The organism is Herbaspirillum sp. SJZ099 (assembly GCF_007828355.1).
In the GTDB taxonomy this organism is placed as follows: domain Bacteria; phylum Pseudomonadota; class Gammaproteobacteria; order Burkholderiales; family Burkholderiaceae_D; genus Herbaspirillum.
In genome coordinates this window covers 1-114,759 of the sequence record NZ_VIUO01000006.1, presented here as the reverse complement: position 1 = coordinate 114,759, position 114,759 = coordinate 1, and the positions used below count along the sequence as shown (strand labels likewise).

Below are 114,759 nucleotides of genomic sequence, written 5' to 3'. Positions count from 1 at the left end.
TCCAGGTAGCGCGGGCCGAACGACATGTCGCCATCCAGCTTGGCGATGTATTGGTAATCCTTGTTGAGGATGTGTTCGACGCCGAAGTTGAAGGCCGCCACAACGCCGCCGCCCAACTTGCGGAAGCCGCGATCCTGCCGGGGAACCAGCCGGATGAAGGGAAACTTCGCGGCATATTCGCGCACGATGTCGGGCGTCTGGTCGGTCGAACCGTCGTCCACCAGGATCCATTCCAGCGGCCGGCATGTCTGCGCGACCATCGAATCCATGGTCAGGCGGAGATATTGCGCCTCGTCCCTCACCGGCGAAATGATGACCAGCGGAACGACACGCGGGTCATCCGCCGGGGGCGCGGCGACCGGCTGCAACGCTTCTGCCTGTTGGAGAGCGTTCATGCGCGGGCAGCGGAAAGAGGACGTGGAGACATGACAGCTTGCTATCGGGACGGTTTCAAGTTTTCTTAAAGTCCGGAAAATCGCGTTTTTGTCGGCATTTCCAAGAATTACCGACGAAAAGCATCATAAATTTATTTAACGAGCTATCGCTAGAATTGTTAAAATAATGTCAATTTTATACCATTTTATCGCCCGATGAGCTTTGGGGAAAGCGATCCGATCAATGGAAGGCATCAGTGCAATGCAGACACAAGCGGCGCCAGCGAGGCTGAACGCGACGGCATTTCCGACTGTGCCCTTGTTTGGGCTGGATATTTGCGCGGTCCGCTTCGATGAGACGGCCGACGCCTTGTTTGCCTGCGCCAGCGCCGGCGCGCGTCCCGCCCGTGTGATCGTCACGCCCAATGTCGACCATCTGGTACGGCTGCAGGATGCGCCCGCCGAATTCACCGAGACGTATCGCGGTGCGGATTACATTTTCGCCGATGGCATGCCCGTGGTGTGGGCCAGCCGGCTCCTGGGCCGGCCCTTGCCGGAGCGCGTTACCGGCGCAGACCTGTTCGTGGCGCTGGCGCAACAGGCGAGCCAGGCCGGGATGCCGGTCACCGTCATCGGCGGCATGCCGGGGCAGGAAGAGATGCTGCGCGCAGCGTTCACACGCGTTTATCCGGGGATGCCGCTGGAGCTGTTCTGCCCATCGATGCAATTCGACCCGCTGGGTGCGGAGGGGATCGAAGCCCGGAACCGGATCAATCGCCAGCGGCCCGGGATCGTGTTCGTTTGCCTGGGCATGCCCAAGCAGGAACGCTGGGCGTTCGCCTGGCAGCAGCAACTGGATGCGTCGCTGGTGCTGTGCGTCGGGGCCGCAATGGACTTTGCGCTCGGCTTCAAGCGGCGGGCGCCGCTGTGGATGCAGAAAGCCGGACTAGAGTGGTTCTGGCGGCTGGCATCGGAGCCGCACCGCTTGTGGCGGCGCTACATCATGCGGGGATCGCGTTTCGTTGGCTTGCTGGCGCGGGAGCTGAGAAAAAACCACAAAGGCAAGGCCGGCCGCTGAACGGCATTCGAACCGACCCGGAAGGTCATTACGACAGGAGTGGAACGTGGGTTTTTATCGCGATACCAACAATCACCATATTGCCTTGTTTGGATTTATCGTCGGTGCCGTTTATGCCGCCGTCATCGTGCTCAGCCTGATGCTGTGCGCGACGTTCTATGAGCCGGCGCAGTTCACGACATTCCGTTACATCGGCTTGCTCGGCATGATCGGCGGGTTCCTCGTATTCAGCGATACGCGCCGTTTCGAAATCAACAATGACGCCTGGGCGATCCACGGCATCGGCAGCATTTTCAAATCCTGGCTGACGGTGTATTTTTCCATCGTGCTGCTGGTCTACCTGTCCAAGACGGGCGAAAACTATTCCCGTATCGTCATGCTTGCCTGGCTGATCGTCACGCCGGTGGCGCTGGTGCTGGCCTCGATTCTCACCCGTTACTGGGCATTGCGGCTCTACAACTCCAAAGAGCAGCGCCGCTCGGCGGTTTTCGTCGGCTTCAGCGAGGACTCCCAGCAACTGGCAAGTTCCTTCAAGAGCGCCAGGATCCTTGGCATCAAGCCGGTCGGATTCTTCGACAACCGCCAGGGAGTGCAGCGCATCGGCGATGCCCTGCCGCGTCTGGGGGCGCTGAGCGATGCCTCGGAATGGCTGCGCAAGAATCCGGTGGATGTCGTGTTCATCGGCCTGGTGCATGTGCGCGCGGCCGACATCCTCCCCATTATCGATTCGCTGCATGACTCGGTGGCTTCGTTCTATTTCGTGCCGGAGTCCAAGCTGTTCGGCCTGGGCCATATCAAGTACGAAGAGTTTGCCGGTGCGCCGGTGCTGTGCGCTTACGAAACCCCGTTCATCGGGCTGGCGCGTATCTTCAAGCGATTGTTCGACGTGGTGCTGGCGGCGCTGATCCTGATCCTGCTGAGCCCGCTGATGTTCCTGATCGCCATTGGCGTCAAGCTGTCATCGCCGGGGGCGGTGATTTTCAAGCAAAAACGCTATGGCGTGGGCGGCCAGGAAATCGTAGTGTCCAAATTCCGCACCATGCGCAGCGACCTGCCGCCTGAAACCGGCGAGGTCAAGCAGGCGACCGTGGACGATGTGCGCGTGACGCCGCTGGGCCGCATCTTGCGCAAGACTTCGCTGGATGAGTTGCCGCAGTTTCTCAACGTGCTGGAAGGCTCGATGAGCATCGTCGGCCCGCGCCCGCACGCGGTCCAGCATAACGAGCTCTATCGCCGCCAGGTGAAAGGCTATATGCTGCGCCACAAGGTCAAGCCGGGCATTACCGGATGGGCGCAGATCAATGGCTTGCGCGGCGAAACCGATACCTTGGAGAAGATGCAAAAACGCATCGAGTGCGACCTGTACTACATGCGGCATTGGTCGCTGTCGCTTGACCTGAAGATCATCCTGAGGACAGTCCTGGTGGTATTCAAAGGCCAAAATGCGTATTGAACCGGCCGCCATGCCGGTTGTCGTGCCTGGCCTGGCCCCGGGCGCGTTGCAGGTACGCGTGTTCACTTCGCTGGAAGCGGCGCAGGCGCGCTGGGAGGCAGCCGGGCAGGCATGCGCCGGCTACGGCTTTCAGCGTTTCGCCTGGCTGGTCCACTGGCAGCGCCAACTGGGGCAGCGGCAGGGATGGCGACCGGCCTTGACCGAAGTCTGCGACGCCGGCGGCCGCACGCTGATGTTCATCCCTTTCGGCCTGCGCTCTCAGGCCGGCTTGCGCGTGCTGGGGCTGCTCGGCGGCGAAGTGACCGACTACAACGCCTGCCTGTTGCATCCCGACTTCGCGCGGCAGGTTCCGGCCGATCGCTGGGAAGCGTTCTGGCAGGCGCTGCAGCCTGCGCTGCCGCCGTTCGACCTGGTGCGCATCAGGCGTTCTCCATTGCAGATCGAGCATCCCGCCAGCGGCGAAATGTTCGACAATCCGTTGACCTATTGGCCGCAGGCCCGGGCCGCCTGGCAACTCGAACGCGCCCATATCGCGACGCTGGGCGAGAGTTTCGGGGCCTTCCAGAAAACGCGCAGCGCCAGGATGTTTGCCGATACCCGCCGCCAGCGGCGGCGCCTGGAAGAACTGTGCCCGGGCGGCGTGCGCATCGTGCTGCGGGCGCAAGGCACGGAACAGGATGCCATCGTGGCGGCCATGGCGCGCCAGAAGGCGCGGCGCTGGCGCGAAACCGGCAGCCGCGACTTATTCGCCGAACCCGGCTATCTGGACTTCTACCGGGGTCTTGCCGCCGATTGTGGCGGCGCACAGGGCTGGGTGCAGGTATCGGCCCTGTTCGTCGGCGACGAGATCGTCGCCACCCACTGGGGCATTGGGCACGGACGGCGCTTCTACTGGATCATGCCCGGTTATGAAGACGGCCAATGGGGACGCTACTCGGTCGGCCGGGTATTGATGGAGGCGGTGCTGCAGGATTGCATCGCCCGCGGTTTCGCCTTGTTCGACCTGACCGTGGGCGACGAGGCCTACAAGGCGCAATGGGCCGACCATGAACTGGCGCTCGCCAGTTTCGAAGCCGGCGTCAGTTGGCGCGGCAAAGGCGTGGTGGCGCTGCGTCGCCTCTGGCGCGCCGCCAGGGAGAAGGCGCGCGGCCATCGGGGTTTGCGCAACCTGGTGCGCCGCCTGAGCGGCAAGGCGCCGTTATAGTTCCTTATCCCGCCTGGGATTCCCAATAATCGATCGCCGCCCCAACCGGCAAGACCTTGCAGCCGGCCTCGAGCGCCGCCTTCACCGCCTGCTCCAAACGTTCAGGGGGATAGCCGAAACGGCTGGGCGGATCTTCCACATCGTGCGTGTTGAGCACCAGCCAGCCTTTGCGGGCGGCGGTTTGATCTACCAATTCTTCGTAGGAAGGCGTCCCGGTCGTTTCTGCATACAGGCGGTAGGTCTGGATCGCGTTCAGGTCGACCTCGCCGTAATGCGGGCCGCCGCCGGTGATGCGACTGGAGCGGAAGCGCCGGCGGCAGATCCGTTTGGCGCCCAGCGCGTAGGCGCCGAACGGGTAAGCGAAATCCAGTCGCTGCAAATCCACGCCCAGATGTTCAAGAAAACGCGCATTGCGTTCCAGTTCCGCCGTGAGCTTATCGGCGCCAAGGGTGTCGCAGCGGATGTGCGAATAGCTGTGGCAGCCGACTTCATGCCCGCTGGCCAGCAGCCGGCGCAGTTGTGCTTCGGAGTGGCAGGGTTTGCCTTCCTCCAGTTGGCCGGTCAGGCCGCCGGCGACGTAGAAGGTGCCGCGCGCGCCATGCCGTTCCAATGCCGCCGCGCCGGCTTGGCAGGCTGAGGCCGGCACGTCGTCGAAGGTGAAGCTGACCACGCCGGCCGGCCCGCGCAGGGGCAGCATATTGCGATGGGTATGGCGGGCGAGCAGACGGTTCAGGCGCAGTGCAATGGAGGGGGGCATGGTGATGGGATCGCGTCAATCGTTGACGATATGCGCGCCGAAGCGCTTGCGCAAGTTCATGAAGGGTTGCTCCAGGCCATAGTATGACGCCGTCGCCAACGCGAATGATAGTACCAGCGCCGTCAGCGCGAAACCGAGGTAGTGCGGCAGGCCGATCCGGCCGATGCCGAGGCTGCCAGGGCCCCAGAGTATTTCGCTCAAGACGATGGCGATGGGGTGGTAGAGGTAGAGCGAATAGGACCATGCCCCCAGCTTGCGGCCCGGCCTCGACTCCAGCACTGCCGTTACCGGCTGCATCGCACGGGTGAAGCAGATCGCGGTGATCAGCGGCATCAGCGCCAGTCCTTGCAGCGAATAGCGCAGCGTGTCGCGGAAATGGTCGTTGCGGATCAGGAAAGAGGCCAGCAGCATCAGCACGCAAACCGCCTGCACCAGCTTGCCCGAGGAGAAACGCACCCAGCGCTGCTGCGTGTCATTGGCCAGGATCAGCGTCAGCCAGGCGCCATAGAGGATGGAGTCGATGCGGGTGTCGGTGCCCATGTAGATGCGGTCGCTGCTGGCGCCGCTGAAATGCAGGCCGCTGCGCCACAGCAGCACCGCCAGCACGCCCAGCCCCAGCGTCAGGGAAAATGCGCGCAGCCGGGGCGCCAGCGCGGCGCACAGCAGGGGGAACAGCAGGTAGTACTGCTCTTCGATCGACAGCGACCAGAGGATGCTGAACGGGTCGAAACCGTCGCGCCCCTGGCCGAAGTGGAGGTAGATGCCGTAGTAGTTGGCGTAGTAGAACAGGGCCGAGGCGATCTTGCCCCAGGGCGTGATGCCGCCGTCGGCGTTGAAGGCCAGCGTGCCCAGCACGATCGCCATCAGCAGCGCCGGATAGAGCCGGAACGCCCGGCGCGCATAGAAGTTGGCGATGCCGATCTGGCCCTTGGCCTGATGCTCGGCCAGCAGCAGCCGGGTGATCAGCATGCCGCTGATGAAGAAGAACAGCGTCACGCCGAAGCCGCCCGGAATCACGTGGTTGAACCCCAGGTGCGCCACCAGCACCAGCAGCACCGCGCAGGCGCGCAGGCCGTCCAGGCCGGGAATGTAGCCGTAGGCGGGCGTCGCGCCGGCCGGCGGCCTCACCGGAGATCCTCGATCTGTTGCCGGGCGCGGTTGTAGCCCATCGGGTTGGCGTCGGTATAGGCGCCACTGATGTTGTCGAAGGTGTAGTTCAGGCTTATCTGGAAATAGCTGCGGGTATAGTCGGCGCCGCCGCTGGCGCGGGTCTGCTCGCGCGAGGCGTCGGCGCGGAAGGCCAGGCGCCGGGTGATGTCGTAGTCGTAGCGCAGGCCGAGGCGCAGCAGCTTGTCCTGGCCGCTGCCGGTTCCCTGGAATGCCGTGACCCCGTTGTTGACCGTGAAGCTGTCGTATTTCTGGGATTCCAGCGACAGCAGTAGGGTGACGCGCGATTTCGGCGTGGCCTGCCAAACGTTGCGGCCCTGGATGCCGGTGTTGATCACGTACAGGCGGTTATCCGCTTCCACGTTGGATTGCGGGGAATGCCAGACGCGCCCGTAGAAGGTGCTCTTGCTGGTGTAGTGCCAGTCGATCCCGAGTTCGGTCGACAGCAGTTTGCTGTTGCGCTCGGCATGGGTATTGAACTGGCGCGAGATGGTGCCGAGATGGCCGATGAAAATGGTGTTCTCGGTGTAGCGCCAGCCGGCATCGACGAAGATTTCCGAATCGGTGTAGCCGGAATCGAAATCGGCTACCTGGTTCAGGAACGGCGTGGCGACAGCGGCGACGGGATCCGGGTTGGCGACGATGCCGCGTTCCGGGAATTTCACCTTGCTTTGGCGAAAGCCGCCCGAGTAAATCGATTTCGTGCCGGAGGTATAACGCAAGGCAGCCTGCCAGGTGTTGCTGTTCATGTTGTACATCCTGGCCCGGTCCGGCACTTCATAGCTCAACGTCTGCTGGGTGAAGGTGACCGGGAGATCGAAGCGGTCCGAGAAGCGGTAGGCGACTTCGGCCACATCTTCCCGCACGTGCGGATGTTCCGGCTCCACGTTCGAGACCAGGGCCGGATAGGAAATGGCCGTGCGGCCGCCGAAATAGTTGTACAGGCGGTCGTCGATGCGATGGCGGATGCGGCCCTTGAGCCAATTGCTGAATTCCATGGTGTATTGGGCATCCACCTGCTTCTTCGTGTAGTTCAGGCTGCTGCCGCCGCTGCCGGGAATATCGTTCGGGCTGCTGCCGTAGTCGGAAAAGCTGCTGCCATAGTGCATCTTGGAGGCCGATGCGGTCAGCTGGAAGTTGGTGCGCTGGGTCGGCAGCGGCAGGAACAGCCCGAAGCGCAGGTCGCTGGACCACGCGGTATCGGTTGTTTTAAGCGAATCGGTACTGTTGCCAGGGAACAGGAACGGGTTGTCGATCCGGTACCAGCTCACGCCCGTCTGCAATGCATATTCGGCCGTCGCATGCGCCGGCAGCGCGCCCGTTGCGGCGGCCAGCGCGGCCAGCAGGCGCAGGCCGCCGGCGAGGCGGCCCGCGCGAAGCCATCCCCGTTGTTCACTCATCGGCGACCACCTCATACCAGGGGGATGCTTCGGCGGCATCGGCTTGCATCAGGACCGTCAATACCCCGCCGGCCAGCGAGACCCGGTTGGCGCCCAGCGCCACCATGCGCTTGCCGCTGCCATCCAGCGGGTAGACGCTGGCGCGGCGCGCCTGGGTGCGCAGGCTGAGCTGTACCTGGCTGCGCTCCATCCAGACCGGACCCTCGACATCGCGGGCGCCGGAGGGACGGCCGGTGATGCCGGGGTCGGCTTCCAGCGTCATCCATTGGCTGTCGTTCTTGTAGCGCACGATTTCTTTCGGCCGCTGCGGCGCGGAGCCGGCCTGGGTGCCGGTGACGGCGGCGGCCAGGCTGACCAGCACATGGCGCGAGGCTTCCAGCTTGCGGTTGTCCAGCGAAGTGATGACGATGCTGGCAAAGCCGCGGCCCTTGCCGACCAGCGAGGCCGACACGGCGGCATCGCCGGCCTTGCGGGTTTGCAGGAAGCCGATGAAGGCGCGCATCTGGTCGGTGCGTAGTTCGATCATGCGCTGCAGCGGCGCATAGTCGAATTGGCCGTTGGGCGAGTGCAGCGTGGCGTTGGCGGCGATCGGCGTTTGTTTGCCCTGGGGCGTGCCGTTGACATCGATGGCGACCCGGGCCTGCGAGGCAAGTTCGGGAGTGACGCCGCTGGCCACGGCAAGGTGCGTGTCGAAGGCGCCGATGTCGCGCACCGAGGCGATCGCCAGCCGGGCCTGCTGCTGCAGCGGAACATTGATCTGGGTAGGCAGCGGCACCACCAGGCCGCGGCGGAAGATCAGCGCGCTTTGGCCGGTCTGGGCGAATTTGCCCCAATCGCCGGAAAGGGTGAAGGCCGACGGCGTGTCGGACCAGTTGTCGCCGTCCATGTAATCGAAGAAGAACAGGCCGTCCCAATCCTGGGCGGCGGCGATGGCCGCCATCAGCGGTTGGATTTCGCTGCTCTGGCGGTTGGGGAAGGGCTGGTTGAATTCGGAGACGACAAACGGCTTGCGCGCATCGCGCCGCAACGACAGGCGGAGGATGCGCAGGATTTCGCCGCCGCTGGCGGCGCTGTCGCGCAAGCGCCAGTCGTAGCGATCCCAGGCCTTGCCGGGATAGTCGGGGTGGTCGATGTAGAAGTGCTCGTCGATGTAGTCCATGCCGGCCTGCGAATCGAAGTTGAGCACGCCGCCATAACCCATCTGGGTGCCGGTGACCGGCACCAGCGGATCGGTCTCCTCATGCACTACGCGGCGTATGCGTTCGAAATAGGCGCGGTCGGTGTCGGCCAGGAATTGCAGGAAATCGCGCAGGCGAACGGCTTCCCCGGCATCGCTGGGAATGCCGGGATCGGTCGGGCCGAGCAGGCGGGTGGCCAGCGCGCGCAGCTTGCCGTCGAGCTTGTCGCGCCACTGGACGATCTTGCTGGCGGCATAGTCGGCATCGGTGGGTGTGAGCAGCGGCGGCGCCGCGTCGCCGGAGCAGGTTTGCCAGGCACCGCAGGCCTTGGCATAAGAGCCGTAGCGGCGCATGACCCAGGCCTGCCACTGCTTTTTCAGTTCCGGCTCATAGGCCTTGGGCACTGCGGCGCTCCATTCACGCCGCTGCCAGGCGGCCAGCAGGGAGGACTCGTTGTTGATTTCGACCATCGCCAGCGCCGGGTTGCCGCGCAGGTCCAGCGCGCGGATCAGTTGGCGCGCAAAGTCTTCCTGCAAGGCCACCATGCGCGGATAGTAGACGTGCACCGGCGCGCCCAGTTCGGTCTCTTGCGCCTTGTTGTCCAGCGGCGGCAACTGGTCGACGGCCGGGCGGAAACGATAGCCGACGTGCAGGTTCAGGTTGACGTAGATGCCTTCCTGCCTGAGTACGCCGATGAAGTTGCGCAGGCGCGCCAGCGCGGTTGGGTTGAAGCTGGGATAGGGGCCGGGCGTGAGCAGGCTGCGCGGCGGATTGTCCTGGGTGCCGGGGCTGGTGTCCATGTGGTGCAGGCGCACCGCATTGAAGCCGAGCTTGCGCAGGCGCTTGGCCAGCCTGACGGCGTCGGCGTCCGACGGGAAATTGGTGGCGAAGCTCAGGTTGATGCCATACAGCCGCACGCGGGTGTCGTCGTCGCTATTGGCGCGGCCGTCGGGGCCGGCGCGGTAGAAGTGGCTGCCGCGCACGAACAGGCGCGCGGCGTTGTCCAGCGGCTGGTTCAGGGCCGACTGGTCGGGCGCACCGGACAGCGCATCCTGGTCGATACCGAAACGGTAGAACTGGATGCCGGCGTCGTTGCGCCGGAATTCGGGCATCTCGGCGGCCTGCGTATCGGCGCCAATCATGCTGGTCGGCGCCGCCACCGCCGCCATCGATGTTGTCGCCACGGTGTGCCATACCCATGCAACCAGGGCCAGCCTGGCCAGGCGTTCGATATGCGCGCGTTTCATCGGGCGGGGCCTTTCATTTCCGGATGTTTTTCTGGGGCCTGTTCCAACAGCGCCTGCTGCCGCTGCGCCAGTCGTTGCCGCTCTTGTTCGGCCTGCCGGGCCAACTGCATCCGGCGCACCGTCAGGCGCGCCGAAATGGAGGTGGACGAGTAGAGGAAGAAGATATTCTGGAACAACACCCCGCGGAACACTTCGCTTTCCGAGAGGTTGCTGATCAGGATCAGGATCAGCATGGCCCAGTGGATGGCGGCTTCTTCGCGGTCGAAGGTGGTCAGCCGGACCAGGCTGATGATGTGATAGATGAACACCAGCGCCAGCAGGCACAGGCCGACGATGCCCAGTTCGTTGAAGATGTCGAGGTAGCCGTTGTGCGCCTGCAGCGGGATCCAGTGCAGGATATCGATGATCGATTGCGACGGGCTGCCTTCGCCCAGCCAGAAGGCGCCGTAGCCGATGCCGAAGATCGGATGCTTGTTGATTTCCAGCACCACCAGGCGCCAGATGTCGGTGCGGCCGGTGAGGTCGGTTGATTTGTTGAAGATCGCCGTGATCGGGGACAGCAGTTCGTCGCTGTCGGGCAGGCGGCTCTCCAGGGTATAAAACACCAACAGGGCCAGCATCGCCGCCATCGCCAGCACCAGCACGATGCGGCGGCTTTCGAACTGGCCGGTCAGGTAGCGCTTGCGCACCACCATGTAGATGGCGCTGCCCAGCGTGGCTACCAGGATGGCGGTACTGCTCTTGGCCATGATCAGGATGAAGGACGCAAACAGCATGCCGGCATAGCACAGGGCGCGCGGGAACACCTGGCCCAGGCTTTCCTTGAGCCAGAACACCACGCACAGGCCGGCGATCGCACCCAGCGTGTTCTTCTGCGTCATGATGCCGCGCCAGGCGGCGCCCAGTTCGTAATCGACGCCGATGCTGGGGATGGCCAGCGCCACCACGAAGGAGATCGCCATGAGCACCATCAGCGTGCCCAGCATGGTACGGATCAGTTGCTGCCTGCCGCCTACCGGCGGCGAAATGGCGATACCCACCAGCACCAGGCCGACGAGCTGGATGACGCGTTTGAACGTGACGACCGGGTAGGGCGACCAGAGCATCGTCAAGGCGCAGTAGGCGATCATCAGGATCAGGAAGGGATTGAGATGGAGCATGTGCCGCCAGGTCCATTCCCGGTTGCGCCAGGCCAGCATGGCGCCGATGGCGAACAGCGAGCCGAACTCGATCTGGAAGATCAGGGAGCCTTCCACATAGCTGCCCGAGGGATCGGTATTGCCCCAGTTGAAGCCGGGCGGCAGCAGCGCGAACGTCATGCTCAGGACGATCAGCAGCCGCACCACGAACGGGTCGATGTTGCCGAAGGCGGATGGGCGCGCCGTGTAGAGGGGGTCAATTGCCGTATTCATGGTAGCGGTGCCCGATCAGGGCGCTGAGTTTGCCGCACTGGGCGGATGCGGCGCGCAGCCAGCGCACGACCTTGATCCGGGAGAACGGCAGGCAGGCAAGGCAGAGCCCGGCCGCGACAACCAACTGGACGGCGGCGCGCAGTCCCAGCCAGCCGCCGCGCCTGAGGCGCCCGAGCGGGGACAGGCGGGCGATTTCCGACAGCACATAGGTCTGCCCGAGCCGGTAGGAGCGGCGCAGCAGCCAGGGAAGGTTGGCGCGCTGTAGCGGCACTTCCTCGCTGACGGTGGCTTCGTCGCACCAGACGAACACGGCGCCGTGCTCCAGCATGTCGCGAAACAGCATGGTGTCTTCCGCGCCGGTGCGGCCGAACGCCGTGTCGAATGGGCCGGCTTCCGGGGCCGGGCTGACGGCCAGCATCTTGCTGCGGCGGATCAGCACATTGCCGGTGCGGGCGTCATGCGAGGTGATGGGCGCGCCGGTGGCAAAGCGCGGGCGGTTGAAAAAACCGCCCCGGCGAATCCAGGCCGGGGTGCCCTCCAAGTAGCGCGGCAGCACCGGCGCGAACACGGCATCGGCACCGAAGGCGCGTTGCGCACGCACCAGTTTGCGGACCCAACCTTCGCCGGGGGCCTCGTCGTCATCGATGAACAGGATCCATTCACCGCGTGCCGCATGGACCGCGGCATTGCGCGCGGCGGCGATGTTCGGCACCGGGACGTGCAGCGCGCGCAACGGCAGCGGCAAGCGGGCCTGCCACGCGTCCAGCACCGGGCGCGCGGATGCCTCGGGGTCGTTGTCGGCCACCACCACTTCCAGCGCCAGGCCGTCGCGGTCCTGTTCGCACAAGGCTTGCAGCAGCAGCTCCAGCAGCTGCGGCCGACGGAAGGTGCAGATGCAGATGCTGATGTCGATCGGGGCGTTTGCCGTCATGTCCATGGCTTAAGTCCCCGCGAGGCTGGCGTTGCGGCGCACGCGCGGCAGGAAGAAGGCCCAGATCAGGATGCCATCGAAGACCTCGACCACGATCAGCGCCAGGATAGCCCCCCAGGCGCCATACAGCGGGATGAACAGCGCGGCGCACGCCAGCATGACTGCCAGGCAGGCGACGCCGCTGGCCAACAGCAGGCGATACTGGTCGTTACTGGTGAGCAGGGAGGAGCCGATCGAGCGGGCGGCGTTGATGGCGAAATAGGCGCCCCATGCCAGCACCATGGCTTCCACGCCCTGGTATTTCGCGCCCAGCACGTGCGCCTCCAGCCAAGGAAGCGCCAGCCACAGCAGGCTGACGTACAGTATGGTCACGATTTCGATGCCGGCTACCGAGACCCAGGCCAGGCGGTCCAGGCGTTTCCAGTCGCGTGCGCAGAACAGGCGGCTGGCCATCGGCCGGGCGATGCGCGACCAGGCCATGACCGACAGCGCGATCGGCATCAGCAGCAGCCGCGAAGCATTGAGTTCGGCCGAGGCGGCCAGGCCCAGCGAGGCGGCGGCAAGATAGAGGTAGCTGTAGTTGGTGGCCCAGGCGACCAGCGCGCCGGGCAGGGCCCAGCGACCGCGCCGCCACATGTCGGTAATCGCCGCGCGCTGTTCCTGGACGGATGGCGGTGCGGCTGCCGGGCGGTTTCCGGCGTTGCGCCAGAAACCGACCGCATTGGCCAGCCCCAGCACCAGCAGGATGCCGGGCACGGTGAAGTGGCCGCTTGCCAGCAGCAGCGCCACGCCGGCTGCCACCGCCAGCGCGTAGGCCAGGTCGATGCGCAGCACGCGGCGCGGCAGGCCTTCGATGAAGTTCAGGCTGCGCTGGTATTCGCGCAGGGCGTTGGCGAAGACATAGACGGCGAAGGCGAGGCCCAGCGCGGGCAAGGATTCCGGCACGCCGGCGTAATGGCCGACAGCGATGCTGGCGAGGCCGAACAGGATGGCCAGCAGGGCGCTCAATTGCCATTGGAAACGGTGCAGGCAGGCAATCAAGTGCGCCCTCTGCGACTCGGTCTTGCCGGGGGCGATGGTTGTCAGCGGCCCGGTGATCAGCGATTCGAGGACGGTGGAAGCGAAAATGCCGGCGACGTACATTTGCGAGTACAGGCCGTAGGATTCCTTGGTCGCCAGACGGATCAGGACCAGCCCAAGGGCGAAGTTGAGGCCGCTCAGCAGCGCCTGGTCGACCAGCGACGCCAGCGAATGCCGCAGCAGCCGCTTGCCGCTTACTTCTGGCGCGGTCCGCTCAGCCATTTTTTCAGGTAATGCCAGTATTTGTTGCCATTGGCCGGTACCGTCTCGTCGGAGAACTGGTTGTAGATGGTGCCGATCACTTGCGCCCCGGCGGTGCCGATCTGGGTTTCGGCCTGGCGCAACTCCTCCAGCTTGGTGAAGTGCTGGCGGCCGACCAGCAGGCAGGCGCCGACCTGCTGGACGATGGTTTGCGCATCCGACGAAGCGGCGGCGGCCGGGGTGTCGACGATGATGACGTCGATATCCGCAGCCAGCTTGTCGATCAGGTTGCCCAGTGCCGGCTGCAGCAGGATTTCCAGCGGATTGGGCGGCGTCGGGCCGGCGCAGAGGACGCGCAGGTGCGGAAATCCCGGCGCATTCTGGCCATGGCTCAGTTGGGAGCGGCCCGCCAGGACGGTCGAGAGTCCATCCTTGTTGTCCAGGCAGAACAGTTCGTGCTGGCGCGGCGCGCGCAGGTTGGCGTCGATCAGCAAGGTGCGCTTGCCCATCTGCGAGAACGCCAGGGCCAGGCTGGCGGCCAGGTAGCTTTTGCCTTCCTTTTCGTTCGGGCTGACCAGCGCGAAGGCGATCTTTTCCTTGCCATCCGGACCGGCCAGGCGGATCGACAATTCGGCGCGGATCTGGCGGATGGCTTCGGCTTCCATGCCGAAGGGAGCGTGGGCGATCGCCAGCGACTTGTCGAGGTTGTCGCGCGGCAGCAGGGCGGTGGCGTAGTTGAACTGTTCCGACAGCACCATCTGCACGTTCTGTTCGGTCAGGTAGTTCAGGCGCACGGCCGCTTCGCCGAAGCGGATGCCGGCCGAGTTCTGCAGCTCGACCACGCGGGCGACCTGTTCCTCGGTGAGCAGGCCGGCGGTGATGAAGCGCGCGCCCATCTTGTCGCTCGGTCCCGTGGTTTGTTGCGCGGCTTGAGAGGTATCGTTCATGGAAGACCTTCTTATTGGAAGCCGATATGGCCGATGACCGGAACGCGCAGGCTGCGGGCCAGGTCGTCGCGGCAGCGCAGGCGGCGGGTGCTCAATTCGAGCAGCAGGGCCAGGCATAGCCCGATGCCCAGGCCGGCCACGATGCTGGCGGCGATATTTTTGAGCAGCAGGGGTTTTGAGTGGGTGCTGGGCGCTTCCGCCACGCGCAGCACATTCAGGTCCGGCGTGCTGATATTGCTGGCCATGAGGATCTCATCGTATTTCTGCAAGGCGGTGTTGTAGACGCGTTCGACGCTCTCCAGCTGGCGCTGGTACGAGGTGATGGTGTCGCGGTGCTGCTTTTGCTCCAGCAGTTTGGCCTTCTGCGCTTCCACTTGGGCCTTGAGCGTTTGCTCTTGCATTTGCAGGCGGCGCGTGTCGATCTGCTGGGCTTCTACCGCGCCCCTGGATTCGCGGTTGATGCGGGCCACCAGCTCATTGCGTTCGGCCAGCAGCGCCAGCGTCCTGGGGTGCTTGCCGCCCAGGACTTCCTGCACTTCGGCCAGGCGGCGGTCGGCGTCGCTCAGCTTGGATTTCATATCGTTGATGTTGGTGCGCTCGGCGACCTCGGGCAGGTCGTCGACCTTGACGCCGCTCTTGAGCAGGCCTTGCGTTGCCTTGTTGCGCGCCGCGGCTTCCTGCTGCGCATTCTGGACCGCGATCAGCGACGTCATCAGGTCGCCGAGCTGGCGCGATTCGAGGTCGTTGCGCTCGTTGGGATCGATGATGCCGACTTCCTGCTGGTACTTGGTCAGCTTTTGCTGGATGGAATCGGCTTCTTTGCGCAAGTGTTCAAGCTGGGCGTTGTATTGCTCGCGGCGCGAGCGCGCCGAGCTGGAGGCGATTTGCTGGCTCAGTTCGATATAGGCGTTGACCACGGCGTTGGCCAGGTCGCGGGCCTGTTCGGGGGTGCCGGCGGAGTAGTCGACTTCGATCACGCGGCTGGAGCGGCGCGTCACCACCTGGGTATCTTCGTTGATGCGCTTGACCAGTTGGGAATGCGCGCGCGCGTCGCCATGCTGCTTTGCTCTTTCCTGGTACTGGGCGGTACGCTCCAGACCCAGCGAGTCGATCACCTTTTCGGCGACCGCCTGGCTGCGGATCATGTCGAATTGCGTCTGCATGTAGCTCTCGTCCATGATGGGCGAGAACAGGCGGCCATTGATCGGATCGTTGGTCTTGTAGTCGATGAAGACGTCCGAGGAGGCGGTATACGTCTTGGGCATCATCAGCGTGATGGCCGTGGTGGCGATGACCACCACGGCCAGCGTCTTGAAAATGGTACCGCGTGCGGCGGAGATCATCGCGGCAAGCTGGTTTGAGCTTAAGCCGGTTTCAGGTGTCTGCGCGTTCACAGTGAAGCCTTGTCGTTGTGATAGGTGGGGCGGGTGGTCATGCGCTATTGCGTCGTGTGCTAGAACAGGCTCTCGTCGACAAAGACAACGTCGCCCGGTTGTACCGGATCGGTCAGCGCGGCCTTGGTCGATTGGATGCCCTTGTCAGGGACTTCCCGGTTGATAAAGATGCGGCGCTTGGAGGCGCGCTGGGTCATGCCGCCGCCAAGGGAGATGGCGCGCATGACGTTCATCTCCGGTTCCATGGGATAGGCGCCGGGGCGGTTGACCTCGCCATGGATGTAGAACTGTTTTTTCTTGTTGACGTAGATGACGTCGCCGGGCCGCATCTCGACATCCAGCGTCTTGCGGTCGGTGACGCCGGTTTCGCCCAGGAGGATGGGAATGCGCAGGTCGGTTTCGCTTTTCTTGGGATCGTTGTCGCGGCGCAGCAGGGTGACGGTCTGGTCGGCATTCTGCGTCAGGCCGCCGGCGATGGCGATCAGCTCAAGCACACTGAGATGGCCCGGAATCGGATAACGGCCGGGACGGCTGACTTCACCCAGAATGGAAACCATCTGGCTGCGCATCTGGACGATTTCCACCGACACTTCCGGGTTCTTCAGGAAGTCGCCGTCGCGCAAGGCGCGGGCGATCTTCTTGCCGATCTCGCTGGTGGTCAGGCCGTTGACGTCAACGCCGCCGATCAGCGGCAAGGTCAGGATGCCCTTGTCATTGACGCCGACCTCAGCAGACAGGTCGGGTTGGCCGAATACGGTCACGCGCAGCACGTCGCCGGGGCCGGTACGGGCATCGGTGACGGTCGAGGAGGGAAGCCCCAGTGTGGAAAGCGTGCCAGGCGGCGCCGACATGAGTTCCCCGGTTTTGGTGGGATCGGAGGGAACCTGGGCAAAGCTGGCAAAGCTGAGAGAGAACAGCAGAAGCGTTGCGATTAGCCATTGGATGAAGTGATGGCGCAAATTGAACTCCCGTGAGTGAATTCTGAATGATTGGAGGCTATTTTCTCGCGATTTTTCTTGTTCTCATCTCAGTCAATACCAGATGGCTGTTCATGAGCGAAGACGAAAATACTTAAATGCCCAATAGAAAATTTTGTAAAGGCGGCGCTTATATTAATCTAATTGCAACATTTTGGAAAACCTCGGTGTGGCGTGAATGATGAATCAGGCTGCCATTGAACCGCATTTGGAGGATTGTTGATGAGGGATGAAGACGCCGAGAAGGCCGTCAGTTTGTCTTTTTTATTGTTATTCGGCAAATTTTTCTGGTTTTGTAGGGGGGCAGGTGTTGTTGTTCGGCCAGATGCGCAAAGGATAGGGTGCCATTGCCCGGAACCGGCATGGCGGAGGGAGAAATGAAACCGGGGTGAACCGTTGTAAACGGCTCACCCCGGTACCGACCCGGCCAATGATGGCGGGAGGGAAAATCAGACAGTCGCGGCGATCTTTTCCTGTGCGCTGGCCAGGGCTTTTTTGACTGACTCGTCACCCATCGACACGCCTTCGGCGATGACCAGCTCGACGTCGGTGATGCCGATGAAAGCCAGCGCGCTCTTGATGTACTTGCCCTGGAAATCCAGCGCTTCCATCGGGCCTTCGGAATACATGCCGCCGCGCGACAGGATCACGATGGCCTTCTTGCCGGTGGCCAGTCCGACCGGGCCGTTCTCGGTGTAGCGGAAAGTGCGGCCGGCGCGGAATACGTGGTCGATCCAGGCCTTGAGCGTGGAGGGCGGCGCGAAGTTGTACATCGGCACGCCGATGACCAGGGTGTCGGCCGCCAGCAGCTCGTCGACCAGCTGGTCGGATTGCTTGATCAGCTCGGCTTGCTGCGCATTGCGGTTCTCGGCCGGGGTGAAGTAGGCGCCCAGCAGCGCTTCGGTGATATGCGGCAGCGCGTCGCTGGCCAGGTCGCGGTGGATGACGCGGCCGGCGGGGTTCTTCGCCAGCCATTGCTGGGCAAAGGAGGCGCTCAGTTGGCGCGAGATGGAGCCGCTGGCGCGGGCGCTGGAGTCGATATGCAGCAAGGTGCTCATGGTCTTTCCTTTCGGTGGCATGCTGTTGCGCTTATCTGTATGGCAACGGCATCGGTTTGTCTTCATTGCCCAAGGGGGATGCCTTGGGAAGGGGGCAATGCGGCGCCGGCAGCGGGAGAAGCGGTTTGACGGTATCGTTGCTTCCTGCCAGGGCTGGTCCCTGGCTTTGCTGGCGGCGATGAAAGAAGCTTATCCAGTTTTCATTCGCATCAGTAGATGCGAGAATGTCATTTCACTGATCCATTTTTATGGGTAATGATGATGGTTGATCTGAACGATATCTGGCTTTTCGTCCACGTGGTGCGGGCCGGCAGCTTTGCCGCGGCCGGGCGCCGGCTGGCCATGCCCTCCAATACCATCAGCCGCCGCTTGCAGGCGCTGGAGGCCGAACTGGGCGTGCGCCTGCTGCAGCGTTCCACGCGCCAGCTCAATATGACCGCCGCCGGGCGCGAGTTCTTCGAGCGCTGTGCGCCGGGCCTGGAAGACATCGAATACGCCAGCGCCAGCCTGAGCGAGAGCAGCGGGGAGCCGTCCGGCAGCCTGCGCGTGGCGGCGCCGGTCGACTTCTTCGATAATTTTTCCATCGAGTGGATGCATGAGTTCATGCGCTTGTATCCCAAGGTACAGCTTGAATTCGTGCTCAGCGACAGCCGCGCCGACCTGATCGCCGAAGGCATCGACCTGGCTTTTCGCGGCGGCATCCTGCCGGATTCGAGCCTGGTGGCGCGCAAGCTGGTGGACAGCCATCGCGGCCTGGTGGCCAGCCCGCGTTACCTGGAGCACTTCGGCACGCCGCATACGCTGGCCGACCTGATCGGCCATGCCTGCCTGGCGGCATCGCCGGCGCCGCATCACACCACCTGGAAACTGGAAGGGCCGCAAGGGATGGAAAGCGTGCGCGTCAATCCGCGGCTTTGCATCAACACCGCGCAAGGGCAGTTGCGCGCGGCGCGCGCCGGCCATGGCATCGCCTTGTTGCCGACCATGCTGACCTCAGAAGACCTGCGCAACGGCACGCTGGTGCATATCCTGCCGGACTACCAGCGCGATGCGATGGGCCTGTATGCCGTGTATGTCCACCGCCGCCAGCTTCCCACCGCGGTCAGCGCCTTGATCGAATTCTTTGCCGACAAGCTGGCGCGCGGGATTGCCGATAAGGGGGAGCAGGTATGCCAGGAGCATTTCGCGCGGGAGGATGCAGCCAAGAAGGGGCAGGTTGGCGGCGCAGAGGCCGGATCGGAATTGCAAAGACGCGAGGGCGTGGAAAAGGCGGTGATCTGATACCGGTCTTAAGCGGTTCGCTCGGCAAAACGCCCGCAAATGCGGTAATGCAGTTCAGTTAAGGCTTATTCTGAAGCACTCATCACAGACCCCGTTCGGGCTGAGTAGGCCCGCCAGGGCCGTATCGAAGCCAGCGTGTCACCGTTGGCGCTCTTGCCTGCCCTTCGATACGCTGCTGCGCAGCTACTCAGGGCGAACGGAGTCTGGACTGCACAAACCTCCACAAACACAAATGCCGTTCAGTGCTTAACTGAACGGCATTACCGCATTTGCGGGCGTTTTTCGGTCTTGGGGGGGGGGCAAGCAGCCTTAAGGGCCTAGCCCCGTTCGCGCAGGATGCGGGCCACGCTGTCGATCTTGCGGATGCCGCGCATGGTGCGCGCCAGATGCACGCGATCTTCGACCTGGATGGTGAAGCGCAGGTATTTCATCGAGGCGCCGCCATCGTCGTCCATGCTGACCGACACGATGTTGGCGTCCGATTCCCCGATTTCGGCGGCGATGCGCGCGAGCGTGCCGCGCCGGTTATGGATCAGGATGGTGATGCGGCAATCGAAGCGGCGGTTGAGGTCATGGCCCCAGACCAGCTCGATCCAGCGATCAGGTTCCTTCTCGTGCAGGCGCTTGGCGGTCTCGCATTCCTGCGTATGGACGATCAATGTCTGGTCGGCCTTGAGATAGCCGGTCAGGCGGTCGCCCGGGATCGGCATGCAACAGGGGGAGAGCTGGGCCGAGGCGCCTTCGCTGCCGGTGATGACCACCGGATCGGGCTTGTTGGGCAGCATCTGGCCTTCGGGGTCGAGCTGCGGAACGTTGGTGCCGGCATCCATCATGCCCATGATATGGCGCGCCACCAGCGGCGCCATGCGGGTGCCGATGCCGATTTCGGCATACAGGTCATCCATGGTCTTGGCGCTGGACTCGTTGAGCAGCCGTTCGACGATATGCGTCGGCAGTTCGGGATCGATGCCCAGCGTGTGCAGGGCGTTGCCCAGCAGGCGGCGTCCGACCGACTGCGATTCGGCCATGTTGGCGGTGCGCAGGCGATGGCGGATGGCCGAGCGCGCCTTGCCGGTACGGACGTAGCCGAGCCAGTTCGGGCTGGGGCGCGAGGTCGGCGAGGTGATGACCTCGACGATGTCGCCGTTGTGCAGCTCGGTGCGCAACGGGGCCGGTTCGTGGTTGATGATGACCGACGTGGTCTGGTCGCCGATGTCGGTGTGGATGCTGTAGGCGAAATCCAGCGCCGTGGCGCCGCGCGGCAGGGCGATGATCTTGGATTTGGGCGTGAAGACGTAGACCGAATCCGGGAACAGGTCGACCTTGACGTGCTCCAGGAACTCGGCCGAATCGCCGGTCTGCTTCTGGATATCCAGGAGCGATTGCAGCCAGGCATGGGTGCGTTGCTGCAGGTCGGTCAGGCTGCCTTCGTCGTCCTTGTACAGCCAGTGCGCCGCCACGCCGGACTCGGCCACGCGGTGCATTTCCCTGGTGCGGATCTGGAACTCGACGGGCGTGCCGTAGGGGCCGATCAGCGTGGTGTGCAGCGACTGGTAGCCATTGAGCTTGGGAATGGCGATGTAGTCCTTGAACTTGCCTGGCATCGGCTTGAACAGCGAATGCAGGGTGCCCAGCGCCACGTAGCAGTTGGCGAAACTGTCCACCACCACGCGAAAGCCATACACGTCCAGCACCTGGGAAAACGACAGGTGCTTGTTGCGCATCTTGCGGTAGATGCCGTACAGGGTCTTTTCGCGGCCGTCGACCTGGGCCGGGATGCCGGCGGCGATCAGCGTGCTGGTGACCGATTCCATGATCTTGGTCACGACTTCGCGGCGGTTGCCGCGCGCGGCTTTGACCGCCTTGTGCAGGGTGCGGTGGCGCAGCGGATACAGGTGGGCGAACGACAGTTCCTGCAGTTCGCGATAGATGTTGTTCAGGCCCAGGCGGTGCGCGATGGGCACGTAGACTTCCATGGTTTCGCGCGAGATGCGGCGCTTCTTCTCGGGCGGCATCGAACCCAGCGTGCGCATGTTGTGCAGGCGGTCGGCCAGCTTGACCAGGATCACGCGCACGTCGCGCGCCATGGCCAGCAACATCTTGCGGAAGTTTTCCGCCTGCGCTTCGACCTGGCTTTGGAATTCGATCTTGTCCAGCTTGGACAGGCCGTCCACCAGCGAGGCCACTGGCGCGCCGAAGCGTTCGATCAGTTCTTCCTTCTTGACGCCTTGGTCTTCCATCACGTCGTGCAGGAAGGCCGCCATCATGGCCTGCGCATCGAGCTTCCACTCTGCGCAGATTTCGGCCACCGCCAGCGGATGCGAGATATAAGGCTCGCCCGACTTGCGCATCTGGCCCAGGTGCATCTCATCGGCAAAGCGATAGGCTTCCTTGACCTTCTTCAATTCGGAAGGCGTCAGGTACTCTTCGAGCTTGGGCGTGAGGTGGGCGAACGTCGCCACGCCGCTATGGGCGGCGGGGGGCGCTTCGTTCGGGGAATGCGAGCGGCCGGAACCGGCTGCTCGTTTAGTGCTGGTGCTGGGAGTTGCTGATAACGTGGATTCGGTGGGGGTGAGGCTCATGCTTTACCGTTATCAGCTTCATGGACGGACAAGGATCAGGCCGGAACCTTTTTCAGCATTTCCAGGCCGACCTTGCCGGCGGCGATTTCGCGCAGCGCGGTGACGGTCGGCTTGTCCTTGGCGTCAACCTTGGGGGTATGGCCTTGCAGCAACTGGCGGGCGCGGTAGGTCGCGGCCAGGGTCAGTTGGAAACGGTTCGGGATTTGCTTGAGGCAATCTTCGATGGTGATGCGGGCCATGTAAAACTCCTGTGTGACGGTCTTGCTTGGAATGGGTGGAATGTCCTGGCAGCGATGCCGGCGCCGGTTTGTTCGGGACGCCGTTCAGGTGGCGTGGATGCCTAGCTGGGTGAACAAATAAGCATTGCGGGCGGCTTGCTGCGGAAAACGGCAGCGGGCTGCTTGGACAATCGCCGTCAGCTCTGACAAAGCGACGGCAAACTCTTGATTGATAATAACATATTCGAACTCCGGAGAGTGCGCGATTTCGCCGCCGGCGGCCAGGATGCGGCGGGTGATGACATGCGGTTCGTCCTGGCCGCGCTTCTTGAGGCGCTCTTCCAGGGCTGCGATCGAGGGCGGCAGGATGAAGATGCCGATGGCGTTGCTGAACTGCTTCTTGACCTGCTGCGCGCCTTGCCAGTCGATTTCCAGCAGCACGTCGGTGCCGTTGGCGATCTGGTCGGCGATCATCAGGCGCGAGGTGCCGTAATAGTTGCCGTGGACTTCGGCCCATTCCAGGAATTCGCCTTCGGCCTGGCGCTTGAGGAAGTCTTCGGCATTGGTGAAATAGTATTCGCGCCCATGCTCCTCGCCCGGACGGGGCGCGCGGGTGGTGTAGGAAACCGACAGCTTGATGGCCGGTTCCTGCTTCAGCAGGGCATTGACGAGGGTCGATTTGCCGGCGCCGGAGGGGGCGACCACCATGAACAGGCTGCCGGAAGTAGGGGTTTTAGCTGGCATGTGATTCTCGCTGTTTTTATCGTATCTGTGGGTGTGCTTGCTGGCCCGGCGCCGAGCGCACCAGCGTGGTTTTGCGGTATTCGGGGCTTATTCGAGATTCTGCACCTGCTCGCGCATCTGGTCGATCAGCAGCTTCAATTCCATCGAGGCGTCGGCCAGTTCCTTCATGGCCGCCTTCGAACCGACGGTATTGGCTTCGCGATTGAGCTCCTGCATCATGAAATCCAGGCGCTTGCCGACCTGGCCGCCTTTTTTCAGGATATGGCGCGTCTCGGCCAGGTGGGCCGACAGGCGCGCCAGTTCTTCGGCGATGTCGATGCGGATGCCATACAGGGTGACTTCCTGGCGGATGCGCTCCAGCGATTCTTCGCGCGTGAGCAGCGGCGCCGATGCGCCGTTGGACTGCAATGCCAGGCCCAGCGCCTCGCTCATGCGCTCGGTCGCCTTTTGCTGGAATTGCTCGATCAGTTGCGGTACCAGCGGCGTGATGCGGGCCACGATGGCTTCCATCGCGTCGACGCGGGCCAGGATCACCGCCTGCAGCGCCGCGCCTTCGCGTGCGCGGGTGTCGATGAAAGCCGCCAGCGTCTGCTGCATGGCGGCCAGGATGTCGGCCTGCAGGGTTTCCTGGCTGATTTCGGCTTCTTCCATGACGCCCGGCCAGCGCAGCAGCTCGTTGATCGACAGCGGCGCGGCGTCAGGGAACTGGGCGCGCAACTGGTCTTGCAGGATAGACAAGCCGCCTACCACGCCGGCATTGAGCGCCTGGGTGTTGCCGGTCGCCACCTTGCGGCCGAAGCTCAGCCGGCATTCCACCTTGCCGCGCACCAGGCGGCTCATGATGGCTTCGCGCAGCATCGGCTCGACCGCGCGCAGGTCGTCATTGATGCGGAACTGCAGGTCGAGGAAGCGCGAGTTGACGCTCTTGATTTCGACGGTGACCGTGCCGGCAGTGGTTTCACGGGTGGTGACGGCATAGCCGGTCATGCTGTAGATGGTCAAATTCTGGCTCCGGTGTGTTTGCCCTTGCCGCAGTCGGCGGCGGCCGTGCGTTGGCGGGTGATGGTGATGAGCGGCGATGCCGCGCAGGCGGCCCGCCATCCTTTACAATGCCGGTTTTGCAAAATGCGGTTGCGGCGGTTGCTGTTGCCGCGCCGGCGGACCGGGCGGCATCGCCTCATCGGATCCCGCATTTTAAAGAAGATTGGCAGCCCAGCGCTATCAAAACATCGACATTGGCGGTTTTACGATTGCCGCCATCCCTCCGGTAGACAAGACAAGGACCGAGCATGACATCATCCCATCGCCCCAGCGCCCGCGCCGTTTCGCAACTGCGCGAGGTGCGCCTGACGCGCCATTACACCAAGCATGCCGAAGGTTCGGTGCTGGTCGAGTTCGGCGACACCCGCGTGCTGTGCACCGCCAGCATCGAAGAAAAGGTGCCGGGTTTCCTCAAGGGGAAAGGCCAGGGCTGGCTGACCGCCGAGTACGGCATGCTGCCGCGCTCGACGCATACGCGCATGGACCGTGAAGCCGCCAAGGGCAAGCAGTCCGGCCGCACGCAGGAGATCCAGCGCCTGATCGGCCGCGCATTGCGCGCCGCGTTCGACCTGGAAGCCTTCGGCGAACGTACGCTGCACCTGGATTGCGACGTGCTGCAGGCCGACGGCGGCACCCGCACCGCCGCCATCACCGGCGCCATGGTGGCGGCTTACGATGCGTTTTCGGTGCTCAAGTCGCGCGGGCTGGTGGAATCGATCCCGCTCAAGCATTTCGTGGCCGCCATCTCGGTGGGCGTCTACCAGGGCGTGCCGGTACTGGATCTGGACTACCTGGAAGATTCCGACTGCGACACCGACATGAATGTGGTGATGACCGATGCCGGCCACTTCGTCGAAGTGCAGGGCACGGCCGAAGGCGCGGCATTCGACCGCGCTACCCTGAACAGCCTGCTGGATCTGGCCCAGCAGGGCATCACCACGCTCAATACCTTGCAAAAGCAGGCGCTGGGCCTCTGATTGCCGGCTATCCTGCGATGGCGCGTGAATCGTTTTACAATGCGCACATCGCATAAGAACCTGATAACGCCATGTTGCACCGACGACATGGCGTTTTTCATTGCACCGGCGCAATGCCATGCCAATACCACCCAATCAAAGTATGAATACCAAGCAAAAGATCGTGATGGCGTCGAACAACGCCGGCAAGCTCAAGGAGTTCGCCAGCCTGCTGGGCGACATCGGTTTCGACGTGCGCGCGCAGGGCGAATTCGACGTGCCGGAAGCGGAAGAGCCGTTCGGCACCTTTGTCGAGAATGCGCTCGCCAAGGCCCGCCACGCGGCCCGCCTGACCGGCCTGCCGGCGCTGGCCGACGATTCCGGCGTATGCGTCAACGCCTTGGGGGGCGCCCCCGGCGTGTATTCGGCGCGCTATGCGGGCGAGCCGAAATCGGACGCCGCCAATAACGCCAAGCTGGTCAAGGATCTGGCCGCGCATGCCGACAAGTCGGCTTATTATTATTGCGTGCTGGTCTATGTGCGCCACGCCGACGATCCCCAGCCGGTGATCGCCGATGGCGTATGGAAGGGCGAAATCGTGGCCGACGCGCGCGGCGAGGGTGGTTTCGGCTACGACCCGTATTTCCTGTTGCCGCAACTGGGCAAGACCGCCGCACAATTGAGCGCGGCCGAGAAGAACGCCGTCTCCCACCGGGGGCAGGCATTGCGTGCATTGGTAGAGAAGCTGAAATGATCCCGATCAAACCGGTTGCCGCCAAGCTACCCGCCGGGCCGGCGCAGGGCGGCCCGGCCCAGGCCGCGCTGGCGTTCCTGAAGCCGGGCAGCCTGCAGCTGACGGCTTTGCCGCCGCTGTCGCTGTATGTGCATTTCCCGTGGTGCGTGCGCAAATGCCCGTACTGCGACTTCAATTCGCATGAAGTGAAGGGCAGTTTCCCGGAGCAGGAATACCTGGACGCCTTGCGCACCGATCTCGAAATGGCGCTGCCGCTGATCTGGGGCCGCAAGATCACCACCATCTTCATCGGCGGCGGCACGCCCAGCCTGTTGTCGGCGGCCGGACTGGATCGTCTGCTGTCGGATGTGCGCACCTTGTTGCCGTTCGACAGCGACATCGAGATCACGATGGAAGCCAATCCCGGCACCTTCGAAGCCGAGAAATTCCGCGCCTACCGCGCCAGCGGCATCAATCGCCTGTCGATCGGCATCCAGAGTTTCAATGCCGGCCATCTGGCGGCGCTGGGCCGCATCCACGACGGCGCGCAGGCCTTGAAGGCGGTGGAGATTGCGCACGCCAACTTCGACAACTTCAACCTCGACCTGATGTACGCCTTGCCGTCGCAGACGCTGGCCGAAGCCCGCGCCGATGTCGAGACCGCGCTCGCCTTCGCGCCGCCGCACCTGTCGCTGTACCACCTGACGCTGGAGCCGAATACGCTGTTCGCCAAGTTCCCGCCGGCCGTGCCGGACGACGACGCCAGCGCCGACATGCAAGACATGATCGCGCAACTGACCTCGGCGGCCGGTTATGCCAACTACGAGGTATCGGCCTATGCCCAGCCCAAGCGGCGCGCCAGGCACAATCTCAATTACTGGCAATTCGGCGATTACCTGGGCATCGGCGCCGGGGCCCATTCGAAATTGTCCTTCCCGCACCGCATCGTGCGCCAGGCGCGCTACAAGCATCCCCAGACCTATCTGGAACAGATCCGCGCCGGCGCGCCGATCCAGGAAGAAGCCGAGATCGGGCGCAACGCCCTGGGATTCGAATTCATGCTCAATGCGCTGCGCCTGACCGAAGGGTTTGCGCCGAACCTGTTTGCCGAACGCACCGGCATGGGCCTGAACCAAATCCAGCCGCAGCTGGACCTGGCCGAACAAAAAGGGATGTTGTATCGCGATCACGCCTTGATTCGCCCAACGGAACTGGGCCGGCGTTTTCTTAATGATTTGCAAGAAATTTTCCTGTCGGATTAAAGCTTGCTTGCAAGGCTATTTTTATCAGGTATATTTGAGAAAGTTTGAATTTCATTAAGAATTCTGTTGGGAAACTTTTAAGGGTTTTTCATCATGGATGAGTGCCCCAAACAATAAGAAGAGGGGCGCCAACGATAAAAGAATATGGCTGTCCAGGATAAAAGCGTCTCTTTTCCTCTCGTGTTTTTACAGCCTGTAGCCGACGTTCATCACGTATGGACTGCGCTGTCTCTGCACATCTCACCCATTGACGAGGATGGCAGTGCGCTGCTGTCCCGTCTATTCAACGAGTTCAAGCTGCATGATGCGCTGGGCGGGCTGACATGCATCATCCCGGTCCGGGATCCTGCGGTATTCGCGCCCGAGTTCGTCCATCCCATTCCCCAAGGGCAGATTGCCTTGCGCGTGCCGGTCGAGCATTGCGTCGATCCCGGCAAGATCGATGCCTTGGACTGGCTTTACAGCCGCGGCTTTTCGATCATCGCCGATGGCTTGCCCGCCCAGGGCGCGGCCATGTTTCCTTTTGTCGAGTCGCTCGCGCTTGACGCCAGCGTAGGCCGCTTGCCGGATGCGGCGCAATGGCTGCACCGCCTGCGCGGACCGCACCTGGCGGAAAACATCGGCGATGCGATCCAGTTCGATCGCTGCCGTACGGAAGGTTTTCGCTGGTTTGCCGGCGACTATGCGCTGCATCCCGACAGCCGCCTCTCGCAAAAGAACTCGATCTCCCGCGCACGCCTTTTGAAGCTGCTGGGGCTGGTCGCGCGCGATGCCGATGCGGGCGAACTGGAGTCGCTGCTCAAGCAGGATCCCGCGTTGTCCTACCAGCTCTTCAAGCTGGTCAGCTCGGCTGCCTTCGGCTTTTCGGCGCACATCACCAATTTCACCCAGGCCATCAACCTGCTGGGGCGGCGCCAGTTGCAGCGCTGGCTGCAACTGCTGCTGTATGCGCGCTTCCCGGGCGACGAGTCGGCCAATCCCCTGTTGCCGCGCGCGGCAGCACGCGCGGCGATGATGGAGTCGATGGCGCAGCGGGTCGATTGCACCCGCGAGGAGCTCGACCGCGCCTTCATCACCGGCATGTTCTCGCTGCTCGACATCCTGCTGGGCATGCCGTTGCAAGACATCATCGAGCCGCTCAAGCTGCCGGCGGATATCGTCAACGCGCTGACCGCCCGCACCGGGCGGCTGGGCAAGCTGCTCGATGTGGTGGAACGTTCCGAATACAGCCGCATTCCCCTGCGACATGCCGACCTGGAGGCCGCCGGCCTCGACGCCAGGATATATTGCGAATGCCTGCTGGAGGCCTTTGGCTGGGCAACCAGAGTCAGCACAGAGGCCTGAATCGATGATCTCCTCCGTTAGCACCGACGATCTGGCATGTTGTTCGGCATTGCTGGACGCGCTGCAGAACCTGCATGGGCCGGCGCTGTCCGCGGCGCTGGGAGGGATCGCTTCCGGCTTCCTGAAGCGTCCCGGCGGTAAATACCTGTCAGGCCAGGCGCCGGAAGGGGATATGCTCAAGCAGGCAGTCGGGCATGACAGCGAACATTTCGGCTATTACCTCTTTCCCGATCCGGCCGCGACTTACAGCACGCAGGAATGCCAGCGCCTGGCGATGCTGGCGGGCTTTACCGGCCGCCTGTTGCAGCGCCAGGCCGATACCGAACGACGGGCGCGTTCGCTCGACCAGATCGAAGCCAAGCTGGAGCAGCAGGCGCAGATCCTGAACCAGATGCACGAGTCGGTAATCACCATGGATCCGGCCGGTTTCATCACCAGCTGGAACCGCGGCGCCGAGCAACTGTTCGGCTATACCGCGCTGGAAGCCATCGGCCGCAACGTATTGTTCCTCTACGAGAATGAGGATGAAGAGGATTCGCTGGCCGATATGTTCCTGGCGCAGGGCGGGCGCGAGATGGAAGTGCGCCGCCGCAAGAAGTCGGGCGAGACCTTCTGGGCCAGCCTGTCGCTATCGGTCATGCGCGACCAGCACGGCAATCCGATCGGCCTGATCGGCTACCTCAACGACATTACCGAACGCAAGAACGCAGAGAAGCTGATCCACCATCTGGCCTATTACGATTCGCTCACCGGCCTGCCCAACCGCACGCTGCTCACGCGCACCGTCGACCAGGCCTTGCAGGAAGCCCGGCAGGACAGCATGCACGGCTGCGTGATGTTCATCGACCTGAACCGCTTCAAGCCCATCAACGACACGCTGGGCCATGTGGCCGGCGATATGCTGCTGGTGGAGGTGGCGATCCGCCTGCGCCGCGCGCTGCGCGAACAGGATGTGGTGGCGCGCCTGGGCGCCGACGAGTTCGCCGTGGCGCTGTTCGACATCGACAAGGATTACCATCCCGGCTTCGTCGCGCAGAAGCTGCTGGCGCTGTTCGACGAGCCGTTCTTCATCGACGGCCATGAGTTGCGGGTAGGGGCCAGCATCGGCGTGAGCATGTATCCGGAAGATGCCTGCGATACCGAAACCCTGCTGCGCCTGGCCGACATCGCCATGTATCGCGCCAAGCAGGGCGGCGAGAACAACGAAGGCGGTTACGCGTACTACAGCGAGGAGATGAACCGCAACACCCTGGACCTGCTGCGCATCGAGACCGGCCTTTTGCATGCCTTCGAATACAACGAACTGCTGTTGTACTACCAGCCGAAGGTGGACATGCTGACCGGCGGCATCACCGGCGCCGAAGCGCTGGTGCGCTGGCGGCATCCGGAGCGCGGCCTGCTGCTGCCGGGCGAATTCATCCCCATCGCCGAAGAGACCGGCCTGATCGTGCAATTGAGCGACTGGGTGCTGGATGCGGTCTGCAAGCAGGCGCGCTCATGGAAGAACGCCGGCCTGGCGCCGATGCGCATCGCCCTGAACGTGACCGCGCGCGAATTCACCCGTTCGCTGCCGGACCGCATCCGCGCGGCGCTGAGCCGGCACCAGCTCGGCGGCGAATGGCTGGAACTGGAAATCACGGAAAGCATGCTGATGCACAGCACCGACCGCGTGATTTCCATCATGGAAAAGATTTGCAGCCTGGGCATCACGATTTCCCTCGACGATTTCGGCACCGGTTATTCCAGCCTGTCCTACCTCAAGCGCTTCCCGATCCATACGCTCAAGATCGACCGCTCGTTCACCATGGGCATCCCGGAAGACACCAACGATTGCGCGATCGCCAGCGCCATCATCGGCATCGCCAAGCAGTTGCGCCACAAGGTGATCGCCGAAGGCGTGGAAACCGAAAAGCAGTTCAACTTCCTCAAGGAAGCCGGCTGCAACGAACTGCAGGGTTATATCTTCTCGCGCCCGGTCCCGGCCGGCGATTTCCATCGCATGCTGCTGGAAGGCCGGCGGCTCAAGATCATCGGCGAGCATCCTTCATTGCCGCTGGACGATATCGGCTTCTGAGCGCGTGCCTGGTCAATTGAATGCGAATTGAATGTGGCCGGTGGCGATGCCATCGGCCATTTTCTTTTGTCGGTCGGATTCCAACGGAGTATCCCGCGGCAACGCATGCCTGCGCAGCCGTTATGGCCGGTATGCGTAGTAATGATTGTTTTCGTGTTGCGCTGAGCTTTGGCCGGAAGAGAGGTGCGGGACAGGCTCTTTCGGAGAAAGAGGTCGCCCCAAGAAGGACGCCGGCATCGAAGATGCCAATAAAAAAGCCCCTGTAAAACAGGGGCTTAGTAATGCTTGGCGGAGACGGAGGGATTCGAACCCTCGATACAGGTTTAAGCCCATATGCTTCCTTAGCAGGGAAGTGCCTTCGACCACTCGGCCACGTCTCCACACTGTAGGCAGTTACTGCGCTGCCTCAGCGAAGTCACGCATAATAGCTTCTCAACTGCGTTTGGTCAATCGGCGGTTTGCAAAAAACCGCCGATTTGTCCGCAGGACTTCGCGATGACGATTACTTGGCGCTGTCCAGGTCGAATGCCTTGTGCAGGGCGCGCACCGCCAGTTCCATGTACTTCTCGTCGATCAGCACCGAGATCTTGATTTCCGAGGTGGAGATCATCTGGATGTTGACGCCTTCTTCCGACAGCGTGCGGAACATTTGCGAGGCGATGCCGACGTGGCTGCGCATGCCCACGCCCACCACCGAGACCTTCGAGACCTTGGTGTCGCCGTTGATGGCGGCGGCGCCGATGTGGGCCTTGACGCTGCTGTCGAGCACTTGCACCGCCTTGGCATATTCGGCGCGCGGCACGGTGAAGGTGAAGTCGGTCTTGCCTTCGACCGACTGGTTCTGGATGATCATGTCGACTTCGATGTTGGCGTCGGCGACCGGGCCCAGGATCTGGTAGGCGATGCCCGGACGGTCCGGCACGCCGAGCACGGTGATCTTGGCTTCGTCGCGGGAAAATGCGATGCCGGTGATGGTTGCTTGTTCCATGTTGGTGTCTTCCTCAAACGAAATCAGGGTGCCGGAGACGGTTTCTTCGGCGAGCGGCATGAGCGGGTCGGTCAGCGACGACAGTACGCGGGTCGGCATCTTGTAGTTGCCGGCGAATTCCACGGAGCGGATCTGCAGCACCTTGGAGCCCAGCGATGCCATTTCCAGCATTTCCTCGAACGTGACGGTGTTGAGGCGGCGCGCTTCGCTGACCACGCGCGGGTCGGTGGTGTAGACGCCGTCGACGTCGGTGTAGATCAGGCATTCGGCGGCCTTGATGGCGGCGGCTACTGCCACGGCCGAGGTGTCGGAACCGCCGCGTCCCAGCGTGGTGATGTTGCCGTCGGCGTCGACGCCCTGGAAGCCGGTGATGATGACGATCTTGCCGGCGTTCAGGTCGCGCCGTACCTTGGCGTCGTCGATCGAGCGGATGCGCGCCTTGGTGAAGGAGGAATCGGTCTTGATCGGCACTTGCCAGCCGGCGTAGGACACAGCCTCTTTGCCCAGCGCCTGCAGCGCGATGGCCAGCAATGCCACCGAAGCCTGTTCGCCGGTAGAGGCCAGCATATCCAGTTCGCGGCCGTCGGGCTGGGCCATGATTTCTTTGGCCAAGCCGAGCAAGCGGTTGGTTTCACCAGACATCGCCGAAGGGACGACGACGATCTGGTGGCCTGCGTCGTGCCATTTGGCAACGCGCTTTGCGACATTCTTGATGCGCTCTGTCGAGCCCATCGAAGTGCCGCCGTATTTGTGAACGTATAAAGCCATAGGGATAAAGATAGGTGGCCGACTTTGACGAACAACCGCTAGCTAGGCCGGAGGGAACAAACCCTTGACTTTACATCCGGTGGGCCAAAATCTCAAGGAAAAGCTTGTCCGGCAAGGCTTTCTGATGAAGTTTCGGATGTCGCGGCGCAGCAAAACATGCCGTGGGCAAGGTTCGTGGCGCGCAATTTGGCGGGATCGGCCCCAGGCAACGCAAATTGCGTGCAAAAGTACGATGCAAAGCGGGAAACGAGGGGGGGAGGAGCGGGAGGGGCACCAGCTGTCATGCGCTGCAGGCTCAGGTCTGGCAGGCGGCATGGCAGTTGGTGCTGCTGTACTGATATGAAGCTTCGGTACTGCGTACTTCTGTTACCCGCTCTTCAGCCCGGTGCCGGTGGTTCGGACGCGCGATGGCGGAACGCTGCCGTCGGGCTGGATGGCGGTCGTGCAAGAAAACTGATCAGGCGCCGCTGTACAGGCTGTCGGCCTTGTTGCTGCTGGCTTGCTGCACTTCGTTTTGCACTTGCTGGCGGCTCAGGTGAGCGCTGGCCTGGCGAACGATAGGGTACTCGTTGCGCACGGCGATCTCACCGTTGGCGCGGGCGCGTTGCAGTTCTGCCTTGACGTCGGCGCGGGTCTGGGTCGACACGAAAGCGGTTTCAGGGGGATACGGTGCTTCTGCCAGGGCGGCGCCAGCGGCGACCAGGAGAGCGGCGGCAACGGTAATGTTCTTGATGCTCATGATCTTGTCCTTCTTGGTAAGTTGATAAGAATCCGCAGGCACCTTGGCCGATAAGAGGTTCCGGTCAACATGCGCTGTTCCTTCGGAATCGGCTGGAAGCGTTTGCTGTTGCATTCGCCCAACCGATGAATGCAGTCTAAATGTTGCCTATGCAAAGAAAAATGGGTTTAATCGGAATTAACTATTTCTCTATCTGGAACAATCGGGGGCTTGAAAAATATGGACCGGCTGCAATCGATGCGGGTGTTCGCCAAGGTGGTGGAGCAGGGGAGTTTCGTGCGTGCGGCGGAAATCATGGGGATTTCCAATGCCGTGGCCACGCGGTTTATCGCCGATCTGGAGGCGCATCTGGGCACGCGGCTGCTGAACCGTTCGACGCGCCGCCTGTCGCTGACGGAATCCGGGCAGGCGTATCTGGAGCGTGTGCGGCTGATCCTGGCCGAGATCGACGATGCCGAAGCGCTGGTTTCGCTCGATACCAAGATGCCGGGCGGGACCCTGGCCGTCTACTCGCATGCGGGATTCGGGCAGTCGCAGCTGGGCGGACTGCTGTCCGGCTATTCCCAGGCCTACCCGGAAGTGGTGCTGGACGTGACCCTGTCCGACCGCACCATCGACTTGGTGGAAGAAGGGATCGACATCGGGTTTTTCAGCAGCATGCAAAAGGTTGACGCCAGCATGATCGTGCGCCAGGTGGGCATTGCCAAGGTGGTGCTGTGCGCGTCAACGGACTACATCGCCAAACATGGCGCCCCGCAGAACCCGGAAGACCTGTCGCGCCATAGCTGCCTGAATTTTTCGCATGAATACCTGCGCCACCATTGGCATGTCAATACGATCAACGGTGTACTGGATGTGCCCATCGTCAGCAAAGTGGTGTCCAACAGCGGCGTATTGCTGCGGGAGTTCGCGTTGACCGGCATGGGTATCGTGCTGCGGCCGTCGTTTTCGCTGGGCGACGATTTGCGCTGCGGCAAGCTGGTGCGGGTGCTGCCGGACTTCGATACCGGCCAGGTGATCATTTCGATGGCCTATCCCAGCCGGCGCCTGTTGTCGGCCAAGGTGCGCAGTTTCGTGGAGTATGTCAGCGCGCGTTATCCGCATCCGGAGAGCGACCCCTGGCTGGCTTGAGCCGGCGGCCGATCAGATGACGTCGGCCAGCTTGGCCAGCAGGTTGCACTCTTCCTGCCAGGTGCGGCGTTCCGCGGTGCTGATGGCTTCGCGCTGCAAGTCGGCATCGCTTTTTTCCAGTTGCGAAAGCAGGATGCGTTCCGCCAGCCGGGTATCGGGCTCCATCGGGCCGAAGAAGGCGACAGTGGCGCCGCGTTCGATGAGCAGGGTGGGGAAATTGTCGATGTCGAGGTCGCCAACCAGATCGGCCTGGTCTTCGATGTCGATCCAGACGAAATGATGTTGCGGATAACGCGCCGCCCAGGCGCTGAAGGCGATGTCGTAATCGCGGCAACTGCCGCACCAGGCCGCGCACAGGCAGGCGACGACCCAGGTGTCGTTGCGCAGGGCGTCTGCCAGTTGGCGGCGGTTGGTCTGGTCTAATTTCTGGTAGGACATGGCGCCGCTATTTTACCCGCTTCGGCAGCCGTGGTTTGGCTCTGGAATAAACTGGGCGCCGGCGCTTGCCAACAGCGCAGGGAAAAGCCCGCCTCACGGTAAAATAGCGGGATGTCCACGATCTTAGCCATTGAAACATCCACCGAACTCGCATCGGCAGCACTGCTGCACCAGGGCGAGCTGATCGCGCGCGAATCCGCCGGCGCGCAGACCCATTCCGATTCGATTCTCCCGATGATCCAGCAATTGCTGGCCGAAGCCGGCATCCCCCTTTCCCGGTGCGATGCACTGGCCTTTGGCGTGGGGCCTGGCTCTTTCACCGGCGTGCGCACGGCCTGCGGCGTAGTGCAGGGGCTGGCCTTCGGCATTGACCGGCCGGTGGTGCCGGTCGTCACGCTGGAAGCGGCGGCCCAGGCGTGCCGGGCCGCGCATCCCGATGTCGCTGAAGTCTTGCCCATCCTCGACGCCCGCATGGGGGAGGTGTATTGGGCGCGCTATCGCGCAGGCGATGACGGCGGTTGGGACATGCTGGCCGAGCCTGCGTTATCGGCGGCCGGGCAGGTCGGCACCGCAGGCAAGCCGGTGGCCTGCGGTAACGGCCTTGCCGTGTATGCCGCGCACTTCACGCCGGATTTCTGCGCCGGCGAATTCGCGGCCGCTTATCCGCAGTTCATGCCGCATGCCCGCCATGTGGCGAGCCTGGGGCTGTTTCATTTTGCCCAGGGGCGCGCCTTGCCGGCGCAGGAGGCGCAACCGCTCTACCTGCGCAACAAGGTCGCGCTGACCACCGCCGAACGCGAGCAGCGCGATGCCTTGAAGGGAGCGGCATGACCTCGGCGGTCGAGAACGGCGCCGAGCTGTTGTCCGGATTGGAAGCGCGCTTCGGGCCGCTGCGGTTCGCGCCGATGACGACAGACGACATCGATGCCGTGGTCGAGATTGAAAACGCCGTCTATTCGCATCCATGGACCCGCGGCAATTTCCTCGATTCGCTATACAGCGGTTACCAGGCGCAGACGCTGCGCGACGGCGCGCATGCCTTGCTAGGCTATTTCCTGGTCATGCTGGCGGTGGACGAAGCGCACTTGCTCAACATCAGTGTCGCTGCCGCGCACCAGCATCAGGGGCTGGGCCAATTGCTGCTCAACCAGGCTACCGTGCTTGGCCGCAGCAACCGGATGCGCACCATGCTGCTGGAAGTGCGCGAGTCCAATACGCATGCCATCAAGGTATATAAACGCTATGGCTTTTCCGAAATCGGTCGGCGCAAGAACTATTATCCGGCCGGGAACAATGCCCGCGAAGGGGCGATCGTCATGAGTCTCGCGCTATGAGTGAAGAATTGAACAACGAGAAAGAATACGGTTCCTCGCTGGCATTGCTGGATGCCTTGGGCATCGGCCCGGTGTGGGTGCGGCGCGACCTCGCCGTGGAACAGGCCGTAGAAGAGGCCGTGGCGGCGGAAGAAGCGCCGGCCGCAGTCGCCGAGATGCGTCAGGATGCGTCTGTGTCTGCGCCTGCGCCAGCGGTTGCTGCACCGCGTCCTGCCTTTGCGGTTTCTGATGCAAGCGCTGCGGCAGCGCCGCCGGTGGCGCGTCCTGTGCCGGCGATGCCGTCGCCGCCACCGCGAGCACCCGCGCATCGCAGCGCCCCGCCTGAAGACGATGGCGGCCCGCCGGCGTGGCTGGACGAGATGGATTTCGCCGCATCGATGGAGCCGCTGGTGCTGCCCCATGACGATGAGGAAGGCAGTGCGCCTGCGGCCGTCGATCCGATGATCGCCAGGATTGCCGCCATGGAGTGGCCGCAGCTCAAGGAAAGCGTGGCCGATTGCCGCCGCTGCGGCTTGTGCAATGGCCGCAAGAACACCGTCTTCGGCGTCGGCGATGAAAAGGCCAAATGGCTGTTCATCGGTGAAGGTCCGGGCCGCAACGAGGATATGCAAGGCGAGCCGTTCGTCGGCCCGGCCGGCAAGCTGCTCGACAACATGCTGGCGGCGATGGACTTGAAGCGCGGCGACAATGCCTACATCGCCAACATCGTCAAATGCCGTCCGACCGATGACAACGGGCGCGACCGTCCGCCATCGCCGCAGGAAGTGTCGGCCTGCCTGCCTTACCTGCAACGCCAGATCGCGCTGATCCAGCCGACGGTGCTGGTGGCGCTGGGCAAGACCGCGGCGATCTCGCTGCTGGGCCTGGATCCATCGACGCCGGTATCCAAGCTGCGCGGCACCGTGCACCGCTACCAGGAGCTGCCGCTGGTGGTGACCTACCATCCGGCGTATCTGCTGCGTACGCTGGGCGACAAGAGCAAATCCTGGGCCGACCTGTGCCTGGCGATGACCGCCTTCCAGCGCCAGCCGGTGCAATGACATGGCCGACGCCCGCGAGCGTCCCGCTGCAATGAGCTGCCAGGCGCGGTTCCATGAGCGCTGGCCCGAGCTGCGCGATCCGCATGTGCGCGCGCTGGCCTGGCTGCTGGACGCGCCGGACCTGATGTCCGTCGATGCGCCGTGCTGGGACGGGCGTATCGCCAACCTGGGGCCGGTCGCTGACGAGGTCGCCGCATGGCTGCGCGCGCTGGAGCAGGATCCGCGGCTAAACCGGCAACTGCACAACCACATGGCGCGCCAGCCTTCGGCCCGGCTGGGCCGCTATGCCGAGAAGCTGCTCGGTTTCTATTTGCAGCAGCGCCGGCAACTGGTGGCCGCCAACCTGCAGGTGCGCAACAATGGCGCGACCAGCGAGACCCTGGGCGAATTCGACTTTCTGGTGCGCCGCCCCCATATCGATTCCGGCACCGGGCTCGAGCATTGGGAATTCGCCACCAAGTTCTACCTGCTCGAACAGGTTCCTTCCCAACTGGATCAATCAGGCGAGCTGCCGCCCGATGCCTTCGTTGGCCCCAACCTGGCCGATTCGCTGGGCCGCAAGATGCGCAAGATCATGCAGCAACAATTGATGTTGTCGCACCATCCCGCCGCCGCCGGAGTGTTGTCCGAACCTGTTGTGTCCGCCCAGGCGCTGGTCAAGGGATGGCTGTTCTATCGCGAGCCGTTGTCGTCGTTGCCGGCCGCGATAGGTATTGCGGCCGACCATTGCCGTGGCTTCTGGTGCGATGCGGCCGCGTTGCGGCAGCGCTATGCGGAGCAGTCAGGCCCATTGCATTTCCTGTTGTTGCCCCGGCTGGAATGGCTGGCGCCGGCGCGCGTCGATATCGGCCGCACGCTGGGGATGGATGCGGTGCAGGCGGAATTGGCTGCGCGCTTGAGTGCGGAGCCGGCGCCGCTCATGCTGGCGGTGTGCCGGGGGCCCGGGGCGGGTGAGGGAAGCGATGCCTTCGAAATCGAGCGCGGCTTCATCGTTCCCGGCGACTGGGAGCAGCGGGCCGCCGAGCAGGTCAGGCATGCGGTGATACGGATCTGAGAAGGTAAGGGCGGCAGAGTGGACGCGCCGTCTGCCGCGGCTTCAATGGTGGTGTTTGTCTTCGCCGATCAGCGAGAGCGAATCGTGTTCGCGCTGGTTGGCGGCGTGGCGACGCATGATCAGGTACATGATGCCGGCCACGAAGGAGCCGAAGATGATGATCACCGTGTTCACATCCAGGTCCATGCGCACCATGAAGGCGTACAGCACCAGCATGGTCAGCACCGAGAGGTTCTCGTTGAAATTCTGTACCGCGATCGAATGGCCGGCACTCATCAGCACGTGGCCGCGGTGTTGCAGCAGCGCATTCATCGGCACCACGAAGTAGCCGGACAGCGCGCCGATGATCACCAGCAGCGGATAGGCGATCCAGATCGAGGTGGTGGTGGTCATGAGCATCACCACGATGCCCATGATGATGCCCAGCGGCATGACCGACAGCGATTTCTTCAGCGGCACGAAGCGGGCGGCGGCCATTGCCCCCAACGCTACGCCCACGGCCACGATGCCTTGCAGGATGGCGGCCTTGTCCAGCGGCATGTGCAGCGACTTTTCAGCCCATTTCAGCACGATGAACTGCAGCGTGGCGCCGGCGCCCCAGAACAGGGTGGTCACCGCCAGCGAGATCTGGCCCAGCTTGTCTTTCCATAGCGTGGTGAAGCAGCCGGCGAAATCGATGATCAGGCGGATCGGGTTGCGTTGCTGGTGTTCGTAGCGGGCGCCGGTATCGGGGATGTTGAGATTGAACAGCGCGGCGATGATGTAGATGACGGAGATGATGCACAGTGCCGCTTCGGTGGGCGTATCGATGGGGAAATCGACGAGGGGGAAATCGAAGCTGAGGATGACCGAGGAAACATGCGGGTTGACCAGCGCGCCGCCCAGTACCGTTCCCATGATGATGGAGCCGACCGTCAGGCCTTCGATCCATCCGTTGGCGGCTACCAGTTTTTCCGGTGGCAGCAGTTCGGTGAGGATCCCGTATTTGGCCGGCGAGTAGGCGGCGGCCCCGAACCCGACCACCGCATAGGAGAGCAGGGGATGGACGGTGAAAAACATCATGCTGCAGCCGACGATCTTGATCATGTTGGTGATCAGCATGACCCGCCCCTTGGGGAAGGCATCGGCGAAAGCGCCGACGAAAGCGGCCAGCAACACGTAGGAGAGGACGAAGAAAAGCTTGAGCAGCGGCGTCATCCACGGCGGGGAATGCATTTCGGCAAGGAGGGCGATAGCGGCGATCAGCAGCGCGTTATCGGCGAGCGACGAAAAAAATTGCGCCGCCATGATGGTGTAGAAACCGCGATTCATCCCTGTCCAAAATGTAACAAATTAGCTCCGGCTAGCTTTATACCATGAAACCATGGCGTGCCAATGATTAGGGCCTGTTAACATTTGATTTGCGAGATGCGTTGCATCCAGCGGGCGTAAATTGAATGTTAACAAGCCCTGGCCTGACCTGAAAGATATTCGTCCGGTAAAATGCCCGCTTGTTCCCCGGCAGGGCAAACTTCCGGGCGATTTGCGGCGCAGCAGCCGGGGTTTTCGATCCGGTTCTCGTATTTGTCGTATTGCCCCGCCTTTGCCATCGCTTAACCGGCCACCGTTCATCATGCCAAGACCGATCGTCGCTTCCATCAGCATTTCTGCTCTTCAACACAATCTGGCCGTTGCCCGCGCCCATGCACCTGATGCCAGGGTATGGGGCGTGGTCAAGGCCAATGCCTACGGACACGGGCTGGAGCGCGCCATGCGCGGCCTGGCCCAGGCCGACGGCCTGGCCCTGGTCGAAGTGGACTACGCGCTGCGGCTGCGCGAACTGGGCTGGCAGAAACCCATCTTGCTGCTGGAAGGATTCTTCGATGCCGATGATCTGCCGCTCCTGGCCCGGCACGATATCCAGTTCGCGGTGCATTGCAACGAACAGATCGCCATGCTGGAGACGTTCGCCACCGAGGCCGGGCTGCATGCTCACCTGAAGATGAACAGCGGCATGAACCGCCTTGGCTTCAAGCCCGATGCCTACCGCGCCGCCTACGAACGGCTCAAGAAGATTGCTTCGGTGCGCAGCGTCACGATGATGACCCACTTCGCCAATGCCGACGACGCCGGCAATCCCGACTTGTCGCTGCAAGAGCAGGTCAGGCGTTTCAATGCCGGCACGCAAGGGTTGGCAGGGCCCAAGAGCCTGTGCAATTCGGCGGCCGACCTGCTGCACGGCGAACTGGCCTGCGACTGGGTGCGTCCCGGCGTCATGCTGTACGGCGGCACCCCTGGCGGCGGCAGCGCGGCCGATTTCGGATTGCGTCCGGCCATGACGCTGGAGAGCAAGATTATTGGCGTGCAGGACATCGCGCCCGGCGAGGCGGTCGGTTACGGCAGCCGTTTCGTGGCCGACCAGCCGATGAAGGTGGGGGTGGTGGCCTGCGGCTACGCCGACGGCTATCCGCGCCATGCGCCCAACGGCACGCCGGTGGTGGTCGATGGCGTCAAGACCGGCACCGTCGGCCGGGTGTCGATGGACATGATGGCGGTCGACCTGACTGGCGTGCCGGGCGCGGGCATCGGCAGCCGCGTATTGCTCTGGGGCGAAGGCTTGCCGATCGACGAGGTCGCGTTCGCAGCCGGCACCATCGGCTATGAACTGATGTGCGCGCTGGCGCCGCGGGTGGCAGTGCGCGAAGTGGAATAAGCCGTACCGGCGGCATAACAAAACAAAGGAAAAGCAAGGCAACGATGGCGAAGGCGAAGACCAATTACACCTGCACCGAGTGCGGCGGCGTCAGCAACAAGTGGGCCGGCCAGTGTCCGGCATGCGGGCAATGGAACACGTTGGTCGAAACCGTGATCGAGCCGGCCGGCGTGAACCGTTATTCCGCGCAGCCGCAAGGCCTGGCGCAGACCGCGCCGGTATTGAGCCTGGCCGATATCGAGGCGATCGACGTGCCGCGCTTTGGCACCGGCATCGAAGAGTTCGACCGCGTGCTGGGCGGCGGCCTGGTGCCGGGCGGGGTGGCGCTGATCGGCGGCGATCCCGGCATCGGCAAGTCGACGCTGCTGCTGCAGGCGCTGGCCAATATCTCCAAACTGAAGAAGACGCTGTATGTGAGCGGCGAGGAATCCGGCGCGCAAATCGCTCTGCGCGCCAAGCGATTGGCGGTCGATGCGCGCGACTTGCAGTTGCAGGCCGAGATCCAGCTGGAAAAGATCCTGGCGACGCTGGCCGAGCACAAGCCGGAAGTGGCGGTGATCGACTCTATCCAGACCATCTATTCCGATGCGCTCACTTCCGCCCCCGGCTCGGTGGCGCAGGTGCGCGAATGCGCGGCGCAACTCACGCGCGCGGCCAAGACCTCCGGCACCACCATCATCATGGTCGGCCACGTCACCAAGGAAGGATCGCTGGCCGGCCCGCGCGTGCTGGAGCATATCGTCGATACCGTGCTGTATTTTGAAGGCGATACCCATTCCAGTTTCCGCCTGGTGCGCGCCTTCAAGAATCGTTTCGGCGCGGTCAACGAGCTGGGCGTGTTCGCCATGACCGAGAAGGGCTTGAAGGGCGTGTCCAATCCCTCGGCGCTGTTCCTGTCGCAGCATGACACCCAGGTGCCCGGCTCGTGCGTGATGGTCACCCAGGAAGGAACGCGTCCGCTGCTGGTGGAGATCCAGGCGCTGGTCGATACTTCGCATGTGCCCAATGCCCGTCGCCTGTCGGTGGGGCTGGAGCAGAACCGGCTGGCGATGCTGCTGGCGGTGCTGCACCGGCATGCCGGCATCGCCGCGTTCGACCAGGATGTGTTCATCAACGCCGTGGGCGGCGTCAAGATCACCGAACCGGCGGCCGACCTGGCGGTGCTGATGGCGATCAATTCCTCGATGCGCAACAAGCCGCTGCCGCGCGGGCTGGTGGTGTTCGGCGAAGTCGGCCTGGCGGGCGAGATCCGTCCCGCGCCGCGCGGCCAGGAGCGCCTGCGCGAAGCCGCCAAGCTGGGGTTTTCGATTGCCGTCATTCCCAAGGCCAATGCGCCCAAGCAGCCGATCGAGGGCTTGAAGGTGATCGCGGTGGAACGCATCGACGACGCCTTGCAAAAGTCGCGCGAGATCGACGATTACGCCGGCTGAAGCTTGCCGGCTGAATCTACTGGCTGTTCTCAGCCCGGCACGTCGTAGGTGACGATGATCTGGTTCATGTCGCCCTTGACCGGCCCTTCCTTCATGTAGCCGTTACCCTTGACGCGGTAGAACAGGATGAACGGCCGGGCGGCATCCTTCCCGTTGAAAAAGTCGGTGTCGCCGGTGTTGGCATCGGTGACGGTCCAGCACGTCGCGGCGTCCTGCCAGCACAGGACGGCTTCGAAGCCCGGCGGTTTCCTGGCCACGCCATAACGCCAGGCGACTTTGTTGATGGTGGAGCCGGCAGGGATGTGCCCGACCACCTGGAAGCGGGTGGCGTAGTCGGCATTCTTGGCGCGGATGTCGGGACCGGCGGCATCCGATGCATAGGAGCCGATTGGTCCCGATTTCGGCGCTGCGGGAGCAGGGGAAGGCGGTGGGCCGGGCTGTACCGGGGAGACGATGATGATCGGCCGGGCGCCTTCGCGGGCGGCGGGCGACACGCTGAAGTTGCGGTCGGCATAGGATTGGGCGTTTGCGCCGCAGGCAATGCCCAGCAGTCCGGCGAACAACAACGGCGGCGCGATGTGCCGCGCAAAGCGGCGGCAATCAGCCATGGCGGCGGTGATGCAGCAGCGGCAGCGTGATCTGGATCACCAGTCCGCCACGGGTTTCTTCATGGCCTTTGAGGACCAGCTTGCCGTTATGGCGCAACACGATGCGGTTGACGATCGCCAGCCCCAGGCCCGAGCCGTTGGCCTGGCCGCGCGCGGTATCGAGGCGGGTGAAGGGGCGCAGCAGGCGTTCGCATTCGCTGTCGGGCACGCCCGGGCCGTGGTCGGCGATTTCCACCACCACGTTGTGGGCTTCGATGCGGCTGCGCAGGTCGATTTCGGCACAGTCGGTGCCCGGCGTCTTGCCGTAGCGGCGCGCGTTTTCCACCAGGTTGTTGAACACCCGCGCCAGTTCGGTGCCGTCGCCGGCGATCTCGGCGCCGGGGGCGATCGCTGTGGCGATCTTCACGTCGGGCAGGCGGGTGGCATTGGCGGCCACATCCAGCAGCAGGCCGGAGATGTCGACGGCGTCCAGGCTGTTGGCGTCGAAGGGTTTGGCGTAGTCGAGGAACTGGCCGATGATGCTGTCCATCTGCGCCAGGTCGGAATGCATGCCGTCGCGCGATTCGTCGGACAGGTTGGCCATTTCCACTTCCAGCTGCATGCGCGCCAGCGGCGTGCGCAGGTCATGTGAAATGCCGGCCAGGATCAAGGCACGGTCCGATTCGACGCGGTTGATGTCGGCCACCATCTGGTTGAAGCTGCGGTTGGCCTCTTCGATTTCGGTGGGGCCCGATTCCGGCAGCGGTTCCGGTTGCCGGCCCTTGCCGATGGCGCGCGCGGCGGCCGTCAGGCGCGCCAGCGGCTGGTTGATCAGGGTGGAGATGAACACCGCGCCGATCAGCGACAGGAACAGCGCGATCGAGCCCCAGCCCAGCCATTGCAGGCTGGAGGTGCGGTCGAGCCGGCCGCGGTCGAGCATCAGCCAGTATTTGTCGCCATCGATGTTGAAACTGATCCAGAAGCCCTCGACATCGTTGACGCTGGAGGCAAACAGGGTGTTCTCATCCAGCGTCTCGCGCACGTAGTATTCGAGTTCCGGGACGATGGGCGAGTCTTCCGGCGGGACGATCTTGTCGGTCTTTTCCAGCGGATAGATGCGGATGCCTTCGTTGCTGGCCAGGTCGAACAGCAGTTCGCGTCGCATCTCGGGCGCCGAGTGCGTCAGCGCCGCGCGGGTGATAGTCACCACCGACACGATCTGTGCGGCCAGCTGCTCCGCGCGCGGGCCGCGTTCGACCATGCGGAAGCTGGCCACCCACGCCACCATGCTGGCGGTGATCAGGAAGGTCAGGAGGAAGAAGGTGCGCCAGAACAGGCCGTTGCTAAACCATCCTGATTGGGTGCGGGCTTTCATCGGCGAACGGCCAGAGGAGCGGCAGTGAAGGTGAAGCGGGGAATCAGCGCGGTTTTCCTTCCGGAATGAACACGTAGCCCAGGCCCCACACGGTCTGGATGTAGAGCGGATTGGCCGGATCCGGTTCGATCAGCTTGCGCAGGCGCGAGATCTGCACATCGAGGCTGCGGTCGAACACTTCGTATTCGCGGCCGCGCGCCATTTCCATCAGCTTCTCGCGCGACAGCGGCTGGCGCGCATTGCGGGCGAACACTTTCAACACGGAGAATTCGCCGGTGGTCAGCGAGATGGTCTCGCCGTTTTTCTTCAGCGTGCGGGTGCCGAGGTCCAGGATGAAATCGCCGAACTCGAAGGTTTCAGGCGTTTCCGACGGCGCGCCGGGCAGCTCGTCGGGACCCTTGCGGCGCAGCACGGCGTTGATGCGCGCCACCAGTTCGCGCGGGTTGAACGGTTTGGGAAGGTAATCGTCGGCGCCCATTTCGAGGCCGATGATGCGGTCCACGTCCTCGCCCTTGGCGGTCAGCATGATGATCGGCGTCTGGTCGCCGGCGCCGCGCAGGCGGCGGCAGATGGCCAGGCCGTCTTCGCCGGGCAGCATCAGGTCGAGCACCAGCAGGTCGTAGCGCTCGCGGATCCACAGCTTGTTCATCGCCTGGGCGTTTTCCGCGGTCACGACATTGAAACCTTGTTCGGTCAGGTAACGGCGCAGCAGATCGCGCAAGCGAATATCGTCATCCACCACCAACACTTTGAATTGATTGGTGGATGTTGTCGTATTAGTATTATTGCCGTTGGTAGAGTTCATGGTGCCTATGGTAGCGTCTCCGCGATTTTGAGCAAGTCGCGTCCGAGTATTCATTACAAAGTGTTACATACCTTACCTTAATCATCTTATACCATCGCGCCCTGCGCCCTACACTGGAATCGTGCCGAGGATATCCGGTTCCGATTCTCCGAATTTGTGGAAAAACGCGTTATGAAGATTGCAGTAGTCAACAAGCTCTGTCTGGCAGCGTTGCTGGCGCTGGGAGTGGCGTCTGCCTCGATGGCGAGCCCTCCGCAAGGCGGCCGGCCGATGCCGGGGCCGCAGGGCGACTTCAGGCCGCGCGGCATCGAATTCGGTCAACAGGATCATCGCAACCAGATGATCAATGAGCAGGAACAGCGTCGCAGCGGCAAGCTGAGTCCGGACGAGCGGCGCGAATTGCGGCGCCAGATCAATGAAGTCGGGCAGGACATCTACCGCGGCAAACGTTGATGGATGGAAATAAAACTCCCGCTCCCTCTCCATGCGGCGACCGAACTGTGGCGGATCGAATACAGCAGACTGCAGTTAAGCGGTAATTTTATGAAAAGACAATTCCGGACGAAAACCTCGTCCGGGATTTTTTTTTGCGCCGCGCAGAGATGAGGCGCAGGCTTGGGCCTTAGCTCTGATGGGCCTTCCCGAGCTTCTTCTCCAGGCGATGCTGCAGCGCCTCGAAGCACAGGCTCAGGGCCCAATAAATACAGGCGGCGGCGATGTACAAAGGCAGCGGGCGGAAGGTCACCGCGATGACCTCCTTGGTCGCCAGCATCAGTTCGGTGACGGTGATCACCGACACCAGCGAGGTGTCCTTGATCAGGCTCAGGAGGGTGTTGCTCATGGCCGGCACGGCGATGCGCACCGCCTGCGGGACGATGATGAAGCGCAGCGTCTGGAAATAGGTCAGGCCGATGCTGTAGGCGGCATTCCATTGGCCGCGCGTCACGCCCAGGATGGCGCCGCGCAGGCTTTCGGACAGGTAGGCGCCGGCATTGAGGCTCAGGGTCAGCACGCCGGCGGCCAGCGGCGAGAATTCAATGCCCACGCTGGGCAGGCCGTAATACACGACGAAGATCTGCACCAGCAGCGGCGTGCCGCGCATCAGGCTCACGTAGAGCACCGCCGGCCATTGCACCGGGCGCCACGGCACAATGCGCGCCACCGCGAGCACGAACCCCAGGGCCAGTCCGCCGATCATCGACGACAACGCGAACAGCAAGGTGTAGCCCACACCTCTCATCAGCGTGGGAGCGGCTTGCTGCAGCAGTTCTACGATTTCCATAGGCATTCGATATAAAAAATTATCCCCGCGATGCGGGGATAGTTTGCTTCCTTGGCCCCAAGGCGCGCCTTATTGTGCTTTCGGCGGCTCGCTCACGTCAATGCCGAACCATTTCTCGGAAGCCTGCTTGAAGCTGCCGTCAGCCTTGATCTCGGCCAGGACCTTGTTCAGCGCCGCCTTGAACTCGGGATTGCCCTTGCGGAACGGGATGCCGATCTTGTCGATCGCGCCCACCGGGTTGCCGCCCTTGAGCGGCAGCTTGGTCGACTTCAGGATATAGCTCACCAGCAGGCTGTCGTTCAATGCCGCGTCGATGCGCCCGGCGGCCAGATCGGCCAGGTATTCCGGGGAACCCGGATAGGTGCGCACATCGATGCCCGGCACGCTCTTGGCCTTCTGTTCGAAGTTGGTGCCCTGGCCCAGGCCGAGCTTCTTGCCCTTGAGGTCGTCCAGGCTGTTGAAGTGGCGCGTCTCATCCTTGCGCACGATCAGCTGCGCGCTCGACAGGGTGTACGGATCGGAAAAGTCGAAAGCCTTTTGGCGCTCGTCGGTGATGCCGACCTGGTTGATGATCACGTCATACTTGCCGGCGCCCAGGCCTGCCAGGATGCCGCTCCACTCGGTGGCGGTGAATTCGGGCTTGACGCCCAGCCTGGCCGCCAGCAGATTGGCGACATCGACCTCGAAGCCGGTCAGTTGACCGGTCTTGGGATCCTTGAAGTTGAACGGGGGATAGTTGCCTTCCAGCGCCACTTTCAGCGTGCCGCGGCTCTTGACCGTCTGCAGCAGGTCGGCGGCGGAAACCGACAGGCTCGATGCCAGCAGGGTTGCGCCGGCGACGGCCAGCAGCCATTGCTTGAAGTTCTTGTTCATCGCATGCTTCCTTTCTGAATGAATGCTGCGGAAAAAGCAGCCAGGCCGCAATGATGCCTTCGTTTTGCCAAAGTGCAAGTGCTCGCTTCATACATTGATGTAGGAAGCTTATGCAGCGGGCAAGCGCACGGCAGGCAGCCGCAAGGATATCGCATTCGGCCGTGCGGCCTTATGTCTGCTCTTACGCTTGCAATTGCTCCAGCGCCTCCTGCTGTTCCAGCCACTCGTTCTCCAGCTGGTCGAGCTCCTTGGCGCAGTAGGCCTGGTCGGTGATCAGGGTCTTCAGTTCTTCCTTGTTGGCGGCATCGTAGATGTCCGGGTGGGCCAGGCGAGCATCGATGTCGGCCTTGCGGGCGTTGAGCTTGGCGATCTGCTCGTCGAGCCGCTTGATGCGCTGCTCGATGGGCTTTTTCAGCGCCGACATTCTTTGCCGCTGCTCGGCTTCCAGGCGTTTTTGTTCCTTACGGTCGGCCAGCGACACCACCGGTTCCGGCTCGGCCGCGGCCTTGCCGGGCAAGGGTGCCGATGGCGCGGCGGCGGCATCGTTGCGCGCGGCCAGCTTGGTCTTGAACAGCCAGTCCTTGTAATCGTCCAGGTCGCCGTCGAAGGGCTGCAGCTTGCCGTCGGCCACGATCAGGAACTGGTCGGTGGTGGCGCGCAGCAGGTGGCGATCGTGGGAGACCAGCACCAGCGTGCCGTCGAACTGCGCCAGCGCCATGGTCAGCGCTTCGCGGGTTTCGAGGTCGAGGTGGTTGGTCGGTTCGTCCAGCAGCAGCAGGTTGGGGCGTTGCCAGACGATCAGCGCCAGCGCCAGGCGCGCCTTTTCGCCGCCGGAGAACGGCGCGATCGAGGAGGTAGCCATGGTGCCGTTGAAGTTGAAGCTGCCGAGGAAGTTGCGCAGTTCTTGCTCGCGCACATCCGGCGCCAGCCGCGTCATGTGCCACAGCGGCGACTCGTCGTGGCGCAGCATCTCGACCTGGTGCTGGGCGAAGTATCCGATCACCAGTCCCTTGCCCAGGCGCGCCGTGCCCGACAGCGGATCGATCTCGCCCGCCACGGTCTTGATCAGGGTCGATTTGCCGGCGCCGTTGACGCCCAGCAGGCCGATGCGCTGGCCGCTTTGCAGCGAGAAGTCGATGCCGCGCACGATCACTTTTTCCTGGTCCGGCTCGCTACCTTTGCCCTCGATGCGGTAACCGGCATTGACCTTCTCCATCACCAGCAGCGGATTGGGCGCCGACAAGGGTTCGCGGAACTCGAACGAGAACTCGGCTGCCGCGCGCAGCGGCGCCAGTTCTTCCATCTTGGCCAGCGCCTTCATGCGGCTTTGCGCCTGGCGCGCCTTGGTGGCCTTGGCCTTGAAGCGGTCGATGAAGGATTGCAGGTGGGCGCGCTGGCGCTGCTGCTTTTCGATCATGCCGGCCATCAGTTCCAGTTGCGCCGAGCGCTGGCGCTCGAAGGAGGAGTAGTTGCCGGAATAGCGTTTCAGCTTGCGATCGTCGATGTGGACGATCACGTTGACCACGCCGTCGAGGAAGTCGCGGTCGTGGGAGATGATGATCAGCGTGCCCTGGTAGCGCTTGAGCCAGTCTTCCAGCCAGATGATGGCGTCCAGGTCCAGGTGGTTGGTCGGTTCATCCAGCAGCAGCAGATCGGACGGGCACATCAGCGCCTGCGCCAGGTTCAGGCGCATGCGCCAGCCGCCCGAGAAGCTGGCCACCGGGCGTTCCATCTGTTCCAGCGAAAAGCCCAGCCCCAGCAGCAATTGCTCGCCGCGCGAGCGCACGGTATAGGCATCGGCGTCGGCCAGCGCGGTGTGCAGTTCGGCGATGCGGGTGCCGTTGGCGGCGCTGTCGGCTTGCGCCTCGGCCAGCGCCGCCTCCAGCTGGCGCAGGTGGGCGTCGCCGTCGATCGCATATTCGATGGCGGCGCGCTCCAGCGCGGGCGTTTCCTGCGCCACATAGGCCATGCGCCACTTGGCGGGAAAGCCGATATCGCCCTGGTCGGCATGCAGTTCGCCGCGCAGCATGGCGAACAGGCTGGATTTGCCGGCGCCGTTGGCGCCGATCAGGCCGATCTTGTCGCCCGGGTTAAGCGTGAGGTCGACATTCTCGAACAGCGGCTTGACGCCGCGGGCGAGGGAAACCTGATGAAAACGGATCATCGTGAAACAGCAATCAAAGAAGAGAAAACTACACTAAGGACGCCGGCGGATTTACGCCAGGTCCTGCAACTGGTCGGCGGTCAACAGGAACACCATATCGTCGCCCGCGCTGGTCGAGACCCAGGTCAGTTCCAGTTCCGGGAAGGCGGCTTCGGCGTGCGCCCGTTCGTTGCCGATTTCAACGACCAATACGCCGTGCGGGGTCAGGCGCTGCGCCGCGCCCTTGACGATCTTGCGCACCAGATCCATGCCGTCCTCGCCGCCTGCCAGCGCGATTTGCGGCTCTTGCAGGTATTCCTTGGGCAGCTTGCTCATGGAGCCGGCATTGACGTAGGGCGGGTTGCTGATGATCAGGTCGTATTGGCGCGGCGGCAGCTTGGCGTAGAGATCGGATTCGACCAGACTGATGCGCTCGCCCAGTTCGTAATCGTCGACGTTGCGGCGCGCCACTTGCAAGGCTTGCGGCGAGATGTCGACGGCGTCGATATGCGCCTGCGGGAAGGCGTCCGCCAGCAGAACCGGCAGGCAGCCCGAACCGGTGCAGAGGTCGAGCGCGTTTTCGATCTGCGCCGGATCCTGCACCCACGGCGAGAAATATTCAGGGATCAGTTCGGCAATGAAGGAACGCGGCACGATCACGCGCTCGTCGACGTAAAAGCGATAACTGCCCAGCCAGGCTTCCTTGGTGATGTAGGCCGCCGGCATCCGCTGTTCGGTGCGCAGTTCGATAACGTGCTGCAGGGCCGCCAGTTCATCGGGCAGCAGGCGGGCATCGAGAAACGGCTCCAGCCGGTCGAGCGGCAGGTTCAGGGTGTGCAGCGCGAGATAGGCGGCTTCATCAAACGCATTGTTGCTGCCGTGGCCGAAGAAGATGCCGGCGCGATTGAAGCGGGTCACCATGTAGCGCAGCATATCGCGCAAGGTGGAAAAGTGATGTGTTGTCATGCTGGCGTGGTCGGTCTGTAAAAACGGGTGTATGGGCAATGCGGATGTCGATCCGGGCGCTGCGGTGCTTTCTGGGGATGCGGCGGCAAAGCGGTTGCCGCGCAAGCGGTTTCTGCGCACTGCCGGCATCGGCATGGGAATGCGCAGGGACGCAGGCGTCGAACCGCAAGCCCGGCGCATTATAACCGGGCAGGGCGTAAGGGAGGATCAAGCCGTCCCTGGCGCGTCATGCCGAAAGGGCGCGGGACTTCGCCAACACGCATGAAAATGCCGTTTATCCTGCGCTGGACTGGACGGCATTGGTCCTGAGCATGGCTTTATTTTTCAGAGACGTCAGCGAAGTGACAACGTGTTCGATGGCGCAGGCGTGGATCTGCTTCGGGTCGGTCACCAGTTCGCCGGCCGTCGTCATGAATTTGCAGAAACCTTGCTGTTCTTGCAATTTGAGATGTTCGACGAGCTGCGTTTGCGTGTGTTGCCCGTCCAGCACCGGCAGCAGCAGGCATTCGATGACGTTGAGCGTGGTGTGTTCGTGCCACAGATTGGCCACGCTTTGCCGCGGATCGAGGCGCGCATCGGCCGGCGTCGAAAAGGCCGCCAGCGGTTGTTTCGAGATGCCCGCCGATGCCGGCACCGCCTGCCGGCGGAAACGCACGAGGCCGCGCATGAGCAGGTGTTCCAGCAGCGCCAGAATGAGGTCGGCGTCTTCGGCCTGCTCGCGTTCCAGCATTTTCTGGGCGGCCTCGACGATTTGCGGCAGCGTCAGCGTGCCGGGGAAGGCTTTCGCCAGCGCCAGCAAGGCGGCCTTGCCGATCGCGTGCGATACGTTGATCTGCAAGTTGCCGGCATAAAATACCTGCGGCTGGTCGTCCGGCGTCGAAGGCACGGCGCCGGTGTGATAGTTGCCAGCGTAATGGAAGTCGGCCAGGCGCGCCTTGTCGAGGCGGTAGCGAATCTCGCTTTGGCGTTGCGCCGGCAGCAGCAGGGTCTGGCGGAACTGGCGGTTGGTCAGGAAATCGATATATTGCTCGATCGCCACCTGGTCGTCGCCGCACTCGCGCAGCAGCGGTTGCGCGGCATCCGGGCCCAGGTTGCTGACGAACATCGGCGGCACTTCGCTGTTGGCAAAATAGGCCAATCCATGCGGCTGCGCGCGGCTGACGAATTCGCTCAGGTAGCACGGCGCATTGTGCAGTTCCAGGTATTCATGCAACAGGTAATCCTCGCTCAGCCCCCGGGACGACTCGGCATGCGCATCCAGCACTTGCCGCATCAGGCTGTTGGGCGCGGTCATCTCGCGCATGAAGTTGATCATGCCGTAGGCGTGCCCGAGTTTTTGCTTCGGGTCGGCAAACTTGCTGCCGCGATAGAGCATCGCGTCACGGATGGTTTCCTTGAACTTCCAGCCCGGATAGGTGTTGTAGCTGACGAAGGCCAGGCCTTGCGGCGACAGGTTTTGCGCGCACACGCGCAGTATGTGGTCTTGTATTTCCGGCGGCACCCAGCTGTAGACGCCGTGGCAAATGATGTAGTCGAAGGTGCCGGTTTCTGGCGTGATGTCGGCAATGCTCATGCGCTGCAAGGCGATATTGCGCAAGCCCAGCGCGTCGATGCGGCGCTGGCCGGCATCGACCTGCACTTGCGACAGGTCGATGCCCAGATAATGGCCTTCGGGATGGCGTTGCGCATGCGGGATGAGATTGCCGCCCGATGCGCTGCCCAGTTCCAGCACCTTGGCCGTGGCCGGATCGGGAGTGTCGATGCCGAATAGCCAGGCAACCGCGGCGAGATGTTCCAGCGCGGTCCCGACTATCGGATGCGAGGTGTAAGGCGTCTGATCGTAAGTCCGTTCAATACTGCTTTGATTGCTTGTATCCATGAGGCTCCAAGGTCAGTAGAAGTGATATCGAGGAGAACGCCGGCTTACGATGGCTCAGCCAGGAGTTTTGACTATAACAATAAATTTTCCAGCGTACGGCGATAAATGTTCTTCAGCGGATCGATATGGCGCACTTCGATGTATTCGTCGATCTTGTGGATGCTGTCGTTGGGCGGTCCGAACTCGATCACTTGCGGGCAGATCTGCGCAATGAAACGGCCGTCGGAAGTGCCGCCGGTGGTCGACAGTTCGGTATCGAGCCCGGTCTCGGCCTTGATCGCCGACGACAGCGCATCGCTCAGCGTGCCGCGCGGGGTCAGGAAGGGCAGGCCGCCGACGGTCCACTTCAGGTCGTATTCCAGGCCGTGCCTGTCGAGGATGGCGTGTACGCGTTGCTGCAGGCCTTCGACGGTGCTGGCGGTGGAGAAGCGGAAGTTGAAGTCGATCACCACGTCGCCCGGGATCACGTTGGAGGCGCCGGTGCCGCCGTGGATGTTGGAAACCTGCCAGGAAGTCGGCAGGTAGTATTCGTTGCCGGCATCCCATTGTTCGGCCACCAGTTCGGCCAGCGCGGGCGCGGCCTGGTGGATCGGGTTGCGCGCCAGTTGCGGGTAGGCGATGTGGCCCTGGACGCCCTTGACGGTCAGCTTGCCGGACATGGTGCCGCGGCGGCCGTTCTTGATCATGTCGCCCAGGGTCCTGGCCGAGGTCGGTTCGCCGACGATGCAGTAATCGAGCTGCTCGCCGCGCGCCTTGAGTTGATTGCAGACGACCACGGTGCCGTCGGTGGCCGGGCCTTCCTCGTCGCTGGTGATCAGGAAGCCGATCGAGCCCTGGTGGCCGGGATTGGCCGCGATGAATTCCTCGCAGGCCACGACCATGGCGGCAATCGAGGTCTTCATGTCGGAGGCGCCGCGGCCGAACAGCTTGCCGTCGCGCTGGGTCGGCACGAATGGCGGCGATTGCCATTTGTCCAGCGGGCCGGTCGGCACCACGTCGGTATGCCCGGCGAATACCAGCAGCGGCTGCGCCGTGCCTTTGCGCGCCCACAGGTTGGTGACGTCGCCGGACTGGATGGTCTCGCACACGAAGCCCAGCGGCGCGAGCAGTTCCGCCAGCCGCGCCTGGCAGCCTTTGTCTTCAGGGGTGACGGAGGAGAGGGAAATCAGTTCCTGGGTCAGGGCCAGCGTCTTGCTCATGATTTATTTGCCGAAAATGTGTTGATACTGGTCGGCCTTGAAGCCGACGTGATATTGCTTGCCGTCGAACAGCACCGGACGCTTGACCACCGATGGGTTTTCCACCATCAGCGCCACCGCGGCGGCGTCATCGGTGATCGCAGCCTTGCGTTCGTCCGGCAGCGCGCGCCAGGTGGTGCCCTTGCGGTTGACCAGCACGTCGCGCTCGACGTCTTTCAGCCAGGCGTGCGCCTGCGCGGCATCCAGCCCGGCTTTCTTGAAATCGTGGAAGGTGTAGGCGATGCCTTGCTCGTCCAGCCACACGCGGGCTTTCTTGACCGTGTCGCAATTGGGGATGCCGTACAGCGTGATGTCTTTTGCCATGCTCTTTTACTCGTTCAATGCGGCGCGATCGGTGCGCTTCAGAATACGACGCCGCGCCGGTGTGCAAGACAGCCGGCGCGGCGCATGGGGACAGCTTGCGTCGGTGATTACTCGCCGCGCAGCAGTTCGTTGATCGAGGTCTTCGAACGGGTCTGGGCGTCGACCTTCTTGACGATGATCGCGGCGTACAGGCTGTACTTGCCGTCCTTGGACGGCAGGTTGCCCGGCACCACGACGGAGCCGGCCGGCACGCGGCCGTAATGCACTTCGCCGGTTTCGCGGTCGTAGATCTTGGTCGACTGGCCGATGTACACGCCCATCGACAGCACCGAGTTCTCTTCGACGATCACGCCTTCGACGACTTCCGAGCGGGCGCCGATGAAGCAGTTGTCTTCGATGATGACCGGGCCGGCCTGCACCGGCTCCAGCACGCCGCCAATGCCCACGCCGCCGGACAGGTGGACGTTCTTGCCGATCTGCGCGGCCGAACCCACTGTAGCCCAGGTGTCGACCATGGCGCCTTCATCGACGTAGGCGCCGATGTTGACGTAGGACGGCATCAGCACCACGTTCCGGCCGATGAAGGAGCCGTGGCGGGCAACCGCCGGCGGCACCACGCGGAAGCCGCCGCGGGCGAAATCTTCAGCGGTGTAGTTGGCGAACTTGGTCGGCACCTTGTCGTAGAACTGCGGGTAGCCGGCGCCGGCCGACATCGGCACGTTGTCTTCCAGGCGGAACGACAGCAGGATGGCCTTCTTCACCCATTGGTTGACTTCCCACTGGCCGACGCCTTGGCGGTTGGCGACGCGCAGGGTGCCATCGTTGAGACCTGCGATCACTTCAGCCACCGCATTGCGGATGTCTGCCGGAGCGGTCTTGGGGGACAGGCTGGCGCGGTCTTCCCACGCCTGGTCGATGATTTGCTGAATGGACTGTGTCATGTTGATGTCGATGAACGGTTGGGTGAAAAATAAAAACGGATTGCGGTATGCGTTGGGCTGATTGGGGCCTATTTGCCGGCGGCCAGTTTCCTGGCGAAGGCAACGATGCGTTGCGCCGCCTCCAGGCATTCATCCACTTCGGCCACCAGGGCCATGCGGATGCGGCCGGCGCCCGGATTGATGCCGTGCGCCTCGCGCGCGAGGTAACTGCCCGGCAAGACGGTGACATTATATTCGGCGTACAGGCGGCGGGCGAATTCCTCGTCGCCGATGCCGGCCAGCTTGCCCACGTGCGCCCACAGGTAGAAGCTGGCGTCGGGCAGGGCCACGTCCAGCACTTCCTGCAGCAGCGGCGTGACTTGCGAAAACTTGGCCACGTACTTGGCGATGTTGTCCTGTACGTGCGTCTCATCCTGCCACGCCGCCACCGAAGCCGCCTGGATCGACGGGCTCATGGCGCCGCCGTGGTAGGTGCGGTAGAGCAGGAATTTCTTCAGGATGGCGGCATCGCCGGCCACGAAGCCCGAGCGCATGCCCGGCACGTTGGAGCGCTTGGACAGGCTGGAGAACGAGATCAGGCGCGGATAGCCGGTACGGCCCAACTTGTGCGCCGCTTCCATGCCGCCCAGCGGCGCTTCTTTCTTGAAATAGATTTCCGAATAGCACTCATCGGAAGCGATCACGAAGCCGTAGCGGTCCGACAGCGCGAACAGTTCCTTCCAGTCTTCCAGCGACAGCACGGCGCCGGTCGGGTTGCCCGGCGAGCACACGAACAGCAGTTGCACGCGCGACCAGACCTCTTCCGGCACCTGGCTGAAATCGGGCGCGAAGTTGCGCGCCGGATCGGAGTTGACGAAATACGGCTGGGCGCCGGCCAGGTAGGCCGCGCCTTCGTAGATCTGGTAGAACGGGTTGGGGCACATCACCAATGCGCCGGGCCGGGTCGGATCGACCACGGTTTGCGTGAGCGAGAACAGCGCCTCGCGCGAGCCGTTGACCGGCAGCACCTCGGTCGCAGGATCGGGCCGCGCAATGCCGTAGCGGCGTTCCAGCCAGTCGGCGATGGCGCCGCGCAGGGCTTCGCTGCCCAGGGTGGCGGGGTAAGTGGCCAGGCCCGCGAGATTGTCGGCCAGCGCCTTCTGGATGAAGGACGGCGTCGGATGCTTGGGTTCGCCTATGCCCAGGCTGATGGGGCGGTAGGCGGGGTCGGGCGTGACGCCGGCAAACAGCTTCTTCAGCTTTTCAAAGGGATAGGGCTGTAACTGGTCGAGTAAGGGATTCACGGTGCTGAACTGGAAAGATCCTGAGGCCTGGCCGGCATGCCGCCGGCGGCCTTTGGCAAGGTGCAGGGGAAAGCTCGGGATTATACCGTCATTAACCAGCTCCGATGAAGCGCCGCCGCCGTCCAATGCTGGGTGAAACAGCTCGGAAACGACTTGGAAACGGCAGCCGGCGACAGGCCGGAAGGGCGGATTGCCGATGATTCAATCGCAACAATCGCGGGGGCGATGGCGGTGTATTCATGCGATTGTCGGGCTGGCTTGTGGCGTATTGTTGCAGTTCGCCAAAATAATCATCAAGAAATACTCATTTCCGGCGCTCTTTGGCGCCGGCAGCCTGTTGCGGAGAAAAAGTAATGAAAAGTCTCAAAGCACAACTCCTGTTCGCGCTCGTCGTCATGTGGATAGGCCTGTTGACGCTGGCTGCATGGTCAGCCTTCAGCGCGCGGGAAAACATGGTCAACGAGCGCAAGGAAGGACTGCGCCGTGTGGTGGAGGCCGCCAATGGCGTGGTCTCCAGCTATGTGAACGAGGTTGCCGCCGGCCGCATGCAGCAGGCCGATGCCCAGAAGGCCGCCTTGGAACGCATCGCCGCCATGCGTTACGACGGCGACAATTACCTGTTCGTGTTCGACTCCGCCCCGGTGGTGCTGATGCACCCGACCAACAAGAACGTGGTCGGCAAGAATGTGGCCGATCGCAAGGATTCGGACGGCAAGCTCTACTACGTCGAGATGGTCAAGGTCGGCAAGGAGCAGAAGCAAGGCTTTGTCGAGTACATGGGACGCCTGCCCGGCGCCGACGACAATAACCGCACCCGCAAGCTGAGTTACCTGATCCATAACCAGGCCTGGGACTGGTATCTGGTCACAGGCGTGTTCCTCAACGATGTCGAAGCCAAATTCCGTTCCGACCTGTTCAAGCTGCTGGGCATCCTGCTGGTGGTGGGCGTGGTGGTCTCGGCCATGATGCTGGCCATCACCCGCCGCATCACGCGCAGCCTGGGCGGCGAGCCGGCCTATGCGGTCAATATCGCCACCCGCATCGCCGCCGGCGACCTGACCGTGCGCGTCGACACGCGTCCCGGCGACACCAAGAGCCTGCTGTACGAAATGGCAACCATGCGCGAACGCCTGGCGACGGTGATCAAGGGCATCCACCACGGCACCGATGCCATCGATATCGGCGCGCGCGAGATCGCCGCCGGCAACCTCGACCTGTCCTCGCGCACCGAACAGCAGGCCGGCTCGCTGGCCACCACCGCCTCCAGCATGGATTCGCTGACTTCGACGGTGAAGCAGAACGCCGACAATGCGCGCCAGGCCGGCCAGTTGGCCAACAGCGCTTCCGATATCGCCAGCCGCGGCGGCGAAGTGGTGGGGCAGGTGGTGCAGACCATGGAAGGCATCACCGAAAGCTCGCGCAAGATTTCCGACATCATCGGCGTGATCGACGGCATCGCCTTCCAGACCAACATCCTGGCGCTGAACGCGGCGGTGGAAGCCGCCCGCGCCGGCGAACAAGGGCGCGGTTTCGCGGTGGTGGCATCGGAGGTGCGCAGCCTGGCCCAGCGCAGCGCGCAGGCAGCCAAGGAGATCAAGGCCCTGATCGAGGATTCGGTGCAGCGCGTGGGCAGCGGCTCGGAGCAGGTGGCGCGCGCCGGCCAGACCATGGGCGAAGTGGTGTCCGCGGTGCGGCGCCTGACCGACATCGTCGGCGAGATTTCGGCGGCATCCGAAGAGCAGCGCAATGGCATCGAACAGGTCAACCATGCGATCGGCCAGATGGACCAGGTAACGCAGCAGAACGCGGCATTGGTCGAACAGGCCGCCGCGGCCGCCGGTTCGCTGGAAGAGCAGGCGCGCCGCCTCAAGCAGGCGGTAGCGGCATTCCAGGTCGAAGAGGGGGCCAATGCAGCTGTGCCGCCCGCGCCGGTGACGGTATCCCCGGCGCCGACGACGGCGGCGCACCGGCCAGCGGCCGTTGCCCGGCCTGCCGTGCCGAAAGCGCCGCTGGCCACGCCCAGGCCCAGGCCGGCTGCCGCCGCGCCTTTGCCGGCGCCGAAGCCCGCGCCCGCCAAGGGCAAGCCAGCTATCGACGATGGCGAGTGGGAGACCTTCTGATTGTCTTCGGGAAAAGCGGGAAGACGAGCGGGAAAGACGGATCGAAAGACGCCGCGGCTTGAAGCGCGGCGTCTTTTTGCATTGCCAGGGGCAGCGCTCGTCATCCGGCAAATGGCCCGTCATTTGGCCGAGTCGGGGGCTGGCGATGTTATGATACCGGGCTTTCCGGAAGCAAATTTTCCGCTTTCTTCCAACCAGTTCATTTTGTCGATAACGTGCGTCTAACTTCCATTAAATTGTCGGGATTCAAGTCCTTCGTCGAACCTACGCATTTCCAGGTTCCGGGGCAACTGGTGGGTGTGGTCGGGCCGAACGGCTGCGGCAAATCCAATATCATCGATGCCGTGCGCTGGGTTCTGGGCGAATCCAAGGCCTCCGAGCTGCGCGGCGAATCCATGCAGGACGTCATTTTCAACGGCTCCACCCACCGCAAGCCGGCCGGGCGCGCGTCGGTCGAACTGGTGTTCGACAATGCCGCCGGCAAGGCCGCGGGGCAATGGGGCCAATACGCCGAGATCGCCGTCAAGCGCACGCTGACCCGCGACGGCACCTCGTCCTATTACATCAACAACCAGGCGGTGCGCCGCCGCGACATCCAGGATATTTTCCTCGGCACCGGCCTGGGGCCGCGCGCCTACGCCATCATCGGCCAGGGCATGATCTCGCGCATCATCGAGGCGCGCCCGGAAGAGCTGCGCATCTTCCTGGAAGAGGCCGCCGGCGTGTCCAAGTACAAGGAGCGTCGCCGCGAGACCGAGAACCGCCTGCACGACACCACCGAAAACCTGACCCGCCTGGAAGATATCCTGCGCGAGCTGAACGCCAACCTGGAAAAGCTGGAAGCCCAGGCCGCCGTGGCCAAGAAATTCCATGAGCTGCAAGGCGACCAGGAAGAGAAGCAGAAGCTGCTGTGGCTGCTGCGCAAGAACGAAGCCAAGAGCGAGCAGGAAAAATTCTTCAAGGAGATCGAACGCGCCCAGATCGACCTGGAAGAGCAGACCGCCAAGCTGCGCCACGTCGAGGCCGAGCTGGAGCATATGCGCCAGGCGCACTACGGCGCCGGCGACCGCCTGCACCAGGCGCAAGGGCACCTGTACCAGACCAATTCCGAAATCGGCAGCCTGGAAGCGCAGATCAAGTTCGTCATCGAGTCGCGCAACCGGCTGCAGTCGCAGTTGAATTCGCTGACCGCCCAGCGCGACCAGTGGCAGCGCCAGGGTTCGCAGCAGCAGGATGAACTGGCCGAGGCCGAAATCGCGCTGGAAGAGCTCGGCATGCGCGTCGAACAGTCGCAGCAGGCGGTGCAGGACGCCAATGAGCGCCTGCCGGCGCTGGAGCAGGCCTGGCGCGAATCGCAGCTGAAGACTACCGAGTCGCGCGGCAAGATCATGCAGGTACAGCAGCAGATCGAATTGCAGTCCACGCACCAGCGCAACGCCGCCAACATCCTCTCCGGCCTGGCCGCGCGCCGCGAACGCCTGATGCAGGAAAAGAACGGCCTGTCCATGCCGGACGACGTGCACCTGTCCAACCTCAGGCTGCAACTGGAAGAAAAGCAGGCCTCGCTGGAAGAGGCCCGCATGTACCTGGAAGAAGCCCAGGAACAGCTGCCGCGCCTGGAAGAGGAGCGCCGCGACGCGCAGGAACTGGTCAGCAAGGAAACCTCGGCCAATGCCCAGCTGGAAGCGCGCCTGTCCGCGTTGAAGCAACTGCAGGAAAGCGTGCAGGCGCAGGGTAAGGTCCAGCCCTGGCTGGAGAAGCACGGCCTGGCCGAACTGCCGCGCCTGTGGCAGAAGCTGCATATCGAGTCGGGTTGGGAAACCGCGCTGGAAGCGGTGCTGCGCGAACGCATGTCGGCGCTGGAAATGTCCAACCTGGACTGGGCCAAGGCCTTCTTTTCCGACGCGCCGCCGGCCAAGCTGGCGCTGTATGCGCCCAATGCCGGCATTGCCCAGCCGGCGCCGCCGGCGGCCAATGGCCTCAAGCCTTTCATCAACCTGCTGCAACTGAACGACCCCGGCCAGCGCGCCTTGATGAACGACTGGCTCAGGGACGTGTATGTGGCCGACGACACCGCCATCGCTTTCGCCGAGCGCGGCAATCTGCCGCTGGGCGGCGTGTTCGTCACCCGCCAGGGGCATGTGGTGAGCCAGTCCAGCGTGCGTTTCTACGCATCGGATTCGGAGCAGGACGGCATGCTGGCGCGCCAGCAGGAAATCGAGAACATCACCAAGCAGCAACGCGCGCAATACATGCTGGCCGAAGAAGCCAAGGGCCGGGCGGTGCGCGCCGAGGCGGCCTTGTCCTCGGCCTCGCAGCGTTTGCAGGAATTGCGCCAGCGCGTGGGCAGCCTGACCCAGTCGGCGCACAGCCTGCAGATCGAAGTGATGAAGCTGGCCGAAGTGCAGGAGCGCTTCAACCAGCGCAGCACCCAGATCGCCACCGACCTTGAAGAAATCGGCATGCAGGAAGCTGAACAGCAGCAGGTGCAGGCTGAGTCCGAGGCGCGCTTCGAGCAGCTAGACATCGAGCTGGCCGAGCTGCAGGAGCAGCACGAGAACGGCCAGACCGATTACCTGGGCAAGGAACAGCAGCTGAACGATGCGCGCACCCGCTTGCGCGAGCTGGAACGCGCCGCGCAGGAAACCGAATTCGCCGAGAAGTCCCAGCGCAGCAAGATCGAGGAATTGAAGCGCAGCATCGCCACCGCACTGGAGCAGGCGGCGCAACTGTTCGCCAGCATGCAGCAGGGCAGCCTGGAACTGGAAAGCCTGGACGACCAGGCGGCCCAGGCCGGTTTGCAGGAACTGCTGGATCGCCGCAGCGAGCAGGAGCGTGCGCTGGCCGACGCCCGCCACGAACTGGACCAGTTGTCGCAGCAGCTGCGCACGCACGAAGAGAACCGCATGCAGGCCGAACGCAGCCTGCAGCCGCAGCGCGACCGCATCACCGAGCTGCAGTTGAAGGAGCAGGCCGCGCGCCTGAACCAGGAACAGTTCTCCGAAGCGCTGGCGCAGACCCAGGCCGACGAGGCCGCGCTGTCCGAAAAACTGACCGCCGACATGCGGCCATCCTACCTGCAGGGCGAAGTGACACGCCTGACCAACGCCATCGCGGCGCTGGGCGCGGTCAACCTGGCGGCGCTGGATGAGCTGGCGGCGGCCTCCGAGCGCAAGCACTTCCTGGATTCCCAGCATGCCGACCTGAACGAAGCCATCACCACGCTGCAGGACGCGATCCACAAGATCGACATCGAGACCCGCGGCCTGCTGCAAGATACCTTCGACAAGGTCAACCACCATTTCTCGGAACTGTTCCCGGTACTGTTCGGCGGCGGCCAGGCCAAGCTGATCATGACCGGCGACGAGATCCTCGATTCCGGCGTGCAGGTCATGGCGCAGCCGCCGGGCAAGAAGAACGCCACCATCCACCTGCTGTCGGGCGGTGAAAAGGCGCTGACGGCGACGGCGCTGGTGTTCTCGATGTTCCAGCTCAACCCGGCGCCGTTCTGCCTGCTGGACGAAGTGGACGCGCCGCTGGACGACGCCAACACCGAACGCTTCGCCAACATGGTCAAGCGCATGTCCGAGCACACCCAATTCCTCTTCATCTCGCACAACAAGATCGCGATGGAGATGGCGCAGCAGCTGATCGGCGTGACCATGCAGGAGCAGGGCGTATCGCGCATCGTGGCGGTGGACATGGATTCGGCAGCCAACTTCTCCAGCGCCGAGCAGGCCGCCTGAGGCGGCTTTGTGCGCCTTTGTCGGCTTGACAAGGCTGGGGTGGAACACTACCCTGAGAACCTTGTCATACAGCCCGGCCGGGGTGTTTCCCGAGGCCGGATTCGCCAGGTTTGACGTGCTTTGGCATGCTTTTTACGGCCTGCGGGCCATGAAAAATAACAACATTTATTCCTTCAATGAGTAGCTTTATCGAGCCGAACATGTTTCGCCGCGCCGCCCGGGCCGCGGCATTTTCGCCAGCCACACTGAAGGGGCAAGCAGCATGATGGATCTTCAGACCAGCCTGATCGTGATCGGCGGCGTCTTCGTCGTCGGCGTCATCTCCTACAACAAATGGCAGGAACACAAGGCGCGCAAGACCGTGGAGCGCGCCTTTTCTTCGTCGCACGACGACGTGCTGATGTCGCCGCAGGACCAGGACGCCTCCCCCTCGCCGATGGCCGAGCATGCTGAACATGCGGCCGGTTTCGCGCCAGCCTCTGACATCCCCGACGATCGCATGGAGCCCGCCTTGTACGACCTGCCCGAGCGCAAGCCGGCGCCGCTCAAGGCTTACCTGGACCAGGCCGGTTTCGAGCAGCGCGAACCTTATATCGGCGATGCGCCGGCCGTGGCCGACGCCGCCCTGACCGAGGCCTTGGCCCAGGCGCCGCAATCGACGGTGGCGCAAGCCATCGCCGGCGCTGAGGAGCAGGTCGAGTCGGCGCCGGCCTTTGCGCCGCCGCCGGAGCAGCCGGCGCCGGCAAAGCCCAGGCGCGAATTGCCGGTGGACGAACTGATCGACTGCAACATCCCGATCGCATTGGAGCACCCGCTGCGCGGCGACAAGCTGCTGCCGGCGTTGCAGAACCTGCGCCATGTGGGCAACAAGCCGGTGCATTTCATCGGCCGCAACGCCGAAGGCGAATGGGAGGCGGTCAGCCACGGCGGCGTCTATACCGCCTTGCTGGCCGGCGCCCAGTTGGCCAACCGCAGCAATGCGATGAACGAGATCGAGTATTCGGAACTGGTCATGCGCCTGCGCGACCTGACCGATTCGCTGTCCGGCGAGCCAGAACTGCCCGACATGCCCGACGTCATCAAGACCGCCCAGGCGCTGCACCAGTTCATCGCCGACCATGATGTCCAGTTGAGCGTGAACGTGCGCACCAATGGCGCGCCATGGAGCCTGGCGACGCTGCTGGCGGCGTTGACCCGCCAGGGTTTCGACCGCCGCACCGAAGGCTACCTGGTGATGCAGGACGGCGAAGGCGAGGTGCTGTTCGCGCTCTCGACCAACGCCAGCCAGGCCGACGAGACGACCGACCGCCTGACCTTGCTGCTGGACGTGCCGCGCGTGGCGCCTTCGCGCGACGGCTACGGCGCGCTGGTGGCCTGCGCCCGTTCGCTGGCCGCGCGTCTGGGCGGCACCATGGTCGACGACAGCAACCAGATGCTGTCCGACGCCGCGCTGGCCGATATCGCCGAGCAAGTGGCGGCGTTCTACAGCGCCATGGAGTCGGCCGACATTCCCGCAGGTTCCACGCGCGCGCTGCGCCTGTTCAGCTAAGGCTTTTCAGCCATTCAAGATGCAACCAGATTTGTTTTCCGCAGGTCCGCCCCCGCCAGGGGCGCCGGACTGGCTGGTTCGTGCGCATGCATTGCGCGACGAACTGAACCGGCATAACCACGCCTACTATGTGCTGGACCAACCCAGCATTCCCGATGCCGAATACGACCGCCTGTTCCAGGAGCTGCAGGCGCTGGAGACGGCACATCCGGAATTGCTGACGTCCGATTCGCCTACCCAGCGCGTGGGCGGCGCGCCGCTGCCGCAGTTCGATCCGGTGCGCCACGATATCCCGATGCTGTCGCTGGGCAACGGTTTTTCCGACGAGGACATCGAGGCCTTCGACAAGCGCGTCATGGATGGCCTGGAGACGCTGCAGGAAGTGCGCTACGCCACCGAACTAAAGTTCGACGGCCTGGCCATCAGCCTGCGCTATGTCGATGGCCTGCTGGTGCAGGCGGCCACGCGCGGCGACGGCACTACCGGCGAGAATGTCACCGCCAATATCCGCACGGTGCGCGCCATTCCCTTGCGCCTGCACGGGACGAAGATTCCCGCAGTGCTGGATGTGCGCGGCGAAGTGCTGATGTACAAGGAGGATTTCGCGCGCCTGAACCAGCGCCAGCGCGACGCCGGCCAGAAGGAGTTCGCCAATCCGCGCAATGCCGCCGCCGGCAGCCTGCGCCAGCTCGACTCCCGCATCACGGCGCAGCGCACCTTGCGCTTTTTCGCCTATGGCATCGGCATGTTGGAAGGCATGGACATGCCGGCCTCGCATTCGGCGCTGCTGGACTGGTACCAGCAACTCGGTTTGCCGGTGTGCAAGGAGCGCGCCGTGGTGACCGGTGCGGCCGGGTTGCTGGCGTTTTACCGCGGCATCGGCGACAAGCGCGAGACGTTGCCGTATGAAATCGACGGCGTGGTCTACAAGGTAGATCGCCTGGACCAGCAAAAGCATCTCGGTTTCGTCTCGCGCGCGCCGCGTTTTGCGCTGGCGCATAAATTCCCCGCGCAAGAGGCGTTGACGCAGGTGCTGGAGATCGAGGTGCAGGTCGGCCGCACCGGCGCCATCACGCCGGTGGCGCGTCTGAACCCGGTGTTCGTGGGCGGCGTCACCGTCACCAATGCCACGCTGCACAACGAGGATGAAGTCCGGCGCAAGGATATCCAGGTCGGCGACACCGTCATCGTGCGCCGCGCCGGCGACGTGATTCCCGAGGTCGTCGCTTTCGTGCCGGAGAAACGGCCGGCCGACGCCCGCCGCTTCGTCATGCCGACCGCATGCCCGGTCTGCGGCTCGCCCATCGTGCGGGCCGAGGACGAGGCCATCGCACGTTGCTCGGGCGGCTGGCTGAAGTGCTCGGCGCAGCGCAAGGGCGGCTTGCAGCATTTCGCTTCGCGCCGCGCGATGGATATCGAAGGCCTGGGCGAGCAGTTGGTGGAGCAACTGGTGGACAACAATATTGTCACCACGCCTGCCGACTTGTACCGTCTCGGGTTGTTGGCGCTGGCCACGCTGGATCGCATGGCCGAGAAGTCGGCCCAAAACGTGCTGGATGCATTGCAAAAGTCGAAGTCGACTACGCTGGCCCGCTTTATCTATGCCCTGGGCATCCGCCATGTGGGCGAGGCCACGGCCAAGGAACTGGCGCGCCATTTCGGCGCCCTGGACAAGCTGCTGGCGGCCAGCGAAGAGCAATTGCTGGAAGTGGCCGACATCGGCCCGGTGGTGGCCAGCTCCATCCGCGCATTTTTCAGCGATGCACTCAATGTCGAGCTGGTGGAGCAGTTGCGCGCAGTGGGCGTGCACTGGCCGGAAACGGAGGGCAGCGACAGCCAGCCCAAGCATTTGCAGGGCAAGACCTTCGTCCTGACCGGCACCTTGCCCAACATGTCGCGCGACCAGGCGGCGCAATTGATCGAAGCGGCCGGCGGCAAGGTGACCGGCTCGGTGTCGAAAAAGACCAGTTACGTGGTGGCCGGCGCCGAGGCCGGCAGCAAATTGGCCAAGGCCGAGGAGCTGGGCATTCCCATCCTGGATGAGGACCAGCTAAAGGCCTTGTGCGCCCAGGCGCAATGAAGGCGCCTGAATTGTATTAAACTGCGCCCGACTCGTATCGATCGCATAAGCGACGCAGGTCGGACGCAACAAAGACTCTCTATTTTCAGGAAAAACCATGATCAAGAAGATCACGAAAGCCGTTTTCCCGGTTGCCGGACTGGGCAGCCGCTTCCTGCCGGCGACCAAGGCGCAGCCCAAGGAAATGCTGCCCATCGTCGACAAGCCGCTGATCCACTATGCCGTTGAAGAGGCGGTGGCTGCCGGCATCACGGAGATGGTGTTCATCACCGGCCGCAACAAGCGCGCCATCGAAGACCATTTCGACAAGGCCTACGAGCTGGAGAGCGAACTGGAAGCGGCCGGCAAGCAGAAGCTGCTGGAGATCGTGCAGAACGTGGTTCCCAAGAACGTCAATTGCATCTTCATCCGCCAGTCGACCCCGCTGGGCCTGGGCCATGCGGTCCTGTGCGCGCGTCCGGTGGTGGGCGAAGAGCCGTTCGCGGTGCTGCTGGCCGACGACTTCATGGATACCGACAACGGCGTCAAGCCGGTGCTGGCGCAGATGACCGATATCTACGCCCGCGAAGGCATGAGCATGCTGGCGGTGCAGGAAGTGCCGCGGGCCGAGACCAAGCAGTACGGCATCGTCAACGCCACGCCTTACCAGCCCGGTCTTGAGCGCGTCAATGCCATCGTCGAAAAGCCGGCGCCGGAAGATGCGCCCTCGACGCTGGCCGTGGTCGGCCGCTATGTGCTGAGCAACCGCATTTTCCATTGCCTGGAAAACATCGGCCGCGGCGCCGGCGGCGAGATCCAGCTGACCGACGGCATCGCCAAGCTGATGCAGGCCGAGTCCGTGCTGGCGTACCGCTACCAGGGCCAGCGCTATGACTGCGGCTCCAAGCTCGGCTACCTGAAGGCGATGGTGGCCATGGGCATGAAACACCCGGAAACCGGCCCCGAGTTCAGCGAATACCTGAGGGAACTGGGCAGCAAGGCCGGATAAGCAAAGCCGGGTAAAGCCGGATAAGGTCTGCGGCGGCCGCTGAAGCGGCGGCCAGCCGGATCGACGATAATGATGAAGGCGCCCGGTTTTGCCGGGCGTCATTCTTTTGGGAGCAGGAACCAGATGGCCATCCGCGACATTCTCAAAATGGGCGATCCCCGCCTGTTGCGCCAGGCGCAGCCCGTCACCCAGTTCGGCACGCCGGAACTGGCGCAACTGGTGGACGACATGTTCGACACCATGCGCGCGGTCAGCGGCGCTGGCCTGGCGGCGCCGCAGATCGGCGTCGACCTGCAACTGGTGATCTTCGGTTTCGGCAGCAACCAGCGCTATCCCGATGCGCCGCCGGTGCCGGAAACGGTGCTGATCAATCCAGTGCTGACACCGTTGTCGGAAGACACCGAGGACGGCTGGGAAGGCTGCCTGTCGGTACCCGGCATGCGCGGCGTGGTGCCGCGCTGGAGCCGCCTGCGCTATCAGGGCTACGACCTGGACGGCAATGCCATCGACCGCACCGTCGATGGTTTCCATGCGCGCGTGGTGCAGCATGAGTGCGACCACCTGCAGGGCATCCTGTATCCGATGCGCATTCGCGATTTCTCTCAGTTCGGCTTTACCGAAGTGCTGTTTCCGGAACTCGATCCCGGCCAGGACGATTGAGAACCTTCCGCAGTACGCACCATCCCGGCAGTCATGGGGATGGTGTGCGTCCTTCCTTCTGCGGCGTACGTTGCATCGATCTTGCCCGTACCAATTTTCCATAATTCTCTGCAATTCTCTGGATCACATGCGCCCGATGGCATCGGGTGCATGTGATCCAATGCGTGAAATTTCGGGAGTCCATCCATGATCAGTCATCTTGAGCATCTCTGCATCATCACCGGCGGCCCCGGCGCGGGCAAGACGTCCCTGTTGCACGCCTTGCAGGAAGAGGGCCACGGCATCAAGGAGGAGGTCGGGCGCGCCATCATCCGGCAGCAGATGGCGTCAGAGGGCCGTGCGCTGCCTTGGAAGGACAAGCTGGCCTTTGCGCAGGCGATGCTGGCGGCAGAGGCCGCGCATTGCCGCGCACATGCCGTCCGGGCGAAGCATTCCATTGAGGGCATCGTCTTTTGCGACCGGGGCATTCCAGACATTCTTGGATACATGCGGCTGGAAGGCCTGGAGAGTTTGCCGCAAGCAGCCGCTCTGCTGGCACTGGCAAGGCATGCGGCCAAGGCGTGGCGCTACTCCCGGCGGGCGTTCATCCTGCCGCCGTGGAAAGAGATCTATGAAACCGACCGGGAGCGCAAGCAAAGCTGGGAAGAGGCCGTCGCCACCTACGATGTGATGTGCGAGATCTATGAAGAGCTCGGCTATCGGTTGGTGGAAGTGCCGGCGGGAAAGTTGGCGCAGAGAAGGGATTTCATTATGCGCAGCGTGGGCGCCGGGCCCCAATAGACAACGGCCGGCAGCGAGATTTCGCCGCCGGCCGTTCAGGCCTTGCCGATCAGCCGTTTCAGGCTTCGGTCACGCGCATGTTGATGTGCGCCAGCGCCTCATCGATCTGGTCGATCAGGATCAGGCACAGGTCGCCATCCTTGAGCGACGCCAAGGCGGTATCGATGGCCAGGAACTCGCCATAGATTTCCTTGACGTCGGAAGTGCGGGTCGCCTTCTCCAGCCCCTGGCGCAGCAGCGCGATCACTTCGCCGTCGCTGCGGCCGCGCTGGCACTGGTCCTGGTACAGCACCACTTCGTCGAAGGCATCGCCCAGCATTTCGGTCTGGCGGGTGATGTCGACATCGCGGCGGTCGCCGGCGCCGCTGATGACCACCGAACGGTGCTTGGAAGGCATGCTGTCGACGGCCTTGATCAGCGCGGCGATGGCGTCCGGATTGTGGCCGTAGTCGGCGATCAGGGTGGCGCCCTTGTAGTCGAACAGGTTGAAACGGCCGGGAGCGGTGTCGCTGTCGCTGATGAAGCTGTTCAGGGCTGCGGCGATGTGCGCCCAGTCCAGGCCCAACGCCCAGGCGGCGCCGACCGAGGCCATCACGTTCTCGACCTGGAAGCCGATGCCGCCGTTGCGCGTGAGCGGGATGGCGGACAGCTTCAGGCGCTGCTCGAAGCCGCCTTGCGCGGCAACGATGGCATCGCCGTCGCGGTAGACGATGCGATGTCCCTGGGCGCGGTGCGTGGCCATGATCGGATGCTGCGGATCGAGGGCGAAGAAGGTGACCGAGCCCGGGCAGGACGAGGCCATCTTGGCCACCATCGGGTCGGCCGCGTTGAGCACGGCGGTGCCGGTGGGCGCCACGTTCTCGACGATGACGCGCTTGACCACGGCCAGGTCTTCCACGGTGCTGATGTAGGACAGGCCAAGGTGGTCGCCCATGCCGATGTTGGTGACCACCGCGACATGGCAGCGGTCGAAGCCCAGGCCTTCGCGCAGCACGCCGCCGCGCGCGGTTTCCAGCACGGCGGCATCCACGTCCGGGTGGAACAGCACATTGCGGGCGCTGCGCGGGCCGCTGCAGTCGCCGGTATCGATGCGCTGCTTGTCGATGTAGACGCCGTCGGTGTTGGTCATGCCCACGCGCAGGCCGGTCTCGGCCAGCAGGTGGGTGATCAGGCGCACGGTGGTGGTCTTGCCGTTGGTACCGGCCACGGCTACCACCGGGATGCGGCCGTCGTCGCCGTCTTCATACATGGTCGAGATGATCGCTTCGCCGACGTCGCGGCTCTTGCCGTAGGAGGGCGAGAGGTGCATGCGCAGGCCGGGCGCGGCATTGACTTCGACGATGCCGCCGCCTTGCTCTTCCATCGAGGCATGCACCGAATTGCACACCACGTCGACGCCGCAGATGTCCAGGCCTACCATCTGCGCCGCGGCGATGGCGCGCGCGGCCATGTCGGGATGGACGTCGTCGGTGACGTCGGTGGCGGTGCCGCCGGTGGACAGGTTGGCGTTGTTGCGCAAGACCACGCGCACGCCCTGGGCCGGAATGGCTTCAGGGTCGAGATGCTGGCCGGCCAGCACCGAGATGGCGATGTCGTCCAGGCGGATCTTGGTCAGCGAGGTGGCATGGCCATCGCCGCGCAGCGGGTCGGCGTTGACCTGGTCGATCAGCTGGCGGATGGTGTGCACGCCGTCGCCGATGACTTGCGGCGGATCGCGTCGCGCCGCGGCCACCAGCTTGTTGCCGATCACCAGCAGGCGGTAGTCGTGGCCGTGCAGGTAGCGCTCGACGATGACTTCGTCGCTGATGCGCGCGGCATTGGCGAAGGCCTGCTCGACCTCGGCGCGGCTGCTGATGTTGACCGCCACCCCCTTGCCCTGGTTGCCGTCCAGCGGCTTGATGACGACGGCGGCGCCGATCTCTTCGGTGGCCTTCCAGGCGTCTTCGACGGTAGTGACCACGCGGCCGTTGGGCACCGGCACACCGGCGGCGTGCAGCAGCATCTTGGTCAGGTCCTTGTCCTGCGCGATCGATTCGGCGATGGCGCTGGTGTTGCTGGTCTCCGCGGCCTGGATGCGTTTCTGGCGGCTGCCCCAGCCGAACTGCACCATGCTGCCCTGGGTCAGGCGGCGGAACGGGATGCCGCGCTTGATGGCGGCGTTGACGATGGAGCCGGTGCTGGGCCCCAGGCGCACGTCCTCGTCCAGCTCGCGGATGCGCGCCAGCGCGCCGGCCAGGTCGAACGGCGTATCGGCTTGCGCCGCCCGGCACAGCTCCAGCGCCAGGTCGAAGGCCAGGCGGCCGACTTCCTCTTCGCTGTATTCGACCACCACCTGGTAGACGCCGGTCTCGATGGTGGAGACGGTGCGGCTGAAGGTGACCGGGCAACCGGCCTGCGACTGCAGCGCCAGCGCGGCGGCAGCCAGCGTATGCGCCATCGACACGACCTGCTTGCCGCCGTCGGGCTCGAGGAAGCCGATCTGCGGGAAGCGCGCGCGCAGGCGCACTTCGAAGCCGGGCATGTCGTCTACCACCTGTTCCGCGGCGGGACAGGAGACGATGGCTTCGATGGCGGTGTGCCTGCTCCAGAGGTTGGGGCCGCGCAGTGCGCGTATGCGTGATACGTCCATGGACAATTTTCCTGAGTGTCTCTTGAGTGGTGTGCTGTTACTGATTGCTTGTGCCGCGTTCAGGCGGCCTGCGCCTTGAATTTGAAGCCTTGCTGTTCGGCCTGTTCGGTGCCGAACAGCTCGATGCCGGCGCGGATCACCTCGGGGCCGATGCCCAGCGCCCAGGCCGCGCCCACCGCGGCCAGGACGTTCTCGACCTGGTAGGCCACGGCGCCGTTTTCGGTCAGCGGGATGGCGTCCACCGAACTGACCTTGAACTCGCGCTTGCCTTCGGCCTGGATCAGGTCGCCGCCGCGCAGGAACACCGCGCGGCCGCCGTCCTTGAGGTGTGCGGCCAGCAGCGGCGATTCCGGGTGGACGCCGAAGAAGATCACTTCGCCGTCGCACAGCTGGGCCATGTCGGCTACCAGCGGGTCGTCGGCGTTGAGCACGGCCGCGCCGTCGGGCAGCACCACGTCGACCTGGGTGCGCTTGACCTTGGTGGCCATCTGTTCGGCGTTTTCGATGTAGTACTCGGGCAGGCTGTCGTTGGGATCGATATTGGCCACCACGCCGACCAGGCAGCGGTCGTAGGCCAGGCCTTCGGAAAGGATGGAGACGCTGCCGTTCTCGAACACGGCGGCTTCCACCGCGCGGTTCAACAGGACGCGATGGGCGGCGCCCCAGTTGGCGCGGTTGCCGCGTTCGACCACGCGTTCGCCGAAATACAGGCCGTCGCCGCAGGCCAGGCCGACATGCTTGCCGCAGAGGTGGATGATGCGGGCGATCAGGCGCGCAATGGTGGTCTTGCCGTGGGTGCCGGTGACGCCGACGATGGGGATGCGGCCATTTTCGTCTTCACCGAACAGGTTGTCGAGGATGGCTTCGCCCACCGGGCGCGGCTGGCCTTCGGAGGGCTTCAGGTGCATCAGCAGGCCGGGGCCGGCGTTGACTTCGACGATGGCGCCGCCTTGCTCGGCCAGGGGGCGCGAGATGTCTTCGGCCACGATATCCACGCCGGCGATATCCAGGCCGACGATGCGCGCGGCCAGCGAGGCGGCGGCGGCGACGCTGGGATGAACCTTGTCGGTGACGTCGGCCGAGACGTTGCCGTTGCGCAGCAGCAGGATGCGGCGACCGGCAGCCGGCACCGACTCGGTGGTCAGGCCCTGGCGTTGCAACTCCAGCACGGCGGCCGGTTCGCGTTCCAGCAGCACCGGGTCGAGCAGGTGTTCTTCCAGCAGGCCGCGGCGCGGGTCGCGGTTGAGTTCGTCCAGCAATTGCTGCACCGTGGACTTGCCGTCGCCGATGATGAAGATCGGTTCGCCGCGCGCGGCCGCGGCCAGCTTGCCGCCGACGATGAGCAGGCGGTGTTCCAGGCCCGGCACATAGCGTTCAACCAGCACGCCGCTGCCTTCTTCCAGGGCGGCCGTGTAGGCGGTCTCGATTTCCTCGCGGGTGTTGAGGTCGATGAAGACGCCGCGGCCGTGGTTGGCGTCGCAAGGCTTGACCACGACCGGCAGGCCGATGTCTTCGGCGGCGTCCCAGGCGTCTTCCGGGCTCTCGACCAGGCGTCCTTCGGGGACCGGCACGCCGCAGTTTTCCAGGAGGGTCTTGGTCAGGTCCTTGTCGCGCGAGATGCTCTCGGCGATGGCGCCGGTCTGGTCGGACTCGGCGGTCCAGATGCGGCGCTGCTTGCAACCGTGGCCGAGCTGGACCAGGTTGCCTTCGGACAGGCGGATGGTGGGGATGCGGCGTTCGTCGGCGGCATCCACGATGCAGGCGGTGCTGGGTCCCAGGCAGAGCTTGTCGACCATGCGGCGCAGCTTTTCGAGCGTGGCTTCGAGGTCGTAGGGCTTGTCTTCGATGGCGGCCATGACCAGGTCGCGCGCGGCATACAGCGCGGCGCGGGTGACCGTTTCATGGCGGGCGCGCACGACCACCTTGTAGACGCCGCGTACGTTGGTCTCGCGCGCCTTGCCGAAGCCGCCCGGCAGGCCGGCCAGGTTTTGCAGTTCCAGCGTGACGTGCTCAAGGATGTGCCCGGGCCAGGTGCCTTCTTCCAGGCGCTTGACGAAGCCGCCGCGCACTTCGTAGCTGCAGCGGTGTTCGATCAGGGTAGGCAGCCAGGTGGTCAGGCGCTGGTTGAACCCGGGCAGGGTGTTGGACGGAAAATCTTCCAGTTCGCCGATGTCGATCCAGACTTCGAGGGCCGAACGGTAGGTCCAGATGTTGGGACCTTGCAAGGGCAGGAAACGGAGGAATTCGATATTTTTCATGTCTGGAGGATGTGCCGCGTAATGTGCCGTTTTATTGTGCCGTTTATTGTTTATTGCTGTTGCGCCAATGTTTTGTTGCTGATTTGTAATGGATAGTCAGTATTTCGTCAGAATAACCTATGCACCACTAACGCATCGGAGCACGATTGGTTTACTGCCGCGGCAAAAAGGCCGGCAGCGCAGGCTTGCCGGCCAGCAGTATTGTCTCAGACTGTCTTGCGCCTATGGCGTGAATTTCGACGCGCTGCAGCCGTTGTCGCATCCGGCGGGAAAGGGAACCGGCAATCACGCCCGGCGTCCACCGTTTTGGGGTGTCTTGCGTTATGGATGCCGGGGCTGGTTGACATTCTGAATGTCAACCAGCCCCGGTGAGCGCTATAATCGCGCGCTGCTCATGGCCGGCGGATGCTGCCGGCCGGGTTCTTATAGATTGCCAATCGCTCGCATCGGGCCCAACGTTGCCGTTAAATGACTACTGATTCCCATCCTTCCGCCATTGCCAGCTTGCCCGAACGCTGGAAAGCGGAAACCGCAGCCCGCCTGGCCGCCAACGAAAAGGTCGTGGCCTGGCTGGAGTTGGATCTCGACACGCAATTGCAATTCAGGTCTTCGCTGGTGCTTGCCACCGAAACCCGCTTGCTGGCCAACACGCCTGAAGGCACCGTCTGGCAGGAGTGGGCTTACCGTCCCGAACTTTCCCTGAAACATGCCGACCATGCCGGCGTCGGCACGCTGGAGTTATGCGATGCCCATGGCCGCCTGGCCGCCTGGCGCTATACGCTGGCGCAGAATCCGCAGGCGCTGCGCCTGATCAAGCTGTTCGAACAGCAGCGCGACCTGGCGGCATCCGGCGTGGCGCCGGAAGAAGAGGGCGGCGACATCTGCCCGCAGTGCAAGGCGCCCATTCCCGAGGGGCAGGAAAGCTGTGCCATCTGCCCCGAGGTCAAGGAGGCGCCGCCGTCGACCTGGGCGCTGTTTCGCCTGTCGCGCTTCGCCAAGCCCTACAAGGGCTCGCTGCTGCTGGGTTTCCTGCTGACGCTGGCTTCCACCGCCGCCACGCTGGTGCCGCCTTACATGACCATGCCGCTGATGGACAACGTGCTGATCCCGTTCCAGAACGGCGCGCCGATCGATACCCATCTGGCCATGCTGTACCTGTCCGGCCTGTTGGGCGCGGCCTTGCTGGCCTGGGGGCTGGGCTGGGCGCGCACCTATATCCTGGCGCTGGTGTCCGAGCGCATCGGCGCCGACCTGCGCACCACCACCTACGAGCACCTGCTGCGCCTGTCGCAGGAGTATTTCGGCGGCAAGCGCACCGGCGACCTGATGGCGCGCATCGGTTCCGAGACCGACCGCATCTGCGTGTTCCTGTCGCTGCACCTGCTTGATTTCGCCATCGATGTGCTGATGATCATCATGACGGCGGCCATCCTGATCTCGATCAATCCGTGGCTGGCGCTGGTGACCTTGCTGCCGCTGCCGTTCATCGCCTGGATGATCCACGTGGTGCGCGATCGCCTGCGCCACGGTTTCGAAAAGATCGACCGCATCTGGTCGGAGGTGACCAATGTGCTGGCCGACACCATTCCCGGCATCCGGGTGGTCAAGGCCTTTGCGCAGGAAAAGCGCGAAGTGGCGCGTTTCCGCGAGGCCAACCGCCACAACCTGGTGGTCAACGACCGCGTCAACAAGATCTGGTCGCTGTTTACCCCGACCGTGACCTTCCTGACCGAAGTCGGCTTGCTGGTGGTGTGGGTGTTCGGCATCTGGCAGGTGTCGAACAACCAGATCACGGTGGGCGTGCTGACCGCCTTCCTGGCTTATATCAGCCGCTTCTATACCCGGCTGGATTCGATGAGCCGCATCGTGTCGGTAACGCAGAAGGCGGCTGCCGGCGCCAAGCGCATCTTCGATATCCTTGACCATGTTTCCAGCGTGCCGGAGCCGGCCAACCCGGTCCACCTGGAGAACGTGAAGGGCGCCATCGAGGTGCGCAACATCGGTTTCCGCTACGGCAACCGCGCGGTGATCCGCAACATGAGCCTGTCCATCGCCCCGGGCGAGATGATCGGCCTGGTCGGCCACAGCGGCTCGGGCAAGTCGACCATGGTCAACCTGATCTGCCGTTTCTACGATGTGTCGGAAGGCGCGATCCGCATCGACGGCGTCGACATCCGCTCGCTGCCGATCTCGGAATATCGCCGCAACATCGGCTTGGTGCTGCAGGAGCCGTTCCTGTTCTTCGGCACCATCGCCGAGAACATCGCCTACGGCAAGCCGGACGCCACGCGCGAAGAGATCGTGGCCGCCGCCCGCGCGGCGCATGCGCATGAATTCATCCTGCGCCTGCCGCAGGGCTACGACTCGCTGGTGGGCGAACGCGGCCAGGCTTTGTCGGGTGGCGAGCGCCAGCGCATCTCGATCGCGCGCGCGCTGCTGATCGACCCGCGCATCCTGATCCTGGATGAGGCGACCTCGTCGGTCGACACCACCACCGAGAAGGAAATCCAGAAAGCGCTGGACAACCTGGTACAGGGCCGCACCACGATCGCCATCGCCCACCGCCTGTCGACGCTGCGCAAGGCGGACCGCCTGGTGGTGCTGGACCGCGGCCAGGTGGTGGAAGTCGGCAATCATGAGGAATTGATGGCGCGCGAAGGCCATTATTACAAGCTGTACCAGGCGCAGGCGCGCAATCCCGAGGGTGAAGCGGAAGTCTCGGTGAGCCAGGCAGAGGGAGGAGAATGAGCATGACCGCGATCCCAACCGCAATTGAGGCGCCGCCGGCATCGATCGCCTTGCGCCGCAACAGCTTCGGCCGGCTGGTTTTCATCGGCGCCGACGGCATTGAGAGCGAGAATGTGATCCCGGTGCGGGCGTTCCCGATCGGGGCGCCGGACTATGGCATTTCCATCGTCAGCAGCGATGGCCACGAGCTGGCCTGGATCGAGCGGCTGGAACAGGTCGGCGCGGAAGTGCGCGCCCTGATCGAAGAGGAATTGGCCAGCCGCGAGTTCATGCCGGAGATCTTGCGCATCGTCGGCGTTTCCACCTACGCCACCCCCAGCGACTGGACGGTGGAGACCAGTCGCGGCGTCACGACGTTTACCTTGAAGGGCGAGGAAGACATCCGGCGCCTGCCGCAGTCGGCCTTGCTGATTGCCGACAGCCACAGCATCCAGTTCCTGGTGCGCGACCTGAAGGCGCTGGACAAGCACAGCCGCAAGATCCTGGATCGCTTCCTCTGATCCGGGCGCCAGCGGTCGGGGGTTGAGGGGGCTGGGTCAGAACTGCTCGTCCGGCCGCAAATAGCGCCATTGCCCGGTGGGCAGCTCGCCTAGCTTGACGCCGCCGATGCGCACGCGCTTCAGGCCGATCACCTTCAGCCCGACCATGTCGCACATGCGGCGGATCTGGCGCTTCTTGCCTTCGCGCAGGACAAAGCGCAACTGGTCTTCGTTCTGCCATTCCACCTTGGCCGGCTTGAGCGGCTTGCCATCCATGATCAGGCCGTGGTTCAGCCGTTTGAGGTCATGCTCGGGCAGCTTGCCGGGGCGCATGTACTTCACGCGCACCAAGTATTCCTTGTCGACCGCGGAATCCTCGCCGATCAGGTGTTTGGCAATGCGTCCATCCTGGGTCAGCACCAGCAGGCCCACCGAATCGATATCCAGGCGTCCGGCCGGCACCAGGCTGCGCAATTGCTTCGGATGGAACTGCATCTCGGCCGTGTCTTCCTGCCAGCGCGATTCGGCATTGACCAGCACTACCGCCGGCTTGTAGCCGTCCTCGGCCTGGCCGCTGACATAGCCCATGGGTTTGTTGATCAGGATGGTCACGCGCTGGGACTGCTCGGCGCTGGCCTGGCGCTCCACGGTGACTTTCTGGTGCGGCAGCACCTTGCTGCCGAGCACCGATACCACCACGCCGTCCACGCGCACCCAGCCTTTTTCTATCCATTCGTCGGCTTCGCGGCGCGAGCACAGGCCGAGTTCGGACATGCGTTTGGAGAGGCGGACGGGTTCGGTCATGAGGGGGCCTTGCAAATGCGTAAAGAGATGCCGGCGGGCGGCGAGGGTGAGATTGTACGGCTTTGGCGGCCGGCGCGCCAAGGCTGGGCGCCGGCCGATGATCGTGGGGCGGGTCAGATGCGCAGGGTCTTGAGCAGTTCGGTTTCCAGCATGATCTGGTTGCGCGGCTGGTTCAGCCCCGGGCCGTCGATCAGGAACACGTCTTCTACCCGTTCGCCCAGGGTCATCACCTTGGCGGTGTGCAGGTTGATCTTGTACTTGGCCAGCACGTTGGAGATCGAGTACAGCAGCCCGGCCCGGTCGTTGGCCGAGACCGACAGCAGGTAGTATTGCCCGCGCTCGTCGGGGCGCAGGTCGACCGCCGGGTTGATCGGGAAGGTGCGCGACAGCCGCGACAGGCGCGCCTTCGACGGCGCCGGCAGCGGCGCGTCCGACTTCAGCAGTTCACTCAGTTCATGCTCGATCAGGTTGATGATGTCGCGATAGTTCTTGGCGAATACCGGCGCATTGATCAGGAAGGCGTCCAGCGCGTAGTTGCTCTGGGTGGTGTGGATCTTGGCGTCGAAGATGCTGAAGTTCTTCTGGTCGAAATAGCTGCAGATGCGGGCGAACAGGTCGGGGCGGTCGGGCGTGTAGACGGCGACCTGCACGCCTTCGCCGATGGGCGCCAGGCGGCAGCGCACCAGCGGCACGTCGGTGTCGATCTTGTCGTAGAAGCAGCGGGTCTGCCAGGCGATGTCGGAGGCGTCATGGCGCAGGAAATAGGCCACATCCAACTGTTGCCAGAACTTCTCGTGGGCGTCGGCCGGCAGGCCGTACAGGCGCAGCGTCTTGATGGCTTCCTGCTGGGTATTCTTCAGTTCGCGGTCGGCCGAGGGCGCTTCGCCGCCCAGCACGCGCAGCGTCATGCGGTACAGGTCTTCCAGCAGCTTGCCTTTCCAGGCGTTCCATACCTTGGGGCTGGTGCCGCGGATGTCGGCCACGGTCAGCAGGTAGAGCGCGGTCAGGTGGCGCTCGTCCTTGACCAACTGGGCGAATTGCGAAATCACGTCGGGGTCCGACAGGTCCTGTTTCTGCGCCACCTGCGACATGGTCAGGTGCTGCTCGACCAGGAACACGATCAGTTCGGTGTTTTCCTCGGAAATGCCGTGCTGCTCGCAGAACTGGCGGGCGTCGGCCATGCCCAGCTTGGAGTGGTCGCCGCCGCGGCCCTTGGCGATGTCATGGAACAGCGCCGCCACGTACAGCACCCAGGGTTGGGCGAAGTTGGCGATCAGCTGGCTGCAGAAGGGGTATTCGTGGGCGTGTTCGCTCATGGTGAAGCGGCGCACGTTGCGCACCACCATCAGGATGTGCTGGTCCACCGTGTAGACGTGGAACAGGTCGTGCTGCATCTGGCCGATGATGTGGCGGAAGTTGGGCAAGTAACGTCCCAGCACGCTGGTGGCGTTCATGCGGCGCAGCGCGTGCATGATGCCGCGCTTGCCCTGGATGATCTGCATGAAAAGCCGGTGGTTTTCCGGGTTGCTGCGAAAGGCGTTGTCGATCTTGAAGCGGGCGTGCCACAGCGCGCGCAGGGTGCGCGCCGACATGTCCTTGAGTTCCGGATGCTCGGCCAGCACCAGGAATACTTCCAGCATGGCCGAGGGGGTTTCTTCGAACACGTCCGCATGCGCGATGTCGAGGAAGCCGTTGACCTCGTTGAAGCGGTCGTTGATGCGCTTGGGCACGACCTGCTGCGGGAACAGGTGGGCCTCGATGTTTTGCAGCAGGATGGTGTTGAGCTGGGTTACCGCCTTGGCGGCCCAGTAGTAGCGCTGCATCAGGTATTCGCTGGCGCGGCGGGTGTCGGTGGTCTTGAAGCCGAAGCTTTCGGCAATCGGCGTCTGGATGTCGAACACCAGGCGGTCTTCGCGTCGGTTGGTATAGATGTGCAGTCGGATGCGGATGTCCTTGAAGGCGCGCTCCTTCTGGCGCAGCTGGCGCGCTTCGGTGGCCGTCAGCATGCCGTGCTCGGCCAGCTTGGCCCAGGAGTCGCCCAGTCCGGCCGCCTTGGCCACCCACAGGATCACCTGCAGGTCGCGCAGGCCGCCGGGGCTTTCCTTGCAGTTGGGCTCCAGGCTGTAGGGGGTATCTTCGTACTTGACGTGGCGCTGGCGCATTTCCAGCGTCTTGGCCTGAAAAAATGCCAGCGGATCGAGCGCGGCCTGGTAGCGCTCCTGCAGTTGCCTGAACAGCTTGCGGCTGCCGGTGACCAGGCGCGCTTCCAGCAGGCTGGTCTGCACCGTGATGTCGGCGGCCGACTCGTTCATGCATTCATCGATGGTGCGGATGCTATGGCCGATTTCCAGGCCGATATCCCAGAACAGTTGCACCAGCGATTCCAGTTTCTCCTTTTCCGCGCCTTCAGCCGTCCTGGAGAGCAGGATCAGCACGTCCACATCCGAATGCGGGAACAGTTCGCCGCGGCCGTAGCCGCCGACCGCCACCAGGGCGGCGTCGGCAGGCATTCCCAGTTCGGTCCAGGCCTGCGTGAGCGCTTCGTCGACATTGCGGCGCAACTGGCTCAGCAGTTGTTCCGTCTTGTGATTGGACTGGAAGGCATCGATCGCTTGCTGGCGTGCGGCCTTGAGCTGTTTTTTGAGCGTGACGGCGAGTGTCGGCATCGGCTTGGTGTTGTGGTTGGCGGAGGGGGGGCCGCTTGCTGGCGGCCTGTTGGCCGCATCCCCGTGCGGCCCGCTTTCCTTAGCAGGTTTCATGCCGAATACCTCGCAGGCGCGCGAAATGCCGCGGTTGATCCTGAAACGCTGCGGCGAAAATGACGATGGCCAGTCGGTCGCTCATCGTCATTTCCGCCAGCGGGGGGCAGGTTGGGAATGGGTTCAGGCGGGCGCCGTTGCCAGGTTCTGGATGAAGGCGGGCGGCGCCGGCATGCCGGGCGAAACCGTCAGCACTTCAAAACCGGTCTCGGTGACCAGCACCGTATGTTCCCATTGCGCCGACAGGCTGCGATCCTTGGTCTTGATGGTCCAGCCGTCGCCCATTTCGCGGATTTCGCGGCGGCCGGCGTTGATCATCGGTTCGACGGTGAAAATCATGCCGGCCTGCAATTTTTCCAGGGTGCCGGGGCGGCCGTAGTGCAGCACTTGCGGCTCTTCGTGGAATACCTTGCCGATGCCGTGGCCGCAGAATTCGCGCACCACGCTGTAGCCGGCTTTTTCGGCATGCTGCTGGATGACGTGGCCGATGTCGCCCAGGTGCGCGCCCGGCTTGATCTTGGAAATGCCCAGCCACATGCATTCATAGGTGATGTCGGTCAGGCGGCGCGCCAGGATGGACGGTTCGCCCAGGTAGAACATGCGGCTGGTGTCGCCGTGGTAGCCGTTCTTGATGACCGTGATGTCGATATTGAGTACGTCGCCGTTCTTCATCACCTTGTCGCCCGGGATGCCGTGGCAGATCACGTCGTTCAGCGAGGTGCAGATGGCCTTGGGGTAGGGCGTATAACCGGGCGGGCAATAGTTGAGCGGGGCCGGGATGGTGCCTTGCACATTTGTCATGTATTCGTGGCAAAGGCGGTCGATCTCGCCGGTGGTCACGCCGGGTTTCACGAAGGGGGCGATGTAGTCCAGCACTTCGGCGGCCAGGCGGCCGGCCACGCGCATGCCTTCGATGTCTTCAGCGGTCTTGATGGTGATGTTGCCCATGTCGTATCGTAATTCGCAGGAAAATCGTCAAACAGGAATTATAGTCGAGAGGCTGCCGGCGCGCCGGGAGGCTGGTATGCCATGTTGAAGTGATGCTTGAATAAAATGGCGTAGTTAAGTACAATCTCGGGCTAACCTGAAATCAGGTTGGAGGGCAATGTGGTTGGCGCAAGCCGCATGTTGTCTTAATGAAATGTATTTTTGAAACGCGAATCCGTTCGCCAAAGGGTGTCTGGCTGCATGAGCCGGATGACCGAGCGGATTCCAGACCTAACCCTGGAGAAATTCATGTCCGTTACCATGCGCGAAATGCTGGAAGCCGGTGTCCACTTCGGCCACCAAACCCGCTTCTGGAACCCCAAGATGGCCCCGTTCATTTTCGGTCATCGCAACAAGATTCACATCGTCAACCTGGAAAAGACCCTGGGCATGTACCAGGAGGCGCAGAAGTACGTGCGTCAACTGTCGGCCAATCGCGGCACCATCCTGTTTGTCGGCACCAAGCGCCAGGCGCGCGAAATCCTGGCCGCCGAAGCGCAACGCGCCGGCGTGCCTTACGTCGACCAGCGCTGGTTGGGCGGCATGCTGACCAACTTCAAGACCATCAAGACCTCGATCAAGCGCCTGAAGGACATGGAAGCCGCCATCGAAGACGGTTCGGTCGAGAAGCTGTCGAAGAAGGAAGCGCTGCTGTTCAGCCGCGAAAAGGAAAAGCTGGAGAAGTCCATTGGCGGCATCAAGGATATGGGCGGCATCCCTGACGCGATCTTCGTGATCGACGTTGGTTATCACAAGGGCGCCATCACCGAAGCCGCCAAGCTGGGCATCCCGGTCATCGGCGTGGTCGATACCAACCACTCGCCCGAAGGCGTGACCTACGTCATCCCGGGCAACGACGACTCCGCCAAGGCGATCGCGCTGTACGCCCGCGGCGTGGCTGACGCCGTGCTGGAAGGCCGTGCCAATGCCGTCAACGAAGTGGTCGAAGCCGTCAAGGGCGACGAGTTCGTCGAGGTCAGCGAACAGGCGTAATTCCGCTTTCGCTGGTGCAGTACAAAAAGGGGTGACAGCGATACGCGCAGTGGCCCCTTTTTTTTGAGTCGATTTTTGAGCTAATGTTGGATCAAGGCGCGTTGCCCTAGGCGGCGCGCCATCAAGTCAGGAGAAATAGTATGGCGGCAATTACCGCAGCACTGGTAGGCGAACTGCGCGCAAAGACCGATGCGCCGATGATGGAATGCAAGAAGGCGCTGACCGAGGCCGACGGCGATCTGGTCAAGGCTGAAGAGATCCTGCGCGTCAAGCTGGGCAGCAAGGCATCCAAGGCTTCCTCGCGCATCACCGCCGAAGGCGTGGTTGCGACCTACATCAACGGCAATGTCGGCGCCCTGATCGAAGTCAACTGCGAAACCGACTTCGTGACCAAGAACGAAGAATTCATCGGCCTGGCCGAAGCGGCCGCCAAGCTGGTCGCCGAGCAGAACCCGGCCGACGTGGCCGCCCTGGGCGCCTGCAAGCTGCCTGACGGCAAGACCCTGGAAGAACTGCGCACCGAACTGATCGGCCGCATCGGCGAAAACATGTCGTTCCGTCGCTTCCAGCGCTTCGAGTCGGCTGCCAAGCTGGTGTCCTACCTGCACGGCACCCGTATCGGCGTGGTCGTCGAGTTCGACGGCGCCGACGTGCAAGTCGGCAAGGATGTGGCAATGCACATCGCCGCCATGAAGCCGGTGGCCTTGTCGTCCGAGCAAGTGCCGGCCGACCTGATCGAGAAAGAGCGTTCGGTTGCCTCCCTGAAGGCCGCCGAATCCGGCAAGCCGGCCGACATCGTCGCCAAGATGGTCGAAGGTTCGGTGCAAAAGTACCTGAAGGAAGTGTCGCTGTTCAACCAGGCTTTCGTGAAGAACGACAAGCAAAGCGTCGAGCAGATGCTCAAGGCCGCGAACTCCACCGTGAAATCCTTTGTGATGTACGTGGTGGGCGAAGGCATCGAGAAGAAGCAGGACGATTTCGCTGCCGAAGTGGCAGCGCAAGTGGCTGCGGCGAAACAAGCCCAGTAAGCGTTGTAAAAGAAAGCGGGCCGAGAGGCCCGTTTTTTTAAGCCCGGCCGGAACTTTTGAGGTGGGCGGCATCTATTGTCATGGCCTTGGCTGAACCGTATGGGGCAGCAGCGGCGATAGGTGTTGATCGGTTGTTGCGGGAACAATGGCGCAGCAGTACAGGCATGCAAGTGTCCGCATTTTTTCGCGACGGGAACGCGCCATCCCGTCCAGGCGAAAAAGGGCGGGCCAATCAACAAGCAATAATTCAAATCGGATAGAACACGGAGCCCTGCAATGACAACACCTGCTTATAAGCGAGTACTCCTCAAACTTTCCGGCGAAGCACTGATGGGCGACGACGCCTACGGTATCAATCGTGCGACCATCGAACGCATGGTCGCGGATGTGGCAGAAATCAGCAAACTGGGTGTCGAACTGGCCATCGTCATCGGCGGCGGCAATATTTTCCGCGGCGTGGCGCCCGGCGCGCAAGGGATGGATCGGGCGACTGCCGACTACATGGGCATGCTGGCCACCGTCATGAATTCGCTGGCCCTGGCCGATGCCATGCGCCAGGCCGGCCTGACCGCCCGCGTGATGTCGGCCATCGGCATCGAACAGGTGGTCGAGCCCTACGTGCGCCCGAAGGCGCTGCAATACCTGGAAGAGGGCAAGGTGGTGGTATTCGCCGCCGGCACCGGCAACCCATTCTTCACCACCGACACCGCGGCGGCGCTGCGCGGTTCGGAAATCGGCGCCCAGATCGTGCTCAAGGCCACCAAGGTGGACGGCGTCTATACCGCCGACCCGAAGAAGGATCCGTCGGCCACCCGCTATGCCTCGATCTCGTTCGACGAGGCCATTGCCAAGCACCTGCAGGTGATGGATGCCACCGCATTCGCACTGTGCCGGGACCAGAAGTTGCCGATCAAGGTGTTTTCGATCGTCAAGCCGGGCGCCCTCAAGCGCGTCGTGATGGGCGAGGACGAAGGCACGCTGGTACACGTCTGAGAACCTCGCAAGGTTCCGTGCATCGGCGGCAAGCAAACCGGCCACGCGCCGGCATTCCCGTTTACAATGCCCCCGCATCGGGCATTTGCATTCAAGATAAGTTATTGCATCAGATTAGGAGAGCAGCATGAGTGTCGCTGAGGTCAAGAAGAACAGTGAACAGAAGATGAGCAAGTCGATCGAGACCTTGAAGGCCAACCTGGCCAAGGTTCGTACCGGCCGCGCCCATACCGGCCTGTTGGATCAGGTGATGGTGGACTACTACGGCAGCCCGACCGGCCTGTCGCAAGTGGCCAACCTGACCCTGATCGACGCCCGCACCATCGGCGTGCAGCCGTACGAAAAGAAAATGGTGGGCGCGGTGGAAAAGGCCATCCGCGAGTCCGACCTGGGCCTGAACCCGGCGACCCACGGCGAACTGATCCGCGTGCCGATGCCGGCGCTGACCGAGGAACGCCGCAAGGAAATGGTCAAGCTGGTCAAGAGCGAGGCCGAGGACGCCAAGATCGCCATCCGCAATATCCGCCGCGAAGGCAACGAAAGCCTGAAAAAACTGGTCAAGGACAAGGTGGCCTCGGAAGACGACGAGCGCCGCGGCCAGGATGAAATCCAGAAGCTGACCGACAAGTTCGTCGCCGAGATCGACAAGCTGGTGAGCGAGAAGGAAAAGGATGTGATGACGGTGTAAAGGCCGTCGTGCAGGGCTTGCAAGCGGTTGCCGTGGCACGGCGCCGCGTGCCGCAGCAATAAAAAACAAAGGAAAGGTGCGGCGCAGCAGCCGGCGGGGGCGGGAAGAATGCCCGGTTCCCCGGTTTGTCAAAGTTTGCTTGGCCGCGCTACTATGGTGCGGCCGAACGCCATTAATGCACTAAAAAATTTTCATGAAGCATCAAAGCTCAACTCTTGCGGTTCCGGACATTTCCGCGGTTCCGCGTCATATTGCCATCATCATGGATGGCAATGGACGTTGGGCAACCAAGCGCTTCCTGCCGCGCGTGGCGGGCCATGCCAAAGGCGTGGATGCGGTGCGCGCCATCGTCGAGGCCTGCGCCGTGCGCGGCGTCGAATTCCTGACCCTGTTCGCGTTCAGTTCCGAGAACTGGCGCCGCCCCGCCGACGAAGTGTCGGTGCTGATGCGCCTGTTCATGACGGTGCTGGAGCGGGAAGTCGGCAAGATGGCGGTCAACGGGATTCGCCTCAAGATCGTCGGCGACATGAGCCGTTTCGATCCCAAGCTGCAGGAAATGGCGCTGCGGGCGGAGGCGCAAACCGCCGACAACCATCGCCTGACCCTGACCGTATGCGCCAACTACGGCGGCCGCTGGGATGTGATGCAGGCGGTGTCGGGCATGGTCAAGGACAACCCGGGCGCCTGCGATTTTTCCGAAGAGCAGCTGGCGCCTTACCTGGCGATGGCCTATGCGCCCGAGCCGGACCTGTTCATCAGGACCGGCGGCGAACAGCGCATTTCCAATTTCCTGCTGTGGCAACTGGCGTACAGCGAACTGTATTTCACCGATACCTTTTGGCCGGACTTCGATGCCGCGGCGCTCGACCTGGCCATTGCCTCGTACCAACAACGCGAGCGCCGTTTCGGGCGCACCAGCGCGCAAGTGCTGGACCAGAAAAAGGCTTCCTGATGCTCAAGACGCGTGTCATCACGGCGTTGATCCTGCTGGCGATCCTGTTGCCCGTCCTGTATTTCGATTATTTCCCCGCATTTGCGATGGTGGTGCTGGTGTTTTTTGCCGCCGGCGCCTGGGAATGTTTTCGCCTGTTCAAGAGCCCGCGTCCCGCGGTGTGGGCGGTGGCGTGGACGCTGGCGTTCAGCGTGATCCTGTTTTTCAGCGGCCTGCCCAGCGTGCGCCCGCTGTATGTCCTGTGCGTGCTGTTGTGGGCGATACGTTTCGTGCCGGCGCTGGGCCTGGGCTTGCCCAAGGCCGAGGCGTTCGCCAACCGGTTGCTCAATGGCACCTACATGCTGTCCATCCTGGGCTGCTTTGTCGCCATCGTCGACTTGTTCCTGCGTTCGCCGCTGTACTTGCTGTCGGTGATGGCGGTGGTCTGGGTGGCCGACATCGGCGCCTATTTTGCCGGCAAGGGCTTCGGCCGCCACAAGCTGGCGCCATCGATTTCCCCCGGCAAGTCGTGGGAGGGCGCCATCGGCGGCTGGCTGGCGGTGCTGGTGATCTCGGCTGCGGTGGTGATGTCGGTCGGCCTGGGCGAGACCTTCCAACTGCACCTGTATGACCGCTGGGGCTGGCTGGGCTTCGTGGCGGTGCTGAGCGTCATGGTCGTGGCCAGCGTAGTGGGCGATCTGTTCGAATCGCAACTCAAGCGCCGCGCCGGCATGAAAGACAGCAGCAACCTGCTGCCAGGTCATGGCGGCGTGCTGGACCGTATTGACGCGCTCATCCCGGTGCTGCCGCTGGCGGCGCTGATCGACCTCTGGCTGGCGGCAGCCTGAGCGTCTTAATAAATCCGGAAATCTCATGCAGTCCATCAGTATCCTCGGCTCCACCGGTTCCATCGGCGTTTCCACGCTCGACGTCATTGCGCGCCATCCCGAGCGTTACCGCGTCTATGCCTTGAGCGCCCATGCGCGCGTGGCCGAACTGGCGGCGCAATGCGAACGCTTTCGCCCGCAGGTGGCGGTGGTCGGCTCGGCCGCGGCCGCCGGCGAATTGGGTGCGTTGCTGCGCGCCAAGGGATTGCCGACCGACGTCGCCCATGGCCCCGAGGCATTGTGCGATATCGCCTCGGCGCAGGGCTGCGATATGGTCATGGCCGCCATCGTCGGCGCGGCGGGCTTGGCGTCGACCCTGGCCGCGGCTAGGGCCGGCAAGAAGATCCTGCTGGCCAACAAGGAGGCGCTGGTCATTTCGGGCCAACTGCTCATGGATGCGGTGGCGGCGCACGGCGCCTGCCTGCTGCCCATCGACAGCGAGCACAATGCCATCTTCCAATGCTTGCCGCCGGGCTATACCCGTTCAATGCAGGCGCACGGCGTGGAAAAGATCCTGTTGACCGCATCCGGCGGCCCGTTCCTCACGCGCGATGTCGCCACGCTCGACGAGGTGACCGTGGAAGAAGCGGTGGCGCACCCGAAATGGGTGATGGGGCGCAAGATTTCGGTCGATTCGGCCACCATGATGAACAAGGGGCTGGAAGTGATCGAGGCGCACTGGCTGTTCGGCGCGCCGGCCGACAGGATCGAGGTGGTGATCCACCCGCAAAGCGTGATCCACTCGATGGTCTCGTATGCGGATGGTTCGGTGCTGGCGCAACTGGGCAATCCGGATATGCGTACCCCGATCGCCTCGGCGCTGGCTTATCCCGACCGCATCGCATCGGGCGTGGCGCCGCTGGATTTGGCGCAGATCGCCCAGTTGTCGTTCAGTCAACCCGATTTCGGCCGTTTTCCCTGCCTCAAACTGGCGTATGATGCCTTGCGCGCCGGCGGCACGCTGGCTGCGATATTGAATGCCGCCAACGAAGTCGCCGTGCAAGCCTTCCTCGACCGCAAGATCGGGTTCAGGATGATCGACCAATTGATCCAGCGGGTGATGTCCGCGATTCCCAACCGGCAGGCGGTGGATGTCGGCACGCTGCTGGAGCAGGATGCGGCCGCCCGCGCCCATGCCGAGGCCTTGATTTCACAATGACATTGCTGCATACCCTGATCGCGTTTTTCGTCGCGCTCGGCACCCTGGTGGTAGTGCATGAATTGGGACACTACCTGGTGGCCCGCTGGTGCGGCGTCAAGGTATTGCGTTTCTCGGTAGGCATGGGACGCGTGGTCTGGTCGCGCCGGTTCGGCCGGGACCAGACCGAATGGGCCTTGTCCATCCTGCCGCTGGGCGGCTACGTCAAGATGCTCGACGCGCGCGAGCAGGACCTGGAAGACATCCCCGAAGAAGACCTCAAGCGCGAATTCACCCGCCAGTCCGTATGGCGTCGCATCGCCATCGTAGCGGCCGGCCCGGCGGCCAATTTCCTGCTGGCGATCCTGCTGTTCGCAGGCCTGTACATGCATGGCGTGCCCGAACCGGTGCCTACGCTGCGCGCGGCGGCGGAATCGACGGCGGCTTACCAGGCAGGCTTGCGCGGCGGCGACCGCATCACGGCCATCAACGGCGAGCCGGTGCTTGTGTGGTCGGAGGTGCGCTGGCAACTGATGCAAGCGGTGCTGGAAAAGGCCGATGCCCGTGTCGATGTCGAGCGCCCGAACCCGAACGGGCCGGGCAAGCTGCTCAATACCGTCACGTTGCGCCTGAATGAAATCGGCAGCGGCGACCTGGAAGGCGACTTCCTGGCCAAGCTGGGACTGGCGCTGGCACGGCCGCCGGCGGTGCTGGGCAAGATCCTCGACGGCCCGGCCAAAGCGGCCGGCCTGCAAGCCGGGGACAGGATCCTGGCGGTCGACGGCGAGCCGGTTCCGGACGGCCTGGCATTCGTTGAAAAGGTGCGCGAGTCCGCGGGCAAGCGCCTGGTGCTGCATGCCGTAAGAGGGACTTCCGCCTTCGATGCGGCGGTGGTTCCCGACAGCGTGGCCGACGGCGCGTCCGGCAAGCAGATCGGCCGCATCAAGGTTGAAGTGCCGCTGGCGCCGGAGATGGCGACCATCAGCGATGGCCCGCTGGAAGCGGTGGCCAAGGGCGCGCGCCGCACCTGGGACACCAGCATCATGACGGTCAAGATGATCGGCAAGATGATCGTCGGCCAGGTATCGTGGAAGAACATCACCGGCCCGATCACCATTGCCGATTATGCGGGCCAGACAGCCCGCGTCGGCTTGGTCAGCTACCTCAGCTTCCTGGCTTTTATCAGTATCAGCCTGGGCGTGATGAATCTCTTGCCGATCCCGGTTTTAGATGGCGGTCATTTGCTGTATTATGCGCTGGAGATTTTGACAGGGCGGCGCGTTCCCGAGCGGTTTGGGGAAATCGCGCAGCGCGCCGGCCTGGGAATACTGATGGCACTGATGCTTGTGGCTGCATTCAACGACATCGCGCGCCTGATGTTTCAAGGATAAATCCGGGCTGTTGCAGGCTTTGGCGGGTCAAATCGCCAAGGTTTGCAAGAAAGACCGGATTTTTTACATTTGCCGGCCAACCCCCATGGCAGCTGTTAAGCAATTGGCAATGGATCTGGAATCCGTTTTCAATTGCTTGCCAGCATCTTGTCAGGCAGTGCCGAGGCGAAAACACTGTTGATGAACGATAGATGAAAATACACCCTGCGCACCATCCCATTCCGACCTTTTCCCGTCGCCTGATCGCAGCCGCCGCATTCGCCCTGTGCTCCAGCCAAGCCATGGCTGTGACGCCGTTCGTGGTCAAGGACATCCGTGTCGAGGGTATCCAGCGTACCGAGGCCGGCACCGTCTTCAGCTACCTGCCGGTGCGCGTGGGCGACACCTTCACCGATGAAAAGGGCACGGCGGCGATCAAGGCGCTGTACGCCACCGGTTTCTTCCGCGACGTGCGCATCGAATCCGAAGGCGATGTGCTGGTGGTGCAGGTGGTCGAGCGCCCGGCGATTGCCAGCGTCGACTTCTCCGGCATCAAGGAATTCGACAAGGAACAGCTGACCAAGGCGCTGAAGGAAATCGGCGTGGCCGAGTCCCGCATTTTCGACCGCTCCCAGGTCGACCGCGCCGAGCAGGAACTCAAGCGCCAATACCTGTCGCGCGGCCTGTACGGCGCCAAGGTCTCGACCACCGTGACCCCGGTCGAGCGCAACCGCGTGGCGATCAGCTTCACGGTGGATGAAGGCGAAGTCTCGCGCATCAAGCAGATCAATTTCGTCGGCAACAAGGTGTTTTCCGACGGCACGCTGCGCGACCAGATCAAGCTGACCACGCCGGGCTGGTTCACCTGGTACACCAAGGCCGACCAGTATTCCAAGGAAAAGCTGCAGGGCGACATCGAAACCCTGCGCTCGTACTATCTGGACCGCGGCTACCTGGAAATGCAAGTCGAATCCACCCAGGTATCGATCACGCCGGACAAGAAAGACATCTACATCACCGTCAACATCAAGGAAGGCGAGAAGTACACCGTCTCCGATATCAAGCTCGAAGGCGAGATGTTCGGGATGGAACAGGAGCTGACCTCGCTGGTGCAGTTGAAGAAGGGCGACATCTATTCCGGCTCCAAGCTGACCGACAGCACCAAGAAGATCGGCGAGCGCCTGGGCAACTTCGGTTACGCCTTCGCCAACGTCAACGCCAACCCGAATGTCGACCGCGAAAAGAAGGAAGTGGCCTTCACCATCATGGTCGATCCGGGCAAGCGCGTGTATGTGCGCCACGTCAACATCGCCGGCAATACCAAGACCCGCGATGAAGTCATCCGCCGCGAATTCCGCCAGTTCGAGGATTCCTGGTACGACGGCGAGAAGATCAAGCTCTCCCGCGACCGCGTGGACCGCCTGGGCTACTTCAAGGAAGTCACGCTTGAAACGCCGGAAGTCCCTGGCACCAGCGACCAGGTCGACGTCAACATGAAGGTGGAAGAAAAGCCGACCGGCAACATCATGCTGGGCGCCGGCTTCTCGCAATCGGACAAGCTCAGCCTGACCGGCTCGATTTCGCAGGAAAACGCCTTCGGCAGCGGCAACACCGTCGGCGTGGAAGTCAATACCAGCTCGCGTTATCGCACGATTTCGGTGTCGACCACCAATCCGTACTTCACCGACGACGGCATCAGCCGCACCTATGAAGTCTATCTGCGTACGATCCGCCCATCGGTGTATGCGACCGGTGATTATCGCGTGAAGACCCTGGGCGGCAGCGTCAAGTTCGGCGTGCCGTTCTCGGAACTGGATCGCGTGTTCTTCGGCGTGGGCATCGAAAATACCGACGTCAGCACCGACACCACCAGCCCCTCGCTATATCGCCAGTATGTGCGCGATTTCGGCGGCGCCGGCGGCGCAGGCTGCGATGTGACCTCGACTAGCAACAATTGCGGCGTCGGCAGCGCCCGCACCACCAGCATCCCGCTGACCATCGCGTGGCAACGCGACGGCCGCGACAGTGCGCTCGTGCCGACCACCGGCCAGTACATGCGCGCCAACATGGAAGTCTCGTACCTGGGCACGCTGAAATACTACCGCGCCAGCTACCAGCACCAGTATTTCCAGCCTTTCTTCAGCAAGGCGGTAACGCTGGCGCTGAACGGTGAACTGGACTACGGCCGCGGCATCGGCAGCAAACCCTACCCGGTGTTCAAGAACTACTATGCCGGCGGCATCGGCACCGTGCGCGGCTATGAAGCCTCCTCGCTGGGCAGCCTGAAGGACCAGTATGGCGACTCGATGGGCGGCGCCTCTCGTTTCTACGCCAATGCGGAGTTACAATTCCCGTTCCCGGGTTCGGGCCAGGATCGTACTTTGCGCTGGTTCACGTTCTTTGACGGCGGCAACGTCTTCGCCGACGGCCAGAACATCAAGTTCAACGACTTGCGCTATTCTGCCGGTGTCGGCATCAGCTGGGTGTCGCCGATCGGCCCCTTGAAACTGAGCTTCGGCAAACCGTTGAACCTGAAGGATGGCGACAAGTCCCAATCCTTCCAGTTCCAACTGGGTACCGGCTTCTGAGTTTGAAGCGGGCATCATTGAATTTTGTAATACGGAGAACAACCTTGAAGTTCATTACCAAATCGTTTCTGTCCCTGCAAGCCATCGTGATGGCTGCCGGCCTGATGAGTGCTTCCGTTGCGTACGCGCAGGAAAGTTCGAAGATCGCCTTTGTCAGCACCGAACGCATCTTCCGCGAAGCCGCGCCGGCCAAGGCTGCGCAAACCAAGCTGGAGCAGGAATTCGCCAAGCGCGACCGCGAACTGCAAGACATGGCCGCACGCCTGAAGGCGCAGTCGGACAAGCTGGACAAGGATGCCTCCGTGCTGTCGGATTCGGATCGCGCCAAGCGCCAGCGCGACCTGTCCGACCTGGACAAGGAATTCCAGCGCAAGCAGCGCGAGTTCCGCGAAGACCTGAACCAGCGCCGCAACGAAGAACTGGCCGTGGTTCTGGAGCGCACCAACAAGGTGATCCGCCAGATCGCCGAAGCTGAAAAGTACGACATCGTCTTCCAGGAAGCCGTGTACGCCAGCAAGCGTATCGACATCACCGACAAAGTGCTGAAAGAACTGGCAAAATAATCCGTTTGCCATGAATGCGGGCGCGAGGGCGGAGACGTCTTCGCGCCCGCATGCCAATTGATGTTCCGTTTGTCCGCGCCAGTTCAATGGCGGACGGCGGCGATCGTGTTTTCCATGCAACGCATATCATTCGGAAGGCCAAGATGAGTATTCGGCTGGAGCAATTGGTCGAGCGCTTGGGCGGGCAGTTGAAGGGCGATGCGGACGTTGAAGTCCTGGGCATCGCACCACTGGACGCCGCCGGCTCCTCCCATATCACGTTCCTTTCCAATCCCAAATTCCGGGCCCAGGCCGAGCAGACGCAGGCTGCCGCGCTGATCCTGTCCGAAGCCGACGATGCCCAAGTCCAGTCCTATGCCGGGGCGCGCATCGTCACGAAGAACCCTTACGCCTATTTCGCCCGCGCGGCGCAGTTGTTCCAGCGCCTGGACGAGGTGGCGCCGCCGGCCGGCATCCATCCCGGCGCAGTGGTCGACCCGGCTGCCAACGTCGCTGCCAGCGCCGTGATCGGTCCGCTGGCCGTGATCGAAGCCGGCGCGGTGATCGGCGAGCGCGCGCGCATCGACGCCGGCAGCTTCATCGGCCGCAACGCCAAAGTCGGCGACGACACGCATTTCCATGCCCGCGCCACGCTGCACCACGCTTGCGAAATCGGCGCGCGCGGCATCGTGCATTCGGGCGCGGTCATCGGCGCCGATGGTTTCGGTTTTGCCAACGAAGCCGGGCAGTGGATCAAGATCCCGCAGGTCGGGCGCGTGATGATCGGCGATGACGTCGAAATCGGCGCCAACACCACCATCGACCGCGGCGCGCTGGCCGACACCGTGATCGAGGAGGGCGTCAAGCTCGACAACCAGATCCAGATCGCACACAACTGCCACATCGGCGCGCATACCGCGATTGCCGCCTGCGCCGGCATCGCCGGCAGCGCCAGGATCGGCAAATATTGCTCGATCGGCGGCGCGGCCATGATCCATGGCCATATCACCATCGTCGACCGGGTGCATGTTTCGGCCGGCACGCTGGCGCTGCGCTCGATCCTGGAGCCGGGGCAATACACCGGCTTCTACCCCATCACCGAACACCGGGATTGGGAAAAATCCGCCGCATTGGTGCGCAATCTGGGCACGATGCGTGAGAAAATCCGGGCGTTGGAGAAAACGCTCAAATCGCTTACAGCCAATTCAGAGAATCAAGAAGAGAATGAATAGCCCCGATATCAAAAAAGTCCTCGATATCAACGAGATCAAACAATACCTGCCGCATCGCTATCCGTTGCTGCTGGTGGACCGCGTGCTGGATTGGGAAAGCGGCAAGACCATTACCGCCATCAAGAACGTGACCGTCAATGAAGAGTTCTTCAACGGCCACTTCCCGCACAAGCCGGTCATGCCCGGCGTGCTGATGATCGAGGCGCTGGCGCAGACCGCCGCGCTGCTGTCCTTCCTGACCGAAGGCCGCAAGCCCGATGAAAATACCGTGGTCTATTTCGTCGGCATCGATAACGCCCGTTTCAAGCGTCCGGTGGAGCCGGGCGACCAGTTGAAGATGCAAGTCGAGATTACCCGCCGTGCGCGCGGCATCTGGAAGTACACGGCGGTTGCCACGGTGGATGGTCAGGTGGCGGTCGAAGCCGACCTGATGTGCACCATGCGCAGCGCCGCCGACGCCAGCCAGAGCGCCTGACCGGGGCCGCCAAACCGCACATGGAGGGCCCGGCCGGCGATCGCATGCGATCCCGCCGGGCCTGATTCATTGGGCATGGCAGGATCGCAAGCCCTCAAGAGAACATCAAGCGAACATCAAGCGAATAACAGGATATGTCGAAGATTCATCCTACCGCAGTGATTGCACCGGGCGCCCAGCTCGATTCCTCGGTCGAGGTCGGCCCGTATGCCGTGATCGGTCCCGATGTGCGCATCGGCGCGGGCACCCGCATCGGCGCCCATGTGGTCATCGAAGGGCATACCACCATCGGCCGCGACAACGAGATTTTCCAGTTCGGCTCCATCGGCGCCGCGCCGCAAGACAAGAAATACGCGGGCGAACCCACCACGGTCGAGATCGGCGACCGCAACACCATCCGCGAATTCGTCACCTTCAACCGCGGCACGGTGCAGGACGCCGGCGCCACCCGCATCGGCAACGACAACTGGATCATGGCCTATGTCCACCTGGCGCATGACTGCCAGCTGGCCAACAACATCATCCTGGCCAACAATGCCACGCTGGCCGGCCATGTCCATCTCGGCGATTACGTGTTCCTGGGCGGTTTCACCACCGTGCACCAGTTCTGCCATATCGGCGCGCATGCGATGACCGCCTTCACCGCCGCCGTCAGCCAGGACGTACCGCCTTTCGTTACCGCCGCGGGCAATCGCGCGGTGCCGGCCGGGATCAACAGCGAAGGCCTCAAGCGGCGCGGTTTCACCAGCGAACAGATCATGGAGATCAAGCGCGCTTACAAGGTGGTTTACCGCTCCAACCTGCCGCTGGAAGAGGCCCGGCAGGAACTGGCGAGCATGGAAGCCAAATCGGCTGCATCGGCCGGGCATATCCGCCTGCTGCGCGAATTCATCGAAGCCTCATCCCGTGGCATCATCCGCTGAACTGACGCGCAAGCAATCGATCGCCCTGGTGGCCGGGGAGAGTTCCGGCGACCTGCTGGGCAGCCGCCTGCTGGCGGGCCTGCGCGAACGCCTGCCGGATGTGCGCTTGCACGGCATCGGCGGCGAACACATGATGGCGCAAGGCTTTACCAGCGACTGGCCGATGGACAAGCTGACCGTGCGCGGCCTGTTCGAAGTCATTCCCCGCTATCGCGAAATCAAGGGCATCCAGCAGGCGCTGCGCGAGCGGTTGCTGGCCGAGCGGCCGGATGTCTTCGTCGGCGTCGATTACCCGGGCTTCAACCTGGGCCTGGAAGAGCAACTGCGCAAGGCGGGCATTCCCACCATCCATTTCATCGGCCCCCAGATCTGGGCCTGGCGCGGCTGGCGCATCAAGAAGATCGCGCGCGCGGTATCGCACATGCTGGTGATCTTTCCTTTCGAGGAAAGCATTTACCGCAACGCAGGCATTCCGGTCACCTATGTCGGACATCCGCTGGCCGAAGTGATCCCGATGCAGCCTGACATGTCGGCGGCGCGGGCGCGGCTGGGACTGAAGCAGGATGCGCGCGTGGTCGCCATCTTGCCGGGCAGCCGCATGGGCGAGTTGAAGCAGAATGGCGACGGTTTCCTGGCGGCGGCGCGTTTGCTGCGGCAACGCGAACCCAGCCTACAGTTCGTCACCCCGATGGCGGGCGAGCGGCAGATGGCTTTCTTCCTGGAACAGATCCGCCTGGGCGGCTATGAAGACCTCGATGTCAAGGTCGTCGCCGGCCAGTCGCATTCGGCCATGGAAGCGGCCGATGCGGTGCTGGTGGCTTCTGGCACGGCATCGCTGGAAGTGGCCCTGTACAAGAAGCCGATGGTGATCTCCTACAAGGTCATGTGGGCCTCGTACCAGATCATGCGCCATATGGGGTATCAGCCATGGGTCGGGCTGCCCAACATCCTGGCGCGCGAGTTCCTGGTGCCGGAGCTGCTGCAGCACGACGCCACGCCGCAAGCGCTGGCCGACGCCATGTGGCGCCAACTGGACGACCATGCGCAGCAGCAACGGCTGGCGCGCCGCTTTACCGACATGCACCATGCGCTGCTGCGCGACACCAGCCGGGAAAGCGCCAATGCCGTGTGTGAAGTGATCGGCGTCCGCGCCAGATAGCAAGGCGGCGCATGCCGCCCCATCGTTTTAAGGAAAGAAGACCATCATGCCCAAAGCGGCGCCCCAGACGTTGTCCCTGTTCGATTACGCCGGCGAGATCATGTGCGGTGTCGACGAGGCTGGCCGCGGCCCGCTGGCCGGGCCGGTGTTCGCGGCCGCCGTGATCCTCGATCCGGCGCGCCCGATCCCGGGATTGCGCGACTCCAAGAAGCTCAGCGAAGCCGCGCGCGACAGCCTGGCGCTGGAGATCAAGGCCAACGCCATCGCCTGGGCCATCGCCTCTTGCAATGAACAGGAAATCGACGAACTCAATATCCTGCACGCCAGCATGCTGGCCATGCGGCGCGCGGTCGAAAGCCTCGCCACCCAGCCCACGCTGGCGCTGATCGACGGCAACCGCTGCCCGGTCATGAGCATCCGCAGCGAAGCCATCGTCAAGGGCGACGACAAGGTGCCGGCGATCTCGGCGGCATCCATCCTCGCCAAGACCGCGCGCGATGCGGCGCTGATGGCGTTGCACGACACCTATCCGCATTACGGCTTCGACCGCCACAAGGGCTATCCGACCGCCTTGCATCTGGAACGCCTGCGCCTGCATGGCGTCTCGCCGGTGCATCGCCGTTCCTATGCCCCGGTCAAGGCCCTGCTGGCGGTGCAAGAGCGCGCGTGAGGCCGATCGCATGAAACTCATCACCTCCAAAGACAACCCGCTGTACAAGGAACTCAAGCAACTGGCTGCCAGCAGCCAGGCGCGGCGCCGCGCCGGACAGACGCTGCTGGACGGCGTGCACCTGGCGCAAGCCTGGCTGCAGCATCGGGGCGCGCCGCAGCTATGCGTGGTGGCGGAAAGCGCCCAGCGGCATCCGGAAGTCGCTCCCATCCTGGCTGAATGCGAACGCAACCGGACGCAATGCCTGGTCCTGAGCGACAACCTCTACGGCGCGCTCAGCCAGGTGGAAAACGGCGTCGGCCTGCTGTTGCTGGTCGCCACGCCGCATCCCGAGGCGCCGCAGGCACTGGAACAGTCGGCCGTGCTGCTGGACGGCCTGCAGGACCCGGGCAACCTCGGCTCGGTGCTGCGCAGTGCCGCGGCGGCCGGCATCGGCCAGGTATTCTGCTCGGCCGGCACCGCCGCGGCATGGTCGCCCAAAGTCCTGCGCGCCGGCATGGGCGCGCACTTCCTGCTGAATATCTACGAGAACGCCGACCTCGAACGTCTGTGCGCCTGCAGCAAGATCCCGGTGCTGGCCACCAGTTCGCATGCGGCCCAGACCATCTACCAGTGCGATCTGGCCGGCGCGGCAGCCTGGCTGTTCGGCCATGAAGGGCAGGGCGTGGCACCGCAGTTGATGGAGATGGCTTCGCAGGAAGTGGCGATTCCGCACCTGGGCCAGATGGAGTCGCTCAATGTAGCGGCGGCCGCCGCCGTGTGCTTCTTCGAGCAAGTGCGCCAACGCCAGGATCGGGGATAAACATGGAGCGGACGCGGCCGGATGACGTCTTCTTGTTGCCGGCGTTCTTTCAGGGAAGCTGGCGCTTGCAGCGCCGCATGCGGGACGACATACAGGCAGTCTCCGGTACCGCGCATGGACGCTGCGTGTTCCATCCCGCAGGCGACGGCATCTTGCAGTATCGCGAAGAGGGGCGTCTGTTGCTCGATGGCGCCGCCGCGCCGCTGGGGTTTCGCAGGGCGTTCCTGTATACCTTTGCCGATGAGGTGGTCAGCGTCGCCTTTGACGATGGCGATCGCATCGGACTGCATTATCAGGCGTATCGCAGGAAGGGCAATGCGCTCGTCCCTGTCGGGCCTCACCAATGTGGGGCCGACGCCTATTCGGCGCATTATCGTTTGCTGGGCGAGAATGAATTCGAGATGGAAACGACGATCGACGGCCCAAGCAAGAAGAGCCGCCTGTACACCCGTTTCACTCGTGAAGAGGCGGCATAGTCGCTCATGCCGCCGATGGCCGATGCAAGTAAGTTCGTTGAGTAAAAATGCCGCCCGGAAATTTCTGGGCGGCATTTTTTCTTGTCGGTTGGGATCATTCCATCAATCCCGTCCCGGGTCAGTAGATCTGTTTGGCCGGCGCATCGGAGTTCAGGTGGCCAGCTGCAATTGCCGCAGCACAGTCGGTGTAGCCTGCGGCATTGACTTTTCCACTGGAGGTGAAGCCGACGTAGAAGTCGGTGCGCCGGCCCATCCTGTCGAGTTCATAGTCGAAGCATTCCGAAGTGCCGTTACGCACCGGCGTGCGCTTCGCCGGTTGGCGAAGATCCAGCATATTCTGCTTGGTGGTATTGGCCCTGAAGGCAGTTGAAGCAACTGGATCCGAGACAAAATTGCCGTGCATTGTCCCGCATCCAGCCAAGGTTGCTGCTGCCAGGGCCAATATCGCGAATCTGTGCATAAAATCTCCAATGACGAGGTGAATGTCGGAGTCTGAAATTGTATGCACGAGAAAATTGCAGTAATTATAAAAGATGGGGATTTTTCAAAAAGATGTCGAGAATCATAAAAAACATTATCGGCGCGAATCCTGTCCTCAGCGCGGTTCAGGCTTGATTTCCTGCAGGATCGTCGCCGCGATCTCTTCGATCGACTTGGCGGTCGACGACATCCAGCGGATGCCTTCGCGGCGCATCATCTTTTCCGCCTCATTGATTTCATAGCGGCAATTTTCCAGGGAAGCGTACTTGCTGCCGGGGCGGCGTTCATTGCGTACCTCGGCCAGGCGTTCCGGGGCGATGGTCAGGCCGAAGATCTTTTTCTTGTGCACCACCAGGCCGCTGGGGAGCTTCTCGCGTTCGAAGTCTTCCGGGATCAGCGGATAGTTGGCTGCCTTGATGCCGAACTGCATCGCCAGGTACAGGCTGGTGGGCGTCTTGCCCGAGCGCGACACGCCCACCAGGACCACATCCGCTTCCGACAGGTTCTTGTTGGACTGGCCGTCATCGTGCGCCAGCGAGAAGTTGATGGCTTCGATGCGGTTCTTGTATTCCTCCGAATCGGCGGTGTTGTGGCTGCGGCCGATGGTGTGGGTGGATTTCAGCCCCAGTTCCTGCTCCAGCGGTTCCACAAAGGTCTGGAACAGGTCCATGTGCATCGCCTTGGCGTTGCGGATCACGGCCGACAGTTCGGACTTCACCAGGGTCGAAAAGACGATCGGCAGCTTGCCGTCGACCTGGGATGCCTCATTGATCTTGCGGGTGGCGTCGTGGGCCTTGTCGACGGTATCGATAAAGGGCAGGCGCACCTGCTTGAAGCGCAGCTCGAACTGGCTCAGTACCGAATGCCCGAGTGTTTCAGCGGTGATCCCGGTGCCGTCGGAAACGAAGAACACGGTGCGGTTGGCGGCAATGGCAGGCGCCGGGCGCGGGAGAGGCATGGGATCGAGCATAATGTTGTCGGAAATAAAGATAAAAAAAGGGCGCTGCAATGAACAAAAATGGTTTCACGCGGTACAATGCCCGGCAACTGATTGAGCAGCCCATCCTGAATGACCATCCATCGCCTGCGTAATTTGACCGAGTATCTTGCGATGTTTGCATTGGCAAACGTCCTCGGCGCATGCGCGCGTTGCTTCCGGTCCCTGGGTTCGTCTCTCATGCCGCCATTGTTGCCGCCGTCGTCGCAGAATAACAAAAATCAACAGACGCATGCTGCGCCCGCGAAGATTTCTTATCATCAAGCTAGGGGTTGTCATGTCCAACGCAGCAAATACCCAGGGGGCTGTATACGTAGCCTCGTTTGAAACTCTTCGCATGACGGACGTCGAGTCCGTCGGCGGCAAAAACGCATCGCTGGGTGAAATGATCAGCCAGCTGGCCGGCGCGGGCGTTCGCGTGCCGGGCGGTTTTGCCACCACTGCGCAAGCCTTCCGCGATTTCCTCGAGCACAGCGCCGACGGTGGCCAGACTCTGGCCGCGCGTATCGCCGCGCGCCTGGAAGGCCTGGATATCGACGACGTGCGCTCGCTGGCGCAAGCCGGCGCCGAGATCCGCCAATGGATCGTCGATACCCCGTTCCAGCCGCGCCTGGACCAGGAAATCCGCGCCTTCTACGATCGCCTGGTGGCTGACTCCACTAGCGAGATGTCGTTCGCCGTGCGTTCTTCCGCCACCGCGGAAGACTTGCCGGACGCCTCCTTTGCCGGCCAGCAGGAGACCTTCCTCAATGTGGTGGGCATCGACAACGTGCTGGAAGCGATGAAGCACGTGTTCGCCTCCCTGTATAACGACCGCGCGATCTCGTACCGCGTGCACAAGGGCTTCACCCACGCCGAAGTGGCCCTGTCGGCCGGCGTGCAGCGCATGGTGCGCTCGGATGTGGGCGCGGCCGGCGTGATGTTCACCATTGATACCGAATCGGGCTTCAAGGATGTGGTTTTCATCACCTCCAGCTATGGCCTGGGCGAAACCGTGGTGCAGGGCGCCGTCAACCCGGACGAATACTACGTCCACAAGCCGATGCTGGAACTGGGCAAGCAGCCGGTGATCCGCCGTAACCTCGGCTCCAAGCTGATCAAGATGGAATTCACCGGCGAAGCCAAGGCCGGCCGCTCGGTCAAGACCGTCGACGTGCCGGTCGAACTGCGCAACCGCTATTCGCTGGACGATGCCGAAGTGGTCGAGCTGGCCAAGTACGCCACCATCATCGAGAAGCACTATGGCCGTCCGATGGACATCGAGTGGGGCAAGGACGGCCGCGACGGCAAGCTGTACATCCTGCAGGCCCGTCCGGAAACCGTGAAGTCGCAGCAAAAGGCGACCGACGCCCAGCAGCGCTTCAAGCTCAAGGGCTCGGGCACGGTGCTGGCGACCGGCCGCGCCATCGGCCAGAAGATCGGCGCCGGTCCGGTGCGCGTGATCAGCGACCCGGCCGAGATGGAACGTGTGCAGCCGGGCGACGTGCTGGTGGCCGACATGACCGACCCCAACTGGGAGCCGGTGATGAAGCGCGCTTCGGCCATCGTCACCAACCGCGGCGGCCGTACCTGCCACGCGGCGATCATCGCCCGTGAACTGGGCGTGCCGGCGGTAGTCGGCTGCGGCGACGCCACCGATGTGTTGAAGGACGGCACGCTGGTGACCGTGTCCTGCGCCGAAGGCGACGAAGGCAAGATCTATGACGGCCTGCTGGAAACCGAAGTCACCGAAGTGGCGCGCGGCGAACTGCCGCCGATCCCGCTGAAGGTAATGATGAACGTGGGTAACCCGCAACTGGCGTTCGACTTCCAGTCGATCCCCAACGGCGGCGTCGGCCTGGCGCGCCTGGAATTCATCATCAACAACAACATCGGCGTGCACCCGAAGGCGATCCTGGAATACCCGAACATCGACGCCGACCTGAAGAAGGCGGTGGAATCGGTGGCGCGCGGCCACGCCTCGCCCCGGGCTTTCTACGTCGACAAGCTGGCCGAAGGCATCGCCACCATCGCCGCGGCGTTCTGGCCCAAGACCGTGATCGTGCGCCTGTCCGACTTCAAGTCGAACGAGTACAAGAAGCTGATCGGCGGTTCGCGCTACGAGCCGGACGAGGAAAACCCGATGCTGGGCTTCCGCGGCGCCGCCCGCTACTTGGCAGCGGATTTTGCCGAAGCGTTCGAAATGGAATGCCAGGCCATGAAGCGCGTGCGTAACGACATGGGCCTGACCAACGTCGAGATCATGGTGCCGTTCGTGCGCACCCTGGGCCAGGCGGAGAAGGTCATCGGCCTGCTCGGCAAGAATGGCTTGAAGCGCGGCGAAAACGGCCTGCGCGTGATCATGATGTGCGAAGTGCCGTCCAACGCCATTTTGGCAGAGCAGTTCCTGGAGCACTTCGACGGCTTCTCGATCGGCTCCAACGACCTGACCCAGCTGACCCTGGGCCTGGACCGCGACTCCGGCATGGAGTTGCTGGCGGCCGATTTCGACGAGCGCGACCCGGCGCTGCAGGCGCTGCTGACCAAGGTGATCTCGACTTGCCGCGCCAAGGGCAAGTACGTCGGCATCTGCGGCCAGGGTCCTTCGGACCATCCGGACTTTGCGCAATGGCTGATGGACCAGGGCATCGAGTCGATCTCGCTGAACCCGGACACGGTCATCGACACCTGGCAGGCGCTGGCCGGCAAGAAGTAAGCGTATTGCGCATCATCGCCGGCGGCGTCGGGCGCCGCCGGCAGGCGCACAATACGAGATAGACGTGAAGCAAATTCGAAGGCGCGGACAGAAATGTCCGCGTCTTTGTTTTTGCGCGCATTATTGTGGGGTAGACTGATGCCGCCCTTGTCGGAGGGAAAACCGACGCATCTTCATGGAGGAAACGCACATGACCGACTGGGCCATCTGGTTCGTGGCAGCGGGCGCACTGATCGCCGCCGAACTGTTCTCCGGGACCTTTTATCTGCTGATGATCGCGCTCGGCCTGGTTGCCGGCGGCCTGGTCGCGCTGGGCGGCGCGCTGCTCGAATGGCAGTTGCTGGCCGCCGCCGCGGTCGGCATTGCCGCAATGCTGCTGTTGCGCCGCAGCCGTTTCGGCCGCTCGCGCAAGCGCAACGCCAATGCCGACCCCAACGTCATCCTCGACATCGGCCAGACCGTGGAAGTGGCCGCCTGGGATGCGCAGGGCGATCTCCATGTGGCGCGCGTGCCTTACCGCGGCGCCCAATGGGATGTCGAGCTGGAAACCGGGCACCATCCTTTGCCCGGCGCATATGTCATCCGCGAAATCCGTGGCAGCCGGCTCATCGTCGCGCCGCGCTGATCCATCTTTTAGTTTAGTCTTCAGAACCTAAGGAGAACCTTATGCTGGGAAGCGTAACCCTGGTCATTTTCTTCATCGCCATCGTGTTCGTCGTGCAGACGGTCAAGGTGGTCCCGCAACAGCATGCCTGGGTGGTGGAGCGCCTGGGCAAATACCACGCCACGCTGGCGCCGGGCCTGAACATCGTGGTGCCGTTCATTGACCGCGTGGCCTACAAGCACATTCTCAAGGAAATCCCGCTGGACGTGCCGCCGCAGGTCTGCATCACCAGGGACAACACCCAGCTGCAGGTGGATGGCATCCTGTACTTCCAGATCACCGACCCGATGCGCGCGTCCTACGGCTCGTCCAATTACATCGCGGCGATCACGCAGCTGGCGCAGACCACGCTGCGTTCGGTGATCGGCAAGATGGAACTGGACAAGACCTTCGAGGAGCGCGACCACATCAACACCGCCATCGTCAGCGCCATCGACGAATCGGCCGAGAACTGGGGCGTGAAGGTGCTGCGTTACGAGATCAAGGATCTCACCCCGCCCAAGGAAATCCTGCACGCGATGCAGGCCCAGATCACCGCCGAGCGCGAGAAGCGCGCGCTGATCGCCGCCTCCGAAGGCCGCAAGCAGGAGCAGATCAACATCGCCACCGGCGAGCGCGAGGCGGCCATCGCCAGGTCGGAAGGCGAAAAGCAGGCTTCGATCAACCGCGCCCAGGGCCAGGCCGCGGCAATCTTGGCGATTGCCGAAGCCAGCGCCGAGGCGATCCGCAAGACCGCGGCGGCGATCCAGTCGCCGGGCGGATCGGATGCTGTGAACCTGAAGGTGGCCGAGCAATATGTGGCGGCTTTCGGCCAGTTGGCCAAGACCAACAATTCCATCATCGTGCCGGCCAACCTGTCGGACATGAGCGGGCTGATCGCGGCGGCGATGCAAGTGGTCAAGAGCCAGCCGAAGTAAGATCTGTCGCTCAAACCAAACGGCCCGGCCTGCATCGATACCGCAGGCCGGGCCGTTTTGCCATGGCGCGCGCCGTCAGGCGTCCAGCGTCTGCCCCTTGGCCGGTTCGTCCGCCATGAAGGGCAGGGTGATATCCACGCGCAGGCCGCCATCCTTGCGGTTGTCGGCGCGGATGAAACCGTTGTGGGCCTCGACGATGCGCCGCGCGATGGACAGCCCCAGGCCATGACCCGAACTGTTGCTCTTGGTGCGGCTGCTGCGGAAGAACAGTTCGAAGATGCTGTTCAGTTCGTCTTCCGGCACGCCGGGGCCGCGGTCGAGAATCGACAGGTGCAGCAGTTTGTTGATCTCATCGACCTGGGTATGGAGCTGCACGGTGGTATCGGGCGCAGTGTGCTTGATGGCGTTGCGCAGCACGTTCTCGATGGCGCGATAGAGCAGTTCCGGATTGCCCTTGATCTCCACCGGGCAATCGATCCGGCCTTCGATATGCTTGCCGTTGGCGCTGGCCTCGAAGCTGGCGTCGTTGATCATGTCGGCCAGCATCGGCTGGATCGCGATGTTTTCTTCCATCGAGCCGGGCACGTTGGCTTCCAACCGCGACAGCGTCAGCAGCTCGCCCACCAGCTTGTCCATGCGCACGCTTTCGCGCTCGATGCGTTCCAGCGTGATCTCCAGCTTGTCCCTGTCCTGCACCCTAGCCAGGCCGATGGCGACCTGCAACCGCGCAATCGGCGAGCGCAGCTCATGCGAGACGTCATGCAGCAAGCGGCGCTGGCTTTCCATCAGCGTGCGCAGCTTGGCGGTCATGGCGTCGAAGTCGCGTCCGAGGTCGGCCAGTTCGTCGCTGCGCGAACTCATGACAGGTTCCAGTTCCAGGTCCAGGTTGCCGGAAGCGGCCTGGGCAAAGGCGTTCTTCAGGTGGCGGATCGGGTAGGAGAAATACCAGGCCAGCAACAGGGCGAACACCATGCTGGCCAGCAGCGCTACCAGGATCGGCATGCTCGGGAAGAACAAGGGCTGCGGCCCGCGCTCGCGCATGCGGCGCGGCTCGTGCGGACCGGGGCCGCCAGGGCCGCCGGGGCCAATGAATTCTTCGGGCGGGGCGGGGATGAACAGCAGGTAGCTATGGCCATTGGCGGCCTTCACCAGTTCGACCACGCGCCGTTCCTTTTCGGTCCTGAGCACGGCGCGCGCTTCTTCCACCAGCTTGGGCGAGACTTCGCGGCCCATCAGGTCCTTCATCTCTTCATCGACCGCATACAACTTCAGGCGATGTTCGCGGCCTTCGTTGATCAGGCTGCGCAAGGCTTCCGTGCCGCCGAACTGCAGGGTAGCGGCGGCCGAACGGATCATGAAGGAGGCCGGAGGGCTGAGGTCGATCTCGGAAGTGCGGTTATTGCGCTCCAGATTTTCGATCCAGAACAGCACGCCCACGCCGCAGGTGGCGGTGATCTGGGCGATGGCGATGAAGAAGAAGAACTTCCAGAATAACCGACCCACTTTATTCCTTGATGAACTGATAGCCCAGTCGGTAGACGGTCTGGATGCAGCTCTTGTCGCTGCCCAGCGCGGCGATCTTCTGGCGGATGCTGGACAGATGCACGTCAATGTTGCGGTCGAAGCGCGCCAACGGACGGCCCAGGCCCTGTTCGGACAGGTGCTGCTTGCTCACCGGCTTGCCGGCATTGCGCGCCAGCACCTCAAGCAGGTTGAATTCGCTGCTGGTCAGTTCCAGCGGACGTCCGGACCAGGTCGCGCGCCGTTGCTCCGGCCACATCGACAAGGCGCCGACGGCCAGCGGAGAGTAGGGCGATTGCTCGGTGTTGTCGGCCGTGGCGCGGCGCAGGATGGCGCGAATGCGGGCAGCGATTTCACGGGGCGTGCAGGGCTTGGGAACGTAGTCGTCGGCGCCCAGTTCAAGGCCGATGATGCGGTCGGTATCGTCGCCCTTGGCGGTCAGCATCACCACCGGCATGCTGCTCTTGGCACGGATGCGGCGCAAGGTATCGACCCCGTTCAGGCGCGGCATCATCACGTCCAGTACGGCGATGGCGTATTGGCCGGTCAAGGCTTCGGCAGCGCCGGCTTCGCCGTCATAGGCGACATTGACTTCAAATTTTTCCTGCTCAAGGTATTCCTTGAGCATATCGACCAGCTCGACATCGTCATCGATCAAAAGCACTTTAGACATTGCTGCATTCCATTCTTGAGTTGCCCTGCATTAATGCCGCGGGACGTCGGCAGCCGCTAATATGCCGTAAAAGGTTTTGCAGAGGTGTTTCAGAACGTCTTTACAATTGCATCTTTACATTCATTTACCCGGCGTTGGCGAACATTTTTGGGCGCCGATGTACGCATGACTTTATTTCAATAGCGCAAGGAATCCGGCCGGCAAAAAGTTGCCATTGCCGCTTCGTTTTCGCCGGAAAAATCCGAGTCCCCGCATCTGGCAAGAGACTTTACTCCGGTTTTTACTCCGCTTACTACGTTTTATCCGGACGGAGCCAATGGCAGGCTTGCAGCGATCTCAAGCGCTTCGCTCTTGGTCGCCTGTGCGGCGCGCTGCGTTTTGCGCAGGCCGGCCCCGTGCTAAGCTGGCCGCATGAATAATCTGGATGCAAGCAGGCTGGCGCAATTGATGTCCCTGATGTGCGACGCCATCGCGCTGGGCGGCGCCGGCATGCATGGGCCGGCCCTGGAAAAGGTGGCCGCAGGCTTGGCCATCGAGCCGGAATTCTTCCCCCTGCTGATGCAACGCGGGCGCCTGCAGGAGCAGGGCGGATATCTCCAGGACGCAGTCGCCAGTTACGAGGAATGCCTGGCGCTTAGCCCGGCGCTGGCCGAAGCCGCAGCCGCGCGCACGCGGGCTTTGCAGGCGCTGGTCGGGCAATGCGAGCGCCTGCAGGCGGCATCATCTCCGTCCCCATCCCAAGAGGCCAGCCTCCGCAAGGCGGAAGCGCTGTTCAAGCTTGGGCTGCCGGAACAGGCGCTGGAGGCGATTGGTCCCGCAGCAGTCGCCTTTCCCTCCGATTTTTCCATCCTCAACCTGCGCGCCGATATCCTGCTCAGGCTGAACCGCCATGAGCAGGCGCTGGCCTGCTACGAGCGCCAAGAGGCGCTCGACAGCGGCGCCGGCATGGCACTGATCCAGTTCAACCGCGGCAACGTATTGCGCCAGATGGGGCGTTTTGGCGATGCGCTGTCGTGCTATGAACAGGCCATCTCCCGGCATCCCGGTTTCGCCGAGGCGTGCGTGGCGCGTAGCCATTTGCTGTTGATGGCAGGCCGTTACGAGGAAGGCTGGCGCGAGCACGAGGCCAGGCGCGCGATCGCGCAGATCCGTCGTGCCGACTTGCGCAGCGCCAGCCCGCCATGGCAAGCGGGAATGGATCTCGCCGGCAAGACGGTGCTGCTGTGGGCCGAACAGGGGCTGGGCGATTCGCTGCAATTTGCCCGCTATATCCCGGACGTGGCGCAGCGCGCGCAACACGTCATCGTCTGCGTGCCGCCGCAATTGCTGCCGCTGCTGCAGCCTGCATTTCCGGCGTGCCGTTTTATCGGAAACGACAAGGCGCCGCCTCCCCATGACGTGCATGCGCCGTTGCTGAGCCTGCCGTTGCTGCTGGGCCGGCAGGACCCGGCGCAAGGCCCGTTGCCGCCCTATCTGGCGGCCGATCCGGGGCAGGTGGCGCATTGGGCGGCGCGTCTGGGCCGGCGCGACGGCTTGCCGCGGCGTCCACGCATCGGCATGGCCTGGGCCGGGCGGCAATATGGCATCGTCAACCATACGCGCGACCTGGCGCTGGCGCAGCTCAAGCCGGTGCTGGATGTCGATGCCGATTTCATCTGCCTGCAGCAGTCGGTTCCGGTGCCGGACCAGGAGTACGCCGCTACGCTGCCCAACCTGCAGGTCTTTCCATTGACGGATTGGGCCGATACGGCGGCGCTGCTGGCCAATCTCGATCTGGTGATCAGCGTAGACAGCGCGGCGGCCCACCTGGCCGGCGCGCTGGGCATGCCGGTATGGCTGATGCTGCGGCTGGAAGGCGAATGGCGCTGGGGGCAGCAACCCGATCGCAGCGCCTGGTATCCGCGCATGCGGCTGTTTCGCCAGCGGGAGCGCGGCAATTGGGACGATGTCCTTGAAGAGGTCGCCGCGGCCGTGCGCTTGCTGCCGGGGATGGATTAAGCAATGAACCTATGAATCAATGAAAACGGCTGCGCGAGGCAGCCGTTGTTTTTTGCCGGAAACGGCGCGCAGATCAACGCCGGTGCTGCTTCATCGCGGACTGGATTTCACGCTGGCTGTCGCGCTGCTTCTCGGTCTCGCGCTTGTCGTGCTGCTTCTTGCCCTTGGCCAGGCCGATGTCGCATTTGACGCGTCCTTTGCTGTAATGCAGGTTCAAGGGCACCAGGGTATAGCCGGAGCGTTCCACCTTGCCGATCAGCTTGCTGATCTCGGCCGCATTCAACAGCAACTTGCGGGTGCGCAGGGTTTCCGGGTGCACATGGGTGGAGGTGCTGGTCAGGGCGCTGATGTGCGCGCCGAACAGGAATACCTCGCCATTGCGCACGATCACATAGGCTTCTTTCAGTTGCACGCGGCCGGCGCGTATCGATTTGACTTCCCAACCTTGCAGGACGATGCCCGCTTCGAATCGCTCCTCGATGAAGTAATCGAAAAAGGCTTTTTTGTTGTCAACTATGCTCATCTAAGGAAAACTCGTCCCGTCGGTTTAAAATTATTACTTTGCGATTTTATCAAACGGACCACCCTCGATGGCAGTCGTACACAAAACCGTCTTGATCAACTATAGCGCGGAGCAGATGTTCAACCTGGTGGACCAGGTCGAAGATTACCCGCAATTCCTGCCCTGGTGCGGAGGAGTGGAAGTGGCCGAACGCGGCGAGCATAGTCTCACGGCCAAGCTGAAGATCAATTACCACGGGCTGAAACAGTCATTCAGCACCCAAAATACCAATGTGCGTCCCACCAGCATGACCATGCGCCTGGTGGAGGGACCATTCAAGCATTTCGAGGGGCGCTGGCATTTCAAGCCCTTGCGCGAAGACGCCTGCAAGATCGAATTCGACATGGAGTATGAATTCTCCAGCCGTCTCCTGGAAGGCGTCATCGGCCCGGTGTTCAGCATGATCGCCAACAGCTTCGTCGATTCCTTCTGCAAGCGCGCCGAACAGATATATGGCTGAGCCGGCTCGTTTGCAAGTGCAGATCTGCTATGCCGCCCCCGGTTTGCAGGTCTTGAAGGATGTCGAAGTGGAGCAGGGCTGCACGATACAGCAAGCCATCATGGACAGCGGCCTGCTGCGCGAGCAGCCGGCGATCGACCTGACCGTATGCCGCGTCGGCATCTTCGGCAAGCTCAAGGCGCTGGACACGCCGCTGCGCGCGCGGGACAGGATCGAGATCTACCGCCCGCTGATCGCCGATCCCAAGGATTCCCGCCGTCGCCGGGTGGCGCACAAGGCCCAGCGCTGACGTGCTCCCGCCCTCGGGCGGGCCTTCTCTCATCCGCATCGCAGGCGGTGCTTGCCTGAATTTCAACGGATCCGGCCTGTTTGCCACAGGCCGGACGGCAAAACTCAACTGTCGCGCGACGCACGCAAGACTTTTCTGTATAATTCGCTTTTGCGCCTATAGGAAACACTATGCGTCTTCTCCAAAAAGCACTCACGTTCGATGACGTGCTGCTCGTCCCGGCCTTCTCGGACATCCTTCCCAAAGATACTTCGCTCACTACGCGCCTGACGCGCAACATCACGCTGAACATTCCGCTGGTCTCCGCGGCGATGGATACCGTGACGGAAGCTCGCCTGGCCATTGCCATGGCGCAAGAAGGCGGCATCGGCATCATCCACAAGAACCTGACGCCCAAGGAACAGGCGCGCGAGGTTTCCAAGGTCAAGCGTTTCGAATCCGGCGTGGTGCGCGACCCGATCACCATCCCGCCGACCATGAAGATCCGCGACGTCATCGCGCTGTCCAAGCAGCATGGCATCAGCGGTTTCCCGGTGGTCGAAGGCAAGAGCCTGCTGGGCATCATCACCAACCGCGACCTGCGCTTCGAAAACGAGCTGGACGCCGAGGTGCGCGCCAAGATGACCCCGCGCGAGAAGCTGGTCTACGTCAAGGAAAACGGCGCCGGCGCCGATCCGGAAGAAGCCAAGCGCCTGATGAATAAGCACCGCCTGGAGCGCGTGATGGTGGTCAACGACGCGTTCGAGCTGCGCGGCCTGATCACCGTGAAAGACATCGAGAAGTCGACCGAACACCCCTTCGCCTGCAAGGACGAGCACGGCAAGCTGCGCGTGGGCGCGGCAGTCGGCGTCGGCCCGGACAATGACGAGCGCATCGAGCTGCTGGTGGCGGCCGGCGTGGACGTCCTGGTGGTCGACACCGCCCACGGCCACTCGGCCGGCGTGCTCAACCGCGTCAAGTGGGTCAAGACCAAATTCCCGCACGTCGAAGTGATCGGCGGCAACATCGCCACCGCGGCGGCCGCCAAGGCGCTGGTCGAGCATGGCGCCGATGCCGTCAAGGTCGGCATCGGCCCCGGCTCCATCTGCACCACCCGTATCGTCGCCGGCGTCGGCGTGCCGCAAATCTCGGCCATCGCCAACGTGGCCGATGCCTTGAAGGGCACCGGCGTCCCGGTCATCGCCGACGGCGGCATCCGCTTCTCGGGCGACGTCGCCAAGGCGCTGGCCGCCGGCGCATCGGCCGTGATGATGGGCAGCATGTTCGCCGGCACCGAAGAGGCGCCGGGCGAAGTGATCCTGTACCAGGGCCGCAGCTACAAGTCCTACCGCGGCATGGGTTCGCTGGGCGCGATGGCTGACGGTTCGGCCGACCGCTACTTCCAGGACGGCGACAACACCGCCGACAAGTTCGTGCCGGAAGGCATCGAAGGCCGCGTCGCCTACAAGGGCTCGGTGGTCGCCATCCTGTACCAGCTGGTGGGCGGCGTGCGCTCCTCCATGGGCTACTGCGGTTGCAGCAGCATCGACGATTTCCGCGAAAGGGCGGAGTTCGTCGAGATCACCGCGGCCGGCATGCGCGAGTCGCACGTGCACGACGTGCAGATCACCAAGGAAGCCCCGAACTACCGCGCCGAGTAATCCCCGGTGCGGCCACAGCCCGACAGTCCGCAGGCAAGATGCCGGACTGCCGGGCTGTTGAATTTTTGTAGCAGCTGTCACTGCCATTTCATCCATCAACGCAGCCATTTCCCATCGCCATGTCTACGCATTCGCACTCGAAAATTCTGATCCTCGACTTCGGTTCCCAGGTTACCCAACTGATCGCGCGTCGCGTGCGCGAAGCCGGCGTGTTTTCCGAGGTTTTCCCGCATGACGTGAGCGACGAGTTCGTACGCAACTACGGCGCGGCCGGCGTGATCCTCTCCGGCGGCCCCAACAGCGTCACCGAAGGCGACACCCCGCGCGCGCCGCAGGCGGTGTTCGAACTGGGCGTGCCGGTGCTGGGCATTTGCTACGGCATGCAGACCATGGCCCAGCAACTGGGCGGCAAGGTTGAAAACGGCAAACTGCGCGAATTCGGTTACGCCGAAGTGCGCGCGCATGGGCATACGGCTTTGCTCAAAGACATCGCCGACTTCACTACCGCCGAAGGCCACGGCATGTTGAAGGTGTGGATGAGCCACGGCGACAAGGTCAACGAAATGCCGGCCGGCTTCAAGCTGATGGCTTCCACCGGCAACTGCCCGATCGCCGGCATGGCCGATGAAGAGCGCCGTTTCTACGCCGTGCAATTCCACCCGGAAGTGACCCACACCGTGCAGGGCAAGGCCATGCTGGCGCGCTTCGTGCATGAAATCTGCGGCTGCCAGTCGGACTGGAACATGCCCGACTATATCGCCGAAGCGGTCGAATCCATCCGCCAGCAAGTCGGCAGCGATGAAGTCATCCTCGGCCTCTCGGGCGGCGTCGACAGCAGCGTGGCGGCGGCCCTGATCCACCGCGCCATCGGCGACCAACTGACCTGCGTGTTCGTCGACCACGGCCTGCTGCGCCTGGACGAAGGCAAGATGGTCATGGAGATGTTCGGCAAGAACCTGGGCGTGAAGGTGATCCACGTGGATGCCACCGACCAGTTCATGGGCCACCTGGCCGGCGTGACCGACCCCGAAGCCAAGCGCAAGATCATCGGTCGCGAGTTCGTCGAAGTGTTCCAGGCCGAATCGGGCAAGCTCAAGAGCGCCAAGTGGCTGGCCCAAGGCACAATCTACCCGGACGTGATCGAAAGCGCCGGCAAGGGCAAGAAGACCGCCCACACCATCAAGAGCCATCACAACGTCGGCGGCCTGCCGGAAACCCTGAACCTGAAACTGCTGGAGCCGCTGCGCGAACTGTTCAAGGACGAAGTGCGCGAACTGGGCGTGGCGCTGGGCCTGCCGCCGGAGATGGTGTACCGCCACCCGTTCCCGGGCCCCGGCCTGGGCGTGCGCATCCTGGGCGAAGTGAAGAAGGAATACGCCGACCTGCTGCGTCGCGCCGACGCCATCTTCATCGAAGAGCTGCGCAACACCAAGGACGAGGATGGCCAGACCTGGTATGAAAAAACCAGCCAGGCGTTCGCGGTGTTCCTGCCGGTCAAGTCGGTGGGCGTCATGGGCGATGGCCGCACCTACGAATACGTGGTGGCGCTGCGCGCCGTGCAGACCCAGGACTTCATGACCGCGCACTGGGCGCACCTGCCGCACGAGCTGCTGGGCCGCGTGTCCAACCGCATCATCAACGAAGTGCGCGGCCTGAACCGCGTTGTCTACGACATCTCGGGCAAGCCGCCGGCGACGATCGAGTGGGAGTGAAAATACGTCCTTCGAGGACTATCGACAGCTATCGAAAAACTGACTTAACGTATTGATCTAGAAAGAAAATACGTCACGGCAGCTATCGGTGACTATCGCCGGCCAGCAGAATAAGTTGGCGGTAAAACTGGCGGTAAGAATCTAGGCCGAATTAAGACTTTTTCATTCACTACTCAGACTTTTACCGTCTTTGACGGTAAAAGCCATCTCGGAGAAGCTTGTTTTACGCGGCTTTCCGGGCATCAGCAGGTCTCCTGATCCCTGACGGTAAAAGCCGTCAAAAAACAGGAGGAAAACCTCGATGCTAACCGACGCTGCACTACGCAATTTAAAGCCTAAGTCCTAGATTTATAAGGCTTCTGACCGTGATGGGATGTACGTGACGGTATCGCCCAGCGGTACCGTCACCTTCCGCTACGATTACCGTCTGAACGGACGCCGAGAAACGCTGACTTTCGGGCGCTACGGCCCTGACGGTATTTCGTTGGCAATGGCGCGCGAACTACTTCTGGATGCGCGCAAGACCGTCCTCAAGGGCATCTCGCCGGCGCTCGAAAAGCAACGCGAGAAGCGCCGGGTGGGCGCCATTAAGACTTTCGGCGCGGCGCTGGAGACATGGCTGGCCAATGCAAGGTGGGCCGAAAGCACCCGTGCCGCGCGCCAGCACATCATTGACCGGGACCTCCTGCCGGCTTTCCAGAACCGCTTGCTGACCGAAATTCAAGCCGAAGATTTGCGAGCCCTTTGCAGCAAGATCAAGGAGCGTGGGGCGCCCGCCACTGCGGTTCAACTTCGGGACATCGTGAAGCAGGTCTATGTCTACGCCATCGCCCATGGTGAAAAGGTGGAAAACCCCGCTGACAGTGTGGGACCATCGTCGATTGCCACCTTCGTGCCGAAAGATCGCGCCCTATCGCCATCGGAAATCCGCCTGATGCTGCAGGAGATGGAGTTGGTGGCGACCTATCCGACGATCAGACTGGCGATGCGCTTGATTCTGCTCACACTGGTGCGCAAGAGTGAGCTGATCCAAGCTACTTGGGATGAGGTCAATTTCGAGAACGCGACCTGGACGATTCCGAAGCAGCGGATGAAGGGGCGCAATCCGCATGTGGTCTATCTGTCGCGCCAGGCGCTTGGCATATTCGTTACGCTGCACGCCTGTGCGGCAGGCTCAAAATTCGTCTTTCCCTCTCGTTACGATGCGGCTCGGTTCATGTCTAATGCGACCTTGAATCGGGTAACGCAGCTCGTGGTCGAATGCGCACAAGCCAAGGAGTTGCCGCTACAGCCGTTCACTGTCCATGATTTGCGCCGCACTGGATCGACGTTGTTGAACGAGATCGGCTTCAACCGTGACTGGATCGAGAAGTGCCTGGCGCACGAGGAGGGGCGTTCCTCGCGATCGGTCTACAACAAGGCCGAGTATGCCGAGCAGCGGCGCCACATGCTGCAAGAGTGGGCCAATATGGTTGATGCTTGGGGGAATGGGCAGGTCTACGTGCCGAAGTTGATGCCGGAGAACGTGGTAGTTCCGGTGCTGAGCGCGATGGCCTGAAAATGGCGGCGTGGTTGTCACTTGACAACCACGCCGATCATCCCCATACTGGAGATCATTGATGGCCCGTCCTTCACACCCTAAGAAAGAGGTCGAGGAAGCTCTGAGGCACGCCGAAGGGCAGGGGTGGCGCGTCGAAGTCGGCGGCAGCCACGCCTGGGGGCGGATTTATTGCCCATACAACGACGAGGAATGCCGTTGTGGCGAGTTCTGCATTACGTCGGTATGGAGTACGCCGAAGAACCCCGGCAATCACGCTCGCGCCTTACGGCGCGTCGTGGACAACTGCACCACGCATCGTAAGCAGCATGAGGCTGATGACGGAGCCAAGGAGTAGCGCGATGGAATACACCTTCACCTTGAAATACCAACTCGCCGATGATGACCGCGATCCGGACACGCTGGTCGAACGTCTGGGCGAAGCGGGTTGCGATGATGCCTTGGTCGGCACCGGACAGCCGGGGCGTTTGGCGCTGGAGTTCACCCGCGAAGCGGCAGATGCCGGCGTTGCCGTGCGTAGCGCGTTGGCCGATGTGCGCCGTGCTGCGCCGTCGGCTCGGTTGATCGAAGTGGCACCTGATCTCGTCGGGCTGACCGATGTTGCGGACATCGTGGGCGTGTCGCGGCAGAATATGCGAAAGCTGATGCTGGCTTATCCAGGTTGCTTCCCGGTGCCGGTGCATGAGGGCAGTACGTCGATCTGGCACCTTGCCGACGTGTTGACCTGGTTGCAGTCCAGAGGCGGTTATTCGCTCACCGAGGACGTGTTGGCCGTCGCACAGGTGGCCTTAGAGGTCAATTTGGCGAAGGAAGGCTGGCGGCTACCGCGCTCGGCATCCAAGGCACTGGAAGCCTTAGTTGGATGAGCGCCATATCTAGATTCATTCCTCACTCGAACCCGCCCGAACAGGGCGGGTTTTTCGTAGGCGGACATCCGGTTTCGAGATGCCGCCGCGAGGGGCTTGCTTGCGTTCTTCGACCCATGCTTCCACTTCGGCCAAGTCCCACACAACACAGCGGGGCGTCAGATTGAAGCGACGAGGGAATTCGCCGCGGCGCTCCATTTCGTAGATCGTGGTTTCGGCCAAGGGGACGATCTGTCGCAGTTCCTGGCGACGAATGGTGCGCCGGAATGGGAGAGGGTTGTGCTTCGGAAACTGTGGCAGTCTCTCGTAGGCTTTCGTGCCCGGTAAGGGACATGATTGATCAGCTTCGGCGCTGACAGCAGTCAGTGTTTGTAGATGTTCCACTGTGAACTCCATAAGCATGCGGCATGGAGTCATGGTGAGCTTCAATATCTATCGGGACAACTTACTGCGGCGTAGTGCGGCGAGTGTGGTGGTAGGCGACTCCGAAACTCGGTGAATTGTCGTATCTTATATGATAATTACAGCACGACTCGGTATGAACCAACAATCAAAAGAAATAGAGTGTGCTAATGAAACCTGAAGCAATCAAGGCCGAACTAAGACGTTTATTCACCGAAGCACAAAAATTAGAAGTTGACTTGGTTCGTCATCAAGTAGATTGGGCTACCTGGGATGCCACCAAGCGTCGTGATGGAGAGGGGCCGCCAGAGTGGTTGATCAACCAGGATGACGCGTTGGTCAAACTGACCTGACCTGAAAAAACTGGTCCGACTTGAAATTTCATATGCTATTGAAAAGGAGAGTCAGACCATGCCGAAAAAGCGATTCACATCCGAAGA

Annotated in this window: 99 protein-coding genes and 1 tRNA gene (1 of these 100 only partly in view); 56 read left to right on the top strand and 44 right to left on the bottom strand. The window is 63.0% G+C overall.

Annotation, left to right across the window (positions count from 1 at the left end; all coding sequences use genetic code 11):
* Positions 1-395, bottom strand: partial view of a glycosyltransferase family 2 protein gene (locus FB597_RS14270; RefSeq protein WP_141915548.1) — the 5' portion only. Its footprint begins 547 nt before the window's first position; the window shows 395 of its 942 coding nt (coding positions 1-395); the start codon lies at positions 393-395; its stop codon lies off the left edge, out of view.
* A 223-nt stretch (positions 396-618) separates the two neighbouring features.
* On the opposite strand from FB597_RS14270, the gene FB597_RS14265 reads away from it, so the two are divergent.
* Genes FB597_RS14265 through FB597_RS14255 form a run of 3 tightly spaced genes read left to right on the top strand, consistent with a single transcriptional unit; the run spans position 619 to position 4,109 of the window.
* Positions 619-1,452, top strand: a complete 834-nt coding sequence (locus FB597_RS14265; protein ID WP_255517179.1) for a WecB/TagA/CpsF family glycosyltransferase — start codon at positions 619-621, stop codon at positions 1,450-1,452.
* A gap of 46 nt (positions 1,453-1,498) precedes the next feature.
* Positions 1,499-2,905 carry an undecaprenyl-phosphate glucose phosphotransferase gene (locus FB597_RS14260; protein ID WP_144769908.1) on the top strand — a complete coding sequence of 469 codons (1,407 nt, stop codon included), beginning with the start codon at positions 1,499-1,501 and terminating at the stop codon, positions 2,903-2,905.
* Positions 2,895-4,109, top strand: a complete 1,215-nt coding sequence (locus FB597_RS14255; protein WP_144769907.1) for a GNAT family N-acetyltransferase — start codon at positions 2,895-2,897, stop codon at positions 4,107-4,109. Before FB597_RS14260 ends, FB597_RS14255 begins: the two co-directional genes overlap by 11 nt.
* 4 nt (positions 4,110-4,113) lie before the next feature.
* Here FB597_RS14255 and FB597_RS14250 read toward each other — a convergent pair whose 3' ends face one another.
* The 11 genes from FB597_RS14250 to FB597_RS14200 form a co-directional block, all read right to left on the bottom strand.
* Entirely contained in the window at positions 4,114-4,866 is a 753-nt protein-coding gene (locus FB597_RS14250; RefSeq protein WP_144769906.1) for a polysaccharide deacetylase family protein, read from the bottom strand.
* Between the two features lie 15 nt (positions 4,867-4,881).
* Entirely contained in the window at positions 4,882-5,994 is a 1,113-nt protein-coding gene (locus tag FB597_RS14245) for an acyltransferase (RefSeq protein ID WP_144769905.1), read from the bottom strand.
* A complete protein-coding gene (locus FB597_RS14240) occupies positions 5,991-7,433 on the bottom strand; it encodes a hypothetical protein (RefSeq protein WP_144769904.1) in 1,443 nt (480 codons plus the stop codon). Before FB597_RS14240 ends, FB597_RS14245 begins: the two co-directional genes overlap by 4 nt.
* Positions 7,426-9,858, bottom strand: coding sequence for a cellulase family glycosylhydrolase (locus tag FB597_RS14235; protein WP_144769903.1), 2,433 nt, complete (start codon positions 9,856-9,858; stop codon positions 7,426-7,428). Before FB597_RS14235 ends, FB597_RS14240 begins: the two co-directional genes overlap by 8 nt.
* Positions 9,855-11,270: an O-antigen ligase gene (locus tag FB597_RS14230; RefSeq protein ID WP_144769902.1), complete on the bottom strand. Its 1,416-nt coding sequence runs from the start codon at positions 11,268-11,270 to the stop codon at positions 9,855-9,857. The genes FB597_RS14235 and FB597_RS14230 overlap by 4 nt, the downstream gene beginning before the upstream one ends.
* On the bottom strand, positions 11,254-12,201 hold the full coding sequence (locus tag FB597_RS14225; protein ID WP_144769951.1) for a glycosyltransferase family 2 protein: 948 nt from the start codon (positions 12,199-12,201) through the stop codon (positions 11,254-11,256). The genes FB597_RS14230 and FB597_RS14225 overlap by 17 nt, the downstream gene beginning before the upstream one ends.
* A gap of 9 nt (positions 12,202-12,210) precedes the next feature.
* Entirely contained in the window at positions 12,211-13,503 is a 1,293-nt protein-coding gene (locus tag FB597_RS14220) for a lipopolysaccharide biosynthesis protein (RefSeq protein ID WP_144769901.1), read from the bottom strand.
* On the bottom strand, positions 13,476-14,429 hold the full coding sequence (locus tag FB597_RS14215) for a polysaccharide biosynthesis tyrosine autokinase (protein ID WP_144769900.1): 954 nt from the start codon (positions 14,427-14,429) through the stop codon (positions 13,476-13,478). Before FB597_RS14215 ends, FB597_RS14220 begins: the two co-directional genes overlap by 28 nt.
* An 11-nt stretch (positions 14,430-14,440) precedes the next feature.
* Complete coding sequence (locus FB597_RS14210) at positions 14,441-15,772, bottom strand: hypothetical protein (RefSeq protein ID WP_255517178.1); 1,332 nt, start codon at positions 15,770-15,772, stop codon at positions 14,441-14,443.
* A 110-nt stretch (positions 15,773-15,882) separates the two neighbouring features.
* Positions 15,883-16,674: an SLBB domain-containing protein gene (locus tag FB597_RS14205; RefSeq protein WP_144769898.1), complete on the bottom strand. Its 792-nt coding sequence runs from the start codon at positions 16,672-16,674 to the stop codon at positions 15,883-15,885.
* 575 nt (positions 16,675-17,249) lie between these two features.
* A complete protein-coding gene (locus tag FB597_RS14200; RefSeq protein WP_144769897.1) occupies positions 17,250-17,858 on the bottom strand; it encodes an FMN-dependent NADH-azoreductase in 609 nt (202 codons plus the stop codon).
* Between FB597_RS14200 and FB597_RS14195 the strand changes: the two genes are divergently transcribed.
* Both FB597_RS14195 and FB597_RS14190 read left to right on the top strand, forming a co-directional pair.
* Positions 17,857-18,114: a hypothetical protein gene (locus tag FB597_RS14195; protein ID WP_144769896.1), complete on the top strand. Its 258-nt coding sequence runs from the start codon at positions 17,857-17,859 to the stop codon at positions 18,112-18,114. The genes FB597_RS14200 and FB597_RS14195 overlap by 2 nt on opposite strands.
* A 5-nt stretch (positions 18,115-18,119) precedes the next feature.
* The gene (locus FB597_RS14190; RefSeq protein WP_144769895.1) at positions 18,120-19,139 is read left to right on the top strand and encodes a LysR family transcriptional regulator; all 1,020 of its coding nucleotides are present in this window, start codon (positions 18,120-18,122) and stop codon (positions 19,137-19,139) included.
* Positions 19,140-19,456: 317 nt separating this feature from the next.
* Here FB597_RS14190 and FB597_RS14185 read toward each other — a convergent pair whose 3' ends face one another.
* From FB597_RS14185 to FB597_RS14170, 4 genes are all read right to left on the bottom strand, one after another.
* Entirely contained in the window at positions 19,457-21,721 is a 2,265-nt protein-coding gene (locus FB597_RS14185; RefSeq protein WP_141915511.1) for a bifunctional (p)ppGpp synthetase/guanosine-3',5'-bis(diphosphate) 3'-pyrophosphohydrolase, read from the bottom strand.
* 35 nt (positions 21,722-21,756) lie between these two features.
* The gene (gene rpoZ, locus FB597_RS14180; protein WP_141915509.1) at positions 21,757-21,960 is read right to left on the bottom strand and encodes a DNA-directed RNA polymerase subunit omega; all 204 of its coding nucleotides are present in this window, start codon (positions 21,958-21,960) and stop codon (positions 21,757-21,759) included.
* 84 nt (positions 21,961-22,044) lie between these two features.
* Positions 22,045-22,683 (bottom strand): guanylate kinase, encoded by a 639-nt coding sequence (gene gmk, locus FB597_RS14175; protein ID WP_141915506.1) that lies wholly within the window; start codon positions 22,681-22,683, stop codon positions 22,045-22,047.
* A gap of 87 nt (positions 22,684-22,770) precedes the next feature.
* A complete protein-coding gene (locus FB597_RS14170) occupies positions 22,771-23,685 on the bottom strand; it encodes a YicC/YloC family endoribonuclease (RefSeq protein WP_144769894.1) in 915 nt (304 codons plus the stop codon).
* Between the two features lie 287 nt (positions 23,686-23,972).
* Between FB597_RS14170 and rph the strand changes: the two genes are divergently transcribed.
* The 5 genes from rph to FB597_RS14145 all read left to right on the top strand — a co-directional run bounded on the left by rph (position 23,973) and on the right by FB597_RS14145 (position 30,093).
* A complete protein-coding gene (gene rph / locus FB597_RS14165) occupies positions 23,973-24,701 on the top strand; it encodes a ribonuclease PH (RefSeq protein ID WP_144769893.1) in 729 nt (242 codons plus the stop codon).
* 142 nt (positions 24,702-24,843) lie between these two features.
* A complete protein-coding gene (rdgB, locus tag FB597_RS14160) occupies positions 24,844-25,434 on the top strand; it encodes an RdgB/HAM1 family non-canonical purine NTP pyrophosphatase (protein WP_141915494.1) in 591 nt (196 codons plus the stop codon).
* On the top strand, positions 25,431-26,675 hold the full coding sequence (gene hemW / locus FB597_RS14155; RefSeq protein ID WP_144769892.1) for a radical SAM family heme chaperone HemW: 1,245 nt from the start codon (positions 25,431-25,433) through the stop codon (positions 26,673-26,675). The genes rdgB and hemW overlap by 4 nt, the downstream gene beginning before the upstream one ends.
* A gap of 144 nt (positions 26,676-26,819) precedes the next feature.
* Positions 26,820-28,019, top strand: a complete 1,200-nt coding sequence (locus FB597_RS14150; RefSeq protein ID WP_144769891.1) for an EAL and HDOD domain-containing protein — start codon at positions 26,820-26,822, stop codon at positions 28,017-28,019.
* A 4-nt stretch (positions 28,020-28,023) separates the two neighbouring features.
* Positions 28,024-30,093 carry a bifunctional diguanylate cyclase/phosphodiesterase gene (locus tag FB597_RS14145; protein WP_144769890.1) on the top strand — a complete coding sequence of 690 codons (2,070 nt, stop codon included), beginning with the start codon at positions 28,024-28,026 and terminating at the stop codon, positions 30,091-30,093.
* A gap of 286 nt (positions 30,094-30,379) precedes the next feature.
* Here FB597_RS14145 and FB597_RS14140 read toward each other — a convergent pair.
* The 3 genes from FB597_RS14140 to FB597_RS14130 form a co-directional block, all read right to left on the bottom strand.
* Positions 30,380-30,473 (bottom strand) — tRNA-Ser (locus FB597_RS14140).
* A 122-nt stretch (positions 30,474-30,595) separates the two neighbouring features.
* Positions 30,596-31,849, bottom strand: coding sequence for an aspartate kinase (locus tag FB597_RS14135; RefSeq protein WP_141915429.1), 1,254 nt, complete (start codon positions 31,847-31,849; stop codon positions 30,596-30,598).
* A 457-nt stretch (positions 31,850-32,306) separates the two neighbouring features.
* On the bottom strand, positions 32,307-32,588 hold the full coding sequence (locus FB597_RS14130; protein ID WP_141915426.1) for a DUF4148 domain-containing protein: 282 nt from the start codon (positions 32,586-32,588) through the stop codon (positions 32,307-32,309).
* Between the two features lie 219 nt (positions 32,589-32,807).
* On the opposite strand from FB597_RS14130, the gene FB597_RS14125 reads away from it, so the two are divergent.
* Positions 32,808-33,719 (top strand): LysR family transcriptional regulator, encoded by a 912-nt coding sequence (locus tag FB597_RS14125; RefSeq protein WP_144769889.1) that lies wholly within the window; start codon positions 32,808-32,810, stop codon positions 33,717-33,719.
* Positions 33,720-33,731: 12 nt separating this feature from the next.
* On the opposite strand, the gene FB597_RS14120 is transcribed toward FB597_RS14125, so the two are convergent.
* Entirely contained in the window at positions 33,732-34,157 is a 426-nt protein-coding gene (locus tag FB597_RS14120) for a thioredoxin family protein (protein ID WP_141915421.1), read from the bottom strand.
* 111 nt (positions 34,158-34,268) lie between these two features.
* Between FB597_RS14120 and tsaB the strand changes: the two genes are divergently transcribed.
* From tsaB to FB597_RS14100, 4 genes are read left to right on the top strand one after another with little or no spacing between them, the layout of a single operon-like run.
* Complete coding sequence (tsaB, locus tag FB597_RS14115) at positions 34,269-34,988, top strand: tRNA (adenosine(37)-N6)-threonylcarbamoyltransferase complex dimerization subunit type 1 TsaB (protein ID WP_144769888.1); 720 nt, start codon at positions 34,269-34,271, stop codon at positions 34,986-34,988.
* Entirely contained in the window at positions 34,985-35,491 is a 507-nt protein-coding gene (gene rimI, locus FB597_RS14110; RefSeq protein WP_144769887.1) for a ribosomal protein S18-alanine N-acetyltransferase, read from the top strand. The genes tsaB and rimI overlap by 4 nt, the downstream gene beginning before the upstream one ends.
* Entirely contained in the window at positions 35,488-36,531 is a 1,044-nt protein-coding gene (locus FB597_RS14105; RefSeq protein WP_144769886.1) for a uracil-DNA glycosylase family protein, read from the top strand. The genes rimI and FB597_RS14105 overlap by 4 nt, the downstream gene beginning before the upstream one ends.
* A gap of 1 nt (position 36,532) precedes the next feature.
* Entirely contained in the window at positions 36,533-37,585 is a 1,053-nt protein-coding gene (locus FB597_RS14100) for a DUF1853 family protein (protein WP_144769885.1), read from the top strand.
* 42 nt (positions 37,586-37,627) lie between these two features.
* Here the strand turns inward: FB597_RS14100 and lplT are convergent, their stop codons facing one another.
* Positions 37,628-38,896, bottom strand: a complete 1,269-nt coding sequence (gene lplT / locus FB597_RS14095) for a lysophospholipid transporter LplT (protein WP_141915409.1) — start codon at positions 38,894-38,896, stop codon at positions 37,628-37,630.
* A 301-nt stretch (positions 38,897-39,197) separates the two neighbouring features.
* Here lplT and alr point away from each other — a divergent pair, with 301 nt between their 5' ends.
* Together alr and radA are read left to right on the top strand one after the other, a co-directional pair.
* Complete coding sequence (alr, locus tag FB597_RS14090; RefSeq protein ID WP_144769883.1) at positions 39,198-40,277, top strand: alanine racemase; 1,080 nt, start codon at positions 39,198-39,200, stop codon at positions 40,275-40,277.
* A gap of 44 nt (positions 40,278-40,321) precedes the next feature.
* Positions 40,322-41,707 carry a DNA repair protein RadA gene (gene radA / locus FB597_RS14085; protein WP_144769882.1) on the top strand — a complete coding sequence of 462 codons (1,386 nt, stop codon included), beginning with the start codon at positions 40,322-40,324 and terminating at the stop codon, positions 41,705-41,707.
* Positions 41,708-41,736: 29 nt separating this feature from the next.
* Here radA and FB597_RS14080 read toward each other — a convergent pair whose 3' ends face one another.
* Genes FB597_RS14080 through ompR form a run of 3 tightly spaced genes read right to left on the bottom strand, consistent with a single transcriptional unit; the run spans position 41,737 to position 44,474 of the window.
* The gene (locus FB597_RS14080) at positions 41,737-42,315 is read right to left on the bottom strand and encodes a flagellar protein FlhE (protein WP_144769881.1); all 579 of its coding nucleotides are present in this window, start codon (positions 42,313-42,315) and stop codon (positions 41,737-41,739) included.
* Positions 42,308-43,669 carry a sensor histidine kinase gene (locus tag FB597_RS14075; RefSeq protein ID WP_141915399.1) on the bottom strand — a complete coding sequence of 454 codons (1,362 nt, stop codon included), beginning with the start codon at positions 43,667-43,669 and terminating at the stop codon, positions 42,308-42,310. The genes FB597_RS14080 and FB597_RS14075 overlap by 8 nt, the downstream gene beginning before the upstream one ends.
* Before the next feature lie 43 nt (positions 43,670-43,712).
* Positions 43,713-44,474 carry a two-component system response regulator OmpR gene (ompR, locus tag FB597_RS14070; protein ID WP_141915397.1) on the bottom strand — a complete coding sequence of 254 codons (762 nt, stop codon included), beginning with the start codon at positions 44,472-44,474 and terminating at the stop codon, positions 43,713-43,715.
* Between the two features lie 171 nt (positions 44,475-44,645).
* On the opposite strand from ompR, the gene FB597_RS14065 reads away from it, so the two are divergent.
* Positions 44,646-44,927 (top strand): hypothetical protein, encoded by a 282-nt coding sequence (locus FB597_RS14065; protein WP_141915395.1) that lies wholly within the window; start codon positions 44,646-44,648, stop codon positions 44,925-44,927.
* Between the two features lie 169 nt (positions 44,928-45,096).
* Here the strand turns inward: FB597_RS14065 and FB597_RS14060 are convergent, their stop codons facing one another.
* The 9 genes from FB597_RS14060 to dapC form a co-directional block, all read right to left on the bottom strand.
* A complete protein-coding gene (locus tag FB597_RS14060) occupies positions 45,097-45,756 on the bottom strand; it encodes an amino acid ABC transporter permease (protein ID WP_183405861.1) in 660 nt (219 codons plus the stop codon).
* 69 nt (positions 45,757-45,825) lie between these two features.
* Positions 45,826-46,629, bottom strand: a complete 804-nt coding sequence (locus tag FB597_RS14055; protein WP_141915391.1) for a cystine ABC transporter substrate-binding protein — start codon at positions 46,627-46,629, stop codon at positions 45,826-45,828.
* A 181-nt stretch (positions 46,630-46,810) separates the two neighbouring features.
* Positions 46,811-48,793, bottom strand: coding sequence for an ATP-binding cassette domain-containing protein (locus FB597_RS14050; protein WP_141915388.1), 1,983 nt, complete (start codon positions 48,791-48,793; stop codon positions 46,811-46,813).
* Positions 48,794-48,844: 51 nt separating this feature from the next.
* Complete coding sequence (prmB, locus tag FB597_RS14045; protein ID WP_144769880.1) at positions 48,845-49,738, bottom strand: 50S ribosomal protein L3 N(5)-glutamine methyltransferase; 894 nt, start codon at positions 49,736-49,738, stop codon at positions 48,845-48,847.
* Between the two features lie 274 nt (positions 49,739-50,012).
* Positions 50,013-51,617 carry a methyltransferase regulatory domain-containing protein gene (locus tag FB597_RS14040; protein WP_144769879.1) on the bottom strand — a complete coding sequence of 535 codons (1,605 nt, stop codon included), beginning with the start codon at positions 51,615-51,617 and terminating at the stop codon, positions 50,013-50,015.
* Positions 51,618-51,688: 71 nt separating this feature from the next.
* Entirely contained in the window at positions 51,689-52,816 is a 1,128-nt protein-coding gene (dapE, locus tag FB597_RS14035) for a succinyl-diaminopimelate desuccinylase (RefSeq protein WP_141915379.1), read from the bottom strand.
* Between the two features lie 3 nt (positions 52,817-52,819).
* On the bottom strand, positions 52,820-53,179 hold the full coding sequence (locus FB597_RS14030) for an ArsC family reductase (RefSeq protein ID WP_144769878.1): 360 nt from the start codon (positions 53,177-53,179) through the stop codon (positions 52,820-52,822).
* Between the two features lie 107 nt (positions 53,180-53,286).
* Complete coding sequence (dapD, locus tag FB597_RS14025; RefSeq protein WP_141915374.1) at positions 53,287-54,120, bottom strand: 2,3,4,5-tetrahydropyridine-2,6-dicarboxylate N-succinyltransferase; 834 nt, start codon at positions 54,118-54,120, stop codon at positions 53,287-53,289.
* A 68-nt stretch (positions 54,121-54,188) separates the two neighbouring features.
* The gene (gene dapC, locus FB597_RS14020; protein WP_144769877.1) at positions 54,189-55,403 is read right to left on the bottom strand and encodes a succinyldiaminopimelate transaminase; all 1,215 of its coding nucleotides are present in this window, start codon (positions 55,401-55,403) and stop codon (positions 54,189-54,191) included.
* A 353-nt stretch (positions 55,404-55,756) separates the two neighbouring features.
* Here dapC and FB597_RS14010 point away from each other — a divergent pair, with 353 nt between their 5' ends.
* The 7 genes from FB597_RS14010 to FB597_RS13980 all read left to right on the top strand — a co-directional run bounded on the left by FB597_RS14010 (position 55,757) and on the right by FB597_RS13980 (position 67,326).
* Positions 55,757-57,523, top strand: coding sequence for a methyl-accepting chemotaxis protein (locus FB597_RS14010; protein ID WP_144769875.1), 1,767 nt, complete (start codon positions 55,757-55,759; stop codon positions 57,521-57,523).
* A 215-nt stretch (positions 57,524-57,738) separates the two neighbouring features.
* Entirely contained in the window at positions 57,739-61,269 is a 3,531-nt protein-coding gene (gene smc, locus FB597_RS14005; RefSeq protein ID WP_141915367.1) for a chromosome segregation protein SMC, read from the top strand.
* A 262-nt stretch (positions 61,270-61,531) separates the two neighbouring features.
* The gene (locus FB597_RS14000) at positions 61,532-62,818 is read left to right on the top strand and encodes a cell division protein ZipA C-terminal FtsZ-binding domain-containing protein (protein ID WP_144769874.1); all 1,287 of its coding nucleotides are present in this window, start codon (positions 61,532-61,534) and stop codon (positions 62,816-62,818) included.
* A 19-nt stretch (positions 62,819-62,837) separates the two neighbouring features.
* Positions 62,838-64,898, top strand: a complete 2,061-nt coding sequence (gene ligA / locus FB597_RS13995; protein WP_144769873.1) for an NAD-dependent DNA ligase LigA — start codon at positions 62,838-62,840, stop codon at positions 64,896-64,898.
* 97 nt (positions 64,899-64,995) lie between these two features.
* Complete coding sequence (gene galU, locus FB597_RS13990) at positions 64,996-65,886, top strand: UTP--glucose-1-phosphate uridylyltransferase GalU (RefSeq protein WP_141915359.1); 891 nt, start codon at positions 64,996-64,998, stop codon at positions 65,884-65,886.
* Between the two features lie 123 nt (positions 65,887-66,009).
* On the top strand, positions 66,010-66,546 hold the full coding sequence (gene def, locus FB597_RS13985) for a peptide deformylase (RefSeq protein WP_144769872.1): 537 nt from the start codon (positions 66,010-66,012) through the stop codon (positions 66,544-66,546).
* A 186-nt stretch (positions 66,547-66,732) separates the two neighbouring features.
* Positions 66,733-67,326 (top strand): AAA family ATPase, encoded by a 594-nt coding sequence (locus tag FB597_RS13980; protein ID WP_144769871.1) that lies wholly within the window; start codon positions 66,733-66,735, stop codon positions 67,324-67,326.
* A 58-nt stretch (positions 67,327-67,384) separates the two neighbouring features.
* On the opposite strand, the gene cphA (FB597_RS13975) is transcribed toward FB597_RS13980, so the two are convergent.
* The gene (gene cphA, locus FB597_RS13975; protein WP_144769870.1) at positions 67,385-69,955 is read right to left on the bottom strand and encodes a cyanophycin synthetase; all 2,571 of its coding nucleotides are present in this window, start codon (positions 69,953-69,955) and stop codon (positions 67,385-67,387) included.
* A gap of 59 nt (positions 69,956-70,014) precedes the next feature.
* Positions 70,015-72,213, bottom strand: coding sequence for a cyanophycin synthetase (cphA, locus tag FB597_RS13970; protein ID WP_144769869.1), 2,199 nt, complete (start codon positions 72,211-72,213; stop codon positions 70,015-70,017).
* Positions 72,214-72,681: 468 nt separating this feature from the next.
* Between cphA (FB597_RS13970) and FB597_RS13965 the strand changes: the two genes are divergently transcribed.
* On the top strand, positions 72,682-74,961 hold the full coding sequence (locus FB597_RS13965; protein ID WP_144769868.1) for an ABC transporter ATP-binding protein: 2,280 nt from the start codon (positions 72,682-72,684) through the stop codon (positions 74,959-74,961).
* A 2-nt stretch (positions 74,962-74,963) separates the two neighbouring features.
* Entirely contained in the window at positions 74,964-75,461 is a 498-nt protein-coding gene (locus FB597_RS13960; protein WP_141915346.1) for a DUF1854 domain-containing protein, read from the top strand.
* A gap of 36 nt (positions 75,462-75,497) precedes the next feature.
* On the opposite strand, the gene FB597_RS13955 is transcribed toward FB597_RS13960, so the two are convergent.
* The 3 genes from FB597_RS13955 to map form a co-directional block, all read right to left on the bottom strand.
* Positions 75,498-76,244, bottom strand: coding sequence for a pseudouridine synthase (locus FB597_RS13955; RefSeq protein WP_144769867.1), 747 nt, complete (start codon positions 76,242-76,244; stop codon positions 75,498-75,500).
* Between the two features lie 113 nt (positions 76,245-76,357).
* Complete coding sequence (locus FB597_RS13950) at positions 76,358-78,910, bottom strand: [protein-PII] uridylyltransferase (RefSeq protein ID WP_144769866.1); 2,553 nt, start codon at positions 78,908-78,910, stop codon at positions 76,358-76,360.
* A gap of 216 nt (positions 78,911-79,126) precedes the next feature.
* On the bottom strand, positions 79,127-79,951 hold the full coding sequence (map, locus tag FB597_RS13945) for a type I methionyl aminopeptidase (protein ID WP_050466896.1): 825 nt from the start codon (positions 79,949-79,951) through the stop codon (positions 79,127-79,129).
* 288 nt (positions 79,952-80,239) lie between these two features.
* Between map and rpsB the strand changes: the two genes are divergently transcribed.
* The 17 genes from rpsB to FB597_RS13860 all read left to right on the top strand — a co-directional run bounded on the left by rpsB (position 80,240) and on the right by FB597_RS13860 (position 96,885).
* On the top strand, positions 80,240-80,983 hold the full coding sequence (gene rpsB, locus FB597_RS13940) for a 30S ribosomal protein S2 (RefSeq protein ID WP_141915339.1): 744 nt from the start codon (positions 80,240-80,242) through the stop codon (positions 80,981-80,983).
* Between the two features lie 140 nt (positions 80,984-81,123).
* Entirely contained in the window at positions 81,124-82,011 is an 888-nt protein-coding gene (gene tsf / locus FB597_RS13935; protein WP_141915337.1) for a translation elongation factor Ts, read from the top strand.
* Positions 82,012-82,287: 276 nt separating this feature from the next.
* Complete coding sequence (pyrH, locus tag FB597_RS13930; protein ID WP_141915335.1) at positions 82,288-83,004, top strand: UMP kinase; 717 nt, start codon at positions 82,288-82,290, stop codon at positions 83,002-83,004.
* 127 nt (positions 83,005-83,131) lie between these two features.
* On the top strand, positions 83,132-83,692 hold the full coding sequence (gene frr / locus FB597_RS13925; protein ID WP_141915333.1) for a ribosome recycling factor: 561 nt from the start codon (positions 83,132-83,134) through the stop codon (positions 83,690-83,692).
* 193 nt (positions 83,693-83,885) lie between these two features.
* On the top strand, positions 83,886-84,644 hold the full coding sequence (uppS, locus tag FB597_RS13920; RefSeq protein WP_144769865.1) for a polyprenyl diphosphate synthase: 759 nt from the start codon (positions 83,886-83,888) through the stop codon (positions 84,642-84,644).
* Positions 84,644-85,471: a phosphatidate cytidylyltransferase gene (locus FB597_RS13915; protein ID WP_141915327.1), complete on the top strand. Its 828-nt coding sequence runs from the start codon at positions 84,644-84,646 to the stop codon at positions 85,469-85,471. The genes uppS and FB597_RS13915 overlap by 1 nt, the downstream gene beginning before the upstream one ends.
* 25 nt (positions 85,472-85,496) lie before the next feature.
* Positions 85,497-86,669: a 1-deoxy-D-xylulose-5-phosphate reductoisomerase gene (gene ispC / locus FB597_RS13910; protein ID WP_144769864.1), complete on the top strand. Its 1,173-nt coding sequence runs from the start codon at positions 85,497-85,499 to the stop codon at positions 86,667-86,669.
* A complete protein-coding gene (rseP, locus tag FB597_RS13905) occupies positions 86,666-88,039 on the top strand; it encodes an RIP metalloprotease RseP (RefSeq protein ID WP_144769863.1) in 1,374 nt (457 codons plus the stop codon). The genes ispC and rseP overlap by 4 nt, the downstream gene beginning before the upstream one ends.
* A 191-nt stretch (positions 88,040-88,230) precedes the next feature.
* Entirely contained in the window at positions 88,231-90,606 is a 2,376-nt protein-coding gene (gene bamA / locus FB597_RS13900) for an outer membrane protein assembly factor BamA (protein WP_141915321.1), read from the top strand.
* 89 nt (positions 90,607-90,695) lie between these two features.
* Positions 90,696-91,169 (top strand): OmpH family outer membrane protein, encoded by a 474-nt coding sequence (locus tag FB597_RS13895; RefSeq protein ID WP_255464044.1) that lies wholly within the window; start codon positions 90,696-90,698, stop codon positions 91,167-91,169.
* Positions 91,170-91,312: 143 nt separating this feature from the next.
* Positions 91,313-92,380 (top strand): UDP-3-O-(3-hydroxymyristoyl)glucosamine N-acyltransferase, encoded by a 1,068-nt coding sequence (gene lpxD, locus FB597_RS13890; RefSeq protein WP_144769862.1) that lies wholly within the window; start codon positions 91,313-91,315, stop codon positions 92,378-92,380.
* Entirely contained in the window at positions 92,373-92,855 is a 483-nt protein-coding gene (gene fabZ / locus FB597_RS13885) for a 3-hydroxyacyl-ACP dehydratase FabZ (RefSeq protein WP_141915313.1), read from the top strand. The genes lpxD and fabZ overlap by 8 nt, the downstream gene beginning before the upstream one ends.
* A gap of 134 nt (positions 92,856-92,989) precedes the next feature.
* Entirely contained in the window at positions 92,990-93,778 is a 789-nt protein-coding gene (gene lpxA / locus FB597_RS13880; RefSeq protein ID WP_141915311.1) for an acyl-ACP--UDP-N-acetylglucosamine O-acyltransferase, read from the top strand.
* Positions 93,762-94,937 carry a lipid-A-disaccharide synthase gene (gene lpxB / locus FB597_RS13875; protein ID WP_144769861.1) on the top strand — a complete coding sequence of 392 codons (1,176 nt, stop codon included), beginning with the start codon at positions 93,762-93,764 and terminating at the stop codon, positions 94,935-94,937. The genes lpxA and lpxB overlap by 17 nt, the downstream gene beginning before the upstream one ends.
* Before the next feature lie 46 nt (positions 94,938-94,983).
* Positions 94,984-95,607 (top strand): ribonuclease HII, encoded by a 624-nt coding sequence (gene rnhB, locus FB597_RS13870; RefSeq protein ID WP_144769860.1) that lies wholly within the window; start codon positions 94,984-94,986, stop codon positions 95,605-95,607.
* Between the two features lie 10 nt (positions 95,608-95,617).
* Complete coding sequence (locus FB597_RS13865; RefSeq protein ID WP_144769859.1) at positions 95,618-96,409, top strand: RNA methyltransferase; 792 nt, start codon at positions 95,618-95,620, stop codon at positions 96,407-96,409.
* Positions 96,410-96,411: 2 nt separating this feature from the next.
* Positions 96,412-96,885, top strand: a complete 474-nt coding sequence (locus tag FB597_RS13860; RefSeq protein ID WP_141915301.1) for a DUF6314 family protein — start codon at positions 96,412-96,414, stop codon at positions 96,883-96,885.
* Positions 96,886-97,003: 118 nt separating this feature from the next.
* Here FB597_RS13860 and FB597_RS13855 read toward each other — a convergent pair whose 3' ends face one another.
* Both FB597_RS13855 and FB597_RS13850 read right to left on the bottom strand, forming a co-directional pair.
* Positions 97,004-97,345 (bottom strand): hypothetical protein, encoded by a 342-nt coding sequence (locus FB597_RS13855; protein WP_144769858.1) that lies wholly within the window; start codon positions 97,343-97,345, stop codon positions 97,004-97,006.
* A gap of 135 nt (positions 97,346-97,480) precedes the next feature.
* Positions 97,481-98,335 (bottom strand): pyruvate, water dikinase regulatory protein, encoded by an 855-nt coding sequence (locus FB597_RS13850; protein WP_141915296.1) that lies wholly within the window; start codon positions 98,333-98,335, stop codon positions 97,481-97,483.
* Positions 98,336-98,699: 364 nt separating this feature from the next.
* Here FB597_RS13850 and ppsA point away from each other — a divergent pair, with 364 nt between their 5' ends.
* The 3 genes from ppsA to FB597_RS13830 all read left to right on the top strand — a co-directional run bounded on the left by ppsA (position 98,700) and on the right by FB597_RS13830 (position 102,638).
* Complete coding sequence (gene ppsA / locus FB597_RS13840) at positions 98,700-101,057, top strand: phosphoenolpyruvate synthase (protein ID WP_255517177.1); 2,358 nt, start codon at positions 98,700-98,702, stop codon at positions 101,055-101,057.
* A gap of 190 nt (positions 101,058-101,247) precedes the next feature.
* A complete protein-coding gene (locus FB597_RS13835) occupies positions 101,248-101,682 on the top strand; it encodes an NfeD family protein (protein ID WP_141915291.1) in 435 nt (144 codons plus the stop codon).
* 41 nt (positions 101,683-101,723) lie between these two features.
* On the top strand, positions 101,724-102,638 hold the full coding sequence (locus FB597_RS13830) for an SPFH domain-containing protein (protein ID WP_141915288.1): 915 nt from the start codon (positions 101,724-101,726) through the stop codon (positions 102,636-102,638).
* A 75-nt stretch (positions 102,639-102,713) separates the two neighbouring features.
* On the opposite strand, the gene FB597_RS13825 is transcribed toward FB597_RS13830, so the two are convergent.
* Positions 102,714-104,141: an ATP-binding protein gene (locus FB597_RS13825; RefSeq protein WP_141915286.1), complete on the bottom strand. Its 1,428-nt coding sequence runs from the start codon at positions 104,139-104,141 to the stop codon at positions 102,714-102,716.
* A 1-nt stretch (position 104,142) separates the two neighbouring features.
* A complete protein-coding gene (locus FB597_RS13820) occupies positions 104,143-104,832 on the bottom strand; it encodes a response regulator transcription factor (RefSeq protein ID WP_141915283.1) in 690 nt (229 codons plus the stop codon).
* Positions 104,833-105,243: 411 nt separating this feature from the next.
* On the opposite strand from FB597_RS13820, the gene FB597_RS13815 reads away from it, so the two are divergent.
* Positions 105,244-106,830: a tetratricopeptide repeat protein gene (locus FB597_RS13815; RefSeq protein WP_144769856.1), complete on the top strand. Its 1,587-nt coding sequence runs from the start codon at positions 105,244-105,246 to the stop codon at positions 106,828-106,830.
* Between the two features lie 73 nt (positions 106,831-106,903).
* On the opposite strand, the gene smpB is transcribed toward FB597_RS13815, so the two are convergent.
* Positions 106,904-107,353, bottom strand: coding sequence for an SsrA-binding protein SmpB (gene smpB / locus FB597_RS13810; RefSeq protein WP_050466870.1), 450 nt, complete (start codon positions 107,351-107,353; stop codon positions 106,904-106,906).
* Between the two features lie 67 nt (positions 107,354-107,420).
* On the opposite strand from smpB, the gene FB597_RS13805 reads away from it, so the two are divergent.
* The 7 genes from FB597_RS13805 to FB597_RS13775 all read left to right on the top strand — a co-directional run bounded on the left by FB597_RS13805 (position 107,421) and on the right by FB597_RS13775 (position 113,917).
* Entirely contained in the window at positions 107,421-107,852 is a 432-nt protein-coding gene (locus FB597_RS13805; protein WP_141915279.1) for a type II toxin-antitoxin system RatA family toxin, read from the top strand.
* The gene (locus tag FB597_RS13800; protein WP_144769855.1) at positions 107,845-108,141 is read left to right on the top strand and encodes an RnfH family protein; all 297 of its coding nucleotides are present in this window, start codon (positions 107,845-107,847) and stop codon (positions 108,139-108,141) included. The genes FB597_RS13805 and FB597_RS13800 overlap by 8 nt, the downstream gene beginning before the upstream one ends.
* A gap of 170 nt (positions 108,142-108,311) precedes the next feature.
* Positions 108,312-109,781, top strand: a complete 1,470-nt coding sequence (gene guaB, locus FB597_RS13795) for an IMP dehydrogenase (protein ID WP_144769854.1) — start codon at positions 108,312-108,314, stop codon at positions 109,779-109,781.
* Positions 109,782-109,900: 119 nt separating this feature from the next.
* The gene (gene guaA, locus FB597_RS13790) at positions 109,901-111,493 is read left to right on the top strand and encodes a glutamine-hydrolyzing GMP synthase (protein ID WP_141915271.1); all 1,593 of its coding nucleotides are present in this window, start codon (positions 109,901-109,903) and stop codon (positions 111,491-111,493) included.
* A gap of 346 nt (positions 111,494-111,839) precedes the next feature.
* A complete protein-coding gene (locus FB597_RS13785; protein ID WP_255517184.1) occupies positions 111,840-113,051 on the top strand; it encodes a site-specific integrase in 1,212 nt (403 codons plus the stop codon).
* A gap of 61 nt (positions 113,052-113,112) precedes the next feature.
* Positions 113,113-113,388, top strand: coding sequence for a hypothetical protein (locus FB597_RS20525; protein ID WP_144769853.1), 276 nt, complete (start codon positions 113,113-113,115; stop codon positions 113,386-113,388).
* A gap of 4 nt (positions 113,389-113,392) precedes the next feature.
* Positions 113,393-113,917 (top strand): AlpA family transcriptional regulator, encoded by a 525-nt coding sequence (locus FB597_RS13775; protein WP_144769852.1) that lies wholly within the window; start codon positions 113,393-113,395, stop codon positions 113,915-113,917.
* A gap of 15 nt (positions 113,918-113,932) precedes the next feature.
* On the opposite strand, the gene FB597_RS13770 is transcribed toward FB597_RS13775, so the two are convergent.
* Positions 113,933-114,313 carry an AlpA family transcriptional regulator gene (locus FB597_RS13770; RefSeq protein ID WP_144769950.1) on the bottom strand — a complete coding sequence of 127 codons (381 nt, stop codon included), beginning with the start codon at positions 114,311-114,313 and terminating at the stop codon, positions 113,933-113,935.
* 176 nt (positions 114,314-114,489) lie between these two features.
* Here FB597_RS13770 and FB597_RS13765 point away from each other — a divergent pair, with 176 nt between their 5' ends.
* A complete protein-coding gene (locus tag FB597_RS13765; protein ID WP_144769851.1) occupies positions 114,490-114,672 on the top strand; it encodes a hypothetical protein in 183 nt (60 codons plus the stop codon).
* The last annotated feature ends 87 nt before the right edge of the window (positions 114,673-114,759 follow it).

What these genes read in the sequence shown, in the direction of transcription:
- FB597_RS13765 (WP_144769851.1), top strand. Translation starts at nt 114,490, where the DNA reads ATGAAACCTGAAGCAATCAAGGCCGAACTAAGACGTTTATTCACCGAA.
- lpxA (WP_141915311.1), top strand. Translation starts at nt 92,990, where the DNA reads ATGTCGAAGATTCATCCTACCGCAGTGATTGCACCGGGCGCCCAGCTC.
- FB597_RS13770 (WP_144769950.1), bottom strand. Translation starts at nt 114,313, where the DNA reads ATGGAGTTCACAGTGGAACATCTACAAACACTGACTGCTGTCAGCGCC.
- fabZ (WP_141915313.1), top strand. Translation starts at nt 92,373, where the DNA reads ATGAATAGCCCCGATATCAAAAAAGTCCTCGATATCAACGAGATCAAA.
- dapD (WP_141915374.1), bottom strand. Translation starts at nt 54,120, where the DNA reads ATGACACAGTCCATTCAGCAAATCATCGACCAGGCGTGGGAAGACCGC.
- FB597_RS14100 (WP_144769885.1), top strand. Translation starts at nt 36,533, where the DNA reads ATGGCCGACGCCCGCGAGCGTCCCGCTGCAATGAGCTGCCAGGCGCGG.
- rph (WP_144769893.1), top strand. Translation starts at nt 23,973, where the DNA reads ATGACATCATCCCATCGCCCCAGCGCCCGCGCCGTTTCGCAACTGCGC.
- FB597_RS14195 (WP_144769896.1), top strand. Translation starts at nt 17,857, where the DNA reads ATGGTCTTTCCTTTCGGTGGCATGCTGTTGCGCTTATCTGTATGGCAA.
- ppsA (WP_255517177.1), top strand. Translation starts at nt 98,700, where the DNA reads ATGACGGACGTCGAGTCCGTCGGCGGCAAAAACGCATCGCTGGGTGAA.
- FB597_RS13775 (WP_144769852.1), top strand. Translation starts at nt 113,393, where the DNA reads ATGGAATACACCTTCACCTTGAAATACCAACTCGCCGATGATGACCGC.
- dapE (WP_141915379.1), bottom strand. Translation starts at nt 52,816, where the DNA reads ATGAGCAAGACGCTGGCCCTGACCCAGGAACTGATTTCCCTCTCCTCC.
- rpoZ (WP_141915509.1), bottom strand. Translation starts at nt 21,960, where the DNA reads ATGGCCCGCATCACCATCGAAGATTGCCTCAAGCAAATCCCGAACCGT.
- FB597_RS14030 (WP_144769878.1), bottom strand. Translation starts at nt 53,179, where the DNA reads ATGGCAAAAGACATCACGCTGTACGGCATCCCCAATTGCGACACGGTC.
- FB597_RS14255 (WP_144769907.1), top strand. Translation starts at nt 2,895, where the DNA reads ATGCGTATTGAACCGGCCGCCATGCCGGTTGTCGTGCCTGGCCTGGCC.
- FB597_RS14205 (WP_144769898.1), bottom strand. Translation starts at nt 16,674, where the DNA reads ATGTCGGCGCCGCCTGGCACGCTTTCCACACTGGGGCTTCCCTCCTCG.
- FB597_RS14235 (WP_144769903.1), bottom strand. Translation starts at nt 9,858, where the DNA reads ATGAAACGCGCGCATATCGAACGCCTGGCCAGGCTGGCCCTGGTTGCA.
- rimI (WP_144769887.1), top strand. Translation starts at nt 34,985, where the DNA reads ATGACCTCGGCGGTCGAGAACGGCGCCGAGCTGTTGTCCGGATTGGAA.
- FB597_RS13895 (WP_255464044.1), top strand. Translation starts at nt 90,696, where the DNA reads ATGGCTGCCGGCCTGATGAGTGCTTCCGTTGCGTACGCGCAGGAAAGT.
- pyrH (WP_141915335.1), top strand. Translation starts at nt 82,288, where the DNA reads ATGACAACACCTGCTTATAAGCGAGTACTCCTCAAACTTTCCGGCGAA.
- FB597_RS13805 (WP_141915279.1), top strand. Translation starts at nt 107,421, where the DNA reads ATGGCAGTCGTACACAAAACCGTCTTGATCAACTATAGCGCGGAGCAG.
- FB597_RS13950 (WP_144769866.1), bottom strand. Translation starts at nt 78,910, where the DNA reads ATGCCGACACTCGCCGTCACGCTCAAAAAACAGCTCAAGGCCGCACGC.
- FB597_RS13800 (WP_144769855.1), top strand. Translation starts at nt 107,845, where the DNA reads ATGGCTGAGCCGGCTCGTTTGCAAGTGCAGATCTGCTATGCCGCCCCC.
- FB597_RS14130 (WP_141915426.1), bottom strand. Translation starts at nt 32,588, where the DNA reads ATGAGCATCAAGAACATTACCGTTGCCGCCGCTCTCCTGGTCGCCGCT.
- smpB (WP_050466870.1), bottom strand. Translation starts at nt 107,353, where the DNA reads ATGAGCATAGTTGACAACAAAAAAGCCTTTTTCGATTACTTCATCGAG.
- FB597_RS14105 (WP_144769886.1), top strand. Translation starts at nt 35,488, where the DNA reads ATGAGTGAAGAATTGAACAACGAGAAAGAATACGGTTCCTCGCTGGCA.
- FB597_RS14240 (WP_144769904.1), bottom strand. Translation starts at nt 7,433, where the DNA reads ATGAGTGAACAACGGGGATGGCTTCGCGCGGGCCGCCTCGCCGGCGGC.
- FB597_RS14000 (WP_144769874.1), top strand. Translation starts at nt 61,532, where the DNA reads ATGATGGATCTTCAGACCAGCCTGATCGTGATCGGCGGCGTCTTCGTC.
- FB597_RS14185 (WP_141915511.1), bottom strand. Translation starts at nt 21,721, where the DNA reads ATGAGCCTCACCCCCACCGAATCCACGTTATCAGCAACTCCCAGCACC.
- FB597_RS13965 (WP_144769868.1), top strand. Translation starts at nt 72,682, where the DNA reads ATGACTACTGATTCCCATCCTTCCGCCATTGCCAGCTTGCCCGAACGC.
- FB597_RS14065 (WP_141915395.1), top strand. Translation starts at nt 44,646, where the DNA reads ATGAAGATTGCAGTAGTCAACAAGCTCTGTCTGGCAGCGTTGCTGGCG.
- frr (WP_141915333.1), top strand. Translation starts at nt 83,132, where the DNA reads ATGAGTGTCGCTGAGGTCAAGAAGAACAGTGAACAGAAGATGAGCAAG.
- FB597_RS14150 (WP_144769891.1), top strand. Translation starts at nt 26,820, where the DNA reads ATGGCTGTCCAGGATAAAAGCGTCTCTTTTCCTCTCGTGTTTTTACAG.
- rdgB (WP_141915494.1), top strand. Translation starts at nt 24,844, where the DNA reads ATGAATACCAAGCAAAAGATCGTGATGGCGTCGAACAACGCCGGCAAG.
- FB597_RS14220 (WP_144769901.1), bottom strand. Translation starts at nt 13,503, where the DNA reads ATGGCTGAGCGGACCGCGCCAGAAGTAAGCGGCAAGCGGCTGCTGCGG.
- FB597_RS14250 (WP_144769906.1), bottom strand. Translation starts at nt 4,866, where the DNA reads ATGCCCCCCTCCATTGCACTGCGCCTGAACCGTCTGCTCGCCCGCCAT.
- ligA (WP_144769873.1), top strand. Translation starts at nt 62,838, where the DNA reads ATGCAACCAGATTTGTTTTCCGCAGGTCCGCCCCCGCCAGGGGCGCCG.
- FB597_RS14225 (WP_144769951.1), bottom strand. Translation starts at nt 12,201, where the DNA reads ATGACGGCAAACGCCCCGATCGACATCAGCATCTGCATCTGCACCTTC.
- radA (WP_144769882.1), top strand. Translation starts at nt 40,322, where the DNA reads ATGGCGAAGGCGAAGACCAATTACACCTGCACCGAGTGCGGCGGCGTC.
- rpsB (WP_141915339.1), top strand. Translation starts at nt 80,240, where the DNA reads ATGTCCGTTACCATGCGCGAAATGCTGGAAGCCGGTGTCCACTTCGGC.
- FB597_RS20525 (WP_144769853.1), top strand. Translation starts at nt 113,113, where the DNA reads ATGGCCCGTCCTTCACACCCTAAGAAAGAGGTCGAGGAAGCTCTGAGG.
- FB597_RS14075 (WP_141915399.1), bottom strand. Translation starts at nt 43,669, where the DNA reads ATGAAAGCCCGCACCCAATCAGGATGGTTTAGCAACGGCCTGTTCTGG.
- FB597_RS13860 (WP_141915301.1), top strand. Translation starts at nt 96,412, where the DNA reads ATGGAGCGGACGCGGCCGGATGACGTCTTCTTGTTGCCGGCGTTCTTT.
- FB597_RS14265 (WP_255517179.1), top strand. Translation starts at nt 619, where the DNA reads ATGGAAGGCATCAGTGCAATGCAGACACAAGCGGCGCCAGCGAGGCTG.
- prmB (WP_144769880.1), bottom strand. Translation starts at nt 49,738, where the DNA reads ATGACAACACATCACTTTTCCACCTTGCGCGATATGCTGCGCTACATG.
- FB597_RS13980 (WP_144769871.1), top strand. Translation starts at nt 66,733, where the DNA reads ATGATCAGTCATCTTGAGCATCTCTGCATCATCACCGGCGGCCCCGGC.
- guaA (WP_141915271.1), top strand. Translation starts at nt 109,901, where the DNA reads ATGTCTACGCATTCGCACTCGAAAATTCTGATCCTCGACTTCGGTTCC.
- map (WP_050466896.1), bottom strand. Translation starts at nt 79,951, where the DNA reads ATGGGCAACATCACCATCAAGACCGCTGAAGACATCGAAGGCATGCGC.
- FB597_RS14215 (WP_144769900.1), bottom strand. Translation starts at nt 14,429, where the DNA reads ATGAACGATACCTCTCAAGCCGCGCAACAAACCACGGGACCGAGCGAC.
- FB597_RS14060 (WP_183405861.1), bottom strand. Translation starts at nt 45,756, where the DNA reads ATGGAAATCGTAGAACTGCTGCAGCAAGCCGCTCCCACGCTGATGAGA.
- FB597_RS13955 (WP_144769867.1), bottom strand. Translation starts at nt 76,244, where the DNA reads ATGACCGAACCCGTCCGCCTCTCCAAACGCATGTCCGAACTCGGCCTG.
- alr (WP_144769883.1), top strand. Translation starts at nt 39,198, where the DNA reads ATGCCAAGACCGATCGTCGCTTCCATCAGCATTTCTGCTCTTCAACAC.
- hemW (WP_144769892.1), top strand. Translation starts at nt 25,431, where the DNA reads ATGATCCCGATCAAACCGGTTGCCGCCAAGCTACCCGCCGGGCCGGCG.
- FB597_RS14210 (WP_255517178.1), bottom strand. Translation starts at nt 15,772, where the DNA reads ATGATCTCCGCCGCACGCGGTACCATTTTCAAGACGCTGGCCGTGGTG.
- tsaB (WP_144769888.1), top strand. Translation starts at nt 34,269, where the DNA reads ATGTCCACGATCTTAGCCATTGAAACATCCACCGAACTCGCATCGGCA.
- cphA (WP_144769870.1), bottom strand. Translation starts at nt 69,955, where the DNA reads ATGGACGTATCACGCATACGCGCACTGCGCGGCCCCAACCTCTGGAGC.
- FB597_RS14055 (WP_141915391.1), bottom strand. Translation starts at nt 46,629, where the DNA reads ATGAACAAGAACTTCAAGCAATGGCTGCTGGCCGTCGCCGGCGCAACC.
- bamA (WP_141915321.1), top strand. Translation starts at nt 88,231, where the DNA reads ATGAAAATACACCCTGCGCACCATCCCATTCCGACCTTTTCCCGTCGC.
- FB597_RS13815 (WP_144769856.1), top strand. Translation starts at nt 105,244, where the DNA reads ATGAATAATCTGGATGCAAGCAGGCTGGCGCAATTGATGTCCCTGATG.
- lplT (WP_141915409.1), bottom strand. Translation starts at nt 38,896, where the DNA reads ATGAATCGCGGTTTCTACACCATCATGGCGGCGCAATTTTTTTCGTCG.
- FB597_RS13855 (WP_144769858.1), bottom strand. Translation starts at nt 97,345, where the DNA reads ATGCACAGATTCGCGATATTGGCCCTGGCAGCAGCAACCTTGGCTGGA.
- FB597_RS14135 (WP_141915429.1), bottom strand. Translation starts at nt 31,849, where the DNA reads ATGGCTTTATACGTTCACAAATACGGCGGCACTTCGATGGGCTCGACA.
- FB597_RS13865 (WP_144769859.1), top strand. Translation starts at nt 95,618, where the DNA reads ATGAAACTCATCACCTCCAAAGACAACCCGCTGTACAAGGAACTCAAG.
- rseP (WP_144769863.1), top strand. Translation starts at nt 86,666, where the DNA reads ATGACATTGCTGCATACCCTGATCGCGTTTTTCGTCGCGCTCGGCACC.
- galU (WP_141915359.1), top strand. Translation starts at nt 64,996, where the DNA reads ATGATCAAGAAGATCACGAAAGCCGTTTTCCCGGTTGCCGGACTGGGC.
- FB597_RS14080 (WP_144769881.1), bottom strand. Translation starts at nt 42,315, where the DNA reads ATGGCTGATTGCCGCCGCTTTGCGCGGCACATCGCGCCGCCGTTGTTG.
- uppS (WP_144769865.1), top strand. Translation starts at nt 83,886, where the DNA reads ATGAAGCATCAAAGCTCAACTCTTGCGGTTCCGGACATTTCCGCGGTT.
- FB597_RS14230 (WP_144769902.1), bottom strand. Translation starts at nt 11,270, where the DNA reads ATGAATACGGCAATTGACCCCCTCTACACGGCGCGCCCATCCGCCTTC.
- FB597_RS14125 (WP_144769889.1), top strand. Translation starts at nt 32,808, where the DNA reads ATGGACCGGCTGCAATCGATGCGGGTGTTCGCCAAGGTGGTGGAGCAG.
- rnhB (WP_144769860.1), top strand. Translation starts at nt 94,984, where the DNA reads ATGCCCAAAGCGGCGCCCCAGACGTTGTCCCTGTTCGATTACGCCGGC.
- FB597_RS13830 (WP_141915288.1), top strand. Translation starts at nt 101,724, where the DNA reads ATGCTGGGAAGCGTAACCCTGGTCATTTTCTTCATCGCCATCGTGTTC.
- guaB (WP_144769854.1), top strand. Translation starts at nt 108,312, where the DNA reads ATGCGTCTTCTCCAAAAAGCACTCACGTTCGATGACGTGCTGCTCGTC.
- FB597_RS14145 (WP_144769890.1), top strand. Translation starts at nt 28,024, where the DNA reads ATGATCTCCTCCGTTAGCACCGACGATCTGGCATGTTGTTCGGCATTG.
- FB597_RS14190 (WP_144769895.1), top strand. Translation starts at nt 18,120, where the DNA reads ATGGTTGATCTGAACGATATCTGGCTTTTCGTCCACGTGGTGCGGGCC.
- ispC (WP_144769864.1), top strand. Translation starts at nt 85,497, where the DNA reads ATGCAGTCCATCAGTATCCTCGGCTCCACCGGTTCCATCGGCGTTTCC.
- FB597_RS13960 (WP_141915346.1), top strand. Translation starts at nt 74,964, where the DNA reads ATGACCGCGATCCCAACCGCAATTGAGGCGCCGCCGGCATCGATCGCC.
- FB597_RS13835 (WP_141915291.1), top strand. Translation starts at nt 101,248, where the DNA reads ATGACCGACTGGGCCATCTGGTTCGTGGCAGCGGGCGCACTGATCGCC.
- FB597_RS13820 (WP_141915283.1), bottom strand. Translation starts at nt 104,832, where the DNA reads ATGTCTAAAGTGCTTTTGATCGATGACGATGTCGAGCTGGTCGATATG.
- def (WP_144769872.1), top strand. Translation starts at nt 66,010, where the DNA reads ATGGCCATCCGCGACATTCTCAAAATGGGCGATCCCCGCCTGTTGCGC.
- FB597_RS13850 (WP_141915296.1), bottom strand. Translation starts at nt 98,335, where the DNA reads ATGCTCGATCCCATGCCTCTCCCGCGCCCGGCGCCTGCCATTGCCGCC.
- gmk (WP_141915506.1), bottom strand. Translation starts at nt 22,683, where the DNA reads ATGCCAGCTAAAACCCCTACTTCCGGCAGCCTGTTCATGGTGGTCGCC.
- ompR (WP_141915397.1), bottom strand. Translation starts at nt 44,474, where the DNA reads ATGAACTCTACCAACGGCAATAATACTAATACGACAACATCCACCAAT.
- FB597_RS14120 (WP_141915421.1), bottom strand. Translation starts at nt 34,157, where the DNA reads ATGTCCTACCAGAAATTAGACCAGACCAACCGCCGCCAACTGGCAGAC.
- tsf (WP_141915337.1), top strand. Translation starts at nt 81,124, where the DNA reads ATGGCGGCAATTACCGCAGCACTGGTAGGCGAACTGCGCGCAAAGACC.
- FB597_RS13915 (WP_141915327.1), top strand. Translation starts at nt 84,644, where the DNA reads ATGCTCAAGACGCGTGTCATCACGGCGTTGATCCTGCTGGCGATCCTG.
- cphA (WP_144769869.1), bottom strand. Translation starts at nt 72,213, where the DNA reads ATGAAAAATATCGAATTCCTCCGTTTCCTGCCCTTGCAAGGTCCCAAC.
- FB597_RS14010 (WP_144769875.1), top strand. Translation starts at nt 55,757, where the DNA reads ATGAAAAGTCTCAAAGCACAACTCCTGTTCGCGCTCGTCGTCATGTGG.
- FB597_RS14200 (WP_144769897.1), bottom strand. Translation starts at nt 17,858, where the DNA reads ATGAGCACCTTGCTGCATATCGACTCCAGCGCCCGCGCCAGCGGCTCC.
- lpxD (WP_144769862.1), top strand. Translation starts at nt 91,313, where the DNA reads ATGAGTATTCGGCTGGAGCAATTGGTCGAGCGCTTGGGCGGGCAGTTG.
- FB597_RS14050 (WP_141915388.1), bottom strand. Translation starts at nt 48,793, where the DNA reads ATGATCCGTTTTCATCAGGTTTCCCTCGCCCGCGGCGTCAAGCCGCTG.
- FB597_RS14040 (WP_144769879.1), bottom strand. Translation starts at nt 51,617, where the DNA reads ATGGATACAAGCAATCAAAGCAGTATTGAACGGACTTACGATCAGACG.